General features: G+C 46.3%; 105 protein-coding genes, 2 tRNA genes, 1 other RNA gene, 1 pseudogene and 2 other annotated features (1 of these 111 running past the window's edge). Of the genes and pseudogenes, 27 read left to right on the top strand and 82 right to left on the bottom strand.

Features of this window, described 5'->3' with window-relative positions; translation table 11 throughout:
• The 3 genes from pyrB to H6A32_RS01575 form a co-directional block, all read left to right on the top strand.
• A protein-coding gene (gene pyrB, locus H6A32_RS01585; RefSeq protein WP_087168221.1) for an aspartate carbamoyltransferase crosses the window boundary here: on the top strand, positions 1-150 show its 3' portion. The gene continues 771 nt to the left of window position 1, outside the view; 150 of the gene's 921 nt are visible here — the last part of the coding sequence; its start codon lies beyond the left edge, outside the window; it ends in the stop codon at positions 148-150.
• Positions 151-176: 26 nt separating this feature from the next.
• A complete protein-coding gene (locus tag H6A32_RS01580; RefSeq protein WP_087168222.1) occupies positions 177-617 on the top strand; it encodes an aspartate carbamoyltransferase regulatory subunit in 441 nt (146 codons plus the stop codon).
• Positions 618-774: 157 nt separating this feature from the next.
• On the top strand, positions 775-1,113 hold the full coding sequence (locus H6A32_RS01575) for a sporulation initiation factor Spo0A C-terminal domain-containing protein (RefSeq protein WP_087168223.1): 339 nt from the start codon (positions 775-777) through the stop codon (positions 1,111-1,113).
• Between the two features lie 97 nt (positions 1,114-1,210).
• On the opposite strand, the gene rnpB is transcribed toward H6A32_RS01575, so the two are convergent.
• The 10 genes from rnpB to H6A32_RS01525 all read right to left on the bottom strand — a co-directional run bounded on the left by rnpB (position 1,211) and on the right by H6A32_RS01525 (position 9,565).
• Positions 1,211-1,556, bottom strand: an RNA gene (rnpB, locus tag H6A32_RS01570) — RNase P RNA component class A.
• A gap of 16 nt (positions 1,557-1,572) precedes the next feature.
• Positions 1,573-2,064 carry a ribonuclease HI gene (rnhA, locus tag H6A32_RS01565; protein ID WP_087168224.1) on the bottom strand — a complete coding sequence of 164 codons (492 nt, stop codon included), beginning with the start codon at positions 2,062-2,064 and terminating at the stop codon, positions 1,573-1,575.
• 2 nt (positions 2,065-2,066) lie between these two features.
• Positions 2,067-2,765 carry an MBL fold metallo-hydrolase gene (locus tag H6A32_RS01560; RefSeq protein ID WP_087252776.1) on the bottom strand — a complete coding sequence of 233 codons (699 nt, stop codon included), beginning with the start codon at positions 2,763-2,765 and terminating at the stop codon, positions 2,067-2,069.
• Positions 2,762-3,256, bottom strand: a complete 495-nt coding sequence (locus H6A32_RS01555) for a precorrin-2 dehydrogenase/sirohydrochlorin ferrochelatase family protein (protein WP_204863589.1) — start codon at positions 3,254-3,256, stop codon at positions 2,762-2,764. Before H6A32_RS01555 ends, H6A32_RS01560 begins: the two co-directional genes overlap by 4 nt.
• The gene (locus H6A32_RS01550; RefSeq protein WP_087168227.1) at positions 3,253-3,579 is read right to left on the bottom strand and encodes a bifunctional adenosylcobinamide kinase/adenosylcobinamide-phosphate guanylyltransferase; all 327 of its coding nucleotides are present in this window, start codon (positions 3,577-3,579) and stop codon (positions 3,253-3,255) included. Before H6A32_RS01550 ends, H6A32_RS01555 begins: the two co-directional genes overlap by 4 nt.
• A 101-nt stretch (positions 3,580-3,680) precedes the next feature.
• Positions 3,681-5,153 carry a stage IV sporulation protein A gene (spoIVA, locus tag H6A32_RS01545; RefSeq protein ID WP_087252778.1) on the bottom strand — a complete coding sequence of 491 codons (1,473 nt, stop codon included), beginning with the start codon at positions 5,151-5,153 and terminating at the stop codon, positions 3,681-3,683.
• 62 nt (positions 5,154-5,215) lie between these two features.
• Positions 5,216-6,247, bottom strand: a complete 1,032-nt coding sequence (locus H6A32_RS01540) for an NAD(P)H-dependent glycerol-3-phosphate dehydrogenase (protein WP_204863588.1) — start codon at positions 6,245-6,247, stop codon at positions 5,216-5,218.
• A 10-nt stretch (positions 6,248-6,257) separates the two neighbouring features.
• The gene (gene plsY / locus H6A32_RS01535) at positions 6,258-6,902 is read right to left on the bottom strand and encodes a glycerol-3-phosphate 1-O-acyltransferase PlsY (protein WP_087168230.1); all 645 of its coding nucleotides are present in this window, start codon (positions 6,900-6,902) and stop codon (positions 6,258-6,260) included.
• A gap of 4 nt (positions 6,903-6,906) precedes the next feature.
• A complete protein-coding gene (gene der, locus H6A32_RS01530) occupies positions 6,907-8,235 on the bottom strand; it encodes a ribosome biogenesis GTPase Der (RefSeq protein ID WP_087168231.1) in 1,329 nt (442 codons plus the stop codon).
• Positions 8,228-9,565 carry a DUF512 domain-containing protein gene (locus tag H6A32_RS01525; RefSeq protein ID WP_204863587.1) on the bottom strand — a complete coding sequence of 446 codons (1,338 nt, stop codon included), beginning with the start codon at positions 9,563-9,565 and terminating at the stop codon, positions 8,228-8,230. The genes der and H6A32_RS01525 overlap by 8 nt, the downstream gene beginning before the upstream one ends.
• Positions 9,566-9,740: 175 nt before the next feature.
• Here H6A32_RS01525 and H6A32_RS01520 point away from each other — a divergent pair, with 175 nt between their 5' ends.
• Positions 9,741-10,910 carry a ribose-phosphate pyrophosphokinase gene (locus tag H6A32_RS01520; RefSeq protein ID WP_118635946.1) on the top strand — a complete coding sequence of 390 codons (1,170 nt, stop codon included), beginning with the start codon at positions 9,741-9,743 and terminating at the stop codon, positions 10,908-10,910.
• A gap of 68 nt (positions 10,911-10,978) precedes the next feature.
• On the opposite strand, the gene aroB is transcribed toward H6A32_RS01520, so the two are convergent.
• The 11 genes from aroB to H6A32_RS01465 form a co-directional block, all read right to left on the bottom strand.
• Positions 10,979-12,037 (bottom strand): 3-dehydroquinate synthase, encoded by a 1,059-nt coding sequence (gene aroB, locus H6A32_RS01515; RefSeq protein WP_204863586.1) that lies wholly within the window; start codon positions 12,035-12,037, stop codon positions 10,979-10,981.
• A 19-nt stretch (positions 12,038-12,056) separates the two neighbouring features.
• Positions 12,057-13,070 carry a 3-deoxy-7-phosphoheptulonate synthase gene (gene aroF / locus H6A32_RS01510; RefSeq protein ID WP_138372456.1) on the bottom strand — a complete coding sequence of 338 codons (1,014 nt, stop codon included), beginning with the start codon at positions 13,068-13,070 and terminating at the stop codon, positions 12,057-12,059.
• 125 nt (positions 13,071-13,195) lie between these two features.
• Positions 13,196-13,443: a binding site (T-box leader), on the bottom strand.
• A 57-nt stretch (positions 13,444-13,500) separates the two neighbouring features.
• Positions 13,501-14,025, bottom strand: coding sequence for a hypothetical protein (locus H6A32_RS01505; RefSeq protein ID WP_087252783.1), 525 nt, complete (start codon positions 14,023-14,025; stop codon positions 13,501-13,503).
• Between the two features lie 114 nt (positions 14,026-14,139).
• Entirely contained in the window at positions 14,140-15,303 is a 1,164-nt protein-coding gene (locus tag H6A32_RS01500) for a phosphoglycerate dehydrogenase (protein WP_087252784.1), read from the bottom strand.
• Positions 15,303-16,385: a 3-phosphoserine/phosphohydroxythreonine transaminase gene (serC, locus tag H6A32_RS01495; protein WP_087252785.1), complete on the bottom strand. Its 1,083-nt coding sequence runs from the start codon at positions 16,383-16,385 to the stop codon at positions 15,303-15,305. The genes H6A32_RS01500 and serC overlap by 1 nt, the downstream gene beginning before the upstream one ends.
• A gap of 55 nt (positions 16,386-16,440) precedes the next feature.
• Complete coding sequence (ilvB, locus tag H6A32_RS01490) at positions 16,441-18,129, bottom strand: biosynthetic-type acetolactate synthase large subunit (protein ID WP_087252786.1); 1,689 nt, start codon at positions 18,127-18,129, stop codon at positions 16,441-16,443.
• A gap of 18 nt (positions 18,130-18,147) precedes the next feature.
• Positions 18,148-19,818 carry a dihydroxy-acid dehydratase gene (ilvD, locus tag H6A32_RS01485; protein ID WP_087252787.1) on the bottom strand — a complete coding sequence of 557 codons (1,671 nt, stop codon included), beginning with the start codon at positions 19,816-19,818 and terminating at the stop codon, positions 18,148-18,150.
• Between the two features lie 37 nt (positions 19,819-19,855).
• Positions 19,856-20,944 (bottom strand): 3-isopropylmalate dehydrogenase, encoded by a 1,089-nt coding sequence (leuB, locus tag H6A32_RS01480; RefSeq protein ID WP_204229581.1) that lies wholly within the window; start codon positions 20,942-20,944, stop codon positions 19,856-19,858.
• 190 nt (positions 20,945-21,134) lie between these two features.
• Positions 21,135-21,461, bottom strand: a complete 327-nt coding sequence (yajC, locus tag H6A32_RS01475; RefSeq protein ID WP_087168242.1) for a preprotein translocase subunit YajC — start codon at positions 21,459-21,461, stop codon at positions 21,135-21,137.
• Between the two features lie 92 nt (positions 21,462-21,553).
• Complete coding sequence (tgt, locus tag H6A32_RS01470; protein ID WP_087168243.1) at positions 21,554-22,690, bottom strand: tRNA guanosine(34) transglycosylase Tgt; 1,137 nt, start codon at positions 22,688-22,690, stop codon at positions 21,554-21,556.
• Between the two features lie 29 nt (positions 22,691-22,719).
• Positions 22,720-24,264: a L,D-transpeptidase family protein gene (locus H6A32_RS01465; protein WP_087168244.1), complete on the bottom strand. Its 1,545-nt coding sequence runs from the start codon at positions 24,262-24,264 to the stop codon at positions 22,720-22,722.
• Between the two features lie 208 nt (positions 24,265-24,472).
• Here H6A32_RS01465 and aroC point away from each other — a divergent pair, with 208 nt between their 5' ends.
• Both aroC and H6A32_RS01455 read left to right on the top strand, forming a co-directional pair.
• On the top strand, positions 24,473-25,570 hold the full coding sequence (gene aroC, locus H6A32_RS01460; protein ID WP_087168245.1) for a chorismate synthase: 1,098 nt from the start codon (positions 24,473-24,475) through the stop codon (positions 25,568-25,570).
• Between the two features lie 33 nt (positions 25,571-25,603).
• Positions 25,604-26,518: an RluA family pseudouridine synthase gene (locus H6A32_RS01455; protein WP_087168246.1), complete on the top strand. Its 915-nt coding sequence runs from the start codon at positions 25,604-25,606 to the stop codon at positions 26,516-26,518.
• On the opposite strand, the gene H6A32_RS01450 is transcribed toward H6A32_RS01455, so the two are convergent.
• The 6 genes from H6A32_RS01450 to pap form a co-directional block, all read right to left on the bottom strand.
• On the bottom strand, positions 26,515-28,188 hold the full coding sequence (locus tag H6A32_RS01450; protein ID WP_138372462.1) for a nucleoside kinase: 1,674 nt from the start codon (positions 28,186-28,188) through the stop codon (positions 26,515-26,517). The genes H6A32_RS01455 and H6A32_RS01450 overlap by 4 nt on opposite strands.
• Positions 28,189-28,210: 22 nt before the next feature.
• On the bottom strand, positions 28,211-28,996 hold the full coding sequence (locus H6A32_RS01445; protein WP_087168248.1) for a Nif3-like dinuclear metal center hexameric protein: 786 nt from the start codon (positions 28,994-28,996) through the stop codon (positions 28,211-28,213).
• Positions 28,997-29,009: 13 nt separating this feature from the next.
• Positions 29,010-29,714: a tRNA (adenine(22)-N(1))-methyltransferase gene (locus H6A32_RS01440; RefSeq protein WP_087168249.1), complete on the bottom strand. Its 705-nt coding sequence runs from the start codon at positions 29,712-29,714 to the stop codon at positions 29,010-29,012.
• Between the two features lie 9 nt (positions 29,715-29,723).
• The gene (gene rpoD / locus H6A32_RS01435; protein ID WP_087168250.1) at positions 29,724-30,842 is read right to left on the bottom strand and encodes an RNA polymerase sigma factor RpoD; all 1,119 of its coding nucleotides are present in this window, start codon (positions 30,840-30,842) and stop codon (positions 29,724-29,726) included.
• Positions 30,843-30,878: 36 nt separating this feature from the next.
• The gene (gene dnaG, locus H6A32_RS01430; protein ID WP_087168284.1) at positions 30,879-32,651 is read right to left on the bottom strand and encodes a DNA primase; all 1,773 of its coding nucleotides are present in this window, start codon (positions 32,649-32,651) and stop codon (positions 30,879-30,881) included.
• A gap of 117 nt (positions 32,652-32,768) precedes the next feature.
• On the bottom strand, positions 32,769-34,253 hold the full coding sequence (pap, locus tag H6A32_RS01425) for a polyphosphate:AMP phosphotransferase (RefSeq protein ID WP_087252788.1): 1,485 nt from the start codon (positions 34,251-34,253) through the stop codon (positions 32,769-32,771).
• Positions 34,254-34,353: 100 nt separating this feature from the next.
• Between pap and H6A32_RS01420 the strand changes: the two genes are divergently transcribed.
• Together H6A32_RS01420 and H6A32_RS01415 are read left to right on the top strand one after the other, a co-directional pair.
• Positions 34,354-34,438 (top strand) — tRNA-Leu (locus H6A32_RS01420).
• Positions 34,439-34,636: 198 nt separating this feature from the next.
• Positions 34,637-34,721, top strand: a tRNA-Leu gene (locus tag H6A32_RS01415).
• Positions 34,722-34,888: 167 nt separating this feature from the next.
• Here the strand turns inward: H6A32_RS01415 and H6A32_RS01410 are convergent.
• From H6A32_RS01410 to infC, 4 genes are all read right to left on the bottom strand, one after another.
• On the bottom strand, positions 34,889-35,803 hold the full coding sequence (locus tag H6A32_RS01410) for an NAD(P)/FAD-dependent oxidoreductase (protein WP_087252789.1): 915 nt from the start codon (positions 35,801-35,803) through the stop codon (positions 34,889-34,891).
• Positions 35,804-36,001: 198 nt separating this feature from the next.
• A complete protein-coding gene (gene rplT, locus H6A32_RS01405) occupies positions 36,002-36,358 on the bottom strand; it encodes a 50S ribosomal protein L20 (RefSeq protein WP_087168253.1) in 357 nt (118 codons plus the stop codon).
• 30 nt (positions 36,359-36,388) lie between these two features.
• Positions 36,389-36,586 (bottom strand): 50S ribosomal protein L35, encoded by a 198-nt coding sequence (rpmI, locus tag H6A32_RS01400; RefSeq protein WP_087168254.1) that lies wholly within the window; start codon positions 36,584-36,586, stop codon positions 36,389-36,391.
• Between the two features lie 34 nt (positions 36,587-36,620).
• Complete coding sequence (gene infC / locus H6A32_RS01395; protein ID WP_087168255.1) at positions 36,621-37,115, bottom strand: translation initiation factor IF-3; 495 nt, start codon at positions 37,113-37,115, stop codon at positions 36,621-36,623.
• A gap of 366 nt (positions 37,116-37,481) precedes the next feature.
• On the opposite strand from infC, the gene H6A32_RS01390 reads away from it, so the two are divergent.
• From H6A32_RS01390 to H6A32_RS01365, 6 genes are all read left to right on the top strand, one after another.
• Positions 37,482-38,816, top strand: a complete 1,335-nt coding sequence (locus H6A32_RS01390) for a sodium-dependent transporter (RefSeq protein ID WP_191426696.1) — start codon at positions 37,482-37,484, stop codon at positions 38,814-38,816.
• Positions 38,817-38,936: 120 nt separating this feature from the next.
• A complete protein-coding gene (locus H6A32_RS01385; RefSeq protein ID WP_087168257.1) occupies positions 38,937-40,286 on the top strand; it encodes a spore germination protein in 1,350 nt (449 codons plus the stop codon).
• 85 nt (positions 40,287-40,371) lie between these two features.
• Positions 40,372-41,235: a DegV family protein gene (locus H6A32_RS01380; protein WP_087168258.1), complete on the top strand. Its 864-nt coding sequence runs from the start codon at positions 40,372-40,374 to the stop codon at positions 41,233-41,235.
• A gap of 164 nt (positions 41,236-41,399) precedes the next feature.
• Positions 41,400-42,017: a TetR/AcrR family transcriptional regulator gene (locus tag H6A32_RS01375; protein ID WP_191436162.1), complete on the top strand. Its 618-nt coding sequence runs from the start codon at positions 41,400-41,402 to the stop codon at positions 42,015-42,017.
• Between the two features lie 140 nt (positions 42,018-42,157).
• On the top strand, positions 42,158-43,933 hold the full coding sequence (locus H6A32_RS01370; protein ID WP_204863585.1) for an ABC transporter ATP-binding protein: 1,776 nt from the start codon (positions 42,158-42,160) through the stop codon (positions 43,931-43,933).
• Positions 43,930-45,660 carry an ABC transporter ATP-binding protein gene (locus tag H6A32_RS01365; protein ID WP_204863584.1) on the top strand — a complete coding sequence of 577 codons (1,731 nt, stop codon included), beginning with the start codon at positions 43,930-43,932 and terminating at the stop codon, positions 45,658-45,660. The genes H6A32_RS01370 and H6A32_RS01365 overlap by 4 nt, the downstream gene beginning before the upstream one ends.
• Positions 45,661-45,737: 77 nt before the next feature.
• Here the strand turns inward: H6A32_RS01365 and glyA are convergent, their stop codons facing one another.
• From glyA to H6A32_RS01335, 6 genes are all read right to left on the bottom strand, one after another.
• Entirely contained in the window at positions 45,738-46,985 is a 1,248-nt protein-coding gene (gene glyA / locus H6A32_RS01360; protein WP_430749563.1) for a serine hydroxymethyltransferase, read from the bottom strand.
• Positions 46,986-47,000: 15 nt separating this feature from the next.
• The gene (locus H6A32_RS01355; RefSeq protein WP_087252792.1) at positions 47,001-47,504 is read right to left on the bottom strand and encodes a deoxyuridine 5'-triphosphate nucleotidohydrolase; all 504 of its coding nucleotides are present in this window, start codon (positions 47,502-47,504) and stop codon (positions 47,001-47,003) included.
• Between the two features lie 173 nt (positions 47,505-47,677).
• Entirely contained in the window at positions 47,678-48,451 is a 774-nt protein-coding gene (locus tag H6A32_RS01350; RefSeq protein WP_087168263.1) for an ABC transporter ATP-binding protein, read from the bottom strand.
• Positions 48,444-49,325 carry an ABC transporter permease gene (locus tag H6A32_RS01345; protein WP_087168264.1) on the bottom strand — a complete coding sequence of 294 codons (882 nt, stop codon included), beginning with the start codon at positions 49,323-49,325 and terminating at the stop codon, positions 48,444-48,446. The genes H6A32_RS01350 and H6A32_RS01345 overlap by 8 nt, the downstream gene beginning before the upstream one ends.
• A 24-nt stretch (positions 49,326-49,349) precedes the next feature.
• Positions 49,350-50,363, bottom strand: coding sequence for an ABC transporter substrate-binding protein (locus H6A32_RS01340; protein WP_204863583.1), 1,014 nt, complete (start codon positions 50,361-50,363; stop codon positions 49,350-49,352).
• Positions 50,364-50,514: 151 nt separating this feature from the next.
• Positions 50,515-50,764 (bottom strand) — a binding site (T-box leader).
• Positions 50,765-50,787: 23 nt separating this feature from the next.
• Positions 50,788-51,306 carry a shikimate kinase gene (locus H6A32_RS01335; RefSeq protein ID WP_204863582.1) on the bottom strand — a complete coding sequence of 173 codons (519 nt, stop codon included), beginning with the start codon at positions 51,304-51,306 and terminating at the stop codon, positions 50,788-50,790.
• 93 nt (positions 51,307-51,399) lie between these two features.
• On the opposite strand from H6A32_RS01335, the gene aroE reads away from it, so the two are divergent.
• Positions 51,400-52,272, top strand: coding sequence for a shikimate dehydrogenase (gene aroE / locus H6A32_RS01330; RefSeq protein WP_204863581.1), 873 nt, complete (start codon positions 51,400-51,402; stop codon positions 52,270-52,272).
• Between the two features lie 106 nt (positions 52,273-52,378).
• Here aroE and metA read toward each other — a convergent pair whose 3' ends face one another.
• The 7 genes from metA to H6A32_RS01295 all read right to left on the bottom strand — a co-directional run bounded on the left by metA (position 52,379) and on the right by H6A32_RS01295 (position 59,500).
• Positions 52,379-53,299: a homoserine O-acetyltransferase MetA gene (gene metA, locus H6A32_RS01325; RefSeq protein WP_191427496.1), complete on the bottom strand. Its 921-nt coding sequence runs from the start codon at positions 53,297-53,299 to the stop codon at positions 52,379-52,381.
• Positions 53,277-54,635, bottom strand: a complete 1,359-nt coding sequence (locus tag H6A32_RS01320) for an AI-2E family transporter (protein ID WP_087168270.1) — start codon at positions 54,633-54,635, stop codon at positions 53,277-53,279. Before H6A32_RS01320 ends, metA begins: the two co-directional genes overlap by 23 nt.
• 109 nt (positions 54,636-54,744) lie before the next feature.
• On the bottom strand, positions 54,745-55,059 hold the full coding sequence (locus H6A32_RS01315; RefSeq protein WP_087168271.1) for a DUF1540 domain-containing protein: 315 nt from the start codon (positions 55,057-55,059) through the stop codon (positions 54,745-54,747).
• A 54-nt stretch (positions 55,060-55,113) separates the two neighbouring features.
• On the bottom strand, positions 55,114-57,039 hold the full coding sequence (gene thrS / locus H6A32_RS01310; RefSeq protein WP_087168272.1) for a threonine--tRNA ligase: 1,926 nt from the start codon (positions 57,037-57,039) through the stop codon (positions 55,114-55,116).
• Between the two features lie 25 nt (positions 57,040-57,064).
• Positions 57,065-57,922, bottom strand: a complete 858-nt coding sequence (locus tag H6A32_RS01305) for an aldo/keto reductase (RefSeq protein WP_087252796.1) — start codon at positions 57,920-57,922, stop codon at positions 57,065-57,067.
• A gap of 334 nt (positions 57,923-58,256) precedes the next feature.
• Complete coding sequence (locus H6A32_RS01300) at positions 58,257-58,988, bottom strand: YdcF family protein (RefSeq protein ID WP_191427495.1); 732 nt, start codon at positions 58,986-58,988, stop codon at positions 58,257-58,259.
• A complete protein-coding gene (locus H6A32_RS01295; protein ID WP_087168275.1) occupies positions 58,988-59,500 on the bottom strand; it encodes an SEC-C metal-binding domain-containing protein in 513 nt (170 codons plus the stop codon). Before H6A32_RS01295 ends, H6A32_RS01300 begins: the two co-directional genes overlap by 1 nt.
• Before the next feature lie 156 nt (positions 59,501-59,656).
• Between H6A32_RS01295 and H6A32_RS01290 the strand changes: the two genes are divergently transcribed.
• A complete protein-coding gene (locus tag H6A32_RS01290) occupies positions 59,657-59,866 on the top strand; it encodes a hypothetical protein (protein ID WP_087168276.1) in 210 nt (69 codons plus the stop codon).
• Between the two features lie 145 nt (positions 59,867-60,011).
• On the opposite strand, the gene H6A32_RS01285 is transcribed toward H6A32_RS01290, so the two are convergent.
• Positions 60,012-60,164 carry a hypothetical protein gene (locus H6A32_RS01285; protein ID WP_158099238.1) on the bottom strand — a complete coding sequence of 51 codons (153 nt, stop codon included), beginning with the start codon at positions 60,162-60,164 and terminating at the stop codon, positions 60,012-60,014.
• Between the two features lie 247 nt (positions 60,165-60,411).
• On the opposite strand from H6A32_RS01285, the gene asnA reads away from it, so the two are divergent.
• Positions 60,412-61,422: an aspartate--ammonia ligase gene (gene asnA / locus H6A32_RS01280; RefSeq protein ID WP_087168277.1), complete on the top strand. Its 1,011-nt coding sequence runs from the start codon at positions 60,412-60,414 to the stop codon at positions 61,420-61,422.
• An 88-nt stretch (positions 61,423-61,510) separates the two neighbouring features.
• Here the strand turns inward: asnA and H6A32_RS01275 are convergent, their stop codons facing one another.
• Both H6A32_RS01275 and cls read right to left on the bottom strand, forming a co-directional pair.
• Positions 61,511-62,785, bottom strand: a complete 1,275-nt coding sequence (locus H6A32_RS01275; protein ID WP_087252798.1) for an adenylosuccinate synthase — start codon at positions 62,783-62,785, stop codon at positions 61,511-61,513.
• 155 nt (positions 62,786-62,940) lie between these two features.
• Positions 62,941-64,455, bottom strand: coding sequence for a cardiolipin synthase (cls, locus tag H6A32_RS01270; protein ID WP_346342218.1), 1,515 nt, complete (start codon positions 64,453-64,455; stop codon positions 62,941-62,943).
• Positions 64,456-64,703: 248 nt separating this feature from the next.
• On the opposite strand from cls, the gene H6A32_RS01265 reads away from it, so the two are divergent.
• Entirely contained in the window at positions 64,704-65,015 is a 312-nt protein-coding gene (locus tag H6A32_RS01265) for a hypothetical protein (protein ID WP_191434103.1), read from the top strand.
• A gap of 63 nt (positions 65,016-65,078) precedes the next feature.
• A complete protein-coding gene (gene glgX, locus H6A32_RS01260; protein WP_346342220.1) occupies positions 65,079-67,196 on the top strand; it encodes a glycogen debranching protein GlgX in 2,118 nt (705 codons plus the stop codon).
• 35 nt (positions 67,197-67,231) lie between these two features.
• Here the strand turns inward: glgX and H6A32_RS01255 are convergent, their stop codons facing one another.
• Complete coding sequence (locus tag H6A32_RS01255; RefSeq protein ID WP_204863579.1) at positions 67,232-68,101, bottom strand: radical SAM protein; 870 nt, start codon at positions 68,099-68,101, stop codon at positions 67,232-67,234.
• A gap of 161 nt (positions 68,102-68,262) precedes the next feature.
• Between H6A32_RS01255 and H6A32_RS01250 the strand changes: the two genes are divergently transcribed.
• Positions 68,263-69,612 (top strand): uracil-xanthine permease family protein, encoded by a 1,350-nt coding sequence (locus H6A32_RS01250; protein WP_118635974.1) that lies wholly within the window; start codon positions 68,263-68,265, stop codon positions 69,610-69,612.
• A gap of 79 nt (positions 69,613-69,691) precedes the next feature.
• Here the strand turns inward: H6A32_RS01250 and H6A32_RS01245 are convergent, their stop codons facing one another.
• The 11 genes from H6A32_RS01245 to H6A32_RS01195 all read right to left on the bottom strand — a co-directional run bounded on the left by H6A32_RS01245 (position 69,692) and on the right by H6A32_RS01195 (position 83,175).
• Positions 69,692-71,140, bottom strand: a complete 1,449-nt coding sequence (locus H6A32_RS01245) for a 4Fe-4S dicluster domain-containing protein (RefSeq protein WP_087168380.1) — start codon at positions 71,138-71,140, stop codon at positions 69,692-69,694.
• Between the two features lie 99 nt (positions 71,141-71,239).
• On the bottom strand, positions 71,240-72,820 hold the full coding sequence (locus H6A32_RS01240) for a DUF975 family protein (protein ID WP_087252803.1): 1,581 nt from the start codon (positions 72,818-72,820) through the stop codon (positions 71,240-71,242).
• On the bottom strand, positions 72,807-74,138 hold the full coding sequence (locus tag H6A32_RS01235) for a replication-associated recombination protein A (protein WP_204863578.1): 1,332 nt from the start codon (positions 74,136-74,138) through the stop codon (positions 72,807-72,809). The genes H6A32_RS01240 and H6A32_RS01235 overlap by 14 nt, the downstream gene beginning before the upstream one ends.
• A gap of 59 nt (positions 74,139-74,197) precedes the next feature.
• Positions 74,198-75,541: a CapA family protein gene (locus H6A32_RS01230; protein ID WP_204863577.1), complete on the bottom strand. Its 1,344-nt coding sequence runs from the start codon at positions 75,539-75,541 to the stop codon at positions 74,198-74,200.
• Between the two features lie 129 nt (positions 75,542-75,670).
• On the bottom strand, positions 75,671-76,882 hold the full coding sequence (locus tag H6A32_RS01225) for a MalY/PatB family protein (RefSeq protein ID WP_204863576.1): 1,212 nt from the start codon (positions 76,880-76,882) through the stop codon (positions 75,671-75,673).
• Entirely contained in the window at positions 76,872-77,879 is a 1,008-nt protein-coding gene (locus H6A32_RS01220; protein WP_204863575.1) for an ABC transporter ATP-binding protein, read from the bottom strand. Before H6A32_RS01220 ends, H6A32_RS01225 begins: the two co-directional genes overlap by 11 nt.
• A complete protein-coding gene (locus H6A32_RS01215) occupies positions 77,872-78,897 on the bottom strand; it encodes an ABC transporter ATP-binding protein (protein WP_204863574.1) in 1,026 nt (341 codons plus the stop codon). The genes H6A32_RS01220 and H6A32_RS01215 overlap by 8 nt, the downstream gene beginning before the upstream one ends.
• Before the next feature lie 11 nt (positions 78,898-78,908).
• The gene (locus H6A32_RS01210) at positions 78,909-79,784 is read right to left on the bottom strand and encodes an ABC transporter permease (RefSeq protein WP_346342217.1); all 876 of its coding nucleotides are present in this window, start codon (positions 79,782-79,784) and stop codon (positions 78,909-78,911) included.
• Positions 79,785-79,815: 31 nt separating this feature from the next.
• A complete protein-coding gene (locus tag H6A32_RS01205) occupies positions 79,816-80,784 on the bottom strand; it encodes an ABC transporter permease (RefSeq protein WP_204863572.1) in 969 nt (322 codons plus the stop codon).
• Between the two features lie 73 nt (positions 80,785-80,857).
• Complete coding sequence (locus H6A32_RS01200; RefSeq protein WP_204863571.1) at positions 80,858-82,462, bottom strand: ABC transporter substrate-binding protein; 1,605 nt, start codon at positions 82,460-82,462, stop codon at positions 80,858-80,860.
• 167 nt (positions 82,463-82,629) lie between these two features.
• A complete protein-coding gene (locus H6A32_RS01195) occupies positions 82,630-83,175 on the bottom strand; it encodes a histidine phosphatase family protein (RefSeq protein ID WP_243424828.1) in 546 nt (181 codons plus the stop codon).
• A gap of 253 nt (positions 83,176-83,428) precedes the next feature.
• Here H6A32_RS01195 and H6A32_RS01190 point away from each other — a divergent pair, with 253 nt between their 5' ends.
• The 3 genes from H6A32_RS01190 (at position 83,429) to H6A32_RS01180 (ending at position 84,678) form a co-directional block, all read left to right on the top strand.
• The gene (locus H6A32_RS01190) at positions 83,429-83,968 is read left to right on the top strand and encodes a Uma2 family endonuclease (RefSeq protein WP_191427489.1); all 540 of its coding nucleotides are present in this window, start codon (positions 83,429-83,431) and stop codon (positions 83,966-83,968) included.
• A gap of 175 nt (positions 83,969-84,143) precedes the next feature.
• Entirely contained in the window at positions 84,144-84,416 is a 273-nt protein-coding gene (locus tag H6A32_RS01185; protein ID WP_087168386.1) for a hypothetical protein, read from the top strand.
• Positions 84,400-84,678: a DUF4160 domain-containing protein gene (locus tag H6A32_RS01180; RefSeq protein ID WP_087168387.1), complete on the top strand. Its 279-nt coding sequence runs from the start codon at positions 84,400-84,402 to the stop codon at positions 84,676-84,678. Before H6A32_RS01185 ends, H6A32_RS01180 begins: the two co-directional genes overlap by 17 nt.
• Before the next feature lie 259 nt (positions 84,679-84,937).
• Here the strand turns inward: H6A32_RS01180 and H6A32_RS01175 are convergent, their stop codons facing one another.
• From H6A32_RS01175 to H6A32_RS01140, 8 genes are all read right to left on the bottom strand, one after another.
• Positions 84,938-85,948 carry a GGGtGRT protein gene (locus H6A32_RS01175; RefSeq protein ID WP_087252808.1) on the bottom strand — a complete coding sequence of 337 codons (1,011 nt, stop codon included), beginning with the start codon at positions 85,946-85,948 and terminating at the stop codon, positions 84,938-84,940.
• A 20-nt stretch (positions 85,949-85,968) separates the two neighbouring features.
• Positions 85,969-86,661, bottom strand: coding sequence for an iron-sulfur cluster assembly scaffold protein (locus H6A32_RS01170; protein WP_048622003.1), 693 nt, complete (start codon positions 86,659-86,661; stop codon positions 85,969-85,971).
• A 155-nt stretch (positions 86,662-86,816) separates the two neighbouring features.
• Complete coding sequence (locus H6A32_RS01165) at positions 86,817-88,082, bottom strand: competence/damage-inducible protein A (RefSeq protein WP_204863570.1); 1,266 nt, start codon at positions 88,080-88,082, stop codon at positions 86,817-86,819.
• Between the two features lies 1 nt (position 88,083).
• The gene (gene pgsA / locus H6A32_RS01160; protein ID WP_087168390.1) at positions 88,084-88,629 is read right to left on the bottom strand and encodes a CDP-diacylglycerol--glycerol-3-phosphate 3-phosphatidyltransferase; all 546 of its coding nucleotides are present in this window, start codon (positions 88,627-88,629) and stop codon (positions 88,084-88,086) included.
• Positions 88,630-89,952 (bottom strand): 30S ribosomal protein S12 methylthiotransferase RimO, encoded by a 1,323-nt coding sequence (rimO, locus tag H6A32_RS01155; protein WP_204863569.1) that lies wholly within the window; start codon positions 89,950-89,952, stop codon positions 88,630-88,632.
• A gap of 63 nt (positions 89,953-90,015) precedes the next feature.
• The gene (gene rpoZ, locus H6A32_RS01150; protein WP_087168392.1) at positions 90,016-90,258 is read right to left on the bottom strand and encodes a DNA-directed RNA polymerase subunit omega; all 243 of its coding nucleotides are present in this window, start codon (positions 90,256-90,258) and stop codon (positions 90,016-90,018) included.
• A gap of 26 nt (positions 90,259-90,284) precedes the next feature.
• Complete coding sequence (gene gmk, locus H6A32_RS01145; RefSeq protein WP_087168393.1) at positions 90,285-90,902, bottom strand: guanylate kinase; 618 nt, start codon at positions 90,900-90,902, stop codon at positions 90,285-90,287.
• A 29-nt stretch (positions 90,903-90,931) separates the two neighbouring features.
• Positions 90,932-91,810: a YicC/YloC family endoribonuclease gene (locus tag H6A32_RS01140; RefSeq protein WP_087168394.1), complete on the bottom strand. Its 879-nt coding sequence runs from the start codon at positions 91,808-91,810 to the stop codon at positions 90,932-90,934.
• Between the two features lie 122 nt (positions 91,811-91,932).
• On the opposite strand from H6A32_RS01140, the gene H6A32_RS01135 reads away from it, so the two are divergent.
• Entirely contained in the window at positions 91,933-93,675 is a 1,743-nt protein-coding gene (locus tag H6A32_RS01135) for an Rqc2 family fibronectin-binding protein (protein ID WP_204863568.1), read from the top strand.
• Between the two features lie 57 nt (positions 93,676-93,732).
• On the opposite strand, the gene H6A32_RS01130 is transcribed toward H6A32_RS01135, so the two are convergent.
• From H6A32_RS01130 to H6A32_RS01120, 3 genes are read right to left on the bottom strand one after another with little or no spacing between them, the layout of a single operon-like run.
• Entirely contained in the window at positions 93,733-94,659 is a 927-nt protein-coding gene (locus tag H6A32_RS01130) for a glycosyltransferase family A protein (RefSeq protein ID WP_087252859.1), read from the bottom strand.
• A gap of 20 nt (positions 94,660-94,679) precedes the next feature.
• Complete coding sequence (gene galT / locus H6A32_RS01125; RefSeq protein WP_204863567.1) at positions 94,680-96,170, bottom strand: UDP-glucose--hexose-1-phosphate uridylyltransferase; 1,491 nt, start codon at positions 96,168-96,170, stop codon at positions 94,680-94,682.
• Positions 96,171-96,188: 18 nt separating this feature from the next.
• Positions 96,189-97,352: a galactokinase gene (locus H6A32_RS01120; protein ID WP_118635864.1), complete on the bottom strand. Its 1,164-nt coding sequence runs from the start codon at positions 97,350-97,352 to the stop codon at positions 96,189-96,191.
• A gap of 251 nt (positions 97,353-97,603) precedes the next feature.
• Between H6A32_RS01120 and H6A32_RS01115 the strand changes: the two genes are divergently transcribed.
• Positions 97,604-98,530, top strand: coding sequence for an AraC family transcriptional regulator (locus H6A32_RS01115; RefSeq protein WP_118635861.1), 927 nt, complete (start codon positions 97,604-97,606; stop codon positions 98,528-98,530).
• Positions 98,531-98,585: 55 nt separating this feature from the next.
• On the opposite strand, the gene mgrA is transcribed toward H6A32_RS01115, so the two are convergent.
• The 5 genes from mgrA to H6A32_RS01090 all read right to left on the bottom strand — a co-directional run bounded on the left by mgrA (position 98,586) and on the right by H6A32_RS01090 (position 104,790).
• Positions 98,586-99,587 carry an L-glyceraldehyde 3-phosphate reductase gene (mgrA, locus tag H6A32_RS01110; RefSeq protein WP_204863566.1) on the bottom strand — a complete coding sequence of 334 codons (1,002 nt, stop codon included), beginning with the start codon at positions 99,585-99,587 and terminating at the stop codon, positions 98,586-98,588.
• A gap of 11 nt (positions 99,588-99,598) precedes the next feature.
• On the bottom strand, positions 99,599-101,548 hold the full coding sequence (locus H6A32_RS01105) for a fructose-1,6-bisphosphatase (RefSeq protein WP_204863565.1): 1,950 nt from the start codon (positions 101,546-101,548) through the stop codon (positions 99,599-99,601).
• A gap of 251 nt (positions 101,549-101,799) precedes the next feature.
• Entirely contained in the window at positions 101,800-102,633 is an 834-nt protein-coding gene (locus H6A32_RS01100; protein WP_204863564.1) for an acyltransferase domain-containing protein, read from the bottom strand.
• Positions 102,634-102,730: 97 nt separating this feature from the next.
• Positions 102,731-104,431 carry a M3 family oligoendopeptidase gene (locus tag H6A32_RS01095; protein WP_204863563.1) on the bottom strand — a complete coding sequence of 567 codons (1,701 nt, stop codon included), beginning with the start codon at positions 104,429-104,431 and terminating at the stop codon, positions 102,731-102,733.
• A gap of 143 nt (positions 104,432-104,574) precedes the next feature.
• Positions 104,575-104,790 carry a hypothetical protein gene (locus H6A32_RS01090; protein ID WP_242958991.1) on the bottom strand — a complete coding sequence of 72 codons (216 nt, stop codon included), beginning with the start codon at positions 104,788-104,790 and terminating at the stop codon, positions 104,575-104,577.
• A gap of 230 nt (positions 104,791-105,020) precedes the next feature.
• Here H6A32_RS01090 and H6A32_RS01085 point away from each other — a divergent pair, with 230 nt between their 5' ends.
• A complete protein-coding gene (locus tag H6A32_RS01085) occupies positions 105,021-105,698 on the top strand; it encodes an alpha/beta hydrolase (protein ID WP_204863562.1) in 678 nt (225 codons plus the stop codon).
• A gap of 88 nt (positions 105,699-105,786) precedes the next feature.
• Here H6A32_RS01085 and fucO read toward each other — a convergent pair.
• The 6 genes and pseudogenes from fucO to H6A32_RS01055 all read right to left on the bottom strand — a co-directional run.
• A pseudogene (gene fucO / locus H6A32_RS01080) lies at positions 105,787-106,722 on the bottom strand (lactaldehyde reductase); the annotation flags it as partial.
• The gene (locus tag H6A32_RS01075; RefSeq protein ID WP_204863561.1) at positions 106,677-107,024 is read right to left on the bottom strand and encodes a PfkB family carbohydrate kinase; all 348 of its coding nucleotides are present in this window, start codon (positions 107,022-107,024) and stop codon (positions 106,677-106,679) included. The gene H6A32_RS01075 and the pseudogene fucO, both read right to left, overlap by 46 nt.
• Positions 107,017-108,393, bottom strand: a complete 1,377-nt coding sequence (locus H6A32_RS01070; protein ID WP_087252819.1) for an MFS transporter — start codon at positions 108,391-108,393, stop codon at positions 107,017-107,019. The genes H6A32_RS01075 and H6A32_RS01070 overlap by 8 nt, the downstream gene beginning before the upstream one ends.
• Positions 108,394-108,476: 83 nt before the next feature.
• Positions 108,477-109,526 (bottom strand): NAD(P)-dependent alcohol dehydrogenase, encoded by a 1,050-nt coding sequence (locus tag H6A32_RS01065; protein WP_087252820.1) that lies wholly within the window; start codon positions 109,524-109,526, stop codon positions 108,477-108,479.
• Between the two features lie 219 nt (positions 109,527-109,745).
• Positions 109,746-110,720 (bottom strand): ROK family protein, encoded by a 975-nt coding sequence (locus H6A32_RS01060; protein ID WP_243424827.1) that lies wholly within the window; start codon positions 110,718-110,720, stop codon positions 109,746-109,748.
• A 281-nt stretch (positions 110,721-111,001) separates the two neighbouring features.
• Complete coding sequence (locus H6A32_RS01055) at positions 111,002-112,009, bottom strand: alpha/beta hydrolase (protein ID WP_204863560.1); 1,008 nt, start codon at positions 112,007-112,009, stop codon at positions 111,002-111,004.
• A gap of 116 nt (positions 112,010-112,125) precedes the next feature.
• Here H6A32_RS01055 and H6A32_RS01050 point away from each other — a divergent pair, with 116 nt between their 5' ends.
• Positions 112,126-113,004: a LysR family transcriptional regulator gene (locus H6A32_RS01050; protein WP_204863559.1), complete on the top strand. Its 879-nt coding sequence runs from the start codon at positions 112,126-112,128 to the stop codon at positions 113,002-113,004.
• Here the strand turns inward: H6A32_RS01050 and H6A32_RS01045 are convergent.
• Positions 112,994-115,343 (bottom strand): ABC transporter permease (locus H6A32_RS01045; RefSeq protein WP_204863558.1); only part of this gene is annotated, 2,350 nt, incomplete at its 5' end. The two genes, H6A32_RS01050 and H6A32_RS01045, sit on opposite strands and share 11 nt — an antisense overlap.

Raw genomic sequence — 115,343 nt, 5'->3', positions numbered from 1 at the left:
ATGCTTGTGCTCCACCCGCTCCCGAGAGTAAATGAGATCTCCGTGGAAGTGGATGACGATCCACGCGCCGTTTATTTCAAGCAGGCCAAATACGGTGTTTATGTACGGATGGCACTGATTCTTACTCTTCTCGACATCCATGTCGACTGATCTGCAAATCTGGAAAGGAGCTAATTATGGTTAAAAATACATTGAATATCGGAAGAATCTCCGAAGGCTTTGTACTGGATCATATCCAGGCAGGAAAAAGTATGGATATTTACAAATATCTGCGTCTCGACAAGCTGGACTGCTGTGTCGCGATTATCAAGAACGCAAAAAGCAACAAGATGGGGAAAAAGGACATCATCAAGATTGAGTGTCCGCTGGAGATGATCGATCTGGACATCCTTGGTTTCATCGATCACAATATTACAGTAAACATCATTGAGAATGAAAAAATTGTAGATAAAATGTCTCTGAAGCTTCCGAAAAAAATCACCAATGTGATCCGCTGCAAAAACCCGAGATGCATCACTTCCATCGAGCAGGAGCTGGATCATGTGTTTATTCTGACGGATCCGGAACGTGAAGAGTACCGCTGCAAATACTGCGAAGAAAAGTATCATAGAAAATAAACTGCCGGGAGGGCTGATGCCCTCCCGGTTCTTTTTATCCATATTTTAGGTGTGCGTGTTAAAATGCCACGTTTTGTTGCATATCTTGACTTTCTTTTTTCCTCCCTTTTTATATAAAGGTTATGTAAGCTTCCGGCCAACCAAGGAGGAAACAAAGATGACAACATCAAATATGGAAGAAAAATTAAGTATCTTTCTGAAAAGCATCGGAATTTCAGGGAGATACAAAGGCTTTTACTATCTGAAGGAGGCCGTCTTTCTTGTAATGGAAGACGAGCATTGTCTGTGTAACATCCAAAAGGAAATCTACCGGCCGATTGCCGAAATGTATCACGTCTCTGTCCCAAGTATCGCGAGGGCGATCCGCACTGTCTGCCAGATAGCGGCCGCCAACGAAGCGCAGCTCCGGGCCTTCTTTCCCGGATTTCTTTCTCACGGTACTCTTTACCCAAAAGAACTGATTGAAATGGCAGCTGATTATCTGCGCTATCAATAAAAACTGCTGTCGCATAAACGGAATCTATCATTCTGCCGGAAAGCTTATAAAAAGGGTGCGGTTTAAGCACCGCACCCTTTTTTTGCTTTCTGTATAAACGGCAGGCAAGACGATAAGCCGGGTTATGTCTTGAACAGTCATCTATCTAGCTCCTGCGTCGCCGCGGGAGTCCATCAACCCACCTAAAACACGACGGGCCGCCGTATCGTTTTCATTCGGTCTTTCTTCGGATGGGGTTTACATGTGCCTCTTCTGTTACCAGAAAAGCGGTAGTCTCTTACACTGCCTTTCCACCCTTACCGCATAAGCGGCGGTTTATTTCTGTTGCACTATCCTTGGAGTCGCCTCCACCGGACGTTATCCGGCATCCTGCCCTGTGAAGCCCGGACTTTCCTCGTCTGCACCCTTTCGGGATTCGCAGCCGCGACTGTTTATCTTACCTGCACCTGTAATACAATATCACACTTGGCCTTCACTTGCAAGTCCTTCATCAACGATCCGGTCCTCACCGTCCGCTGCCGTTGTCGCAAGTTCGTCACATCGTTCATTCTGCGGGTGGCCGTCATGCCCTTTTACCCAGATCAATGTCATCTTGTGCGGCTTTGCCGCCTCCAAAAGCCGTTTCCAGAGATCGATGTTTTTGACCGGCTCATTTTTCCCTCGCTTCCAGCCCTTCCGGATCCAGTTGTCAATCCAGTGCTGATTAAACGCATCCACTACATATTTGGAATCCGAATAGATTTCCACTTCACAGGGCCTGTTCAGCGCTTCCAGTCCGGCAATGACTGCCATCAGCTCCATCCGGTTGTTAGTTGTCTTTTCATACCCCTGGGAAAGCTCCCGTATATGAGTCTGTCCTTTCGGATCGGTATAGGAGAGAATCGTTCCATATCCTCCCGGTCCGTCCGGATTTCCTCTTGCCGCACCGTCCGTATAGATTTTTACAAGCATTGTTATTCTCCCTTCCGTTCCTTGATCTCCACAGTCTGTCCTTCCTCCCATACGCGGTGAATCCGGTTCCGGTAGCCCGAGGAAATTTCTGAAGTCAGCAGACGGTCTGTCAGCCCATAATCCTTCCACATGTGCATCGGGAAGACATGCTCTGCCCTCACATTTCTCATGAAATAATCAATGCCGGAAAATGCCGCTCCGCCCTGTCTTGGATCCAGAACGACAAACGCCAGATCGATCTTCTTTCGTGCAAGCTTTTTGATTTCCTTCTGGTAATTTTTACGCATACTGCGGTTATAGTCAATACTCTCGCCTTCCCAGTGCCACCAGTTCAGATCACCTGCATGATAAATTCTCTTATCACGGAAGGCAACGAGAAAAGCAACGCCTTCATCCGTAGAACGAAGCGTCTCTATTTTCAGCGTTCCGATCTTTATTTTTTTATCCGGAGGCAGGAAAATCCGGTTGGGAGCAGGATCCGCCTCCACGTCATCCGACAGAATGTACTGGATCTTCGGATGCTCTTTCTCCCACTCAAAAATTTCCGGATTGAAGTGGTCGCTGTGGCGGTGGCTCACAAAAACATACATCTGTTTATCGGCCTCTGTCTCAGGCAGCTTCCCCTTATAGTAATCAAAAACATACATTGCACGTTCATCTTCTACTGTAAATCCACTGTGATACAGATAAGTGACTTTCATTTGGGTCTTTTCTCTCCTTTCAGCATGTCCTGTATCTTTTTTCGTATCTGCTTTACCTTTCTGTGGTCGCTTCCATCCCCTACAATTCCGATTACAATCTCCTCATCCCGCAGTACAGACGGGAAGAAGAAATCACACATGGAAGCGTCCGATGCGTTATTCACCAGAATTCCTTTTCCCCTGCATATCTGAACAATCTCTGCGTTTGTTTCGTTTTCATCCGTTGCCGCAAACACAAGAAACTCCCGGCCGGTCAGCACATCCTTTTCAAACCGCCTGCTCTCGTACCGGACCTTTCCGTCCAGAATCCATCCTCTGAGAGGCTCTTTCAGCTCATCCTCTCTTTCCGGAGCGCACATCCGGATGCTGCAGCCAAAAGGAAGAAGGATGCCGGCTCTCCGGACCGCGATATTCCCGGCGCCGACAATCAGGATCTCTCTGCCGCACAGACTCAAAAAGAGCGGAAACCGCGGATATTTTTCCCTGCTCATTTGATCCTGATCCCGATCCCTGCCATGACGCGGTAGACCTCCCCGGCCTCTTTTGCCAGCCGGCATCCGGCACGTCCTGCAGCCTCTCTCCATGCCCGCTCCTCCCGGTCCACCGGAACAATCCCGTTTCCGATTTCATCCATCAGAACAACTGCATCCGGATGACTCTCAATAAACTGCCCGGTGTACGCTGCTGGATCCCTGTTCTCCCGGATGCACTGTAAAATCTGTTCTTCAAAATGTACGATGATCTCCCGGTCCGGGTATTGTGCTCTGGCATACTCTGTCTTTCCCTGAAAGCTTCCGCCCGTAATCATTATCATATCCGCTCTCCTTCTTTCTCTAACAGATCAAGTATACCACAAAGAGGCCTGTACGTTCATCAAGTTTTTCAACTTTTTGCGTACAGGCCCATTTATCCGGTTTAGATAATGATACAGACAATCCCTCCATTGCTGTCGTTTACAATTTTCTGCATCGTATCCTGAAGTTTTCCCTGACATTCGTCATTGATCATCGTAATCTTATGCCGCATTCCGTCCATCACAAGTTCCTCGATTGTTTTTCCAAAAATGTTGGTTTCCCAGACTCCTCCTTCCTGCTCTTTCGCATCTTTGATGTACCGCAGGATATCCTGAGCCTGCTGCTCGTTGCCCACAATCGGCGCGATCTCCGTTTCAATATTGGCCCGTATCATGTGAATCGACGGTGCCTCCGAATGGATCTTCACCCCGTACTTGCTGCCCTGCTTGATGATCTCCGGATCTGTAAGGGAAATCTCCTCTTTCTTCGGACTCACCACTCCATACCCCTTTGCCCTGACACTGTCCATAGCATCTTTGACATTGGCATACTCCTCCTGAAGGGCGGACATTTCCTTCATGGCCCTAAGGAGTTCGTACTCATTCTGTATCTTCATGTTTGTCATCTCACTGAGCATTTCATAATAGTATTTCTCGTAAACACGGATTTCCATCCGGATACATCCGGTATCCATCGCAATATGATCCACACGGACACTTTCGATATATGTATCATCCGGCTGTTCGATTCCTCCGATAAAATCCCGGATTTCCGTCTTTTCCTCCATCAAGTCTCTGATATAGGATACCATTTCTTCCTTGATTCTATGGCTTCGCGGCAGCATTTCCACCCATTTTGGTATATAAAATTCCATCTCGGAAACCGGGAATTCAAACAGGATCTCCTCCATCATCCGATGGATATCCTCCTCTTTCAGCTGCTCACAATTGACCGGCATCGCCGCCACCTGATAGGACTCCTGGATCTCTTTTACGGTCTCTGACGCTTCCTTCCCGTAAGGCCTTGCTGAATTTACCAGAACGAGAAAGGGTTTCCCGATATCTTTCAGTTCCCGGATGGTCTTTCCTTCCGGGTCCCGGTACGCTTCTCTTGGGATCTCTCCGATCGTTCCATCCGTTGTCACTACAATTCCGATAGTGGCATGATCATGAATCACCTTCCTTGTTCCGATTCCGGCTGCTTTTGTAAACGGAATCTCATAGTCAAACCACGGTGTTTTAACTTTGCGTTCCTCCCCGTCTTCGATATGCCCTTTTGCCCCTTCTGTCATATATCCGACACAGTCGATCAGCCGGACCCGAACCCGGACATCATCTGAAAGTGTAATCTCCGCCGCCTCTTTTGGAATAAATTTAGGTTCTGTTGTCATAATGGTTTTTCCGGAAGAGGACTGTGGCAGTTCATCCATTGTCCTCGCCCGCTGATTTTCATCATTCATATGCGGGAGAACCAGAAGATCCATAAACCGTTTGATAAACGTGGACTTTCCGGTCCTTACCGGACCTACAACCCCGAAATAGATTTCCCCGTTTGTTCTGACCTGCATATCATGATAAAGCTGAAAATTCTCCATGAAAATACCCCCTTGCAATGCTGATACCAATGTATGCCTGCAAGGAGGTATTTAGACCTGTTTTATTTTGTATCTGTATCTTCTTCTCCCCAAGGAAGGGCACTGTGTTCTTCTTTCCGGTCACGAAGCATCAGCTCTTTGACCGCCTCGGCCGGACTCTTTCCTTCAAAGAGCACCTGATTGACCTGTTCTACAATCGGCATGGAAATCTGGTACTGCCCGGCAAGCTGCTTTGCCGCTTTTGCAGAGTAGACGCCTTCAACTACCATTTTGACCTCATCCATGGCTTCCTGCATCGTCCTTCCCTGTCCTATCAGATATCCTGCCTTCCGGTTCCGGCTGTGGACACTTGCACAGGTCACAATCAGATCACCGATTCCTGTCAGCCCGGTAAAGGTTTCGATCTTTCCGCCCATCTTTACTCCCAGACGTGCAATCTCAGCAATCCCCCTTGTGATCAGAGCGGCTTTTGTATTGTCGCCGTATCCAAGGCCATCCGCAATACCGGCAGCAAGAGCAATGACATTTTTCAAAGATCCTCCCAGTTCGATGCCTTTGATATCCGGACTTGTATACACACGGAACACTTCGCTCATAAATGCTTTCTGAAGGTACTCTGCCGTCTCTCTTGTTTTTGCACCGACTACACATGTGGTAGGCAGACCCTTTCCTACTTCTTCCGCATGGCTTGGTCCCGAAAGAACCGCCACGTCCGCCTGAGGCACTTCTTCCTCAATCTGCTCGCTCAATGTCATCAACGTCTTTTCCTCGATCCCCTTTGCCACATTGACAAGGATCTGTCCCTCTTTCACATAAGGACACATCCTCTGAGCCGTCGATCTCGTAAATGGTGACGGAACGGCAAGCACTACAAAGTCCTTTCCTTCAATGCCTTCCCGGATCTCATTTGTGAAACGGATACTGTCCTGAAGCTTCACCCCCGGAAGTTTGGACTTGTGTTCCCGCTCTCTGTCAAGCATCTCCACCTCTTTCGCGTCGATAGACCAGACAGTCACCTCATGTCCATTGTTTGTCAGAAGCCATGAAATCGCCGTTCCCCAGCTGCCGGCTCCCATAATTCCAACTTTTGCCATACTGTGCCTCCTATTTTTTCTTTCCGATGCTGATTTTATTTTCTGTGCCGCTTAACAGTCTCTGAATATTCGCTCTGTGCTTCCAGATTGCAAGAACTGCAAGAAATGCTGCCACCACATACATCTCATGGAGATATGGCGCAGCCATACCGTAGCTTCCTGTCTGTCCGCGGAATACGACACCTGCAAAGAAAATCAGAACGACCGCAATCGAACCAACGGAAACATATTTTGTTACTGCTACTATTGTAACAAATACCACGATCGCAATCAAGCAGATCCAGACATTCGTAAGGGCGGCCAGAAGTCCTGCCATGGCCGCAATTCCTTTTCCTCCTTTGAATTTCAGATAGAACGGGAAATTATGTCCAAGCACTGCTCCCATTCCGGCATAAATAGAAAGAAGAGGAAGAATGTCTCCATGTGTTTCTCCAAAAATCAGCCGTACTGCCAGAACGGCAAAAATACACTTAAAGGAATCCCCCAAAAACGTACACGCTCCCGCTTTGACCCCGAGTGTTCTCAGCGCATTTGTAGAACCGGCATTTCCGCTCCCCATTTTCCGGATATCCACATGCTGCAGTCTCCCGTAAATATATCCTGTCTGGAAAAGCCCGAAAACATACCCGATCAAAATACACACGATCCGTTCCATGACCTTACTTCTCCTTTTCCTTTCTTTCTCTGATAAAGAATTTCAGTGAAGTTCCCCGGAAACCGAATGCCTCCCTGATCTTGTTCTCCAGATATCTTGTATAAGAAAAATGCATCAGTTCCTTATCGTTGACAAAAATCACAAAAGTAGGCGGTTTGACAGATACCTGTGTAATATAGTAAAGTTTCAGGCGTTTTCCTTTATCAGAAGGCGGCTGCTGCATGGCAACTGCCTCTGTCATGATCTCATTCAGCACGCCTGTCGCAATCCGCAGGGACTGATTTTCAATCACCATATCGATCATATCAAAGAGCTTCTGAATCCTCTGCCCTGTCTTTGCCGAAATATACATGATCTCCGCATACGGCATATAGGACAGTACATTCCTGATCTTTCCTTCATATTCACGCATGGTCCGGTCGTTTTTCTCGATCGCATCCCATTTATTGACTACAATAATGATTCCCTTGCCTCGCTCATGCGCGATTCCGGCGATTTTAGCATCCTGCTCGGTTACACCTTCCACTGCGTCAATCACCATCAAAACAACATCTGCTCTTTCTACCGCGGTTACGGTCCGGATAATACTGTACCGTTCCAGCTCTTCCTTGATCTTGCTCTTTCTGCGAAGACCTGCTGTATCAATGAATACATACTCTTTTCCGTTATGAACAATCTCCGTATCAATAGCATCCCGTGTTGTCCCTGCAATATCCGATACAATGACACGGTTCTCCCCGAGAAGTTTATTAATGATGGAGGATTTTCCGACATTTGGTTTTCCGACAATGGCAACCCGCGGTCTTTCGTCCTCCTCCTCTTCTTTGTCTTTTTCCGGGAAATACGCGACAACTGCGTCCAGAAGGTCTCCGATTCCAAGCCTGGAGGATGCAGATACCGGATTCGGGTCTCCGATTCCAAGATTATAAAATTCGTAGACGTCCGGCATAAATTTGTCAAAATTATCTACCTTGTTCACTGCAAGAATCACAGGCTTTTTCGCTCGGCGCAGCATATCTGCAACCTTGGAGTCTGCATCTACAAGCCCCTGTCTCACATCTGTAATAAAAATAATCACATCTGCCGTATCTATCGCAATCTGCGCCTGCTCCCGCATCTGTGAAAGGATAATATCCGAGCTGTCCGGCTCGATTCCTCCTGTATCAATCAATGTAAAGTCTCTGTCCAGCCAGGATACATCCGCATAAATACGGTCTCTTGTCACTCCCGGTGTGTCTTTGACAATCGAGATCATCTCCCCGGCCAGAACATTAAATAACGTAGACTTCCCGACATTCGGGCGTCCTACGATCGCAACTACTGGTTTACTCATCGTACCTCTCCTTTAAAACTGCATCGATAAAATCCTGTCCGCTTGATTTTACAATATCTATCTTCACTTGTAAAGTTTCTTCTAACTCCGAAACTGTCACATCGTCCAGGAAAACATCCTCTCCGCTTCTTAGCATATTGCACGGAAGCAGAAGCCTGTCCCCAAGTTCCTGCCCTTTCAGCTGTTTGATCAGATCCTGTCCGGTAATCAGGCCGGACACGGTAATGCTTTCTCCAAAAAACTCATTGCGGATCTTATATAGATGAACATCCAGATTCGGACATTTTTCTTTCATCCGCCCGATGAACTCATTCAGATAATCATAGGCAAGCGCTCCGGTTGCAATCGACAGGGACATCTTCCGGTCTGTCGGACGGATTTTCTGAAAGCCTTCTTCAAATTCATTCTGAAGAAGCCGGATCATGCCGACCCCGTTTTCCAGCTGCAGATATCCATCGTACCTGCTCTCCTCCGGCATTTCGTATCCTGCCAGGATGTACCATTCATCTCCGGCATGGATGAAATGATATCCGTATTCCTGATATACTTTTTCCTGCCACCGGTGGATCGTATCCAGCACTTTTCTTGCATCATCTCTCGTAAACGGCTCCAGCGGGTAAAGTCCGTCGCGGTACTTGCTCAGCCCTACCGGCACGACCGATACACTCTGCAGCTTCGGAAGATATGCTGTCAGATCCTGTATCGTCCGTTCCAGTTCCTGACCGTCATTTAATCCCTTACAGAGTACAATCTGTCCATTCATCGTAATTCCCGCCTCATAAAGGCGGTCCACCTTCTTCAATGCTTCTCCCGCAAACCGGTTATGAAGCATTTTGCATCGAAGTTCAGGATTTGTCGTATGGAAGGAAATATTGATCGGCTCCAGATGATAACGGGTGATCCGGTCAATATCATGGTCGCTCATATTTGTCAGCGTCACATAATTTCCCTGCAGAAAAGACAGTCTTGAATCGTCATCTTTGAAATACAGTGTTTCACGCATCCCCTTTGGCATCTGATCAATAAAACAGAAAACGCACTTGTTTCTGCAGGACCGGTACTCATCCATCAGACCCTGCTCAAAGGTCAGACCCAGATCCTCCTCATATTCTTTTTCTATCTCAAGTTCCCACTGCTCGCCGTCCGGCTTCTCAATCAGAACGAGAAGATTCTCATCATTGACATAGTAATGGTAATCAAAAACATCCTCGATTTCCTGACCGTTTATCGAAAGAAGCCTGTCCCCCGGTTCGATGCCCATCTCCCATGCAATACTTCCCTCTTCTACAGCCGAAACCAGATGTTCATGTCTTTTCCGCTGTTTTTCCATATCTCGTCTCCTTTTCCTCTTCATTTTCCTGCCTTTTTCATAATACTAAATTCCTTCCCAAAATGCAATTTTTTCTATTCCTTTCTTGCCATACCTATAAAAAAATGTTATAAATGGATTGAGATTACGGCTGATGCCGCGTCTTAATTCCATGTTTTCTTACATAGGAGGGTTTATGACAAATATAAAAATGTTAGAGCAGGTGCTTCCGACAGCTCCGCTTAAAATCGCCGCGCTCAAGAGCTGCGAAACTCTTGGGAAGAAGGTCAACGACCATATTGTCGGATTTCGCAAGGAATCCCTTAAAAAATATGTAGATTCCGCACTTTTCGCATCCTATAAATGCGAAAATTATCTCATAGAGCACAGCTGCCCGCGTTTCGGTTCTGGCGAGGCAAAAGGCGTTCTGGGCGAATCGGTCCGCGGAAAAGATCTTTTTGTCATGGTCGATGTCTGCAACTACAGTCTGACCTACACAGTGAACGGTCATCTGAACCACATGTCGCCGGACGATCATTATCAGGATCTGAAACGTATCATATCCGCAGCAAACGGCAAAGCTCACAGATTAAATGTCATCATGCCGTTTCTTTACGAAAGCCGCCAGCACAAACGTACCAAACGCGAATCTCTGGACTGTGCCCAGGCACTGGAGGAACTGGTTGACATGGGAGTATCCAACATTATCACCTTTGATGCCCATGACCCGCGTGTGCAGAACGCGATTCCTCTGAAAGGCTTTGACAACTTCAATCCGCCTTATCAGTTTATCAAAGCGCTTCTGAAAGCGGAGCCTGACCTGAAGCTTGACAAGGATCATCTCATGATCATCAGCCCGGACGAGGGTGCGATGCATCGTGCAGTGTATTTTTCCAATGTTCTTGGCGTGGATATGGGAATGTTCTATAAAAGAAGAGATTACTCCACAATCGTAAATGGAAAAAATCCGATCGTTGCCCACGAATTTCTCGGTGATGACGTAAAGGGCAAGACTGCCATCATCGTAGATGACATGATCTCTTCCGGAGAAAGTATGCTGGATGTTGCAAAACAGATCAAAGACCGGGGCGCTTCCCGTGTATTTGTCTGCACTACATTCGGACTCTTTACCGACGGGCTTGAGAAATTTGACGACTATTACCGGACAGGCTATATAGATCGTCTGATTACAACGAATCTGACCTATCTGCCGCCGGAGATCTATGAACGTCCATACTTCATCGAAGCAGACATGAGCAAATTCCTGGCAATCATCATCGATTCCATGAATCATGATATCGCCATCAGTTCTGTGCTGAATCCGACAGACAAGATTCATGCACTGATCGCAGGCCGGAATGCTTAGGGTTCCGGAACCGAAAGACAAAATTCTTAAAAACACAGCAGGAAAGAGACTTCTTCCCTGCTGTATTTTTATACCATACATTCATCTTCAAAAAATGACAAATCCGACGGATAAATGATGCTCTCTCCGATTTCTTTCAGAAGGATAAGCCTCAGACTGTTTTTAAAGTTTTTCTTATCCCGCTTCATGGCTTCTTTCAGTTCTGAGAGGTGCACGCCGCAGGAAACCGGAAGTCCGTAGCTTTCCAGAATCTTTCGGATCTCCCCGGCCGTTCCTTCCCGGGTCAGTCCCAGTTCTTCCGAGATCCGTGTGATCTGATACATGCCGATCGCAACCGCTTCCCCATGACTTTCTCTTTCATATGCGAACCTCTGCTCCACTGCATGTGCCAGCGTATGACCGAAATTAAGCAGCATCCTCTCTCCGGTATCAAACTGGTCTTCCTCCACCACCTGACGTTTGATATCCACACATCTTGTAATTACTTCCGTCAGATAATCCGCAAGTCCGTCAAAACTTCCGGCCCGCCTGAGCAGCGCAAAAAGCTCTGCATCCTTGATGCAGCCATACTTGATGACTTCTCCCATTCCGTCATGGATGTAACGCTCCGGAAGTGTTTTCAGCACATCCGGATCAATCAGGACTTTCTTTGGCTGATAGAATGCCCCTACAAGATTTTTGCCTTCTTTCAGGTCAACTGCTACTTTTCCTCCGACAGAGGAATCCACCTGAGCCAGCAGGGAAGTCGGAATCTGTACGAATGGAATTCCCCTCAGATACGTTGCCGCCGCAAATCCGGCCAGGTCTCCGACAACACCTCCTCCGAGGGCAACGATCAGGTCGCTTCTGGAAATTCCCGCCTCTAACAGTTGTGCATACACTCCCGGAAGGACATCAATACTTTTGGACGCCTCCCCATGTGGAAGAATGACTGCACTGCACTCCCAGTATTCTTTCAGCTGTTCCAGAAGGCTCTCTCCGTAAAATGCGTAAACACTGTCGTCAGAGATCACCGCGATTTTCTTCCCCTGATAAATCTCCCGGATTTCTTTGGCCGCTCTTTTTAATAGTCCTCTTTCAATCAAAATACGGTAACTGTCTTTTCCCAGATTAACATTCAATTCCATTTCTTCCGCCTGCCTTCTTCTACCAAGTTTTTTCTACAATCGGTGCAATCTTTCGAAGCTGTTTTAAAAGTTCCGCATACTTCTCCGGCTTTAAGGACTGACCTCCGTCGCACAGCGCGCAGTCCGGATTATTATGTACTTCAATCATCAGTCCGTCTGTGCCTGCTGCTACCGCCGCCTTTGCCATCGTATCTACCAGCCACCATTTGCCCCCGGCATGGCTCGGATCCACAACAACCGGGAGATGGGTCATCTTCTTCAGTACCGGAATCGCCTGAAGATCCAGTGTGTTTCTTGTATAAGTCTCAAAAGTCCGGACGCCCCGTTCACAGAGAATGACATTTTCATTTCCGGACGCCATGATATATTCCGCAGACATAATCCATTCCTCATAGGTAGCATTTAATCCGCGTTTCAAAAGGATCGGACGTCTGGTCTTCCCGAGCTGTTTCAGCAGGTCAAAATTCTGCATGTTTCTCGCCCCGATCTGAATCAGATCCACCTTCTCATCGAAAATATCAAGGTATTCTGCGGACATCAGCTCTGTCACAATCGGAAGCCCCGTTACTTCCTTCGCCTTACAGAGCATCTCCAGTCCTTCCAGTCCAAGTCCCTGGAAGGAATACGGGCTTGTACGCGGCTTGAATGCCCCGCCTCTTAACAAATTGGCTCCGGCGGCCTTGACTGCCTCTGCCACTTCAATTACCTGTTCCTCACTCTCCACTGAGCACGGGCCGGCAATCATCGCCATGTTTCCGCCTCCCACCTGGACACCGGATACATCCACAATGGTGTCCTCCGGGTGGAATGCACGGTTTGCAAGTTTATAAGGCTCCTGCACGTGCATGACTTTATCTACACTTTTATCCACCTCAAACAGGCGCGGATCAATTCTGACGGTATCACCGATACATCCGATAATCGTCATCTCTTCTCCCCGGACGACATGAGCCTCCAGACCTTTTGCCTCTACCATTTTTATTACCCGGTTCAAATTTTCTTCTGTTGTTCTTGGTTTCAGTACAATAATCATATGCTTCTCCTCCTGCTTTCTCACACTTTTCCTGACTTTGAAAATCACCTTGCAAAGGAAGTGTCCTGATTCTATAGGGAGTCCAAAGATCTTTTCTATAGAATAAAAAAAGTCCTCTGATTTACTCAGAGGACGATACTGTCATCGTGGTTCCACCTCACTTTACAGCCATCTCACGATGACTGCCTCATCAGGTACGCTGTCTCCAGATATACCCTTGCAGATAACGGCTGCTGCCGGAAATGCCTACTAGTCTGTACATTCAGCACTCTACTCCAAGAGGAATTCAGTAACACTTTCTGTATCCCATTCCACCACGCGGGACTCTCTGTAACATTCCATGATACTTACTACTTCTTTTCTTCGTATTTTCAAAGCAGATCTATGAAGTTGTTTCCATATTACTTCACATCTGCAGGTTTGTCAATACTTATTTTCCTGCCTCCGAAGAATCCTTCTTCACCGTCAGAGTACCGTCCTTCACCTCGATCCGGACTTTTCCTTTCCATTCACTCTCAAGGGAACTTTCCAGTTCTCCGGAAAGTCTGATCCGGATCGGAAATTCTCCAGCCTCACTGCCGTCCGCATCGCATTCTACCTCGTAATCGCCGCCTTCGTTCAGATCATCCAGCAGATCCTGAACACGGTATCCCGCCTCTTTGCTCAGCCATGCTTCCTTTTCTTTCTTTCCCGTTCCGTCTGCGAACTCTGCCCCGGCTGATAATTCCGGCAGATTTTCTCCCTGGTAAATTGTTTCAGACCGTGCAGTCAGTACAATCAGCGTTTCTTCGTTCCGGTTGAACTGCGGCATAACTTTCACCAAAAGGAAAATCAGCAGACAAAAAACGACACCGGCTGCAAAAGCGGCCGGTACGTTCCATTTATTTCGTATTCTTTTTGTATGAAACAGATTTTTTTTCGTCTTTTTTCCAACAGAAAGAATGTTTCTCTTCATTCGTATCTGACCTCGATTCCTATGTTATCCGTTACGATTATAGCGCACTTCTTTCCCGGATACAATGAAAGAGTTCTTAAATAAGAATGAAATTTCCCTTATATTTTCTTTCTTTTACAGAATGATACGCACTTTCAGGACATTCTCGATTTTGGAAAGTTCTTCCGCAATTCCGGAAGAATCCGTATCTTCAATATCGATCATCGTATAAGCAAAGCGTCCGCGGCTTTTGTTCGTCAAATCCGCGATGTTGATTCCTCTCTTTGCAAGAAGAGCCGTAAACTGGCCGATCATGTTCGGCACATTGTGATGAAGTACGGTAATTCTTGGATTTTTCCCTTTCTTTCCCATATCGCAGTTCGGAAAGTTTACGGAATTCATGATATTTCCGTTTTCCAGATACTCCCGGATCTCCCGGACAGCCATTCTGGCGCAGTTGTCCTCAGACTCTTCCGTGGAAGCACCCAGATGGGGAATAACGATGACATGATCTCTTCCTGCCAGCCCCGCTGTCGGAAAGTCTGTGACATATTTCCGTATGTGCCCGGTTTCCAGTGCCTCGATCAGATCTTCTTCCTTAACAAGAAGGTCTCTTGCAAAGTTCAGGAGAATTACACCGTCTTTCATCTGCCCTGCAGCCTCCCGGTCAATCATTCCTTTCGTGTCATCAAGTGCCGGGACATGAAGCGTAATATAATCACATTCCTGATAAATCGTCTCCAGATTTTTCACATGATGAATGTGGCGCGACAGATTCCACGCGGAATCCACCGACATATACGGATCGTATCCATATACTTCCATACCAAGATGAAGCGCCGCATTCGCCACCAGCACGCCAATGGCTCCAAGACCGATCACGCCAAGCTTCTTTCCTTCAATCTCCTGTCCGGCAAACATCTTTTTCTGCTTCTCCGCTGTCTTTGCGATATTCTCTTCTCCGGCATGGGCCTTCACCCACTCGATGCCTCCGATGATATCGCGGGACGCCAGAAGCATCCCCGCAATCACCAGTTCTTTTACGCCGTTTGCATTTGCTCCAGGCGTATTAAATACAACAATCCCTTTTTCCGCGCATTCTTCCAGAGGAATATTGTTTACCCCCGCACCTGCCCGCGCGATCACTTTTAGCTTCTCCGGAAATACCGTTTCGTGCAGAGATGCGCTTCTCAGGAGAACCGCGTCTGCCCCGGCCATCTCTTCTGTTCTTTGATAGTCTTCCGAAAAGAGAGAGAGACCTGCTTCCGAAATGGCGTTCAAACATTGATACTGATACATCACCGATTCTCCTTTTCAAATTTTTCCATAAATGTTACAAGTGCGTCCACGCCTTCATACGGCATGGCATTATAAATACTTGCCCGCATGCCGCCGACACTCCGGTGTCCTTTCAGATTGACCAGACCATGTTCTGCAGCCGCGGCTGTAAATCTGGCATCCAGCTCTTTCTCCCCTGTCACAAACGGAACATTCATCAAAGAACGGTCTTTCTTCGCTGCTGTGCCGGAAAACAGGCGGCTGTCATCCAGATATTCGTACAAAAGTGCCGCCTTTTTCTGGTTCTTCTTCTGAATTCCCGGAAGTCCTCCCTGATCCAGAAGCCACCGGAATACTTTCCCGCAGATATAAATTCCATATGCAGGCGGAGTATTGTAAAGGGAACCTGCCTTGGCGTGGACATGGTACTGCATCATGGTCGGAGTTCCCGGAAGCACCTCTTCCCGGATCAGATCCTTCCGTATAATCACAATCGTCACACCGGCCGGCCCGATATTCTTCTGCACACCGCCATACATGATGCCGTACTTTGTAATGTCCACAGGCTCAGACAGAAAGCAGGAGGAAACATCCGCTACAAGCGGGATGCCCTTCGTATCCGGAAGGGTATGAAACTTCGTTCCGTAGATCGTATTGTTCTCACAGATGTAAACATAATCCGCATCCCCGGAAGCAGACAGCTCACTCAGATCCGGGATGCAGGAAAAATTCTGCTCCTCAGAGGAGGCTGCTGCTTTTGCCTCTCCGTACTTCTGCGCTTCCTTCCAGGCTTTCTTTGCCCACTGCCCGGTCAGAATATAGTCTGCCTTTTTATGTTTCATGAGATTCATCGGAATCATTGCAAACTGCAGCGATGCCCCTCCCTGCAGAAACAGTACCTCATAGTCTTCCGGTATGTTTAAAAGTGTCCGGATGTCCTTCTCGGCATCCTGTATGATCGTTTCAAACGCCGCAGACCGGTGGCTCATCTCCATAACGGACATTCCGGTCCCCCTGTAATCCAGCATCTCCTTTGCGGCTTCCTGTAATACTTCCTCCGGCAGAACAGCCGGTCCCGCCGAAAAATTATATACTCTGCTCATACGATTCCTCCCTGTTTCCCGGCCAAACATTCCCCTTCGCCCGGCAGGTCGATTTTTAATTCTGTTTTGCTTTTTCTTTCAGATCTCCCTCATCAAATACCTGATCGATCGCTTCTCCCGGAGCAACCATCGGCCATACCTTCTCATCGCAGTCTATCTGACAGTCAATCAGAACCGGTCCGTCTGCGTTTCTTGCCTCCTCAAAGATCCGGACAAATTCTTCCCTTGTTGTGGCGCGGTATGCTTTCGCTCCCATCGCCTCGGCAAGTTTGACAAAGTCCACATTGTCATTGAGTATGGTAGCAGAATACCGTTTTCCATAGAACAGATCCTGCCACTGCCTCACCATTCCAAGTACGTGGTTATTCAGAATGACTTCGATAATCGGAATCTGATAACGTGCTGCTGTTGCAATCTCATTCATGTTCATCCGGAAACATCCGTCACCTGCAATATTAACCACACATTTTTCCGGTCTCGCACATTTCGCACCGATGGACGCCCCAAGTCCGTATCCCATCGTTCCGAGACCGCCGGATGTCAGAAGTGTTCTCGGCTTTGGATATTTATAATACTGTGCGGCCCACATCTGATTCTGTCCGACCTCTGTTACAATAACAGCATCTCCTTTCGTCTGCCGGTAAATTTCCTCTACGACAAACGGTCCGCTTAACACGTCCGGATGATAGGTCATCGGATATTTTGCCTTGTATGCTTCGATCGTCTGAATCCATTCACTGTGATTCTGCTGCTCCAGCATCTGATTCAGCTTTGAAAGTACCACCTTGACATCCCCGGTAATTCCATGCGTGATAACTACATTCTTATTCATTTCTGCCGGATCGATGTCAATCTGCAGAATTTTCGCCTTTGACGCAAATTTCTCCGCATTTCCCGTGACACGGTCACTGAATCGTGCCCCCACTACAACAAGAAGGTCGCACTCACTGACTCCGTGATTCGATGTTTTTGTTCCATGCATGCCAAGCATTCCTGTGTAATATGGATCTGTTCCAGGAAACGCACCCTTTCCCATCAGAGTGTCCGCAACCGGCGCATCCACCTTTTTAACAAATTCAAACAGTTCTTCGTCCGCATCGGAGAGCACTGCGCCTCCACCCACGAAAATATATGGCTTTTTCGAGTTCTGGATCATCTCTACTGCCGTCTGAAGATCTTCTTCATTGACCTTTTCGTTTCTCTTTTGAGGTGTGATTTTTTTCGGCTCATATTCGGCAAGATTGGACGTTACATCCTTTGGAATGTCAATCAGTACGGGACCCGGACGGCCCTTACGTGCAATCCGGAACGCTTTCCGGATCGTATCAGCCAGTTTATTGACATCTTTTACAATATAATTATGTTTCGTAATCGGCATGGTGACTCCCGCAATATCGATTTCCTGGAAACTGTCCTTTCCAAGAAGGGATACTCCGACGTTGCAGGTGATTGCCACAACAGGAATAGAATCCATATAGGCAGTCGCAATACCTGTTACAAGATTTGTCGCCCCCGGTCCGCTTGTGGCCAGACATACACCGACTTTTCCCGTTGCCCTGGCATAACCGTCCGCCGCATGCGCCGCACCCTGCTCATGAGAAGTCAGGATGTGACGGATCTCGTTCTGGTGCTTATACAGCGCATCATATACATTCAGAATCGCACCGCCCGGATATCCGAATACGGTATCCACACCCTGCTCTTTTAAACATTCTATTACAATTTCTGCTCCTGTAAGCTTCATTGCTCTTCTTCCTTTCGTCTAGTTTTTCGGAATCTCCAGGATCGCTCCTCTGTTTCCGCTTGTTACCATGGCTGCATACCGTGCCAGATAACCGGTCTTGACCTCCGGCTCTTTCGGCTGCCATGCCTTGCGTCTTCTTTCCAGCTCCTCTTCCGGAACATCCAGTTCCAGTTTCAGTCCCGGAATGTCAATCTTAATGATATCTCCCTCTTCTACGAGTGCTATCGGTCCGCCTACTGCCGCCTCCGGCGATACGTGTCCTATAGACGCGCCTCTGGATGCCCCTGAGAATCGTCCGTCTGTAATCAGGGCAACGCTGGATCCAAGTCCCATTCCCGCGATTGCGGATGTCGGATTGAGCATCTCCGGCATTCCCGGTCCGCCTTTTGGTCCGACATAGCGGATAACCACTACATCACCCGGATGAATCTCTCCGCCTTTGATTGCCTTGATTGCATCATCTTCACAGTCAAAGACTCTGGCAGGTCCCTCATGAACCATCATTTCTTCTACTACCGCCGAACGTTTTACCACGCTTCCGTCCGGAGCAAGATTCCCTTTCAGAACGGCAAGGCCTCCCGTCTCACTATATGGGTGATCTACCGGTCTTATGACTTCCGGATTTTTATTGATACATCCTGCGATATTTTCTTTCACTGTTTTTCCGGTCACCGTCATGCAGTCTGTATAGAGAAGCCCTTTTTTGTCCAGCTCATTCATGACTGCGTAAACGCCGCCCGCCTCATTAAGGTCCTCTATATATGTCGGTCCTGCCGGTGCCAGATGACAGAGGTTTGGTGTCTTCTCGCTGATTCCGTTTGCAAAATCAATCTCAAAATCCATTCCAATCTCATGGGCGATTGCCGGAAGGTGAAGCATACTGTTTGTGGAACATCCAAGGGCCATGTCCACTGTCAGGGCATTTAAAACGGCTTCCCTGGTCATAATGTCACGAGGACAGATATTTTTTCTCCAGAGCTCCATCACCTGCATACCCGCATGTTTTGCAAGACGGATTCTCTCGGAGTAAACTGCCGGGATGGTACCGTTGCCCTTTAAGCCCATTCCAAGCACCTCTGTCAGACAGTTCATACTGTTGGCCGTGTACATTCCGGAACAGGAACCGCATGTCGGGCAGACTTTACATTCAAACTCATCCAGCTCTTCTTCTGTAATCGTTCCAGCCGCATAAGCTCCAACCGCCTCAAACATGCTGGAAAGACTTCTCTTCTCTCCTTTCACATGTCCGGCAAGCATCGGGCCGCCGCTGACAAAAATAGTCGGAATATTGATCCGGGCCGCCGCCATCAGAAGACCCGGCACATTTTTATCACAGTTTGGAACCATGACAAGGGCATCAAACTGATGAGCCAGAGCCATCGCTTCCGTAGAGTCTGCAATCAGATCTCTCGTCACAAGAGAATACTTCATTCCGATATGTCCCATGGCGATCCCGTCACAGACTGCAATCGCCGGAAATACGATCGGGGTCCCTCCAGCCATGGCAACTCCCATTTTGACTGCTTCCACAATCTTATCGAGATTCATATGTCCCGGCACGATCTCATTATAAGAGCTTACAATTCCTACAAGCGGACGTTCCATCTCTTCTTTTGTCAGTCCCAGCGCATTCATCAGAGAACGATGCGGCGCCTGCTGGCTTCCTTTTGTTACAGTATCACTTCTCATCTTTCTTCCTCCTGTCCTTACTCTGTTTCTATTGTCATTATGCCTGAATTCTTTCACAGATCAGATCTCCCATTTCCTTTGTGCCGACCTGTGTACATCCTGCAGACATGATATCTCCTGTCCGGTATCCGTCTTTCAAAACCTGATCCACTGCCCTCTCTACCGCGTCCGCTTCCTTATCAAGATCAAAGGAGAAACGAAGCATCATTGCTGCGGAAAGGATTGTGGCAATCGGGTTTGCGATTCCCTTTCCTGCAATGTCCGGCGCGGATCCTCCGCTCGGCTCATACAGGCCGAATTTACTGTCATTAAGGCTTGCGCTTGCCAGCATTCCGATAGATCCAGTCACCATGCTGGCTTCATCGGATAAAATATCTCCAAACATATTCTCTGTCAGAATCACATCAAACTGCTTTGGATTTTTTACGATCTGCATCGCACAGTTATCAACAAGCATATGTTCCAGCGTCACGTCCGGATACTCTGCCGCCACCTCTTCTGTCACCTTTCTCCACAGTCTGGAGGAATCCAGGACATTTGCCTTATCCACACTTGTCACCTTGCGGGAACGTTTCCCGGCAATGTCAAATGCGCGCTTTGCAATCCTGCGGATTTCATTTTCATTATAGGAAAGTGTGTCCACCGCGGTCATGACACCATCCTTTTCTTCTGTCTTTCTTTCTCCAAAATACAGGCCGCCCGTCAACTCCCGCATAATCATAAAGTCAAATCCGCCTTCGGTGAGCTCCGGTTTCAGAGGACATGCCCCTTCCAGTTCCTCATAGAGAACTGCCGGTCTTAAATTGGCGAAAAGGCCAAGCTCCTTACGAATCCGAAGCAGTCCTGCCTCCGGCCTTTTGGACGGTTCCAGCTGATACCATGAGGAAGTCTTTGCATCGCCTCCGATGGACCCCATCAGTACAGCGTCACATGCTTTTGCCTTTTCCACCGTCTCATCTGTAAGCGGCACTCCATGCACATCGATGGATGCGCCTCCCAGAAGAAGCTCCGTGTAATCACAGGTATGTCCGTATATCTCTCCTACTTTATCCAGAACCTTCATGGCCTCCGTGACAATTTCCGGGCCGATTCCGTCTCCTTTTATAATTCCTATGTTTAATTTCATTGCTATCCCTCCCAGAAAATCTGTTACAGAATATCATATAATATTTTTGTTTTTGTTTCAACCCTTTACCTCGTAAAAGTGCCTTTTCCACCCGTTTTCTCCATGAAAACCACCTGCCTGAGGCTTTTTTCAACAACAAAAAACAGATCCCTCTAAAACGGAATCTGCTTTTCTTTTCACTGACTTATCATTATTTTGTTTCACCTGCACCAGGCTTTTCTACCTGCATGATAGCAGCCTTCTGCATCGGAATACGACAGTTTTTATTATTTCCGAACTCTACGATCACATCTTCTTCTGTGATATCGATCACTACTCCGTAAAATCCACTTGTCGTCAGAACAGTATCTCCAACTTCCATATCAGCGATCATCGCCGCTACCCTCTTCTGCTCTTTCTTCTGCGGTCTCATCAGAATGAACCAGAGTCCGCCAAGAACAACTACATAAAAAAGGATCAAAAACAGCGGGTTTGAGAAAATGCCTCCGCTTGACTCTGTAAGTAACGTGTATTCCATCATTCTTTCCTCCTAATTTCTAGCTAAACACTATTGCTATCATACACAATTTTTCCCGTTTCATCAAGTACTTTTGGGAATTTTATCAGGTTTTATCCTTTCTGTCCCTGCGCCATTCCCTCAAGTTTCTGCTTTTTATATTCTTTGTAGCGGCCTTCTTCGATTGCGGCACGGATTTCTTCCATCATTGTATTGTAAAAATACAGGTTGTGAAGTACGCAGAACCGCATGCCGAGCATCTCCTTTGCTTTCAGAAGGTGACGGATATAGGCTCTGGAATATTTCCGGCATACCGGGCATCCGCAGCCTTCTTCAATCGGGCGGTCATCCAGTTCATATTTGGCATTGAAAAGGTTCAGTTTGCCATGATTCGTGTACACATGGCCGTGCCGGCCGTTTCGTGTCGGATAAACGCAGTCAAAAAAGTCAACGCCCCGGTCCACTGCCTCCAGAATATTTGCAGGGGTACCGACTCCCATCAGATACGTTGGTTTTTCAAGCGGCAGATAAGGAACAACGGCATCCAGAATCCGGTACATCTCCTCATGAGATTCTCCTACCGCAAGTCCTCCGATGGCATATCCCGGAAGATCAAGCTCTGCGATTTCCTGCGCATGTGCAATCCGGACATCCTCCAGAATTCCGCCCTGATTGATTCCAAACAGCAGCTGATGCGGATTGATCGTATCCGGAAGACTGTTCAGCCGCTCCATCTCGGCCTTACATCTGCGAAGCCACCGTGATGTTCTCGCGACAGAACGCTCAATATAATCCCGGTCTTTTGTACTGGCCGGGCATTCGTCAAACGCCATAGCAATGGTGGATGCCAGATTGGACTGGATCTGCATACTCTCCTCCGGTCCCATAAAAATCTTCTTCCCGTCAATGTGAGAATGGAAATGTACTCCTTCCTCCTTGATCTTCCTGAGGCCCGCAAGGGAAAACACCTGAAATCCGCCGGAATCTGTCAGAATCGGCTTGTCCCATACCATAAACTTATGCAGCCCTCCAAGTTTTTTTACCACCTCATCGCCCGGTCTTACGTGGAGATGATAGGTATTGGAAAGCTCCACCTGGGTTTTGATCTCTCTTAAGTCATCGGTGGACACTGCTCCTTTAATGGCGGCAGCCGTCCCCACATTCATAAACACCGGTGTTTCAACAACACCGTGTACCGTTGTAAAACGGCCCCTTTTTGCGAGGCCGTCTCTTTTTAACAATTCATACATGTTTTCTTTGCTCCGTTCTGAAATCTGGTTTAGAAATGACAGATGATCGGTGTCGTCTCATTGATCAGATCATAAAGCTTTGCCGCATCATCGTATTTCATATTGATACATCCGTGGGAACCATGGTTCAGGTACCAGTCCCCTCCGAATCGTGTCTGCCAGGACGCATCATGGAATCCGATGTCTCCATTGAAAGGCATCCAGAATGCCACCGGAGATTCATAGGAATACTCTCCGTTTGCAAGCAGTTCTCCACGAAGTACTGCATTCTTGGTCTTGTAAGTCAGGTCATAGCTTCCCTGCGGTGTGTCATCTTCTCCATTCGGAGTTCCACTGACAATATCACAGTTCATGATCACTTCTCCGTTCTGGAAAAACCAGAATTTCTGTGTCGTCAGATCCACTTCCGCGTAAGTGTCTCCGTAGTCATTGTCGTCTCCGTGATCCGCTCCTCTTCTGGACCATTTCGGCTCCCTTGAAACTTCTTCGCCGCTCTGAATATTCGCAACCAGAGCCGCATACTCGTCTTCCTGATTTAAATACCAGCCAAAGTCACCTCCGGATACCTGCACTGTATCTCCGCGGCCCGTCACAAATGTCCGCGTCGTTCCAACTGTATTATACTTTGTAGCAAGCTGCGCAATATAGGCATTCACCTGATCGGTATTGAATGTCACCTGCATATTCTCATCAACCGTCAGCCACTGGGAAATAAGCGTCTTATCTACTACTTCTGTCTTTGGTGACAGATCATATGTAATCTTGCTCTGGAGATACTTATTCATGGTATCAACCGCAGCCTGCACTTCCGGAGAATCTTTCGTGTAAGCCGGTGTGATATAGCATCCTTCCGTCTCCAGATTCATTTCCTGATTAAAGCCGCTTACGGACTCTTTTACCTTCTGAAGAAGCGTCTCCTGATTCACCTGGTTTCCGACTACTTCCTCCTGGATGACAAACTGGTTTCCGTCATATACCGGATGTGCATTTTCTGAGGCAGTCTGGCCTGCGGAAGTCACGCACTTCAGCATGGAAACAAACCCTGCCAGCTTTTCTTCATTATATTCGATTCCGACTTCCGTTGTGACATCGGATTTTGTCCACAGTGCCGTCGGCCAGAGAAATGGATTCTGCTCCTCCTTGACTTTCTCAAGAGCACCGCTCTCCTGATAGGAGATGTCAATATCTTTTCCGGAGATCGTCTCCGTTCCTCCGTCTTTTTCATTTAATGTCAACGTGTATCCGGCAACCTGCTCTGCCATATAATCCTCCGCATCATGAACGCTTCTGAGTGAAAAGCTGTTACCGTTGATCGTTGTTCCCGGATAGAAATGGCTCTGAAAAAAGATCACTCCGCCAAAATAGGCAACCGCTACAATTCCGACAATGCTGCCGCAGGTAATCGCGATCCGTTTCTTTGCCGCCTTGGATATCCGGCGTTTCTCTTTCTTTTTCCTTGGTCCCCGTCTATGTTTGATTCTCGTCTTTCTTGCTATTTCATTTTCACTGTCCATTGTATGATCCTGATCCGAAATCCGGAGTTCTTCTTCCGGAATATTTTCGTTTTTCTTCATTCAATATCTACCCCTTACTATTTTACCTTATACATCGCTATTATAATATGTCTATGTGGAAAAGTACAGTGAAAATTTGTTGAATCTTGTCGTATATCCTACTTACTTTTCGGCGTTTTCCCTCAAATTTCGATTGCAGTTTTTTCAGTGCTTCTATATAATAGATAGAAGTTTATTCAGATTATTTTGTATATTTGGAGGTATCATTATGGCAGGATCATCTTTTGGAACTCTTTTTCAGATTACAACATGGGGAGAATCCCACGGAGCCGGCATCGGTGTCGTAGTAGACGGCTGCCCGGCAGGGCTTGCACTCTCCCCTTCCGATATTCAGGCCTTTTTAAACCGCAGAAAGCCGGGACAGAATGCTTACTCTACCATGCGCAAGGAAGCAGACGAAGTGGAAATCCTCTCCGGCGTGTTTGAGGGAAAGACAACCGGTACACCAATCTCCCTTCTCGTGCGGAATCAGGACCAGCGCTCCCATGACTATTCTCAGATCAAAGACTGTTACCGGCCCGGTCATGCGGATTATACCTTCGATGCAAAATACGGATTCCGGGATTACCGGGGCGGCGGACGTTCCTCGGGACGAGAAACGATCGGACGTGTTGCTGCCGGCGCCATCGCTTCTCTCCTTCTGAAAAATCTCGGCATCCAGGTTCAGGCATATACGAAAGCGATCGGTCCATACACCATCCCTGCTGATGAGTACGACTTTTCCGTTCTGAAAAGCAGTCCGCTTTGTATGCCTCATCTGGGATACTCTCAAAAAGCGGAAGAATATCTGCGTACCTGTATGGAAAACCAGGATTCCGCAGGAGGCATTATCGAATGTCAGATCGCGGGACTTCCTGCCGGCATCGGCGAACCGGTTTTTGACAAGCTGGACGCCCTCCTTGCCCACGCGGTTCTTTCCATCGGAGCTGTCAAAGGATTTGAAATCGGAGATGGCTTTGAAGCCGCCCGTTCAAACGGTTCCACAAACAATGACGCTTTCTGCCTGAAAGACGGACAGATCACCAAGAAGACAAATCATTCCGGCGGAACACTTGGAGGGATGAGTGACGGAAGCACTGTCATTTTCCGTGCGGCCATCAAGCCGACTCCTTCCATCTCCTCTCTGCAGCAGACGGTCAACTCCTCTATGGAAGAGGTTGACATCTCTGTCAAAGGAAGACATGATCCGATCATTGTTCCGCGGGCCGTTGTCGTTGTAGAATCCATGGCAGCGCTTACCACCGTGGATCTGCTGCTTCGGAACATGAGCGCCTCCATGGATCATCTTCTCCGGATTTACCGGTAATCTCACGCTCAAACGAGAGAAAGGAAGTCCTTTATGAAAAGAGAACTGACCTATATCATACAAGAAACGGACGGTACGGCTGCGCCGCTTACCGTCCAAAGCTTTCTGAAAAGCAGGGGATATTCTCATGCTGTCATCGTCTCCCTCAAAAAAACTCCGGAGGGAATTCTAAAAAACGGTGTCTGGGCACGAGCACACGATCCACTCCTGCCGGGCGACTGCCTTCAGGTGAGGATTGTCGAAGACAGTTCCTCCGATCATATTGTTCCGCGTCCGCTTCCGTTTCCGGTTGTATACGAGGATGAAGATCTTCTTGTCGTGAACAAACCGGCTGACATGCCGATTCATCCGTCTCAGGGAAATTACGAGAATACTCTCGCCAATGCTGCCGCCTGGTATTTCAAAGAAAAAGGGGAATCATTTGTGTACCGCTGTATCAACCGTCTGGACCGGGACACAACCGGACTTCTCATCCTTGCCAGGCATGCCTACAGCGCTGCCCTTCTTTCCCGGATGGTCTCTGCCCGCCAGATTAAGCGGGAGTATCTTGCAGTTGTCAGAGGCACTCCGGATGTTTCCGGAATCATCGATGCTCCAATCGGACGTAAAGAAGGATCTACCATCGAACGCCGGGTGGACTTTGAACACGGTGAACCGGCCCGTACCCATTATGAACTCCTTTACTCCGAGGGCGGATATTCCCTCGTCCGGCTCCGCCTTGACACAGGGCGTACCCATCAGATCCGTGTCCACATGAAGTATCTTGGGCATCCTCTGCCCGGCGACTTTCTTTACTGTCCGGATTACACAAAAATAAAACGGCAGGCGCTTCACTCCTGCCGTCTCTCTTTTCTCCATCCTGTTACGGGGCATCCTCTTTCCTTTACCGCCCCGCTGCCGGATGATATGCGTTCTTTCTTCCCGTCTGTTTCTCTGAATACTCTTTAAAGATCATAGCATCCGCCTCCGATAAACTCCCGCAACAGGGAGTTTGCCGGAATCCTCTCTGTTCCGATCCCGAGAAAATAGTCCAGAAACTTCAAAAGCCGCTTGGCTTCATGGAATTCTTCCATTTCCGGTGTAATCTGAAATAACAGTGGTTCCACATACTGTTTTAATACCGCAAGTTCGTAAATCAGGGCCGAGTTAAACATGATGTCCGCTTCCTCCTGGAACGGGAAAATATTTCGCTCTTCCCCCCTTCTGACCGAATACCACATGGCAATTGTTCTTGCCGCGGAAGTGCCCCGGGTCCTTGCATCACGGACAATCCGGCGGATCAGACGTCCGTCCGTAGTCGGGATCCTGTTGTGTTCGTCTACATTCAGCTGTGTCAGCGCACTGATATAAATCTTAAACTTCCGCTCATTCGGAAGAGCTTTGGTAAGCTCTGGATTCAAGCAGTGAATTCCCTCAATCACAAGAATATCCCTGCTCTCCATTTTCAGCTTTTTCCCTTCGTATTTCCTCTGTCCCGTGATAAAATCAAAGGTCGGAATTTCCACCTCTTCGCCATGAAGCAGACGTCTCAGATCTTCATTAAACTGATCTACGTCAATCGCTTCCAGGCACTCAAAGTCATAATTCCCTTTCTCGTCCTTTGGAGTGTGCTCCCGGTTGACAAAATAGTTGTCGACCGCAAGAGGATGAGGACGCAGGCCGTTTACCCTGAGCTGGACGGACAACCTGTGCGAAAAGGTCGTCTTTCCCGAAGAAGAAGGTCCTGCCACAAGCACAAACTTCACATCACCTCTTTTTGCGATCTGTTCCGCAATTTCAGCAATCTTCTTTTCCTGCTGTGCTTCCTGCACCAGTACCATGTTCTGAGCTCCCTCCCGCACAATTTCGCGGTTCAGATCGCCAACGGTTTCAATATCCTGGAGATCACCCCATTTCATGGATTCTTTCTGTACCTGAAACAACTTTTCCCGCACCTGTAAAGGCGGAACCCGTTCCGGATCCGACATTTTCGGCATCTGGATCACAAATCCTTCATCATACGGATAGAGTTCAAAATATTTCAGATATCCTGTGGACGGCACCATGTAGCCGTAGTTATAGTCCTCGAAAGCTCCCATCCTGTACAGGTTGACTCTGGAACTTCTCCGGTATTTGAACAATTCTTCTTTATCATACATACCATATTGATGAAACAGCTCAATCGCTTCATCCGTATGGAGATTCCGTTTTTCTATCGGAATATCAGCCTCTACGATCTTTCGCATCGTATCTTTAACACGGTTTAGAAATACCTCATCCAGACAGATATCCCCGTCAATCGTACAGTAATACCCCTGGTCCACCGAGTAATGAATCCGCACTTTTTGAATCTTATCATGTCCGGCTGTATCATAGACCGCCTTTACAAGCATCAGGCTCATACTTCTTTTGTAGGTCTTATACCCGATGTCCTCTCCGGTCGTGACAAGCCTGACCCTGCAATCTTTCCGGAGCGTTTTATACAGTTCTTTCAGTTTTCCGTCCTGAATCACAAGAACAACATCATTTTTGTACTCTTTCTGTCTGTCTTTTGCAATCTCAAGAAAAGTGGTTCCTTCCGGATACTGCTTTGTTTCTCCATTTTCAAATGTAACCGTATACTGTAGTACATCGTGCAAACTAACACCTTCTTTCCAGCCTTTATAAAATCACGGAATACGGCAAATGCTTCGGCATGGTAATCACTTCGATTCTGCCTTCCGTTTTATCCTCCAGATACTGTTTCATATCCTCCATAAACAGATATTCCAGTCCGTAGTGTCCCGCATCAAGCACTGCCATCCCCTGGGCATCGGCATCAATTCCGGTATGGTGACCGATATCTCCGCTCAGAAATACATCTGCACCTTTCAAAAGCGCTTCCTGCACTACACTTTCGCCCGATCCCGGACAGACCGCCACCGTTTTGACCGGCCTGTCTGCTCCAAAGCACCGAAGTTCCTCCAGGCCAAAACGTGTTCTGATTCTGGCCGCAAATTCAAGAAGGCTCTCCGGCTCTTTCAACGTCCCGGTCACGCCGATTCCACACGGAACCCCCAGCCATTCCCCGGTTTCCTCAAGCGGACCGGTCTCTTCCAGTCCGATTTTTTCTGCGGCAAGCATCCCCATCCTGCAGATATCGTAGTTCGTATGCATGGCATAGTAGGCCACGTCTGCCTGTATCAGCTTTAGAATTCTTCTTCCGATAAACGCTTCATCCGTAATCCGCTTCACAGCCCGGAACAGAAGCGGATGATGAGAAAGGATCATATCCGCCTTGATTTCCAGTGCCGTCTCCACGGCAGCATCATCGACATCAACCGTAATCAGGACCTTTTGGACCTCCTTTTCTTCTCTTCCAAGTATGAGACCGCTGTTATCCCAGTCAAGCGCATAACTCTCCGGTGCAGCCTCCACCAAAATATTTCGGATTTCTTTTACCTTCATCTTGCCTCTCCTTTTACCGGTACCTGCCTTCTGCTGCATACAGCTGCTTCAGTTCTTTTTCTATCTCTATGATCCGGGCTTTGGAACTTTCCGACGGATCCTGGCTCTTCCTCAGATTCTCCAGAATGTTCGTCCGGATCCGGATTTCCCGTTTCAGAAAATCATGGAGAACCGGATGTTTCTCTTTCAGAAGAACTCTTCCATACTCATATTCCTCTTCCGTGTACGGGAACTGCTCCCTCTTCCCCGGAACAGCCTTCATCATCGGGTAGTATTTTCCATCCTCATATATCATATTCTCATACTCAATGGAAAATCCGTTTTCAATCAGAAACCGGCGGACTTTCCCGATCTCCGACTGCGGCTGGAGAATACATTCTTTCAGCGAAGCCGTCGTTTCCGGACAGGCCGACAAAATCTGTATAATAAGAGCGCCGCCCATTCCGGCGGCGATCATACTGTCTGCTTCCTGGATGCTCAGTTCTTTGAGTCCATCTGATCTTCTTGTCCCGATTTGCTCTTCAAGCCCATATTCTCCGATATGTTCTCTGGCACGCTGGAGCGGCCCTTCGTTAACATCCATCGCAACCGCGGATGGAATCCGTCCGTTTTGCACCAGCCAGATCGGGACATACGCGTGATCCGTCCCGATGTCTGCCACTCTGTATCCGGGCGTCACCAGCTCGGCGACCGCCCGAAGTCTCTTTGATAATTCCATGCTCCGCTCCTAATCCAGATAGTCTCTTAATTTACGGCTGCGGCTTGGATGGCGCAGTTTTCTCAGTGCCTTGGCCTCAATCTGACGGATACGTTCTCTTGTAACATCAAACTCTTTACCGACTTCCTCCAGTGTCCTTGCCCGGCCGTCGTTCATTCCAAAACGCAGTCTTAAGACCTTCTGTTCTCTGTCTGTCAGTGTATCCAGCACTTCATTGAGCTGTTCCTTTAACAGTGTGGCGGCAGCAGCTTCCGCCGGAACCGGCACATTATCATCCTGAATGAAATCACCAAGATGGCTGTCCTCTTCTTCCCCGATCGGTGTCTCCAGAGACACCGGTTCCTGTGAAATCTTCAAAATCTCTCTGACACGGTCCACAGGCATGTCCAGTTCTTTTGCAATCTCTTCCGGAAGCGGCTCTCTTCCGAGCTCCTGAAGGAGCTGTCTGGATACCCGGATCAGTTTGTTGATCGTCTCCACCATATGAACAGGAATACGGATCGTTCTCGCCTGGTCCGCAATCGCTCTCGTAATTGCCTGACGGATCCACCAGGTCGCATAGGTACTGAACTTAAATCCCTTCTGGTAATCAAACTTCTCAACCGCCTTGATCAGACCAAGATTACCTTCCTGAATCAGATCCAGAAAGAGCATTCCCCGCCCGACATAGCGCTTTGCAATGCTGACTACAAGACGGAGGTTCGCCTCTGCCAGTCTCTTTTTGGCACTCTCATCGCCTTCCGCCATTCTTTTGGCCAGATCAATCTCTTCTTCTGCACTTAAAAGAGGAACCTTTCCGATTTCTTTCAAGTACATACGCACCGGATCCTCAATGCTGATCCCGTCCGGCACAGACAGATCGATCTTTTCCATATCGACCTCTTCCTCTTCTTCTGCAAGAATCAGATCGTCAATATCTGCGTCCAGGTCATCATCATTTCCAATACGCAGCACATCGATGTTCATTGCCTCCAGATACTCATACACCTTTTCCATCTGCTCTGAAGATAATTCCAGATCAGCCAGAAAATCACTGATCTCCTGAATTTCCAGAACTTTCTTTTTCTTTTTTCCAAGTTCGACCAGCTCTTTCAGCTTTTCCTCAAATTTTGCTACGTTTTCTTCCATGCTTTTGTCCATCCTCTCATCGCTTGTTCTATACTTTTATTTTATGGATATCTGCATCTGATACAGTTTCTGCAGATCCTTTTTGGCTTCCATGAGCTTCTGAAGACCTTTGATATCCGTCGGGTCCAGCGCTCTTCCCGCTTCTTCAATACTGTGGTTTTTCACCTTGATCACCGTCTCTTTGAGAGCCTTTTCCTGCTCCTCTTTCGTGGATAGCTCACGAATCTTTGTATGAAACAGTGATGCGGCCTCCCGATGCTCTTCCTCATCCGTAAAGTGATTCAAAATGCGGGCAGGATTGAGATCTCCCTCTTCATACTGCTCATAAAGCAGTGAGGCAACTTCCTTATACAGGCTTCCGGTGAAATCGTCCGGTGTAATGTAATTCTTCACCTGAGAAAATACTGTCATATCATCAATCATCCAGGTCAGAAGGATCTTCTGGGACTTCAGATTTCCGTCTTCCTTCTCCTTGACAGCCGCAGTCTGCTTCGGCCGTCTGGCCGGTGCTGCCAGCCCCTTCTCTATAGCCGTCTTTGCCACCAGCTTTTTCAGATCCTCAAAGGCTACTTTATATGCTCTGGCAACCGCCTCGGTATAATTATCCCTTTCAATCTGCTCTTCAAATTCTCCAAGTCTTGCCGCTGCCTCTTTCATGAAACCGGTCTTACCTTCCGGGGAATTCATGTCATACTGACGTTCCAGCACCTCCAGACTGTACATAAACCCGTTTCTGGCTTTGCTGATCCGCTCTTCAAAAGCCGCCGCACCCAGATTTTTGATAAACTCGTCCGGATCCTTATACGGATCCATCCGGATCACTTTCGCCGTAATGCCCGCCTCTTTCAGAATCGGCATCGCTCTCAGGGCTGCCTTCGTTCCTGCCTCATCGCTGTCATAAGTCAGATATACTTCCTGAACGTACCGCTTAATTAAAGATGCATGTCCAGGTGTAAATGCAGTCCCGAGGGAGGCAACTGCATTGGTAAATCCTGCCTGATGAAGCGCAATCACATCCATATACCCTTCGCACAGCAGAAAATAAGGCTTTCTGGAACTTCTTGCACGGTTCAGCCCGTAAAGATTTCTGCTTTTATCAAAAATCGGAGTCTCAGGGGAGTTCAGATATTTCGGTTTCCCGTCACCCATGACACGGCCGCCGAATCCAATAACACGGCTGTTTGCGTCCATGATCGGAAACATCACACGATTCCAGAATTTATCATGAATTCCTTGTTTCTCATCGACACTTGCAAGCCCGGACTGCACGATCAGCTCATCCGAATAGCCCTTCAACTTCAGGAATCTGCTCAGATCATCGCTGTATTTATTTGCATATCCGAGCCCGAAGTGCACGATGGTCTCCTCTGTCAATGCTCTGTCGGTCAGATATTGATAGGCCTGCCGCCCTTTTTCCGACTTCAGCTGTGCAAAATAATATTTTGCTGCAAGCTTGTTGATCGCAAGAAGCGTCTCTCTTAAATCTGCTCTTTCTTTTGCCTCTTTGGAATACTGTTCCTTCGGCAGCTCCACTCCCGCTCTGTCCGCAAGATAACGGAGCGCCTCGGTAAACGAATAGTGCTCATATTCCATCAAGAATGTAAACACATTTCCTCCTGCCCCGCAGCCAAAGCAGTAGTACATCTGCTTGTCCCGGCTGACAGAAAAGGACGGGGATTTTTCATTGTGAAACGGACAAAGTCCAAAATAAGAATTTCCTTTTTTCTGCAGTCTTACATAAGAAGAAATCACGTCTATAATATCGTTTTTCATTCTTACTTCTTCTATCACGTCTTCTGAATAATACACGTCTTTCCCTTCCTTCTTGCCTGTGTACATTCTCCTACAAATTATATATTCGACAAAAGATGTTGATTTCCTTTTTCTTTTTTTAATTTTTTCAAAAAAGCGATGAAAGACTGTTTTTTATTTCTCTTTTTCTTCAGAAAGCCGCCTGCGGATTGCTTCTACTACCGTCTCAAGCACTTTGATTCTCGCATAGTACTTATCATTTCCTTCTACAATAATCCAAGGTGCAGACGGGGTTGATGTTTTCACGAGCATCTCTTCAACAGCTCTTTCATATAGATCCCATTTTTCCCGGTTTCTCCAGTCTTCGTCCGTAATCTTCCACTGTTTCGCCGGATTTGCCTGGCGTTCTTTAAATCTCCGCTCCTGTTCGTCTTTATCGATCTGCATCCAGAATTTCATTACAATCGCGCCGGAATCCGCAAGCTGTTCTTCCATATCATTCATTTCCTTATAGGCACGTTTCCACTCCTGCTTTGTGCAGAATCCTTCAATCCGTTCCACCATCACCCGTCCGTACCAGGTCCGGTCAAAAATGGTAATATGTCCTTTCTTCGGCATCTTAATCCAGAATCTCCACAGGTAATGATGCTTTTTCTCCCAGTCGTTCGGAGCTGCCGTCGGAATCACGACATATCCCCTCGGATCAAGTGCCTGAGTCAGCCTCTTGATGGCACCGCCCTTTCCTCCGGCGTCCCACCCTTCAAATCCGAGGATCATCGGAATTCTTCTGCGGTACAACTCCCCATGAAGTTTTGTCAGTTCTTTCTGAAGCTTTTTCTTTTTCTTCTCATATTCTTCTCTTGTGTAGGACAGGGACAAATCAGCTTTATTCAATACAGACTCTACCGGCTTTTCATCCAGTTCCGATGCTTTTTCTTCTTCCTCCGGCTTCCGTTCCACCGTAGCTTCCAGAGCCTTGATCACCGTCTTGTAAATCTTGACGGCAGCATATCTCTTATCCGTTGCCTCCACGATCGTCCAAGGAGCAAAGTCCGTATCCGTCTTTGCCAGCATCTCTTCGTTCACCTGGAGATATGCATCATATTCCTCGTTTCTGCGCCAGTCATTTCCTGTCACTCTCCATTCACTTTCTCTGGAAGATGTCAGCTTTTCAAACCGCTTTTTCTGCTCCCTTTTACTGATATAAAGGAAAAGTTTAATAATCACCATACCGTCATCAGTCAGTTCTTTTTCAAAATTCTGGATAGTATGGTATGCTTTGGCGACTTCCCCTTTGGACATCTGATTTTCAAACCGCTCCCCAAGCACCTTCCGGTACCAGCTCGTGTCAAAAATAGATATCTTGCCCCGCTCCGGGATCTTCGTCCAGAAACGCTTCATGTAAGGATAGAACTTTTCTTCTTCTGTTTCTTTTTTGACTGCAAACACTTCAAAGCCCCGCGGGTCCAATGCCTGGATCAGCTTGCCGATCTGCACTCCTTTTCCAGACGCATCCAGGCCTTCAAATACTATCATCACCGGAATTTTGGCACTCTGGCAGGCTCTCTGCAGTTCCCCAAGCCTGATCGAAAGTGTCTGAATCTCTTCTTTGTATTCCGGTTTCTTCATTTTTTTCGACAAGTCAATTTTCTCTAACATCGTCCTTCCTCCTCATGCTACAAAATAATTATATTTTTTTGTTGACATTCCCTCTGATCTGTAGTAATATAGCTTTCGGACGGTCGAAAGACAGTCACATGCGGAAGTGTCGGAACTGGCAGACGAGCAAGACTAAGGATCTTGTGACTATTGCAGTCGTGTGGGTTCAAGTCCCATCTTCCGCATCTTGAAAGCAGAGTGCTGCAGGTCAGGCTCTGCTTTTTTGATCAGAATGTGTTATTTTCTATTATAGCACGATCTGATGATAAATTGTATCTATTGATTAAAAAATATACATTTTTCAATTATTTTTAATTTTTATATTGACATTTTCTTTTACTTGTAGTAATATAATCTACGGACAGCCGATAAGGCAGTCACATGCGGAAGTGTCGGAACTGGCAGACGAGCAAGACTAAGGATCTTGTGACTATTGCAGTCGTGTGGGTTCAAGTCCCATCTTCCGCATTTTTCATTATTCAGCTGAAATCCTCATTTTATGCAGGATTTCAGCTTTTTCTTTTTTGAATAAAGGAAGGATTTTTAGCTTCTACTCTTTCCGCACTCCAAAACAAAAAAAAGCAGAAAGAAATCTTTTTTTCTTTCCGCTTGTCTTTTCGCTTCTTTCTTTATTATTATGACAGGCTTCTGACGTACGCTGCCGCCCAAATCGCAGCAACCGCCCCGTCACTTACTGCTGTGGCCGCCTGTCGTACAAGTTTGACACAGATATCCCCCGCCGCATATACCCCCGGCAGATTCGTCTCCTGTTTTTCGTTGGTTACAAGATACCCGTCTTTTTTCTCCAGTTCCGGATAGAGCGATGTATTCGGCGTTGAACCAGCATAGATATAGACCGCACATCCCGGCGCCTCAATCCACTCCTGCTCTTTCGTATGTTCGTCTTCAATAACAATTCGATCCGCCTGCCCCTCTCCTTCAATCCGGGACAGTCTGCTGTGAAGGCGCACCTCCATATTCGCCGTCCGTTTTACTTTCTCTGTAAATTCCGGAATTGCTCCCAGCGTATCTTCAAAGTGGATAATCGTTACTTTAGAAGCAAATTTCGAAAGAAAAAGCGCTTCTTTCACCGCTCCGTCTGCTCCGCCCACAACAAATGCTTCTCTGCCTTCGTACTTCTTTGCATCTTTTGCCGGATTCAGCCCTGTTCCACGTCCCGCAAATGTATCTTCTCCCGGAATACCAAGCTTTCTTGGCGTCGTTCCTGCTGCAATGATTACCGCCTTCGCTTCGTATGTCGTTCCTTCTGTCACGATCCGTTTTACCGCTCCGGAAAGATCTGCTTCTACTACTTTTTCCATTGCAATTTCGATTCCCGCACGTTCGGCCTGTTCCTTCAGTCTAAGGGAAAAACTCTCACCTGTTTCGTCCGCAAGAATTCCTGCATAATGAGTGACAGTCGACACACTTCCAAGAAGTCCTCCTACCTTTTTCTGTTCTAAGACAATGGTTTTTAACCCTCTGCTTGCGGCATATACCGCACTGCTGATTCCTGCCGGCCCCGCTCCAATGACACAAATATCGTACATTCTATTTCCTCCGCTTCTATTTTCTTTTCAGTGATGATCATAACACAGAGTTTCAATAAAGAAAAATGATATATTCTTATTATTTCATAATTTCAGTTTATTATTCATATCCTGCAAGCCGGATACAGCCAGTCTCGGAACCACATTTTCAGGCATCAAAAAAACAGAGGAGGTTTCCTCTGTTTTTCCAGTTCTATCTTAAGCCTGATTTGCTTTTGCAAGTTCTGCTAATGCTGTAAATCCTTCCGCATCGTTGATTGCCATATCCGCAAGGATCTTTCTGTTGATCTCTACACCTGCAACCTTTAATCCATGCATCATCTTGCTGTAGGATAATCCGTTCATTCTTGCTGCCGCGTTGATACGAGCGATCCAGAGCTGACGCATCTGACGTTTTCTCTGCTTACGTCCTGCGTAGGAGCTTGCAAGAGCTCTCATAACAGACTGTTTTGCAACTCTGTACTGTTTGGAACGTGCTCCTCTGTATCCTTTCGCCAGTTTTAATACTCTATTATGTTTCTTCTTTGCGTTCATTCCGCCTTTAATTCTTGCCATGTCTTACTCCTCCTTCTATTCTTCCAACTCTTATAAGTATGGTAATACTTTCTTCATGTTCTTTACATTTGTAGAATCAGTAATGATAGATTTTCTAAGATTTCTTTTTCTCTTAGTAGATTTCTTTGTTAAGATATGGCTCTTGTAAGCTTTATTTCTCTTTAACTGTCCTGTTGCTGTTTTTTTAAAGCGCTTTGCAGCTGCTCTATTTGTTTTAATTTTTGGCATAATAATGATCCTCCTTAAATTATAAAATTTATTTTTAACGTTTTTCAGTTAAAACCATGCTCATGCTTCTTCCTTCCAGCTTTGCCGGCTTTTCTACAACCGCAATCTCTTTCAGGTGTTCCGCAAAATCATCCAGAATATGTTTGCTCTGCTGCATATGAGCCATTTCACGTCCGCGGAAACGAAGTGTAACTTTTACCTTATTCCCTTTCTGGATAAACTTCCTTGCATTGTTTACTTTCGTGTTCAAGTCATTCGTATCAATATTTGGAGATAATCGAACTTCTTTTACATCTACAGTCTTCTGCTTTTTCTTTGCCTCTTTTTCTTTTCTTGTCTGCTCGTATTTGTATTTGCCGTAATCGATAATCTTGCATACCGGCGGCTTTGCTGTTGGAGCAATCTTCACGAGATCAAGCTCGGCTTCCTGCGCGATCTTCTGCGCTTCTCTTGCAGACATAATTCCTAATTGTTCTCCATCCTGTCCGATCAGCCGCACTTCTCTGTCGCGGATCTGTTCGTTAATCATTAAATCGCTAATTGTTGTACACCTCCATGTTTGAATACTCATTCCTTGCCATAAAAAAATGGATAGCACAGACTATCCACATGATCTATCTTTACAAACCGGGCTCTCTGATATAAAATATAGAGATAACGATTGTAATTCTATATCAAACCATCAGTCACTCTTTCGTGCTGCGGTGAGAGTGGATACTCTGCTTTCTTTTCACACAGCTGTTATTTTAGCACAGCTTTCTTTTTCTGTCAAATACTTTTTTTAGAAATCTGACCTTTCTATTTTTCTCTTGTTTTTTACACGTCTCTGTGACATAATATACACACTCACTTTAAAGTGATAAAAAAATAAATTGTTGGGAATTTGGGGGTACAAATGAAAGAAAGAAGTAATTTTTCCAGCAGGCTCGGCTTTGTTCTTGCTGCGGCCGGATCTGCTGTAGGTCTTGGGAATATCTGGCGTTTTCCCTATCTGGCAGCACAATACGGCGGAGGAACTTTCCTTCTGGTTTATCTGATTCTTACTGTCACTTTTGGTTTTTCTCTGATGCTTGCGGAAATCGCCATCGGACGAAAAACCGGATTAAGCGCCATTGGTGCATTCAAAAAACTGGATCATCGTTTTGGGTTTCTCGGAATTCTGGCATCCCTTGTGCCGATCATCATCTTTCCTTATTATTCCGTAATCGGCGGATGGGTTACAAAATATCTTGCAGTCTTTTTGACAGGAGGAGGAAAGTCAGCTGCAGCCGATACCTATTATACTGATTTTATCGCTTCTCCTGTCGAGCCGCTGGGCTGGTTTTTTCTTTTTCTCGCCGCCACAGCTGTTATTGTCCTTCTGGGCGTGGAAAAAGGAATCGAAAAGGTCAGCAAGTTTATGATGCCTGTACTCGTAATCCTGACAGTCGGAATTGCGGTATACTGCATCACACTGCCAGGAGCCGGTGAAGGTGTCGCCTACTATCTGAAACCGAACCTGAAAGATTTTTCAACCAAAACCGTCCTCGCTGCCATGGGACAGCTGTTTTACTCTATGTCCCTTGCCATGGGAATCATGGTAACATATGGCTCCTACATGCAGAAAGACAATAACCTGGAATCTTCCGTACGGCAGATCGAAATTTTTGACACCGGCTTTGCGTTTCTTGCCGGTCTCATGATTATCCCTGCTGTATTCGTCTTTTCCGGCAAGGACGCTCTTCAGACAGGTCCCGGCCTGATGTTTGTCACACTTCCAAAAGTATTTGCAAACATGCCTTTCGGAGAGTTGATCGGAGCTGTATTTTTCCTCCTTGTATTGTTTGCCGCACTGACTTCTTCCATCTCCCTGATGGAAACGATTGTCTCGATTATCTGCGACAGACTGCACTGGACCCGGAAACGTTCAGCGCTTACCGTAGCCGTATGCGCACTGATTCTCGGCGCTCCTTCTTCTATGGGATTTGGGCCGTTAAGCTTCGTCAAAATTCTGAATCTTTCGATTCTGGACTTCATGGATTTTATCAGCAACAGCGTGATGATGCCTGTTGTAGCCTTTTTCACCTGCATTTTTGTAGGTTTCTTTATCAAACCGGAGGCTATCGGCGAAGAAGTACGTCTGAGCAGCAGAGCATTCAAAAGCGAACAGCTTTTCTCTGTCATGATTAAATGGATCGCTCCGCTTTTCCTTGTCGCAATCCTGCTAAGCTCCGTATTTCACTGGGTATAGTTTAAAAAGAGTTCTTTGGCGGGCACAGTATTATTCGATACTGTGCCCGCTTTTTTGCATACTTTTTCTCCATTTCGGAAAAACTCCATACTGAAACAGGAAAAACGGAGGAACAGTCTAATGAAGATTTCCAAGATGATACAGGAAAATATTTCTTATATTAATGAAATCCTTCCGGTAAAAGAAAGCTTTGACATTATAGAACGCGATATGATCATCGGCGGACGTGAAAGCTGCTTTTTCTTTATCGATGGATTTATGAAAGATGAAGTCATGTCCAAAGTTATGGATACGCTCTTTAAACTCACACCGGAAGAAATGCCGAAAACGGCGACCGAGCTTTCCAGAACAATGATCTCGTATGTAGAAATCGATACTTTTTCAGAATATGATGAAATTATAAAGAATATTTTATCCGGAGTCTCCTGTCTTTTTGTAGACGGCTTTGAATCCTGCATTGCCATTGACTGCAGAACCTACCCTTCCAGAAGTGTGGACGAACCAGCACAGGACAAATCACTCCGGGGATCCAGAGATGGATTTGTAGAAACAATTGTCTTTAACACCGCATTAATGAGAAGAAGGATTCGCGATCCGCATCTGACTATGAAAATGACGGAAATCGGGAAGTCTTCCCGGACAGATGTCGCTCTTTGCTATATGTCTGACCGGGTAGATCAGAACCTGCTTTCACTTCTGACACAAAAACTGGAAGCAATGCAGGAAGAAGATCTGAAAATGAATCAGCAGAGTCTTGCCGAGCTTCTCTTTAAAAGAAAGTGGTATAATCCATTTCCGAAGTTCAAGTATACAGAGCGTCCGGATACTGCTGCCGCCTGTCTTCTGGAGGGAAAAATCATTCTGCTCGTAGATACCTCTCCTTCCGCGATGATTCTGCCGACATCTATCTTTGATATGATCGAGGAGGCAAACGATTATTATTTTCCAACACTGACCGGGATTTATCTGAAGATTTCCCGCGGTCTGATTACTCTGATGACCATTTTTCTCACGCCACTTTTCCTGCTTTTTATGCAGAATCCACAGTGGATACCGGAAATTTTCGATTTTGTGCTTGTAAGGTCTACTGTAAATATCCCCTTGTACTTTCAGCTTCTCCTGCTGGAGCTTTCCATTGACGGACTGCGGCTGGCAGCTCTCAACACCCCCAGCATGCTCAGTACTCCTCTCAGTGTTATCGCCGGTATTGTGATGGGGGAATTTTCCGTTCAATCCGGATGGTTTAATTCCGAAATCATGCTTTACATGGCCTTTGTTGCTGTGGCAAACTATACCCAGCCCAATTTTGAACTGGGGTATGCATTAAAATTCATGCGCCTTCTTCTTCTCACGCTCACGGCCTTATTTGACTGGATCGGTTTTGCGGCGGGGTGCATCATTATCGTGTGTTCCATCTGTTTTAACCGTACGGTTTCCGGACGAAGCTATCTGAATATCCGCAGGAATTAAATTACAGCCTCCAGCATAAAATCTTTTGCTTCATGCCTTGAAAAATGGTATGATAAGTAAAAAGCAGGATGAGGAGGTTACAGCAATGAGAGAGTTTGTTATTACTACGGACAGCACCGTCGATCTTCCAAAAGAATGGCTGGAAGAGCGTAATATTCCGACGCTGAAATTATCATATACCATTGACGGCGAAACCTATCCGGATATGGAGGGGATTTCAAAAAAAGAATTTTTTGACCGCATCAGAAGAGGTTCTCTTCCGACTACGTCCCAGGTGACACCAGGTCAGGCAAGGGAACTGTTTGAACCTATCATAAAAGAAGGCAAAGATATTATCCACATCGGATTTTCTTCCGGATTAAGCGGAAGCCTGAACAGTGAACGGATGGCCGCGCAGGATCTGATGGAAGACTATCCTGAAGCACGGATCACCGTGATCGATTCTCTTTGTGCATGTCTTGGCGAAGCACTGCTTCTCTACTATGTTCTGAAGCTTAAAAAAGAAGGGAAAACTTACGATGAGATCGTGACCTGGGCAGAGGAGAACAAGCTTCACGTCTGCCACAATGTTACAGTGGATGATCTGAACCATCTGCACCGGGGAGGCCGTGTTTCCAAAGCTACCGCCGTCCTTGGAACCATGGTAAAGATCAAGCCTATGATCCACATGGACAATGAAGGAAAACTCAGTGTCATCGGAAAAGAACGGGGACGCAAGCGCTCCCTGCACAAGATCGTCGATATCATGGAGGAGCAGATGAAGGGCTGGGACAATGAAATTGTCATGATCACACATGGGGATTGCGAGGAAGATGCCCAATATGTCGCCGGTCTGATCCGGGAAAAATACGGAATCGATAACATTCTGATCAATGTGATCGGAACTGTCATCGGAAGCCATACCGGTCCTGGCGTTGTTGCCACGTTCTGCATGGGAAATAAAAGATAACATTTTTACGGGACTCTGCATGAATGCAGAGTCCTTTTTCAGACACATTTCGGAATCTGCCTTTTGTTTATTCTCAGGAAAATCCCCTTCTTCTATTGACATCTTTCCATTTCTTTTGTAATATAACAGTGATATATATCAGTGTTATATAGAAGGGGATCCGCATGAATGAAACAAAACCAGACACATTGCAGGCTATCCTGACAGCAGCAATGGACGAATTCCTGGAAAAGGGATTTCAATCAGCTTCTCTTAGGAATATCGTAAAACAGGCTGGTGTAACCACCGGAGCCTTTTACGGATATTTTTCCAGTAAGGAAGCTCTGTTCGAAGCTCTCGTCGGAGAACAGTATGAGTATTTCATGAACTGCTTCTGCAGCGCTCAACAGGAATTCGCTTCTCTTCCGGCGGAAGCTCAGCCTGATCAGGTAGGCATCACGTCCGGCTCATGTATGCGCGGGATGCTTTTGTATGCCTATTCTCATCTGAAGGAGTTCAAATTGATTCTCTGTCATTCCACAGGCACACGCTTTGCCGGTATGATTGATGAAATGGTAAGAATCGAGCTTCAGGCGACTCATGACTATCTGAATGTGCTGAAGTCACTTGGAAGACCCGCACCGCCGATTGATGAGCATCTGGAACACATCCTTGTGACCGGAATGTTTAATGCTTTTTTTGAGCTTATTATCCATGAAATGCCGCTTCCAAAAGCGGAAAACTATCTCGAAGAGATGCGGGAATTTTATACTGCAGGATGGCTGAAGATTATGGGGCAGTAAGCCCTGTAATTTTTATCCAGAGGTTAGTTTGTGCTAACTTTTTTATAGCGGACTCCGGCTGCTTCTCCGTTCCTGTATGTTCCGGCCGGGCTTGGCAGGTATTCGGACAGCATCCGACACTTTTTATAAGGAGGTTTATCATGAAAAAACAGTCAAATTTATCGCGGCTTTTGTCCTATGCCGGCGGTCACAAAATCCTGACATGGCTTTCATGGATTTTGTCAGTGGTCAGTGCGCTTCTGGCACTTGTCCCTTTCTGGTACATCTGGCGTATCATCCATGATCTTCTGGAAGCAGCCCCTGATTTTTTCAGGGCAGACCAGACAGCGTCCTATGGCTGGAGTGCTGTGCTTTTTGCAGTACTTTCTGTTCTGGTCTACATTGCTGCGCTGATGTGTTCTCATCTTAGCGCATTCCGGATTGCTTCCAACATCCGGAAAGAGCTCCTGCGCCATATTGCTTCTCTCCCGCTTGGCACCATCGAAAAATACGGCAGCGGAAAACTCCGCCGAATTGTCAACACATCCAGCGCCGCCGCGGAGACATATCTTGCTCACCGTCTTCCGGACAAGGCCGGAGCCATTGCAACTCCCGTTGGTCTTCTCTTTCTGCTTCTCGTATTTGACTGGCGTCTCGGGCTTTTAAGTCTCATCCCTGTCATACTCGGCTTTCTGATTATGATGAAAATGACAGGGCCGGATATGGAGGCAAAAATGAAAGAGTACCAAAACGCCCTCTCAGACATGTCCAATGAAGCGGTAGAGTACGTCCGCGGTATTCCTGTTGTCAAGACCTTTGGCCAGAGTGTCTATTCCTTCAAACGGTTCAAAGCTTCCATTGACAACTATGAGAAATGGGTGATCGCCTATACGAAGACGCTGCGGCTTCCAATGATGTTTTATACCACAGCCATCAACGGCGTCTTTGCCTTTTTGATTGCAGGCGGAATCTTTCTGTCCAGAAACGGCGTCTCAAACGACCTTCTTCTGAATCTGATTTTCTATATTATTATTACACCGGTAATCGGAACGACCCTGACCAAAATCATGTTCATGAGTGAAGATGCAATGATTGTCACGGACGCCCTCTCCCGCATCGATACCATCCTGGATGAAAAGCCCCTTGCCGAAAGTGCTGCCCATACAATCCCTTCCAGCCATTCTATCACTCTGGAACATGTGACATTCAGTTACGACGGCCAGAAAGATGCTCTCAGCGACCTTTCCCTGTCCATTCCATCCGGGCAGGTCGCCGCCCTGGTTGGTCCTTCCGGCGGCGGCAAAACAACGCTTGCCGGCATCGCTGCCAGATTCTTTGATCCTCAGAAAGGCCGGGTGCTGATCGGAGATGTGGATATCCGGCAGATTTCAAAAGAAGATCTGATGAATCAGGTATCCTTTGTCTTTCAGAACAGTCGGCTGATCAAGGCCTCCATTCTGGAAAATGTCCGGATGGCAAGGCCTGATGCTTCCCGGCAGGAGGTATTTCAGGCACTGGAAGCCGCCCAGTGTATGGATATCATCGAAAAGCTTCCGGACGGCATTGACACGGTCATCGGTGCGGACGGCATCTACCTGTCCGGCGGTGAACAGCAGCGGATCGCCATTGCCCGGGCGATTTTGAAAAACGCGCCTGTCCTGATCCTGGATGAGGCTACCGCATTTGCGGATCCCGATAACGAAGTCCGTGTACAGCAGGCACTTTCCACACTCTCCAGAGGCAAGACCGTGCTCATGATTGCCCATCGGCTTTCTTCCATCACCGGAGCAGACTGTATTTATGTCATGCAGGATGGGAAAATCACGGAAAGCGGCACTCACGCAGAACTGCTTCAAAAAAACGGACTGTTTGCCCATATGTGGCGGAACTATTCCGAAGCGGCGGAATGGAAAATCGAAAAGGAGGAGAACGTATGATTCAGAAATTACAAAGACGATTTGCATTATCCCGTCAGGGAGCCATTGACCTGATCAAAGGTTGTCTGGCCTGTGTCCTGCAGGATCTTTCCTTTATGTTTCCGGTCGGACTTTTATACCAGTTTGTGCTTGACATGATGGCCGGAGGCGTAAACGGCAGCCGGATCCTCTTTTATCTGGCAGGATGTGCCGCATGCCTGGTTCTGATTTTTGTCGTCACCTGGTTTCAGTATAATGCCACTTATCTGGCAACCTATGTGGAAAGCGGTGTGCGGCGGATCTCGCTGGCCGAACAGCTCCGGAAGATCCCCCTCTCCTTCTTCGGAAAAAAAGATCTCGCCGATCTGACCAATTCCATCATGGGAGACTGTGCCACCTTGGAGACTACGTTTTCCCACTATGTGCCCGCCCTGTTCGGATCCTTGATTTCAACCACCCTCGTTGCGGTCTGCCTGCTGTTTTTCAATGTAAAAATGGCCCTTGCCGCGATCTGGGTCCTTCCTGTTGCCTTTGCCATTACTCTCTTTTCTGCCCGGATTCAGGAATATTTCAACCGGAAAGCGGTGGCTGCCAACGTTGCACTGGAGAAGGGCGTCCAGGAATGTATCGAAAGTATGCAGGATCTGAAAGCATATAACGCAGAGCACCGCTATCTTACCGGTCTGTACCGGAAAATCGACGAGTCGGAAAAACGTCATATTGTAACGGAGCTTGGCACCGCCCTTTTTGTCGTATCTTCCACCCTGATTCTGAAATTTGGAATCGCCACCACCGCTCTGACCGGATCCGTGCTTCTGATCCGCGGGGAGATCGATATTCCTCTGTTTTTTATGTTTCTGCTTGTAGTATCCCGTATTTACTCTCCGCTGGAAGGCGCACTCCAGAATCTGGCCGCCGTCATTTCCAGCAGGACAAATATCAGCCGTATGAACGAGATTCTCGATCACCCGGTACAGACCGGAAGCAAAGACCTGACCAACAAAGGATATGATATCCGCTTCGATCATGTAGGCTTCTCCTACAATACCGGAGAAACCATTTTAAAAGACGTATCCTTCACTGCAAAGCAGGGGGAAGTTACTGCCCTGGTCGGCCCGTCCGGCGGCGGCAAGACAACCGTCTCCCGTCTGGCTGCCCGTTTCTGGGATATTCAGCGTGGAACCATCACCGTGGGAGGTATGGACATCTCCAAAGTGGATCCGGAAACACTGCTTTCCTTTTACTCCATCGTCTTTCAGGACGTGACCCTGTTTAATAATACAATCATGGAGAATATCCGGATCGGACGAAAAGACGCCACAGACGCTGAAGTCCTGGCTGCCGCAAGACTGGCAAACTGTGAAGAGTTTGCTCTCCGGCTTCCGGACGGTTACAACAGCATGATCGGAGAAAATGGATGCGAACTTTCCGGCGGTGAACGGCAGCGTATCTCCATCGCACGGGCCTTTCTGAAAGACGCCCCGATCATTCTTCTGGACGAGGCCACCGCAAGTCTGGACGTCGAGAACGAAACGCTGATTCAAAGCGCTCTTTCCCGTCTGATCAAAGAGAAAACTGTTCTCGTCATTGCACACCGTATGCGGACAGTAAGCGGTGCCGACAAGGTCGTGGTTCTTTCCGAAGGAACTGTTGCGGAACAGGGAACTCCAAAAGAACTTCTTCAGTCCGGCACTATCTACCCTCATATGGCAGGACTGCAGGACATCAGTCAGAGTTGGAAGCTGTAATCAACCACATATTTAAAACGGACAGCATACCCGTTAACGGTATGCTGTCCGCCTGATATGATTTGCGGATTCATCTGTTATTGATAGATCGGATATCTGCCGCAGATGTCGGTCACCGCCCTGCGGATCTGATCCGCGTTCTTTTCAAAATCAACTGCTGCAAGACGAATCAGCCCTGCGATCTCTTTCATCTCCGGTTCTTTCAATCCCCGTGTTGTCACTGCCGGCGTACCGATCCGGATACCGCTTGTGATGCCCGGTTTCTGAGGGTCGTTCGGAATTCCGTTCTTATTGACTGTAATATACACTTCATCCAGCCGGTTCTGCATCTCTTTTCCGGTCAGATTCATCTTTCTTAAATCCACCAGCATCAGATGATTGTCCGTGCCGCCGCTTACGAGGTCAAATCCCTCTTCCAGCATGGCCTCCGCAAGAGCATGGGCATTCTTCACGATCTGTTCCTGATAGTTCCTGAACTCCGGCTTCAGCGCCTCACCAAAGCAGATGGCCTTTGCCGCAATCACATGTTCCAGAGGTCCGCCCTGTGTGCCCGGGAATACAGCCTTGTCCACCTGCTTTGCATATTCTTCCTTGCAGAGGATCAGACCTCCCCTCGGGCCTCTTAATGTCTTATGAGTCGTGGTGGACACCACATCCGCATATGGAACCGGGCTCTGGTGAAGTCCCGCTGCAACAAGCCCTGCAATGTGCGCCATATCGACAAAGAGGTATGCGCCCACTTCTTTTGCAATGTCCGCAAACAGATCAAAACGAATCTCTCTTGGATAGGCGGACGCACCTGCTACAATCATCTTCGGTTTACATTCTTTTGCAATTTTGCGGATCTCATCGTAATCAAGAAAACCATCCTCACCGACATTGTATGGTACAAAATGATAAAGCTTTCCGGACTGGTTGACCGGAGAACCATGGGTCAGATGCCCGCCATGATTCAGGTTCATCCCCATCACCGTATCCCCCGGCTGAATAAATGCCTGATAAACCGCCATATTGGCCTGTGCACCGGAATGAGGCTGTACACAGGCATGTTCCGCCCCAAACAGCTTCCTGGCCCGTTCGATTGCCAGTGTCTCAATCTCGTCTACATGTTCACATCCGCCATAATAGCGTCTTCCCGGATATCCTTCCGCGTACTTATTGGTCGGCACTGTTCCCATCGCAAGCATGACCGCCGGACTTACAATATTCTCCGACGCAATCAGCTCCAGATTTCTCCTCTGACGTGCCAGCTCCGCTTCCAGTCCCTTTCCCACTTCCGGATCATACTGACTGATATAATCCATGACTTCCTGTACCAGATTCATTACACATCCTCCTTCTTATTTTGTTGTACTGCCCAAACCTCCATTTCTGATGCCGTCAGCATCGTCATCGAGGGTGATGCCATATTCCACAAAGATTCCCTGCATAAATCCTTCTCCAGCTTTCAGCTCCACAGTTTTTCCCTCATTGGTATCATTGGTCAGTTTTGCGAAAATATGCCCTTCATTGTCTGAGTAGTAATAATCACTGTCAATGATACCGACCGTATTGTTGAGCTGAAGGCGGTACTTGAACCCAAGGCCGCTTCTCGGATAACATTTCAGCACCCATTCCTCCTCCATCCAGACACGGATGCCGGTCGGGATTTTCACCGTCTCTCCCGGTGCAAGCGTGACCGGATACGGGGCGAAGAAGTCATATCCCGCAGAGCCTTTTGTTGCCCTTCTCGGAAGCCTGATCTCTTCATACACCTTCTCTGCCTCCTCTGCGGTCAGAATCCCCTCTGTCCCCTCCAGGAACTGTTCTTTACTTACTTTCTGAAATTTCGCGATTCTTTTCATCGTGTTCTCCTTTTTCTGCCTTATTTTACAAGTTTTGCATTAATTTCATCATACTATTCTGAACGCAGAAAGTCAAATTCAATTCTGAATTCCGGGTGCTCCTTTGAATATTCTACAATAAAAAAAAGATCAAAAACAAATCTTCTGCTTCTGATCCTTTTTCCTGGTTTATTCTAATTTCCACATTCAATACTGATCTCATTAAAGAGTTCCAGAATCGTATCGACTGTTGTCTCCTCTTTTTCTTTCCCTGATCTGTCAAGAATACAGCGTCCCTGATGCATCATCAGCATCCTGTTGCCGTATTCTACCGCATACCGGAGATTATGTGTGACCATGATGGTCGTAAGCTGCTTTTCTTTTACAATCTTATCGGTCAGTTCCATAATGGTCTCCGCCGTCTTCGGATCCAGCGCCGCCGTATGCTCATCCAGAATCAGAAAATCTATCGGGGTCATCGTGGACATCAGAAGAGCCATGGCCTGGCGCTGGCCGCCGGAAAGGCTTCCGACTTTGACGTCCATCTTATCTTCCAGTCCCAGGTTGAGCTGCCGGAGCAGTTCCCTGTAATGCTCTTTCCGTCCTTTGTTGATCCCTCTTCCAAGTCCATAAAACTTTCCTTTATTGTCCGCAAGAGACATGTTTTCCAGAATCGTCATGGACGGGCATGTTCCCATGGCAGTGTTCTGATACACTCTTCCGATTCTACGGTTCCTTTTATATTCTTTCATTTTTGTGATATCTTCACCGTCCATCAGGATCTGCCCCGACTCCACCGGGATACTTCCGCAGAGAATATTCAGCATGGAAGTCTTTCCGGACCCGTTGCTTCCCACAACAGAGACAAACTCTCCTTCCCGGACAGTCAGGTTGAAATCCTGAAACAGACACATTTCATTGATAGTGCCCGGATTATAATATTTCGTAATTCCTCTTAATTCAAGCATTTCCTTTTACCTTCTTCTTTCTTTCCATTCCGATGATCAGTATGATCAGGAACAATACTGCCGTGATCAGCTTCATATCCTGCGGTTCAAAGAACTTCAGCGCTGCCGCAACACAGGCCTTATAGATGACGGAACCAATCAGAACCGCCGTGGTTGCTTTCATGAACGTCAGGCTCTTGAACAGGCTGGTTCCGATAATCACGCTTGCAAGCCCGATAACAATCGCACCGGTACCGCTGGAAATCTCAAACACTCTTTGTTCCTGACAGAAAATACTGCCCGAGAGACATACAAGTCCATTCGCAATAGCAAGACCGAGGATCTTGACATTTCCCTGATCCTTGGCAAGGGACGTCACAAGATTTGCGTTATCGCCCACCGCCCGGAGCAGAAATCCCGATTTTGTCTTCATATACAGATCAAGAATGATTTTGGCAATCAACGCAATCACCAGGGAAATCACACACACTTTATAAGAAGAAAGAGATCCCGTAAAAATTCCATCCATCAACTCGTTATCAAAAATACTCTTTTCTCCAAAAATCGGCACGTTTGCTGTTCCGGCAAGTCGAAGATTGATCGTCCAGAGCGCGGTCATCATGATAATTCCGGACAGCAGATCCCGTACCTTGAATTTTACATGAATCAATCCCGTACAGACTCCTGCCAGTACTCCTGCCCCAAAGGAAATCACCAGAGTCAGATACGGATTGACTCCTTTGACAATTAAAGCCGCCGTCACGGCAGAACCCAGAGGGAAACTGCCGTCCACGGTCAGATCCGGAAAATCCAGAATCTTGTAAGTGATATAGACTCCAAGTGCCAGGATCCCGTAAATCAGGCCCTGCTCTACTGTTGTTACAATAAGGTTCATCTGTCTGCCTCCCGTTTTCTTCCTTTATGATGCGGAAATTTCATCGAAACTTTCCACCGCCTGGCTTACCAGGCTTTCATCCAACGTAATTCCAAGATTTTCCGCTGCTTTTGTATTGACATAAAGTCCAGGTTCTGAAATTGTCTCGTAATTCATTTCGGACGCTTTCTTTTCTCCCTTTAATACCTGCGCCGCCATCTTTCCGGTCTGCTTTCCAAGTTCGATATAATCCAGTCCCTCTGCTGCTACACATCCAAGTTTTACCTGCTCAATTTCACTTCCAAATACCGGTATGTTCTGTGCGTTCGCCTTGTCAAGAATCGTCGCAAGGGAATTGACGACAGTATTGTCCGTCAAGTTTGTCAGACAGTCCACTTCGCTTAAAAGCTCCTCAGTTGCAAGAGAGATATCCGCTGTCTGGGTCACGCCTTTTTCTACAATCTCAAAGTCATAATCTCCTGCCAGCTCTTTGTATGTTTCCAGCGCAGATACGGAATTTGCTTCACTTGTTGTATAGAGAATTCCGATCTTTTTCGCGTCCGGAAGAATCTGACGGATCATTTCCAGCTGCTCCTTAATCGGAAGCTCGTCACTTGTTCCTGTCACTTCTCCAACCGGAGTACCATCCTCATCAGCCAGCTTTGCAGCTACCGGATCTGTCACAGCTGTATAAATCACCGGAATGTTTGCGTTCATCGCGGAATTAAATGCTGCCTGTGCACTTGGTGTCGCAATTCCGCAAATCAGATCTACCTGATCCGATACAAATGCATCACTGATCTGTTTTGTCGTTCCCTGGTCTGCCGCCGCGTTTTTATATTCGATTTCCAGGTTTTTACCTTCTTCGATTCCTTCTTCTTTCAGTCCTTCTATAAATCCCTCCCGGCAGTTATCCAGAGATCCATGCTCCGCAAACTGGGAAATTCCGATCGTATATTCCGCATCTCCCGAGCCGCTTCCATCACTGCTTCCACATCCTGCCATCAGTCCCATTGCCATCACTGCACTTAATAATACGGTTACCATTTTCTTTTTCATATTGTTTTCTCCTTTTCTACTACATAAAATATGATGATTCTTCCGGATGTTGTATGCCAAACATCCGGCCCTTGTCAGTAAGAAAGGAAGTGGAACCCTTCAAAGAAGTCTGTAAATCTTTTCTTCAAATAAAAATCCGCCCCAAGCTTCTGCTTGAGACGGTAATAATCATCTTATTATCGCGGTACCACTCAAATTGGCATCTGATGCCCACTTTCTCATGTACTAACATACACTCCTGATTGATAACGGGTTCGGTTCCCGACAAACCATACTTGCCATGCGGCTTTCAGGCTGCCCTCGAAAGTCCATTCAATCATCTGCTCCATACAGCAGTTCCACCATCTGCCGCTCTCTGTGATTTCGCCTGATGATCTACTCCTCTTTCTCATCGGTTTAAAATATAAATCTTGGGTATACTTTATCACACTGCTTTACTGCTGTCAAGAAATTTTTTTATTTCTTCTGCGATCTGCCCTGCACTCTTTCCGTCTGTGGAAACTTCCAGATCCGCCGCCCTCTGATAATACGGCTCTCTTTTATCCAGCAGTTCCCGGATATATTCCGGCGTTTTGTTCTGTTCCAGAAGCGGCCTGTCATGGCTGTCCTTTACTCTTTCATAGATCGTCTCAGGACTGGCGGTCAAAAGGACCACAAGGCCGCACGCTTTCATGGCCTCCACGTTCTCATCTCTCAGAGGCACGCCGCCGCCGCAGGAGATGATGGCTCCTTCTCTTTCTTTCAGCTTTCTCAGAAACCCGGTCTCGCACTGCCGGAAATACTCCTCTCCCTTCTGTGCAAAGATCTCCGGAATCGGCATCTGTTCCATATCTTCGATTGCCTGATCCATATCGATCACATCCATATGCAGGAGTTCTTTCAGACTTCCTGAAATCGTTGTCTTGCCTGTCCCCATAAATCCGGTTAAAAATATGTGCTTCATCCTGTTTTCCGCCTTCCGTGATAGATTGACTTTCTTTTTCTCATTCTTTATAATCTTACCATAATCAAAACCAGATAGAAAGAGGGAATCCCTATGTCATTACAAATCAGCGGACACACCGGACTCTTAGGCTTCTTTGCCGATCCGGCATCCCATTCCAGATCCCCACTTATGTACAACACAGCTTTTGAGAAACTGGGGATGGATTACGTGTACCTTGCATTTCAGATCGACCGGACGACACTTCCGGATGCCATTCAGTCCATGCGCACCTTCCGGATGCGCGGAGCGAATGTTTCCATGCCGAACAAGACTGCAGTCATGCAGTATCTGGACGAAATTTCCACAGAAGCACGTCTCTGCGGAGCAGTCAATACCATTGTAAACGATGACGGGCATCTGACCGGTTATAACACTGACGGAAGCGGCGCCATGCTGGCCCTTTCCGAGGCGGGCGTTTCTGTTTCAGGAAAGCATCTTGTTATCCTCGGTGCCGGAGGTGCCGGCACTGCCATTATCACTCAGGCGGCACTGGACGGCGTCTCAGAAATTTCTGTCTTTGTCCGGAAATCAAGCTTCTGGAAATCCGAAGCATTTCTTGAGAAAATCCAGAAAGAAACCGGATGTCAGATCTCACTTCTGGACATCGGAGATCCTGATGCCTTAAAGCAGGAGCTTACCCGGGCCGACATTCTGATCAATGCCACCAGCATCGGCATGGAACCGGATACAAACGCCTGCCCGGTTCCGGGGCCGGAGTTTCTGAATGAACGGCTCTTTGTCATGGATATTATCTACTCTCCGGAAGAGACCACGCTTCTTCGGTATGCCAAAGCGAAAGGTCTGCCATGCTGCAACGGCCTTGGTATGCTCCTCTATCAGGGTGCGGCGGCATTCCGCCTGTATACCGGGGAAGAACTTCCGATTGAGGATGTCAAAAAGGCGTGGGGCGTAGAAACAATCTGACGCTTCCAGAATACGCACAAGAGCAGATCCAGGCATTTTGCATGGGATCTGCTCTTTTTTTATTACCCATTTACTTTTTCAACATTTTCTTTATCAGAACCCGGTTCTAAAACGGTGTTCCTACCATATCGTACGGTGTCACCTGATATACATAGTAGTTCAGCCAGTTCGTATACAGGTTATTGGCATTGGATCTCCATGTAAGAAGTGGCCGGTTCTCCGGATTGTCATCCGGATAATAGTTGACCGGAAGTTCAATCGGAAGTCCTTTTGACTTATCTCTCTTATATTCCTGATCCAGTGTCATACGGTCGTATTCCGGATGTCCCATGACAAAGATCTGCTTCCCGTCCCTGGTCATGGCAAGGAAGATCCCCGCTTCGTCAGACTCTGCAAGCACCATCAGATCCTCACACGCCTTGATCTGCTCCGGATCCACCTGGGTATGGCGGGAATGCGGCGCGTAAAATACATCATCGAATCCTCTGACCAGAGGGATTCTTCTGTTCATGACGCGGTGGCGGAATACGCCGAACAGCTTCTTATCAAGCGGGTATTTGTCAATTCCAAAATGATAATAGTAAGCCGCCTGGGCTCCCCAGCACAGATGAATCGTGGAGGTGACATTGGTTTTTGTCCATTCCATGATCTCCTTCATCTCATCCCAGTAGTCTACTTCCTCAAACGGCATCTGCTCGATTGGAGCCCCCGTGATGATAAATCCGTCAAACTTCTGATCTTTTACGTCCTGAAACCGGACATAGAATTTATTCAGATGGTTTGCTGATGTGTTCTTGGACTGATGATTGGACACCATCACAAAGGTCACATCCACCTGAAGCGGGGTATTGGAAAACGAACGCAGAAGCTGAAGCTCCGTATCCTCTTTGAGCGGCATCAGATTCAGCAGTCCTATTTTCAGGGGACGGATGTCCTGGTGCACCGCACGGTGCTCATCCATCACAAAAATATTTTCACACTCCAGTATTTCTTTTGCTGGAAGATCATTTTGTACTCGAATCGGCATCTTCTCTTCTCTCCTTTGTTTCTTCTAAATATGTAAATTCTCCATCTTCTTCCAGATACTCTACATCTCCGTAGTGTTCCGTGTCCGGAGGCAGTTTTTTCTTCTTCAGTTTCTCTTCCACTACCATCTTCACGATATAGTAAATCACAGCAAACGTCGGAACCCCGATGATCATTCCGATAAATCCGAACAGTCCGCCTCCGAGCAGAATGGAAAACACCACCCAGAACGCGGATAGTCCTGTGGAATTTCCAAGAATCTTCGGTCCGATCACATTGCCGTCCAGCTGCTGTAGGGCAATGATAAAGATCAGAAAATAAAGTCCCTTAAGCGGATCTGCAAGGGCAATCAGGATCGTACTTGGAATAGCACCAATATAAGGTCCGAAGAACGGAATCACGTTGGTCACTCCGACGATCACGCTGACAAGCAGGATGTACGGCATGTCCAGAATGGTGATCCCGATAAAACAAAGTACGCCGATAATGGCGGAGTCAATGATTTTTCCGATAATAAATCCGCCAAAAATTTCATTGCTTTTTCTTGTAATATGCAGCACCATATTGGCGCGCTCTACCTGCATGCCCGCATACAGCATTTTTTTAATCTGTGCCGCAAAAGTTTCCTTTCCGAACAGCATGTAGACAGAAACAATACATCCGACAAGAAAATTAAACACTTCGCTTAATACATTAATAGCACCTGTCGTTATATTGGTCATCAGCACATTCATTTGTCTGAGCAGATCCGTTTGAATCCAATTCTGAATATTCTCCGACGCATGATTCAAAATATTTTCCACTATAGCACCGACCGGCGACTGTTCTTTTTGAATATGATCAAAAGAGTCCATCACTGCGTTCAACTGCCCCGGCAATGTCTCCATTAAATTGTGAACGCTTGTTATGAGTTCAGGAATCAGCATATTCAACAGAGTAATAATAATTGCGAATAAAACAAGCAGAGCCAGGCAGATTCCAATTCCTCTGGAAAGTCTGTCTGCCGTCCTCTTCTTTTTCAGCTTCTTCTCCAGCAGCGGGCAAAGGTATCTGTCTACTGCTTTTACAATTGGATTCAGCAGATAGGCGATGGCAAATCCGTAAATAATCGGCTTCAGAATTCCCATGATCGTCCGGATCACGCCGAAGATCGTGTCTACCCTGAGAAACGCAAAATAAAGAACGATACATGCCGCGATTACAAGGAAAAATGTCAGACCTCTCCCAAAGGACTGGCGAATTCTGGACGGGCCTTTTCTTCCAAAAGCAGGCAGTTTATCCGGCTCTTTTTCCTTTTTGTTTCCGATTCCCGAATGACTGGTATCTTTTCGCTTCAAATTCTTCCCTCCCGGTTGAAACACATATAAATTTATTATAGCGAAAGCTTTGAAACGCGTCAACAAAAGAACAGACGGAAATCATTCCGTCTGCTCTCTTACTTCTTTCTTACCGACACTGGAAAGTTGCGCACTCTGTCTCTTCGCAGCTGCATGCCCCGCCGCCTTCTACACTGATCTTCCCTGCATTACATTTGCAGTTTTCATTGTAACAGCATTCCTGAGCCTTACAGTCAATCGTGCTGAGAGGAGAAGCCTCCATGGACGCATTTGTAAATGTTCCGGATTTTCTCTCCTCAAAGCTGTCACAGCATGTGTCGGATGCATTTTTTGCCTGATCGCCTCCTACGCGAATACTGTCAAGATTACAATAATAGTTCTGATTGTGCATACAATTCTGCACCGTACATTTTAATTCTGGCATCTTTTCATCCTCCTTCTATTTCTCAGGAGGTAGTATGTCCAGCTTTCAGATAATCTATTCCTTTGTTTCGATTTCTCTTCTCACTCTTCCAGAGATTTCCTTTTTGATATCGCACAGGAAGTCTTCCAGAGCTTTCTGTCCTTCATCTCCTGCAAATCTGCTTCTTACGGAAACAAGGCTCTCTTCTTCCTCTTTTGCTCCTACTACCAGCATATACGGGATCTTCTGCATCTGAGCCTCACGGATCTTGTAGCCGATTTTCTCTGCTCTTGTGTCAATCTCGGCGCGGATTCCTGCCTCTTTTAATGCCTCGAATACTTTCTCTCCGTATTCCAGATGTTTGTCGGAAATCGGAAGCACTTTCACCTGTACCGGTGCAAGCCAGGTCGGGAATGCCCCTGCAAAGTGTTCAATCAGAATTCCGATAAACCGCTCGATGGAGCCGAATGCTACACGGTGGATCATGATCGGACGATGTTTCTCTCCGTCTGCCCCTGTATATTCCAGATTGAAACGCAGCGGAAGCTGGAAGTCAAGCTGGATTGTTCCGCACTGCCATGTACGTCCGATGGAGTCTTCCAGATGGAAGTCGATCTTCGGTCCGTAAAAAGCACCGTCACCCTCATTGACTACATAGTCCATTCCCAGTGCATCCAGTGCTTCTCTGAGCGCTTCTGTAGCCAGATTCCAGTCTTCATCGCTTCCCATGCTGTCTTCCGGTCTTGTAGAAAGTTCTACATGATATTTGAAGCCAAACAGCTTGTATACTTCGTCAATCAGAAGCGCAACACCCTTGATCTCATCTTTCACCTGTTCCGGTGTCATAAAGATATGGGCATCGTCCTGTGTGAAGCAGCGCACTCTCATCAGTCCGTGCATCTGTCCGGATTTCTCGTGGCGGTGTACAATACCAAGTTCTCCCATACGAAGCGGAAGGTCACGGTAGGAACGCGGTTCTGACTCATAAACGAGGATGCCGCCCGGGCAGTTCATCGGCTTCACGGCAAAATCCTGATCGTCGATTACTGTTGTATACATATTTTCTTTGTAATGATCCCAGTGTCCGCTTGTCTCCCAGAGATGACGGCTGAGCATGATCGGAGTGGAAATCTCCACATAGCCGTTCTTTGTATGGATCTCTCTCCAGTACTCCAGAAGCGCGTTTTTCAGCGCCATTCCTTTCGGAAGGAAGAACGGGAATCCCGGGCCTTCTTCTCTGAGCATGAACAGCCCCAGTTCTTTTCCAAGCTTTCTGTGGTCTCTTTTCTTCGCCTCTTCCATCATTGTCAGATACTCATCCAGATCTGCTTTTTTTGTAAAGGAAGTACCATAGATTCTTGTCAGCATCTTGTTCTTCTCATTGCCTCTCCAGTAGGCACCTGCAAGACTTGTCAGCTTGAATGCTTTTACCGCTTTTGTATTCATCAGGTGCGGTCCTGCACAAAGATCCGTAAACTCTCCCTGTTTGTAGAAACTGATAATAGAATCTTCCGGAAGATCCTCGATCAGTTCCACCTTGTACGGCTCCTCTTTTTCTTTCATCAGAGCGATGGCTTCTTCTCTTGGAAGTGTAAAGCTTTCAATCGGCAGCGCCTCTTTTACAATCTTTTTCATCTCTTTTTCGATCTTTTCCAGATCCTCTGTTGTAAACGGAGTCTCTCTGTCCAGATCATAGTAAAATCCATCAGCAATTGCCGGTCCGATGGCAAGTTTTGTCTCCGGATACAGACGTTTTACCGCCTGTGCCAGAATATGGGAGGAAGTATGCCGGAATGTTTCCTTTCCTCCTTCGTCCTGGAATGTCAGGATGCTGAGTTCGCAGTCATCGGAAAGCACCGTTCTCAAATCCACCACTTCCCCGTTGACTTCTCCTGCCATTGCCACTCTTGCAAGGCCTTCGCTGATATCGGATGCAATCTCGAATACAGACATGCTCTTGTCGTACTCTCTCACAGACCCGTCTTTTAATGTAATTTTCATCTTGTTCTTCCCCTTTCTATTCTGTTTATTCTATGGAAACCCTCTCACGGTCCGGATGTTCACCTGACCATCCGACCGGAGGCATGGTATCGAGCTTTTGCATTTCTGTTTTCGTCAACTCAAAACCGAAAATATCCTGATTATTCTTCATCCGTTCCTCACTCGATGCCTTCGGAATTGGAATGATTCCTTTCTGGAAGGCATACCGCAGGCAGATCTGTGCCTGGGTCACATGGTGCCTTTCTGCAAGAGCACGGATCAGTTCATCATCCATCACCCGCCTTCTTCCAAGCGGGCTCCATGCCTGTACAAGAATATCATGTTCCTGGCAGTAGCGCACTGCCGCTTCCTGAGTATATCCCGGATGAAACTCCAACTGGTCAACCGCAGGTACAACCTCACAGGATTCCAGAAGATTCTCAATGTGGTGCGGAAGGAAATTGCTGACACCGATAGCGCGTACCCGCTTCTCGTGATAGAGCTTCTCCAGTGCTTTCCATGTTTCTATATCCAGTTTCTTCCAGTTCTCACAGTCCGGCGATGGCTTCGGCCAGTGGATCAGATACAGATCCAGGTAGTCTGTCTGAAGATTTTTTAATGTCTGCTCAAAAGCCCGCAAAGTATTATCATATCCCATCTCATCTTTCCAGACCTTGGAAACAAGAAAAAACTCTTCCCTTGGAATTTTGCTTTCTTTCACAGCCTCTCCCACATAGGTCTCTGTCTGATAAAAGGAGGCTGTATCCAGATACCGGTATCCGCACCGGACAGCTGTTTTGATAATCTTTGATGTACTTCCTTCCGCTGCCTTGTAAGTGCCGAATCCCAGACACGGAATCTGTACACCATTGTTCAACGTCCTGCATTCTTTAATACTGTTCATTTCAAGTTCCTCCTTTTCTTAACTGTAAAATCAGATCCCTGTGAAATAAAAAGTCCCCTGCAGCTATCGCTGCAGGGGACGAGTTCTCACCCGCGGTTCCACCCCGCTTATGCCGTCCACCCCGAAAGATGAAAGACATCTCTTGCTGATAATGATAACGGTATTAAACCGGACGGTTTTGCCGCCGCTCAGAGGTAGTCTTCAGATGGTCCGTGATAAAAGGCTTCCAGCCAATGGCCTCTCTCTCTGGATCCGGTTTCACACCCTACTCGTCTCGTCACCACGTTTTCGTTTCTCAAATATAGAGTAATTATAATCATTCCGATTTTATTTGTCAATGCCTGTTTCTCCATCCTTTTACAGGCAAAAGCAGCACAGCCAGTGCTTCGCGCACCATATAATTCAGATAAAGAACCGGCTCTGACTTTGCCGGAACAGGGAAAAGTCTTTGGTACCCTTCCCTCTTTCCAAGAAGCCATGCCCGGTAAATGTGGAAGCTGTTCGTCACCACGCCGGCTTTCTTTTCCCTGATCTCCGGAATGAGCCGCACCGTAAACCTTAGATTTTCCTCCGTTGTGGAAGACCGGTCCTCCGGAAAAATCCGCTCTCTTTCGATCCCTCTTTCGGCCAGATACTCTTTCATGGCCTCTGCTTCCGGGATATCCTCGCCTCTTCCCTGCCCTCCGGAAACCACAATTTTCACAGCCCTGTGTCTGACTGCATAAGTGTATGCCCTGTCAAGTCGGAGCTTTAGCGAGCTTGTGATCCGGGTACGGTCTACCTTTGCCCCAAGAACAATCAGATACTCCAGGTCTTTCGCTTCTTTCTGCCTGCCAAAAAACAGCATCCGGATCCAGACAGCCGCCACTGCCGTCCAAAGCAGTGTCCAAAGCACAAGTGCCGCCCGTTCAGCCTGCCACGGAAGTCTCTCCTGCAACAATCCATACCCGATGCAAAGCACACCGCAAAGAAGCCAGAAGCGGGAAAAGGTTGAATTCCATCTTCCGACATACCGGCATACAGCCAGATAATAAAGAAGACAGAACATTCCTGTCACAAAAGACATTATTTATTTTTGCCGCAGCAATGTTTGTACTTCTTGCCGCTTCCGCACGGACACGGGTCGTTTCTTCCGATCTTCTTTCCTTCTCTTACAAAAGTATGCATCTTTTTCGCTTCCTTATACAGCTCTTTCTGCTGTTCTTCGGAAAGCAGGATGTTCCACTGTGGAAGCTGGTAAAGCCACTCAGCCTTCGCATCTACCATGTTTTTGTAAAGTTTTTCTTTATCATAGATCAGATTGACCTCTGTATCTTCTTCCATGGTCTCGATCGGATTCTCGTTTATAAGGCTTTCGTTGATTCCGTCAAGGAATCCTACCATTGTCATAACTTCCACACCATATTTTTCGGCCAGTTCTTTCACTGTGCCTTTCACTTTCTCATCCGGGTTGGAAAGTAATTTTTCGTAAATTTCTTTTTCAGTCTGAAAATATGCGCCCCAGAAAGTCTCAAGCTGCTGCTTTGTCATCTCTCTGGAATACGCAGTCTCTCTCCACTGTTCCAATAACGTACTCATATCAAATTCTCCTTTGATTTAAAATAATCTTCGCAGACTTCATTATATAACAGGATATTTTATATTGCAAGAAAAACCACCCTGCCCTCTTCCATTGCTTTTTTAACGTATCTTTTATATAATTGTCATGAAAATAATCCATCAGGAGGTTTAACCATGAAAAAGACAAAACGAATTCTGGCTGTCCTTGGAATCATTCTTCTGATCACCATGTATGCCAGTACACTCATTTTTGCATTGATTGATCATTCCGCATCCCTGGGATTGTTAAAAGCATCCATCGCCTGTACAATTTTCGTTCCTGTTCTGCTTTATGCCTACACTTTGTTTTACCGTCTTCTTCACCGAAACGATGAAGATATGTAATCTCTTTACCAGAATATCAGATTTCAGTAAACATTTTCCTGTAGAATAAAACAGTGTGCCCGGAGCAAATCATTTTCTCCATGGACACACTGTTTTATTATCTGCCCGGAACCTGACTTCCGGCCGGGCGTTATTCTATTTTATTTCATGCCAGACTAAAAAAAAGAATCGGGTTGAAATCCGCCCCTGCGTCTTCTCTCTGGCTTCTTTTTTCTTTTTCTTTCATCTCTTTTCTTCTGTTTAAGTATTCTTCCATTGAAATTGCTTCCATGCGTCCCGGTATACTACTCTGCTGCATATAAAAACCTCCTTTTTCTGTTTCCCGGTATCACTATTATATGAAACGGAAAAAAACTTTATGACTCCCCCTTTACATCTTTCACTTTACCATCGAAATGTGTCTGTTTTGTGGCACTGTTCTAAAATTTATCTAACTTCTTTCTTAAAAAATAAACAAAACCTCTCTTATCTGTTATCACTTTATCTCTTGACAGTATAAAAGTTTTATTTTACACTAGTAATAATTTTTAAAGGAGGACTCGAACATGGAAAACTTAATGATACCAGAGGGCTACCGCCCGCCGCTTTCCATCCGTGAAACGGAAGTTGCCATCAAAGAGGTGAAAGATCACTTTGAAAGGTCTCTTGCAAAGAACCTTCATCTGACACGTGTATCTGCCCCTCTTTTTGTTCGTCCGGAATCCGGACTGAATGACAACCTGAACGGTGTGGAACGCCCGGTTTCTTTTGGAATAAAAGAACAGAATGATAAAGAGGTGGAGATTGTACACTCTCTCGCGAAGTGGAAACGCTATGCGCTGAAGCGTTATGGTTTTCACTCCGGAGAAGGTCTCTATACAGATATGAGTGCGATCCGCAGAGATGAGGATACCGACAATCTTCATTCCATCTATGTGGATCAGTGGGACTGGGAAAAGGTGATCTCCAGAGAAGAGCGCAATGATGAAACGCTGGAATACACGGTACGGAAAGTCTATGCGGCACTGAAGGAAACCGAACACTTTATGGCACGGCGCTATAACTACATCGGAGAAATTCTGCCGGATGACATTACATTTATCACTTCCCAGGAACTGGAAGATCTCTATCCTGAATGTACGCCGAAGGAGCGGGAATACCGCTATGCGAAGCAGAAAAAAGCCATCTTCATCAAACAGATCGGAAAAACATTAGCGTCCGGCGAACGCCATGACGGACGTGCTCCTGACTACGATGACTGGGAATTAAACGGCGATATTATCGTCTACTACCCTGTTCTTGATACAGCTCTCGAGCTTTCCTCCATGGGAATCCGTGTCGATGAAGCTGCGCTGAAACGCCAGCTTGCTCTTGCCGGCTGCGAGGAACGTGCCGAACTGGATTTCCAGAAATCTCTCCTCGGCGGGGAACTCCCGTATACAGTTGGAGGAGGGATCGGACAGTCCCGTATCTGTATGTTCTACCTGCGCAAGGCTCATATCGGTGAAGTTCAGTCTTCCATCTGGCCGAACGAAGTGGTTGAAGAAGCTGCGGTAAACGGAATTCCGCTTTTATAGATTTCAAAACCGCTCTGAACCACTTATTCCGGACATCCAAAACGGCTGCATGATGAATCATCATGCAGCCGCTCTTTCTTGTTTTTCTTTATCTGTAAATGATATCCTCACGTCCCGGTCCGTTGGAAACAAGTGTGATCGGGTAACCGATCTTCTCTTCTACGAACTCGATGTATTTCCGGCAGTTTTCCGGAAGATCTTCGTATTTCCTGATGCCGCGGATATCGCATTTCCATCCCGGAAGCTTTTCGATCACCGGTTTTGCCTTCTCCAGAAGGTAAGTCGGCGGGAACTCTGTTGTGATTTCTCCGTCGATATCGTAAGCAACGCATACCGGAATTTCATCCAGGTAGCCAAGTACATCCAGTACTGTGAACGCCACATCAGTTGTTCCCTGCATACGGCATCCGTATTTGGATGCAACCACATCAAACCATCCCATTCTTCTCGGACGGCCTGTCGTTGCGCCGTACTCTCCGCCGTCACCACCACGGCGTCTCAGCTCGTCTGCCTCTTCTCCGAAGATCTCGCTGACAAACGCACCTGCTCCTACCGCACTGGAATATGCCTTACATACTGTCACGATCTTGTTGATCTCATATGGCGGAATTCCTGCGCCGATTGCACCGTATGCAGCCAGAGTGGAAGAAGATGTAACCATCGGATAGATTCCGTGATCAGGATCTTTTAATGTTCCAAGCTGTCCTTCCAGAAGGATCTCTTTTCCTTCTTTTAATGCTTCGTGAAGGAATAAAGATACATCGCAGACATACGGCTCGATCATCTTCTTGTAACCCATCAGCTCGTCGAACAGCTCGTCCGGCTGAATCAGCGGTTTATGATATAAGTGCTCCAGAAGAACATTTTTCTGCTCTGCAACACGCACAACCTTTTCCTTTAACAGTTCTTCATCAAACAGTTCGCTTACCTGGAAGCCGATCTTTGCATACTTGTCTGAATAGAACGGGGCGATTCCGGACTTGGTAGATCCGAAAGATTTCTTTCCAAGACGCTCCTCTTCATACTGGTCAAAGAGCTTGTGGTAAGACATTACCATCTGTGCACGGTTTGACACTTTGATCTTCGGAGTCGGCACATTTCTGTCCACGATAGACTGAATTTCATTTATTAAAACCGGAACGTCCAGTGCAACTCCGTTTCCGATTACACTTGTTGTATGATTATAGAACACACCGGATGGTAGTGTATGAAGTGCAAACTTTCCATAGTCGTTGATAATCGTATGACCGGCATTTGCTCCTCCCTGAAAGCGGACGATGATATCGGCCTGCTTTGCGAGCATATCCGTAATCTTACCTTTCCCCTCATCTCCCCAGTTAGCACCTACTACTGCTTTTACCATAACATATCCTCCTGTATGTGAATCGTTTTTTAACCACCTAAGCATTATACTATATTTTTAGGCAAATGTACATTTGATTTTCCGTTTTTCGGAAGTTTTCCAAAGATTTCGCAGCCTTTCCGCCCGGCAGGATGCTTTCCGGGACATATCCAGGTCTACATCAGAGGTGCAAACAGCCTCAGCACCTGTCCTTCGATTTTTTCCTTAACACTTCGCTCCTGAACCTCTTTCATCGTCACAAAGTGACACTTCTTCAATGTCTCCTGAAAGTCCCTCTCAATATCCGCGACAACCGGATTGTTATAAATAAAGACTCCATCTTCAAAATGAAGATACAGACTTCTGTAATCCAGATTAATTGTTCCTACTGTCGCGGTGTCATCATCAGATACGAAGATCTTGGCGTGAACAAATCCCGGAGTATACTCATAAATCCGGACCCCTGCTTCAATCAGTTCTTTATAATATGTCTTTGCCACCGCAAACGCATACGGCTTATCCGGAATGTGCGGCATGATGATGATCACTTCCATCCCGCTTTTTGCCACACGGGCGAGTGTTTTTATCATTTCATTATCCAGAATCAGATACGGTGTCATAATGTGGACATACTCTTTTGCATGATTCAGGATATGGAAGTATACTTCCTCACCGACAGTCTCATTGTCGTACGGGGTATCCCCGTACGGAAGAACGTATCCGTCTTTCGGATCAAACGGTTTACGGGAAGGATACAAATACTTTTCGTAGGCATCACTCTTCTTCTCATCGATATTCCACATCTGAAGAAACATGATCGTAAGACTCTGTACGGCATCTCCTTCCAGCATGATCGCCGTATCCTTCCAGTGTCCGAAACGCTCTCTCCTGTTAATATATTCATCCGCCAGATTAACCCCGCCTGTAAATCCTACCTTGCCGTCAATCACACAGATCTTTCGGTGATCACGGTTATTCTGAATTGTGGATACAATCGGATTGATCGGATTGAATACCTTACACCGGATTCCTCTTCTTCTAAGATACCACGGATAATCTGACGGAAGCTTGGAAATACTGCACATACCGTCATACATAAACCGGACTTCCACGCCTTCGGCTACTTTTTCTTCCAGAATGTGACGGACTTCATCCCACATTTCTCCGCCTTCCACGATAAAGTATTCCATAAAAATGAAATGCTCCGCCTTTCTCAGCTCTCTTTTAAGCGCATCAAACTTGTCCTCTCCAAGAGAGTAATATTCCAGTCTGGTGTTGCCATAAGTCGGGAATCCCATATGTTTTCCAAGATAAAAGGACAGATTCTTATTCGCCAGTTTACTCTCCTTCATGGCATCAATGATCTCCATATCCTGACACATGTACTCTTCGGTCTCTTGCCGGAGGGTTTCAAGCCTCTTTCCAATATACCGCGTACCGATTTCGGATTTGACATAGATGTAGAAAAACGTTCCGAAAATCGGAAGAGCCATGATACACAGGACCCATGTCAGCTTAAACGCCGGATTATCTTCCGAATTAATGATATAAATCACCGCAATCGTACCGATAATACTGAAGACTCCATATAGATAGGTCCAGCTATCCGTCAGAAAATAAATACCAAAAACCATGACAAGAATCTGGATCAGAATCAGAAGAAGAATGACAGCAGTTCTGCCGTAGATCACACTGAAGAGTTTCTTTTGTACTTTTCGCTTTTTGCTTGATTCCAAATTCAATACCTCGGTTCCTTACTAAATACGGTTTATTCTAACACATTTCATTTTACACCTCAACTCCAAACGATTCAATCATTCATTAACTATTCTAAACTTCTATTAAGAAAATATAAAATTATGAATCTTTTCTTTCTTTTTCACTCAAAAAGTATTACAATAAGGATAGTATATGATTGAACAGAAAGGAGTTGCCCTTTATGGCGAAAAAATGGACAAAAGGTATCGTCGGACTCGCGGCGATCGGTGCAGCAGCGGCCGGCATTCTTTATATGAAGAATAAAAAAGATAATGAAGAGCTGGAAGACGAATTTGCTGATGATTTTGAAGATCTTGACTTCGATCTGGATGATGATTTAAGCGATACATCCGGACGAGAATATGTACCTCTGAACAACGGTTCTTCTGAAGAAGAGCAGGAGGAATCATCTGAAGAGGAGGCCTCTTCTGAAGAAGCCGCGTCCGACGATGAAGAGCCTGAAGAAGACGAAAAAGACAACACGGAAGCATAATATCCATGGAAATCAATGCTGCTCTGCAAGACAGAGCAGCTCTTTCTTTTTGAAAGGAGGTATATTATTTTGACCTGCTCCGATTTAACTCTTGTTCCCAGCAGCCATCTAAAACCACTGGATGTCATCTCCGGATTTCAGGTACGTCCCGGATTTTTTCTTTCTCCTGGAACCACCGTTATTCCCGGAGGTGTCAACTTTACGATTCACTCACAGGCTGCTACCTCCTGTGAGTTGCTTCTCTATCACCGGGAGGCTGAAGAACCCTTTGCAGTTCTGAAATTTCCGGAAACCTACCGGATCGGTTTTGTCTACTCCATGATCGTATTCGGGCTTGACATCGAAGAGTTTGAATACGCCTACCGGCTGGACGGCCCGTACGAACCAGAAAAAGGACTTTGTTTTGACAAGACAAGAATTCTTCTTGATCCTTACGCAAAAGCTGTCACCGGGCAGAGCCGCTGGGGATGTAAAAACGACCAGAAACATGGATATCGTGCCCGTGTTGTCAGAAGCAATTTTGACTGGGGCGATCATAAACAACCGATGATTTCCATGTCGGACACGATCATCTATGAGCTCCATGTCCGGGGATTTACAAAAGATCCTTCTTCCGGCGTCACACATCCCGGCACCTTTGCCGGATTGATCGAGAAGATTCCCTACCTTCTTGAGCTTGGTGTGACTACCATTGAGCTTATGCCGGTATTTGAGTTCGATGAAATGCGGGACTGCCGTCTCCTCGACGAAAATCAGCTTCTGGATTACTGGGGCTATAATCCGGTCAGCTTTTTTGCTCCAAATACAAGTTATGCCTCTAACTCCGAATATAACCGGGAAGGGACCGAGTTGAAGCAACTGATCCGTACATGTCACGCAAACGGCATCGAGGTGATCTTTGACGTGGTATTTAATCACACAGCCGAAGGTGACGAGCGCGGTCCTTATATTTCTTTCAAAGGATTCGACAATCAGATTTATTATATGCTGACCCCGGACGGACATTATTATAATTTCAGCGGATGTGGAAATACGCTAAACTGCAATCATCCGGTCGTGCAAAATCTGATTATGAACTGCCTCAGATACTGGGTAACAGAATACCGGGTGGACGGCTTCCGTTTCGATCTTGCTTCTATCCTTGGAAGGAACGAGAACGGATCCCCTATGAACCAGCCTCCCCTTCTGCAGTCACTTGCTTTCGACTCCATCCTCGGCAATGTCAAGCTGATTGCCGAGGCGTGGGATGCAGGAGGACTTTATCAGGTCGGTTCCTTTCCATCCTGGAACCGCTGGGCAGAATGGAACGGTAAATACCGGGATGATATGCGGCGGTTTCTAAAGGGAGATACTTTCATGCTTCATGCCGCAGCGCAGAGAATTATGGGATCACCGGACCTTTATCCTCCGGAAGGGCGCGGAAGCAATGCTTCCGTCAATTTCCTGACCTGCCATGACGGCTTCTGCCTGAATGACCTGTATTCCTATAACACGAAGCACAATGAGGGAAACGGGTGGAGCAATGCGGACGGCACCAACGATAATTACAGCTGGAACTGCGGGGTCGAGGGGGAAACGGATGATCCGGATGTTCTTTCCCTTCGTCTACGTATGATGGAGAACGCATTTGCCGTACTCTTATGCAGCCGCGGAACCCCGATGTTTCTTTCGGGAGACGAATTCGGAGACACCCGGTACGGGAATAACAACCCGTACTGTCAGGATAATCCGGTTTCCTGGCTGGACTGGTCGCTGATTGAGAAAAACCAGAATCTGTTTTCCTTCGTCAAGTATATGATTGCATTCCGTAAGAGACATCCTGCCATCCGTACAGATCTTCCTGCCGGAAGATTTTCTTTCCCGTCGATGAGTTTTCACGGTATCCATCCATGGGAACCTGTATCTGACCTGGAATCGCACGTTCTCTGTGTGCTGTTTTCCGGTTTTGACAAGGAACAGCAGATTCAGGATACCATCTACCTTGCCATCAATACACATTGGGAACCCGTTACCCTTTTTCTGCCCGATCTTCCTTTTGAATGGAACTGGCACATTGCCGTCAATACCGGTGATCCGTCCCGGACGATCTTTCAGGATGCGGAAATGCCTCCGGCAGAACATACCGTCCTTTTAGGTGAACGTTCCGTCATTCTCTTTGTTGTCAAAAAACGGAGTGTCTGATTTCTAATCAGACACTCCTTCATTTTTCTTTTCTCTTATTTCACAAAGGCTGTAAGTCCCGGCTTTTCTACGGCAATTCTTTCGTCAAGCCTTGCAAGCATACTCTCCTTATCTTTCGGGAGTTTTCCTCTGACCCGGAACTCAATCATGTCATGAAATCCGTCGTAAAGCACTTCCTGCCCCCAAGGCTTAAGAAGCTCCAGAAGTCTTCTCTCTTCGATCAGATTTTCCAGCTCATCCGCAGGCCGGAATGTACCTTTTTGAATTTCTTCGTACAATGCTGCCCGTTCATGAAGAAACATGGAAAAATTAATCATTCTGGACGGCCTGGTCCGGTTAAAAAACTCTGCGGTATACTCCGCATTTTCTATACCTCTGCCCTTTCCGGCTATACCGGTCATAAAATGTGCATCGTAAATCAGCCCGGCTTCTCTCATCCGGTCAATCTGCCGGTATGCCTGCTCTAATGTATGATCCTTATTCATAAAAGCAAGGACATCATCCAGTCCGCTCTCAATACCAAGATATAGATGCCGGACTCCCGCTTCGTAGAGCCTTCGCAGATCCTCATCGCTTTTCCGGCTGATATCGGTCACAGTCGCATCCATGTGAATCCCCTCGCATCTCGGAAAATGAACATGTACCCTTTCAATAATCGCCAAAAGTTTTTCCGTTGGAAGTCCGAATGCATTTCCATCTCCCAGAAATACGGTCCTGGGATTTCCGCCCACCGTACTGACCCGTTTTAATTCTTCTTCGATCTGTTCCATTGGGAGCTCCCTGTATTTCAGATGCTTGAACAGGGTGCAGAATTTACAGCCGTTATACGCGCACCCCACTTCCACAGGAAGCATAAAAGAGGAACGTTCCATCGGTCCCCTGCAAATCTGTCCTTCGTAATTCATACCATCACCTGCACCTTTCCTGCCTTTATTATACACCGTAACAGGCAGAAAGGCGGAGAAATCTTTAAGAAAATTTAAGATTTTTGGCAAAACCACTTGCAGGCAGGCTGTGACTGGTATAGTATTATCATGTTTTATAGATTTATACTAAGGAGGACATTATGTCAAATTCAAACCACTCGTCTCAAAGCAGGCAGTATGCCTCAGTTTTTGAGCTGAACGGAGTACCGAAGTTTGGCCAGGCACTTCCTCTTGCGCTTCAACACGTCGTTGCCATGATTGTTGGATGTGTCACCCCTGCAATCATCGTATCCGGTGTGGCCGGACTCAACGAACGTGATCAGGTCATTTTAGTGCAGGCTGCCCTTTTCACTTCCGCAATCAGCACTCTGCTTCAGCTGTTTCCTTTTATCCGGTTTAAAAATTTTCAGCTCGGTTCGGCTCTTCCGGTCATTATGGGAATCAGCTTTGCCTACGTGCCAAGCATGCAGGCCATCGCCTCAAATTCTGATGTCGGAACGATTCTCGGCGCGCAGCTCATCGGCGGATTTGTCGCAATTATAGTCGGTCTTGCCATACAGAAGATCCGTGTTCTGTTCCCGCCGATCATTACCGGAACCGTCGTATTTACAATCGGACTCTCCCTGTATCCTACCGCGGTCAACTATATGGCAGGAGGTACTTCGAATCCTGATTACGGTTCCTGGAAAAACTGGCTTGCGGCCTTTTTCACTCTTGCCGTAGTAGTCGGTCTGAATCACTTTGCGAAAGGATTTTTAAAGCTTGCGTCCATCCTCGTAGGAATCATCGCAGGGTATATCTTTGCATCGTGTCTGGGACTCGTCGATTTTTCCGGAATCCAGTCCGCGGGCTACTTCCAGCTCCCGCAGCCACTGCATTTCGGACTTTCTTTCGATCCATCCGCCTGCATTGCGATCGGTGTGTTGTTTGCCATCAACTCCATTCAGGCGATCGGAGATCTTTCTGCTACAACAGTAGGAAGTATGGAACGGGAACCAAAAGATAAAGAACTGCAGGGCGGTATCGTCATGTATGGAGTCACAAATATTCTGTGCTCCCTGATCGGCGGACTTCCGACAGCAACTTACAGTCAGAATGTCGGCATTGTTACGACAACAAAAGTCATCAACCGCTGTGTACTTGGTCTTGCAGCGGTCATCATGCTGGTTGCCGGATTTGTCCCGAAATTTTCAGCGCTTCTGACTACGATTCCTCAATGTGTACTTGGAGGCGCAACGATTTCCGTTTTCGCATCCATCGCAATGACCGGAATCAAGCTGATCATGCTCCAGGAGATGAATTACCGGAATACCGCTATTGTCGGGCTGTCAGTTGCCCTTGGCATGGGTGTTACACAGGCACCTGCTTCACTGGCGTCATTTCCATCCTGGGTTACAACAATCTTTGGAAGTTCTCCGGTTGTCCTTGCAACACTGACGGCGATTATTCTGAATACCATTCTTCCGAAAGAAGAAAAAAAGAAATCATAGATAAACAACAAAAAAGGAAAGTTCCAATGAACTTTCCTTTTTCTATATTCGTTTCTATATACAGGAAATCAGATATTTCCTACTCTCTGTGCATGGAGAAGCTGTCCATCTGATATCTGCTCAGGTTTTCGTGAATTCCTCTGTCGTCTGCCTGGCTGATCAGTGCATCTCTGTTCTTTTTGGATGAGAACTGGTCGTTATATGCGCTTGGTCCTCCCACGCAGCCGCCTTCGCATGCCATTCCTTCGATAAAGTCAAACGGAAGTTTTCCTGCTCTTAAAAGAAGAAGAGCTTTCTTGCATTCTGCGGCCCCGTTCGCCTTCTGTACTTTCACATCGATATCGGCGTCGGCCTCCTTCATACTCTGCAGTACTGCCGCCGTCACTCCACCGGAATTTGCAAAGCGTTTTCCAAATGTAGATGCAATCTGATCGTTATTCTCACATGGTTCCAGTTTCACATTTTTGGCTCTCATAATCGCGCGGATCTCACTGTATGTAAGTACAAAGTCTGCATTTCCTTCAATCTGCTGATCCACAACTTCTGATTTCTTCGCCACACATGGTCCGATGAATACCGTAACTGCCTCAGGATCCTGTGCCTTGATCAGCCTGGATACTGCACACATCGGTGATACCGTTGTAGAAACACAGTCTGCAAGCTGTGGAAAATGCATCCGCACCATATTGACAAATGCCGGACAGCAGGATGTCACTTTCTTCTTTCCTTCCTTGTAGGCTTCCGTCCATTCTTCCGCCTCGTATGCCGCAGTCATGTCCCCGCCAAGTCCTACGTCGTAAAAGTCCACAAAGCCGATTTCCTTCATGGCCTTTCTCCAGCTTGCCATCGTGATATCCGGACCAAACTGTCCTTCTGTGGCAGGGGCTGCCATTGCATAAACATGTTTTCCGGACTTCAACGCTTCAATAACCGGTACCATGAAGCTCTTTGTTCCGATTGCTCCAAACGGGCAGCTGTGGATACATTTTCCGCAGCGGATACATTTGTCCTTATTGATCACGGAAAGACCGTATTCATTGTAAGTAATTGCGTCAACCGGACAGCTGAACTTACACGGCCGCTTCAAATGTGCAATCGCATTATACGGACATGCCTTTGCACACTGTCCGCACTCTTTACACTTGGATGCATCAATATGGGACCGGTGTCTTCCTGATTCGATTGCTCCGAATTTACATGCGTTGATACATGCTTTTCCAAGACAGTTCTGACAGTTTTCAGTTACTGTATAACTGGAAATCGGACAGTCCTCACACGCCGAATTAATGACCTGAATAATATTTCCATCATCCTCTTCACCCGGCGCCTTTCCTTCTGCCAGACGAACTCTCTGACGTATGATTTCTCTTTCTTTGTAAATACAGCATCGAAACTGCGGAAGAGGTCCCGGAATCAGTCTGCCTGCAATGTGATCCCGCTCTTCTTCCAGTTTTCCTTCAAAAGCCAGCCTCGCCACTTCATTCAGTACCTTATGTTTGATTGTGATTACATTTTCATCAGCGTACATGTTTCTCTCCTGTCTCCTTTTTTCTTACTCTTTCATTAATGCGCTGATTCTATTATAAATTAATCATGGAAAAAAGGAAAGTGTGCACCGTGTATTTATTCAAAGACAAAGCAGCGACAATACTTCGCCAGCATGTACATGATAGTCGGTAATCCCTGCCCCGCTGTTCGGATGGATCAGTGAATAAACGATATCAACAGCAAACAGAAGCAGCAGGACTACACAGATAATTCTTGCAATCTTCTGTGGAATCCGCCTGTAAATTTCATCAAAAAACGGCGCCGCGATATAGATAAAGGCACAGCCTCCAAGCCCGAATACGATCAACCCTTCCGCGCAGATGCGCCCGTGAAGATTCAAAAAGTATCCGGTATAATTCCACCAGTACATACCTTTAATTTCCCACAAAAGCCATGCGGACAGATATTCTACAGCACCACACACAACCACCGCCATCAAAAAAGTCACAAGCGGCTTATGCACAAACCGTTTCAAAAGCACGACTACCAGAATGCCTCCCGTTCCGTAAATCGGCAGCCACGGTCCATGAAAAAATCCCCTGTTTACAAACACACCGTCCCCAAACAAATGAAGAGACACTTCCCACAGCCATCCGACGAATGAAAAGGTAAAAAATATAAGAATAAGGGATCTCAAAGAATAGGTCCGCTCATACTCAATGCGGATCCATTTTTTCATCTGCGGATTATAAAGTCTATGGGATTCTACCGGATACTCTTCCAGATCTGATTCTTCATACAACCTCTCGTCATCGAGGAAACGGACTCCATCAAGTCCTTTTTCAAACGCTTCCTCTCTCAGCGCCACATAAAGCTCGGCAGATGTGGTCTCCGTATACGGGGTAATAAAGGCATACCTTAAAATATCCATGGTAAATATATTCAGGATATGCCATCCCAGAAAAGAAAGATCCAGGATAAAAGCCCGCATTTTATTTCCATTCATCATCTGTCTGGACAAAAGAAAGGCTTCACGGTGCGGAATATCCGGATTTTCCGCCAGAATAAACGGAATCATCCGATAAGAATACCTTTTGATGATACCGCCGATAATCGTCATATCCCACAGAAACAGAAAAACTGATTTTTTCAGCATGATAAACATTACATTTTTCCAGCGTCTTGCTCTCCAGACAAAGGCAAGCCGGCCCATTTTTACCTGGCGGTATGTTCTGTTTTCCAGAAGAAATCTGCACTGCCCTACGCTCAGGACGTTACTTACAAAAATCAGAAACAGAATCAGCAAAATGACACCGATCAGAATAACAAAGCCTTCTGCAATTTTATCTTTGAACAAAAAATCATTCATCGCATTTAAAAATCCAAAAAAAGCAGATCTTTCCTTGGTCATATGATTATAGACTCCGGCCAGCACCCCTTTTTTCGGGGTATAGTGCTCCCCCAGAAAGGCCAGAATCTGTCCGCTCTCCGTATCAGAGCTTCTCTCTATACTCAAATACCAGTCGTTCAAAATCTGCGCATTCGTCGGTATTCCGATTTCCTCTCCGGTAAGTCTGACTGCCGCATCGTCAATCCGGTAGGAAATCCTCATACCTCCTGCAATAAATGCCAGCATCAAACTGATTCCGATAATCCGCCACCAGTTCTTACGCAAAGCCTGCTTTCCCTGTTTCTTCAGCTTTTTTCTACTCCACATCATTTCGATCTCCGTTTTTCCATTCCTTTATCTTCTGAAGGCGCTCTTTTACTTTGCGCTCTTCTCCCTGTTCCGTCGGCTCATAATAGATTCTTCCCTTTAAACTGTCCGGCATACACTGCATACGGGTCAGTTTTTCTTCAGTATTATGAGCATATTCATACCCTTTTCCGTAATTTAACTCTTTCATCAGTCCTGTTGGCGCATTTCTCAATACCAGCGGCACCGGCTCTGCGCGTTTTTCTTTCACATCCCGCTTGCAGGACTCACACGCCCGGTACAGGGCATTGGATTTTGGCGCCATTGCCAGATATACAACTGCATGGGTCAGATGTACATCGCACTCCGGCATTCCAAGAAAATGGCACGCCTGATATGCCGCAACCGCCACCTGCAGCGCCCGGCTGTCTGCCATCCCCACATCCTCGCTTGCAAACCGGATCAGTCTCCGGGCAATATAAAGTGGATTTTCTCCGCCTTCCAGCATCCGGCACATCCAGTAGACTGCTGCATCAGGATCGCTGTTTCTCATGGACTTGTGAAGGGCGGAAATCAGATTGTAATGTTCCTCCCCGGTCTTATCATAGAGCAGAGACTTCCGGCTGATACACTGCTCCAGTCCTTCATTGGTGATCCGGATTCCCTCTGCGCTCATTTCCCCGTTCAGCACCGCCATCTCCAGCGTATTCAGCGCAGTCCTGGCATCCCCGTTTGCAAAGGCGGCGATCGCCTCTATCTGCTGCCCGGTAATCTGAATATTCTGATTTCCGAATCCCGCCGGACTTTTCAACGCATGCTCGAGCAGTTTCACCAGATCTTTCGTCTCCAGTGCTTTCAGTACAAAGACCTTGCATCTGGAAAGGAGCGCGGAATTTACCTCAAAAGACGGATTCTCCGTAGTCGCCCCGATCAGAATAATACTTCCTTTTTCCACAAACGGAAGGAAGGCATCCTGCTGCGCCTTGTTGAACCGGTGGATCTCGTCCACGAAGAGCACGGTCCGTTTTCCCATCTGACGCTGCATCTCCGCCGTATTCATGACTTCCTTAATCTCTTTAATCCCGCTTGTCACGGCACTGAAATTGACAAACTCCGCCTTCGTTTTCCCCGCAATGATACTTGCAAGGGTTGTCTTTCCGACACCAGGCGGCCCCCAGAAAATCATGGAGGAGATCTGATCTTTCTCAATCAGCTGCCTTAAAATCCTCCCTTTCCCGACCAGATGCTCCTGCCCTGCAAACTCCTCCAAAGAGGAAGGACGAAGCCGGGAGGCAAGAGGCGCCAACCGTTCTCTGTCATCAAATAACGATAATTGTTCCATAGCTCTTTTTTACCTCCTTTTTCATCTCGCCCCTGTTGCAGGCTGTCTGACTGACCGGATTATTCTGACCGCTCAAATACCTGCGGCTTCAGATATGGTTCAAAGTAAGCCTGAATACTCTCCGGTGAAAAATCCTCATTCGTCTCCTGATGGACACCGCTGGCCGCTGCCAGCTCCTCGGTATATTTTTCCAGCGGATATACCGCATATCCTGAATATCCCGGTTCATAATGCATCACGAGAGGCTCCATGGAGTACGTTTCAATACTGATCTCGCCTGTATCCGGATCTTTGACAAACGTCATATCTGCCATTCCCTCCAGAAGCTGGGAAATTCCCTGCTGTCCGGAAACAAAATTCCCAAGAGAATAGTACACAAGCATCTGCTTTCCATCCGGACGTTCCATCATGCCGTACGGACGGATCACATGCGGATGCGTGCCAATCACTACATCTACTCCAAGATCGGCCAGATACTCCACCCGCTCTTTCGTCGCTTCATCCGGTTCATTTTGATATTCCACCCCGGTATGCAGAAAGACCATCACGATATCCGCCTCTTCTTTGGCTCGTTCCACATCCGCTTTTACCGTCTCTTCATCATAGACATCAACCGCATAAGATTCATTTTCCGGAACCGGAGCTCCGATATTGATCAGGGTTGTGTAATTCATCATTGCAATCTTAAACGCCTTCTTCTCGATGATCTTCACCCGGTCCGCCTGCTGGTCTTCGGCGCTTTCATGAATTCCAAGCACTGCCGGAGGCGTCTCCTGGGATTCCCAGAAAGCAAGGGAATCTGTCACTCCTTCTTTTCCTTTATCATAGGAATGATTCGTTGCCATGGTAATCACATCGAATCCCAGATTTGCAAGGGCCTGGCCGCCTTCCTGCGGCATTCCAAAGGTCGGGTAGCCGCTCGTATTGTCGTGGCTGCTCACAATCGGCGTCTCCTGATTGACAACGGCAAGATCCGCCCCTTCAATCTCTTCTTTTACATTTTCATAAATGTAATCATAGCTCCACACTCCGCTTTCCTGCTGTCCGTCGGCCAGTACGGTGTCATGGAAAAAGTTGTCTCCAACAGCCACTATGCGCAGTGTGTGCTCCTCTTTTTCTTTTTTCTCCGCTTCTTCCCGTTTTTTCTTCTCTTTGGCCTCTTTCTCCGCCTGAATCTTCGCATCAGTCTCTACTGCCTTCTGATGGCAGGAGCGGATCGATGAAATCAAGCCAACAATCAGCACAAGAATCAGTACCATACAGCCGATCAGAATTCTCCGCTTCCAGATCAGCTTCTTCCGGCGCTTTTCTCTTCGGATTCTCTTGCGCCTGGCTAATTCCCGTCTTTTTTCCTCTTCGGTCATAGCTTTCCACCCTCTTTTCTCTTTTGTAACTGTTTTCATTCCTTCAGACATTTCGTCCTGTGCTGATTATACCATATTCGACATAAAAAGGCAGTAAAAAGAGATGCGCCCCGGATATATGTTACACTTCTATCCTGGCACATCTCTTTTGTAATCAGCCTTTATCCTTTAAAATACATATTCATCAAGCCGCCGGAATGCTTCCTGCACTCTGGAAAGCGGCAGCGCAAGGTTCATACGGATACAGTATTCTCCATGGAACGGACGTCCGTCCTGCCATGCAACACCGACATCCCATCCTGCCTTCAAAAGCTCGTCCACTGTTTTTCCATGCTTTTTGCACCACTCTTCACAATCCAGGAACAACATGTAGGTTCCCTGCGGTTTTGAGAGGTTTACACCTTCAAAATGCTCTTTGATGTAATCATATGCATAGTCCACATTTCCGGACAGTACCTGACGGAGCTCATCTACCCACTCAGCTCCTTCTTTCCTGTATGCTCCCACAAGCGCATGCATGGAAAGCACATTCATGGAATTATAATGGCATTTGCTGCTGCTTGCCACAACTCGGTCACGAAGATAGAAATTATAGATCACGTGATAACTTCCAATCAGACCGGCCAGATTGAATGTCTTGCTTGGTGCATACAGTGCGATGGTCCGGTTCTTTGCGTCCTCACTTACAGACTGGGTCGGTGTGTGGTGATATCCTTCCAGAATCAGATCAGACCAGATCTCGTCGGAAATAACAATACAGTCGTTTGCCTTATAGACTTCCATGGCCTTTTCGATTTCTTCCGGCTCCCAGACTCTTCCGGTCGGGTTGTGTGGATTACAGAACACTGCGACATGGATCTTGTTTGCCTTGATTTTGGCATCCATATCTTCATAGTCCATCCGCCAGACTCCTTCTTCATCCTGCTTTAACAGACTGTGTACTATCTTATACCCTGCTCCTTCGATACTGTTTGTAAAACCGATATAAGTCGGACTGTGAACAAGGATCGGATCCCCATGAGATGCAAACGCATTCAGTGCAGATACCAGTCCCCCAAGCACTCCGTTCTCATAACCGATATCTTCCTTTGTAAGTCCTTCCACGCCTTTACGTTCCTTATGCCAGTTGATAATGGCGTCGAAGTACTCGTCCGAAGTGGCAAAGTAGCCAAATGCCGGGTGCGAAAGTCTCTTCTGGATGGCCTCAATGATTGACGGCGCTGTCGGGAAATTCATGTCTGCCACCCACATCGGGATCAGATCAAACCCTTCCTTCGGTCCTCCCGGCGCAAATCCCCCTGCCGGAACATTGCCCGGAAGATCCACTGCAATGGCGTCCTTACCGCGCCGGTCCATAATGGATGTAAAATCATACTTCATGTTGGTAAACCTCCTCATTTTTGCTGTCGTATAAATGGCATGCGGTCCAATGCCCCTCTGCAACCTCCCGCATCTTCGGCTCTTCTTTTTTACAGATTTCCATACAGTTTTTACAACGTCCGGAAAATCTACATCCCGCCGGCGGATTTACCGGACTTGGCACATCGCCTTCCAGAATAATCCTCTGGCGCTTTCTTGATATATCCGGATCTGCTATCGGCACAGCAGTCAGAAGTGCCTTCGTATATGGATGCAGAGGATTGCTGTAAAGCTGTGACGAATCGGATAATTCGACCATCTTTCCAAGATACATTACTCCGATTTTATCTGAAATGTGCTTCACTACAGAAAGATCATGGGCGATGAAAAGCATCGTAAGCCCCTGTTCTTTCTGTAATTTCATCAGCAGGTTGACAATCTGCGCCTGGATTGATACATCCAGAGCCGATATCGGCTCATCACAAAAGAGAAATTTGGGATTAACCGACAATGCTCTTGCAATCCCGATCCTCTGTCTTTGTCCCCCTGAAAATTCATGCACATTTCTGGAAGCATGTTCCGCAGTCAGTCCTACCATCTCCAAAAGCTCAAAGACTCTTTTCTGTTCCTCATTTTTGTCTTTGGCCAGCTTATGAATCTGGATTCCTTCTGCTATTATATCATAAACCTTCTGGTGCGGGTCAAGAGATGCATAAGGATCCTGAAAAATCATTTGTACATCTTTTGTAAATATAAATTTTTCTTTTCGTGACATGGCGTGCACATCCTTTCCACGGAAATACACCTCACCACCGCTTTTCGGCAGGATTCCGATACAGGTTTTCCCGCAAGTCGTCTTACCGCATCCGGATTCTCCTACAATCCCCATGGTTTCTCCCTGATAGATCGTAAAGGATACATCATCCACTGCCTTTAAGGATTTTCCTTTGGCAATTTTATAATATTTCTTCAGATTTTTGACTTCGAGTTCTGCCTGTTTCCTTATAGTGTCACTCATTTCCAACCCTCCTGCCTGTTTCAAATGGGACTCCTTCCCGGTCAGCTCTTTCATCCATCAGCCAGCAGGAAACTTCATGTCCATCTCCAAGATCCCACTTCGAAGGCTCATGTTCCTTACAGATATGCATTGCATATGGACAGCGCTTGCAAAATGCGCATCCTTTCGGAGGATTCGTCATATCCGGGATGCTCCCTTCAATCGTCACCAATGTCTGTCCGTTATAATCGATTCTTGGAACCGACTTCAACAGCGCCCAGGTATACGGATGTGACGCATGATAAAAAATTTCCCTGCACGACCCTCTCTCCACAATTTTCCCTGCATACATCACAACAATAAAATCTGCAATATCTGCCACAACACCAAGATCGTGTGTGATCAGAATAATGGACATGTGCAGTTTATTCTGCAGATCTTTCAACAGTTCCATGATCTGTGCCTGAATGGTCACATCCAGCGCAGTTGTCGGCTCATCTGCGATAAGAAGCTTCGGATTTGTCACCAGAGCCATCCCGATCATCACCCTCTGTCTCATTCCTCCTGATAACTCATGTGGGTACTTTTCCAGACACTGTTCAGCATCTGCAATTCCCGCAAGTTTTAAAATCTCCACCGCACGGGCCTTTTTCTCTTCTTTGGAAAGAGACGGCTCGTGGTTGTCCAGATTTTCAATAATCTGTTTTCCCACCTTCATGGTTGGATTCAAGGAAACAAGCGCATCCTGAAAGATCATTCCGCACTCTTTTCCACAGAAATTATTCCATTGCTTTTTTGTATATCTGACAAGATTTTCTCCCTGAAAGAGAATCTGACTGTTTTCATCTACTATTCCCGGTTTTTTGATCAGACCCATGATCGACTTTGCAGTTACGGTTTTTCCACATCCTGACTCTCCTACGATCGCTACGGTCTGATTCTTTTCCACATCAAAGGAGACACCTCTGACTGCCTGTACTTCACCAGCATATGTAAAATAGGATACTGCCAGCTCCTTTACCTGCAATAATGTTTTCATATGTTCTCCTCCTATTTCACTATCTTCGGTTCAAAAGCTGTTCTCAGCACATCACCGAGCAGATTGAAACTCAGTACTGTCAGCATAATCAGTACTCCCGGCAAAATCGCAAGTCTCGGTGTATCCAGAATATGTGTCTGTGCGCTTTGCAGCATACTGCCCCAGGAGGCCACAGGAATCTGTACACCAAGCCCCAGGAAGCTTAAAGAAGATTCCATCAGAATTGCATTGGCAACCCCAAGACTTGCTGCCACAACTACAGGTCCTAAAATATTCGGTATGATATGTTTCACCGCAATCCGAAAACTTCCAGCCCCCAGATTTTTCGTTGCGATGACATAATCCCTCTCTTTGACCGACATGGTCTCCGCCCGTGTGATTCTGGCCACCTGTGCCCATGAAAACAGACTCAAAACAAAAATCAGTGTCACAAGTCCTGGCTGTAAGATGGCATTTAACACGATCATTAAGAGCATACTTGGAAGTGCCAGAAAAATGTCTGTAAACCTCATCAGTATCATATCGACCTTTCCGCCGATATATCCTGAAAAAACACCGATCAGTGTTCCAATAATTACTGTAATAAACATAGAACAGAATCCAACCAGAAGGGAAACTCTGCCTCCGTATAGTGCTCTGGTAAGGTAGTCTCTTCCATAATCATCGGTTCCAAAAATATGTTTTGCTGACATTCCCTGCATTTTCTGTGAAATATCAATTTCATACGGATCATAAGGACTCAGTGGTGCCAACAGGACAGCAATAATAATCACTGTCAGAAAAATGATACTGAATAACGCTGCCTTGTTGGAGAGGACTTCTTTCCGGATATCTTTCCATATACTATGCCTGTAGTCCGCTACCTGTTCTGTTTCTTTTTCTTCCAATCTCTGGAAGGATATCTCTGTTATTATTTTCTTATCTTCCATTTGCACTGTCTATCCCCCGTTTTATCCTTGGATCTGCAAACGCATACAACATATCCGCAATAAAGTTTCCGATAACCAGTATAAATCCCGAAAGCATCACGTACGCCATGATGATCGGGTAATCTCGCTTACCGATTGCCTCCATGGCAAAAGTTCCGATTCCCGGCCACCCAAATACACTTTCAATGATGAACGAACCACAGACCAGCGTCGCAAGATTCATTCCAATCAGTGTAATAATCGGAAGCAGTGTATTTTTCAGTACATGACGGAACAGGATTTTTGCTCCGCTTGTTCCCTTTGCCTGAGCTGTCAGTACATACTCTTCTCCTAGTTCCCCGATCGTACTGGATCTAATATACCGGATAAAGGTCGCTAGATTACCAAGACTCAGCGTAATACATGGCATAATCATATGAATAAAAGTATCCCACGGTGTGTTCACCCCAACTGTATTCATTCCACTGGAAGGCAACAAATGAAGTTTCGCTGTAAATACAATAACAAGTAACATTCCAAGCCAGAAAGACGGAATCGACATCCCGATATAGGAAAGGGAACTGATCGCATTATCAACCAGACTGTTCTTTTTGTACCCAGACCACAATCCAAGTGGAATTGCCAGCACAATTGATAGCAGTAGCGCCGTTCCCATCAATAGGAGCGTTGCCGGCAAGCGGCTTAAAATCTGCGGTGTAACTGAAGTACGATTGGCAAGTGAGATTCCAAAATCTCCATGGATTGCCTGTTTAAGCCATCCAAGATACTGTTCCGGCATACTTTTATCCATTCCAAGATGTTCCAGAACTGCTGCTTTCTGCTCCTCTGTCATTTCCTGAGAAATATACATGCTGGAAACGTCACCCGGAGCAATATAGATAACAGCAAAAGAAAAGAAGGAAATCAGAAGCAGGACCACCGCCAGTTCAACAATTTTTTTCAAACAGTATTTCCACATAGTTTTTCCTTTCTGCATATAGAAACGGGGAATGTATTAACATCCCAACAGTTAACACAGCCCCCGTTTACTCTTATTCTACTTTAATGGAAAGCCAGTCGGCAAATTCCGGAACAATCGGTGAAGCGTCAAGTCCTGTCACATTTTTCTGTGAAACCATAACGTAATTGGTGTACGTCAGTGGGTACTCCCAGTACTCACCCAGTGCCTGATCCTGAAGCTGATACCAAAGAGTTTTTGATTGCTCTGCATCTGTTGTCGCATTAGCCTGGATGGCAAGATCTACCGTTTCCTGGCTGAATCCCCATGCTTCACTGTTCTTCAGATAGCTTGCTGCCTGTCCGCCGCTGGTTCCTCTCTCGGAGTCCCATCCATTCGTGCCAAGATCCCAGGTATTTTCCTGTCCACTTCCATAAGTGAGTGCAAAAAATCTCTGGAAGAAAGAAGTAGAATCCAGCCCCTCAATGCTTAAGTTCACTCCGATTTCAGCGAGCTGCTGCTGAATCACCGTTGCTACAGCTTCCATATTGGCACGGTCTGCGTTATAAATATAAGTAAGTGTCGTCCCTGACAGTCCGGAGGATTCCGCCAGTTCTTTTGCTTTTTCAACATCCTGTGTGTAGCCTGCGCAGTCTGGATTATAATCAACCTGATCCGGTGTCAAAAGGCTGTTTGCTGGTGTAGCAAGCTCATCGCTTCCATATGCTGCATCTACAATCTCCTGCCCGTTTAAAGCCAGGAAAATCGCCTGTCTTCCTTCATCCGTAAGTACAGATTTGTTTGGCCCATTTGGATTAACCTGCAGGTAATTGAGTCTGGATTCTGTAATGGAGTATGTATTGTACTCATCTGAATTGCTGTACTTATCCAGCTCTTCTTTTGTAGTAACACGCATATAGGAGATTTCTCCATTTTCAAATGCGACCTGTCTGGAACTTCCGGATCCCGTGTTTCTAAGAACGATTGTTTCTACTTCCGGATTTCCCCTATAATAATCATCCCTTGCTTTGTACACGATACTATCATCGTTAATTTCTGATACAGTGTACGCTCCAGATGTTGCCATATCCGTAGAATTGAAGTATCCACTGTCATCTACTTTCGTCGGATCATTATCGAACGCATGGGACGGCATGATCAGAACACGGTTAGACAGAGTTGTCACATAGGTTGCATACGGTTCCGGCAATGTAATTTCCAATGTCTTGTCATCCACTGCATTAAACTGTACCGGTTGTCCATTAATCGTATTATAGGAAGAACTTCCTCCTGACGAAAGTCCTGCATAATCAAATGAGAACAGGATATCTTGTACCGTTACGGGTTCTCCGTCACTCCAGTTTGCATTCTCGTTCAGATGAATTTTGTATGTAAGACCATCATCAGAGATCTCCAGACTGTCTGCGAGATAATACACAATTCCATCTTTTGTATCCAAAAACAGCGGGTCGTAAATCGGTCTCACCATGGAAGTATAGTCATCACTTGCTGTATCTGGCTGCAGAGAATCCGGCATATAGCTAATTGCCATCGTAAATGCGCCTGCTTCCGTGCTTTCTGTTGAAGCTGAACCGCCTCCGGATCCGCCATCGCTGTCCGATGACCCCCCGCATCCAACTAACAGCCCTGCTGTCATCGCTGCCACAACTAACAGTGACAGGAGCGTTTTCTTTTTCATTAGTAGTGTCCTCCTTTGCGAAATAATAATGTGAATTAAGTATACATTTTATTCCTTTCCTACACAAATTGAAATTTCCACTAGAACACTTCATTTATTTGTTTGACAAATAAATGTATCCATTGTCCACAAAAAAAGTCCTACGTTAAAGCAGAACTCTTCATCATTTATCTGTCCATTTGGCAAAAGCAGATCTCTCCATTGTCAGGATGCGGTACCCCTGTCATCGCCTGAATCATATATCCATGTCCGGCAACTATGATTTTATGATACTGTCTGTATTTTTTCAGAACCGCTTCCACCCTCTGCCGGATATCCTCCGATGACTCCCAGAGGGCTCCTTCCGTCGCTTCTCCGTTACGTTCCATGAACTCATGAAATGCTTTGTGAGCCGTTTCATTTTCTTCATATATGTAATGCTTGTTTGCCACCCATTCATGCAGGTCGGTCTCTACGGCAATCGGTAGGTCCAACCGCCTGGAAAGAATTGCCGCTGTCTGGACCGCCCTTGTATAAGGAGATGTCAGAATCAGCTCTGCATCTTTCAGTCTCGGATCTTTGGCTGCCTCTTCAATCTGACGGATCCCTTCTTCGGAAAGCGGCGCCAGATTCACACCGAATCCCTGGTAAATCTTTTGATCTTTCAGGGAATAATCAGTCTGACCATGCCGGATAAAATAAACATTCATGGATGCTTCATGAAAAGTCTCCATACTGATCACTCCTTGCTTTTTTATTGTAAGTATATTATATTTTTCTCATTCTTCGCGGTTTTTGTCAATCCATTTCAGAATCTTTTCTATGTCCAGATTTGCAAAGTCTGTTGTGTCGATGTTGAAAATTCAATAACACTAAAATATTTCAAACCAGTGGGTGTTCCAAAAAGTTTGATATTCATTGTGTTCTTTTGTATAATATATTTAAACAGCTTGAACAAAAAAGAGCTTTGAGAAAGGACGTGACACTATGCCATTACCGGAAAAACGCTATACATCAGATGATTACTGGAACCTTCCGGACGGAGAACGTGCAGAACTAATCAATGGGCAGCTCTACATGATGGCTCCGCCAAGTCGCTTACATCAGGAACTGGTACATCAGTTAAGCCGCGTTATTGGTAACTACATTTCTGACAAACGTGGTGACTGTAAAATCTATCCCGCACCATTCGCCGTAAACCTCAACGCGGATGATACCGTGTATGTTGAACCAGATATTTCTGTTATCTGCTCAAAAGATAAGCTGACCGATAAAGGATGTGTTGGTGCTCCCGACTTCATCATCGAGATTGTCTCGCCAGGCAGTCGTAAGCTGGACTACAGCATCAAAAATGGCAAATATGCCGAGGCAGGTGTCCGCGAATACTGGATTGTCGATCCCGAAAAGGAACGAACGACTGTTTACCATTATGACGAAGATTCCGCTCCGGTCATGATTCCTTTCGATCAGCCTGTAACAGTGGGAATATATGGAGATTTAAGCTTTACAATAGCTTCTTTGATCTAGGTGAAAAGTGGTGTGCTGATGGTATGATCTCATTATTCTTTAGCAACGTCACTCTTGCTCATGATAATACAGGACACAAATATCATACATCTTCTTATAGAAGAAAAAATAGAAAATCACCAGATGTCTCCATAGCAATCTGGGGAATAATATATAGAAAGGACGGTATAAAGGCATGATGTATCCATATTTAACTCTTAATGATGATACGGAAATCACACATTCTGAGATGCTCCCAGATGGTCGTGTCAAAGTCTATATTGAAACACCCGATCTGAAAGACGGGTTCCATAATGCAACTTGTTTTCTTCCCGAATATGAATGGACAGATATTCACGGCTACTCAGAAAATGAAATGAACTATTTCAAAAAACTGATTCGCAACAACGCGCACTTGATCATGGAGTTTTCTCAGGAAGGAGGCTTCTCTGATGCCGCAAATCTTTAGAATTGGTTCCTATCTTGTTTACTTTTGGTCAAATGAAAACGATCCTCTGGAACCAGTACACGTGCATATTTCAGAAGGACGCGCATCAGCAAATGCCACAAAAATTTGGATAACCAGCACTGGAAAAGCTTTAGTATGCAATAATAACTCCAAGATTCCTCAAAAAGAACTTCGCCGAATGATCCGAATTATCGAAGCAAACAGTGACCTTATATTAGACAAATGGTACACACAATTTGGTGAGATACGGTATTACCTCTAGCACTTTCACTTTTGTTATAAAATCATGATTACCTGTCAAGCATGTATTTTGCATTGTAATAGGCTAGCGCCTAAGGTGCTAGCCTTCATTTCATTATATTATTCTTATCTTTTATTCACAGTCTCCCGTTTCTTAATTCCATACTAAAATTAAATCCTGATCATCGACACATAAAGTCTTGAAAAACTTAGAGGAGATACAGAAAAATAAAAATAAGCGGCACTCTGTTTTACAAAGTACCGCTTAAAATTAAAATTTCTTAGAATTTACCAGCCTTAGCAGCTTCCTCAATGGCAACTGCAACAGCTACTGTCATACCAACCATCGGGTTGTTTCCTGCTCCGATCAGACCCATCATTTCTACGTGAGCCGGTACGGAAGAGGATCCAGCGAACTGTGCGTCAGAGTGCATACGTCCTAATGTATCTGTCATACCGTAGGAAGCCGGTCCTGCTGCCATGTTGTCCGGGTGAAGTGTACGTCCTGTACCACCGCCGGATGCTACAGAGAAGTATTTCTTTCCTGCTTCGATACATTCTTTTTTGTATGTACCTGCAACCGGATGCTGGAAACGTGTCGGGTTTGTAGAGTTACCAGTGATGGATACGTCTACGCCCTCTTTCCACATGATTGCAACACCTTCACGAACATCGTTTGCTCCGTAGCAGTTTACTTTGGAACGAAGTCCGTCAGAGTAGGATGTACGGGAAACTTCTTTAAGTTCTCCTGTATAGTAGTCATACTCTGTCTGTACATATGTAAATCCGTTGATTCTGGAAATGATCTTTGCAGCATCTTTTCCAAGACCGTTTAAGATAACACGTAATGGTTTTTTACGTACTTTGTTTGCTTTCTCAGCGATACCGATCGCACCTTCTGCTGCTGCGAAAGATTCGTGTCCTGCAAGGAATGCGAAGCAGTCTGTGTCTTCTTCCAGAAGCATTTTTCCAAGGTTACCATGTCCAAGACCTACTTTTCTCTGGTCAGCTACAGATCCTGGAATACAGAAAGCCTGAAGTCCTTCTCCGATTGCTGCTGCTGCGTCTGCTGCTCTTGTGCATCCTTTTTTGATTGCGATTGCAGCACCTACAATATATGCCCAGCATGCGTTTTCAAAGCAGATCGGCTGAATGCCTTTTACCTGATTGTAAACATCAAGGCCTGCGTCTTTTGTAATTTTCTCTGCTTCTTCGATAGAAGCGATGCCATAGCTGTTTAATACAGCGTTGATTTTATCAATTCGTCTTTCATATGATTCAAATAAAGCCATTTTAAAAGTCCTCCTCTCGCCTATTCCTGTCTTGGGTCGATGATCTTCACTGCATCATCCACACGGCCATACTGTCCCTGTGCTTTTTCCCATGCTTCGTTCGGTGTGTCACCTTTCTTAATGAAATCGGTGAATTTTCCAAGGCTTACGAATTTGTAACCGATGATCTCATTGTTTTCGTCTAATGCGATTCCTGTTACATATCCTTCTGCCATTTCCAGATAACGAGGACCTTTTGCAAGTGTTCCGTACATGGTACCAACCTGGGAACGAAGACCTTTTCCTAAGTCTTCCAGTCCTGCACCGATCGGAAGTCCGTCTTCAGAAAATGCGCTCTGTGTACGTCCGTATACGATCTGTAAGAAAAGCTCTCTCATTGCTGTGTTGATTGCGTCGCAGACAAGGTCTGTATTTAAAGCTTCGAGGATAGTTTTTCCTGGTAAGATCTCGGAAGCCATGGCTGCAGAATGTGTCATGCCGGAGCATCCGATTGTTTCAACCAGTGCCTCCTGGATAATTCCGTCTTTTACGTTCAGTGTCAGCTTACATGTTCCCTGCTGAGGAGCACACCAGCCTACACCGTGTGTTAAACCGGAAATATCTTTAATTTCTTTTGCCTGTACCCATTTTGCTTCTTCTGGGATTGGAGCTGGTCCATGATTCGCACCCTGTGCAACTGGACACATCATTTCTACTTCGTGTGAATAAATCATCTTAAGGACTCCTTTCAACTATGTGTAATCTCTCTTGGGAGACTGCCTTTTGACAGCCTTTATCCGTGTTAATTTTCTCACAAAAACGCGCGTTCGTCAATCAGCTGATTGCACAAAACGACGAATTTTTCGGGTCGTTCCATATGGCGATCATCCTATTTTATTTCCAGAAGCATCTCTCGTAAAAGAATGAGGCCTCTTGCCACAGCATATTCCCGGTTCTTCTGGCGATTTCCTGTAAAGCAGCACCGTTCGACTTTTGTTTTTCCTTTCACGGTACAGCCGATGTAAACAAGACCTACCGGCTTTTCCGGTGTTCCGCCGTCCGGACCTGCGATTCCGGTCACGGCAATAGATGCGTCTGCCCCGGAGACTTTGCATGCTCCCTCTGCCATGGCCCGTGCTGTCTCCTCGCTGACTGCTCCGTATTGCACCAGAATTTCATGCGGCACATGCAGAATCCGCTCTTTTGCTTCATTAGAATACGTCACATGCGCCTCGTTCAGCACGCTGGATGCTCCCGGCACATTGATCAGCCGTCCGGACAGAAGTCCTCCTGTACAGGACTCTGCTGTCGTCACTGTCATATGACGTTCCTCCAGCATATGAACCACGGCTTCTTCCAGTGTGACTTCTTCTTTTGTCGTATAAATATAATCGCCGAACCGGTTTTTCAATTCCTGCACCATCGGCGCCATCAGCTGCTCTGCCGTCTTCTCGTCTTTGGCTTTTGCAGTAATCCGGAAGTGTACTTCCCCGGTCTTTGCATACGGCGCAAGGGTCGGATTGGTCTGGGCATCCATCAGATCTGCCACCATGGTCTCCGCCCGGCTTTCACCGATAGAGCAGACCTTTACCATGCAGGAATAGATTCCTTCCGGCTGCAACCCGGAAAGATACGGTGCAATCTGTGTTTCAAACATCGGGATGCACTCATTCGGCGGTCCCGGAATCAGAATTGCACGCTTGCCTTCATACTCGCTTCCTTCCTCTCCCGTCACAATCAGCCCCGGAGCCGTACCGTTCTGATTCTCAATCACAATGGCTCCCTCCGGAACCAGCGCCTGCTTCCAGTTATTCCGGGTAATTTTCCCCTTTGAATGAAGCCGGTTAAAGAATTCCTGAATCCGCTCTTTTGTGCGGGCATCCTCATATAATTCCTTTCCAAATACTTTTGCGGTCACTTCTTTTGTCAGGTCGTCTTTGGTCGGTCCAAGTCCTCCTGTCAGAATTACCACATCAGACCGTTCCAACGCCCGGCGGATCGTATCCTCCATGCGCGCCTCATTGTCCCCTACCACACTTTGGTGATATAAAGACAAACCTAGCAGAGCGCATTTCTCTGCTAGGTAAGCTGCATTGGTATTTACGATATTGCCGAGCAGGATTTCTGTACCGACGGAAATCAGCTCTGCAACCATCCTACATACCTCCTTTTGTCAATACTTCTTTGTTCTTTACAATGTAATCGATCAGGGATACTACCGTCAGAATCAGCGCAAGATAGATCAACACTGTCTCAATGACGGAAGCAATATTCCCCGGAAGATCCAGAATCAGGAAAATAATCATAAACATCTGGGAAACGGTTTTGAATTTTCCCCAGTAGCTTGCGGCAATCACGATACCGCTGTCCGATGCTACCAGACGGAATCCGCTGATAATAAATTCACGGCTGATAATGACAATGACAATCCAGGCCGGAAGTTTATCCATCGGAATCAGACAGATCATTGCGGAGCTTACAAGCAGCTTGTCCGCCAGCGGATCCATAAATTTTCCGAAATTTGTTACCAGATTATACTTTCTTGCAATTTTTCCATCCAGCATATCTGTAAGACTTGCCACGCAGAAAATCACAAGTGCGATATAGTTGCTGTACGTTCCTCCCAGATCCGTCAGCATAAATACAACAAAAAACGGAATCATGATGACACGCAGTACAGTCAGTTTGTTTGGCAGATTCATTTACATCAACTCTCCTATCAAATCATATTCACATGCACCGGTCACTTTGACTTTCGCGAAATCTCCGGACATGAGTTCTGCGTCGGTATTGACAAAGATCAGTCCGTCTACATTCGGCGCATCTTTATAAGTTCTGCCCACATAGGCATTTTCATCTGCTACTTTCCCTTCGATCATAACGAGAACTTCTTTTCCAATCATGTTTTCTGCCTGTTCAAAGGCAATTTCCTGCTGAAGTTCCATCAGTTCGGCTCTCCGGTCTTCCTTGATGCTTTCCTCAATCTGATCCGGCATGGATGCCGCAGGAGTGCCTTCTTCCGGCGAATAGGTGAATACTCCAAGACGGTCAAACTCCATCTTGTCCACGAAGTCCATCAGCTCTTCATGCTGTTCCTGCGTCTCTCCCGGGAATCCGGTAATCAGTGTTGTACGAAGTGTGATGTCCGGGATCTCCTCTCTCAGTCTTGAGATAATGTGTACCAGTTCCTCTTTGGATGTACGTCTTCCCATTCTCTTTAAAATGCCATCGCTTGCATGCTGAATCGGAAGATCCAGATAATGACAGATCTTCGGCTCTTCTTTCATCGTCTGAATCAGCTCTTCGGTAATCTCCTCCGGATAGCAGTAAAGAATCCGGATCCAGCGGATCCCGCTGATCTGGCAGAGCTTATGGAGCAGCTCCGGAAGTTTCTTTTCCCCGTAAAGGTCTTTTCCGTAAAGTGTCGTCTCCTGAGCCACCAGGATCAGCTCTTTCACTCCGTCCGCGGCCAGCTGTTCCGCCTCTTTGATCAGATGATCCATCGGAACGCTTCGGAAATTTCCTCTGAGTTTCGGGATGATGCAGTACGTACAGTGTTTGTCACACCCCTCTGCGATTTTCAGGTATGCATAATGGCCGCCGGTAGTCACGAGCCGGTGCGTTTCAATCAGCGGCAGTGTATCCAGCGGCTCCATCATCAGATAAGAGTGTCCTTTCAAAGCCTCATCCACTGCGTCAAGGATGTGTCCGTAGGAAGCTGTCCCGAGGACCGCGTCCACTTCCGGGATCTCCTTTGTGATCTCCTCACGGTATCGTTCTGCCATACATCCCGTCACGATCAGAGCTTTCAGACTGCCGGATTTTTTGTACTCCGCCATCTGCAGAATCGTCTCAATACTCTCTTCCATGGCATCATGGATAAAGCAGCAGGTATTGACAATAATCACATCCGCCTTTTCCTCTTCATCGACGATCTGATATCCTCTGGAAGCCAGCATCCCCAGCATCGTCTCCGAGTCGGCAAGATTCTTGTCGCACCCAAGTGAGATAAATAAAATATTCATGTATTCTCTCCTAACAGTTCATAAGGCAGATACTTGTTTCAAAAGCACCTGCCTTTTTGTCTCTTATTCTTCGGTTTCTTCTCCAAGAATTTTTAACTTTCCATTGTTCATCTCGTCGATAGCAATAGAAAGCGGTTTTTCTCCGTCTTTAACCGAAACAAGCGGGTCCGCATGATCGATCAGCTGCCTTGCTCTCTTTGCTGTAGCAAGAACGATAGAATAACGGCTGTTTACAATCTTTGTATCCCCCTCTTCTACGTCCTGATTCACCACTTTCATTAAGTCTGTGTAAGATGGATGCAGCATAGCCTCATTCTCCTTTCTATTCTTCTTTACAATTCTTCAAGTTCTTCTCTTATTTTAGCGATAAACTCCGCGTTTCTCATGACTTTCTTCTTCTCATTCTGAATCACTGCGTGAAGCTCATCCACACAGGTCTCCAGATCATCATTGATGATCAGACAGTCGTAACAGTCAATGCCTCTGGCCTCTTCTTTGGCGCGGGCAAGCCGCTCTTCGATGACTTCCATCGTCTCGGTTCCCCGTCCGATCAGACGTCTGCGGAGCTCCTCAGCGCTTGGCGGGGTGACAAAAACAAGAAGCGTATCCGGAAACTTTTCTTTTACCTTCAATGCCCCCTGTATTTCGATCTCAAGGATCACATCCTTGCCCTTCTCAAGCTGCTCCTCCACATAGGAGCGTGGTGTCCCATAATAATGGTTAACATATCTAGCATACTCTATTAATTCGTCTTGTGCAATCATTTTTTCAAATTCTTCGGTTTCTTTGAAAAAATATTCTCTTCCGTCCACTTCTCCCTCTCTCGGTTTTCTCGTAGTGGCTGAAATGGACAGAGCATAGTCCTCATATTTCTCCATCAGACGCTTCATGGCCGTCCCTTTTCCTGCTCCGGAAAATCCCGAAAGCACGGTCAGTATCCCTTTTTGCATGTTTGTTTCTTCCCTTTCCTATCTAACTGCTATTCGATGTTCTGAATCTGTTCCCGGACTTTCTCGATCTCTGTTTTCAGATCGATTCCATAATTGGAAACGGTCAGGTCATTGGCCTTTGACAGAATCGTATTGGCCTCCCGGTTCATCTCCTGAGCGATAAAGTCCAGTTTACGTCCGATGCCCTCTCCTGCCTGGAGGGTGGATTTCATATGATCGATATGACTTTTCAGACGGACAATTTCTTCATCCGTACAGATCTTGTCCGCAAACAGCACAACCTCCGCGGCGATACGGCTCTCATCGATCTGCGTATCTGCCAGAAGTTCTTTTACCTTCTCTTCCAGCTTTTCCCGATACTCCGAAAGAATCTGCGGGGAGCGCTCCTCAATCTTCTCTACAACAGCCTTCATATCGTCAAGCTTGCCGATGAGATCTTCTCTTAATTTCTCTCCTTCGGTCTCTCTTGCCGATACAAACTGGACACAAGCTCCATCCAGTGCCTCTCTCAGGCCATTCCACATTTCCTCTTCATCCACATCCTGCTCTTCCATTGTGAAGACTTCCGGGTATCTGGAAAGAGCGGAAATGCGGACATCATTTTCCAGTCCGAACTTCTCCTCCATCTGTCTGAAATAGTCCAGATACTCAGAGGCAAGCGCCTCATTATATTTCAGAGACATCTGTCCTTCTGAGAGGTCTTCGTAAGTTACAAAGATATCCACTTTCCCTCTCTGGATATACTTTTTCAAATAGCTCCGGATTGCGGTTTCAAAAAAATAGAGCTTTTTCGGCATACGGATATTGACATCCAGGTAGCGGTGGTTTACACCCTTCATCTCGACTGTAAATTTCTTTTCTCCGCTTTGAATCTCGCACCGGCCAAAGCCCGTCATACTTCTTATCATGATCATTTCCTCTATAAAGTTTATTTTGCTGTTTTTCATTATAATTCATTTGATTTTTATCGTCAACCATGTTCAACTATGTTATACTGTAAAACAGACTAAAAAGCAAAGGAGAATGACCTATGGCATTAGATGGAATTACCATTGCAAATATAGTAAAAGAAATGCGGGATGCCCTCCTTGGCGGACGGATCGCAAAGATCGCCCAGCCGGAGGCTGACGAGCTTCTTCTTACTGTCAAGGCACCTTCCGGACAGCGCCGTCTCTATATCTCAGCGAGCGCTTCCCTGCCTCTTGTGTATCTGACAGACGAGAACAAACCAAGCCCGTTTACAGCCCCGAATTTCTGTATGCTTCTCAGAAAACATATTGCAAACGGACGAATCGTGTCCATCACACAGCCGTCTCTTGAGCGGATTATCGTGCTTGGAATCGAGCATCTGGATGAGCTTGGAGATCTCTGCCGTAAGAAACTTGTCATTGAGATCATGGGCAAACACAGCAACGTCATTTTCTGTGATGAGGATGACCGGATCATCGACAGTATCAAGCACGTGCCTGCCCAGATGAGTTCCGTGCGGGAGGTTCTTCCGGGACGGACTTACTTTATACCGGATACGATGCACAAAGCAGACCCGCTGACCATATCGGAATCCGATTTTGCAGCGCTTCTCAGACAGAAGCCGTCCGCGCTTTCCAAGGCTCTCTACACAAGCCTTACCGGAATCAGTCCTGTCGTGGCTGAAGAAATCTGCTTTCTCGCCGGACTGGATTCTGCTCTTCCGCCGTCAGAGCTTTCCGATGATCTGATGACGCATCTGTACCGGCAGTTTTCTCTGTTTCTTGATCAGGTTCGAGAAGAGGATTTTCATCCGGCCATCTATTACCGGAACAACGAGCCTCAGGAGTTTGCATCTGTTCCGCTGACGCATCTGGAAGGATGTGCCCGTCAGGAGTTTGACACCATTTCTCAGGTACTCTCTTCCTACTACGCAGTCAAAAACCGGATCACCCGGATCCGCCAGAAATCAGCCGATCTCCGGCACATCGTGCAGACTGCCCTGGAGCGAAACCGGAAGAAATACGACCTGCAGGCCCGCCAGCTGAAAGATACGGACAAGAGGGAAACCTACAAAGTCTATGGAGAACTTTTGCAGACTTACGGCTATCAGGCAGAACCGGAGGCCAAGGAGCTGGAGGCGCTGAATTACTACACAAATGAAATGATCCGGATTCCACTGGATCCAACGAAGACGCCTCTGGAAAATGCAAAACGCTATTTTGAAAAATATAATAAGATGAAGCGGACTTATGAAGCGCTCTCCCATCTGATCGTAGAGACCCGGGACGAGATCTCCTATCTGGAATCCGTCAGCAACGCACTGGACATTGCCCGGACCGAAGACGATCTGGCGCAGGTCAAAGAAGAGCTGACACAGAGCGGTTATGTCCGCCGGAAATTCACAAAGAGAAAAGAGAAATTCAAAAGTATGCCGCTCCACTATATTTCCAGCGACGGCTATGATATGTATGTAGGAAAAAATAATTTCCAGAACGAAGAGCTGACTTTCTCTTTCGCATCGGGAAATGACTGGTGGTTCCACGCAAAAAAAGTGCCGGGCTCCCATGTCATTGTCAAATCCCAGGGAGAAGACATGCCGGACCGCGTCTTTGAGGAGGCCGGAAAACTTGCCGCTTTCTATTCCAAAAATAATGGAAGCGAAAAGGTCGAAGTCGATTATGTGGAGAAAAAGCATGTAAAAAAGGTAAAAGGCCAGAAGCCGGGATTCGTTATCTATCATACCAATTATTCACTGATTGCGGATACTGATATCAGTATGTTAAAAGAAGTATCCGAATCCTGATCCTAAAAGAACGAAGGGACCGTCGGGCAATGCCCGCCGGTCCCTTTCTTCATTCTTTTATTCATTATCTGATGCTTTCACGTCAAAGCGTGATGCAATCCGAACTGCAGCTGCCATGCCGCCGTCCCCATAGGATGGATGTCTTAGAAACTCTTCCGAATTATTTCCAGGTTTTTGCCCGGATTCCAGCATGTGAAGCATTTCTCTCTCCCATCCGTCAAGCCTTGACATGGAAATGGCTTCTATTCCCAGAATGGCATCCGCAAGATGCTCCTGATAAGAACGAAAATGCTTGTCAATCAGATAACGCATCAGTTCCAGTCTCTTCGACATACTCTTTACATTCGCTGATGCCGGAGCAGTCCGATAGTCAAGAAGCGGTTCCGGAACAATTCCAATCCACGCATCCGGTCTTGTCTCCAGAAGATTCAAAAAGAAATCCCAGTCCTCAAATCCGGAACGCATGGATTCATCATAACCGCCGCATACTTCCCATACCTCTTTCCGAAGGATATGGGATGCCGGACAGCAATTACGTGAAAGGAAATTTTTCACCGGTCCTCCGGAAGGCTTCACAACTGCATCCAGTACGCCAAAGGTCCGCATCCATGAGGATGCTGCCACCATGGATGGATCTTCTCTCAGCATGTGGCTGACCTTTTCCAGAAATTCCGGTTCCAGCTTATCATCCCCGTCCAGAATAAGAGCCATGGAAGTCTTTACTTCACAAAGTCCGGTATTTCTTGCCGCCGATACCCCACTGTTAGACCGGCGAATCACACTGACAGGAACAGGCCGCTTTGTATCTTCCTGAATCTGCTCCAATATGAGGATTGAAGTTTCATCCGTGGAACCGTCGTCCACAATAATTATTCTGGATGGAAGAACTGTCTGTCCGCATAGCGACTGTACCGCATCCCGAAGCATCTCTCCCTGATTGAAGCTGGTCACAACCGCCTCAACATCGTCGGCAATCCTATACATCTCTTTTTCTCCGTCTGTTTCTACAGAGTCTGGATAAAGCGCATGAACGCTTCTCTTCCCTCTTCGGTGCATTTATAGACACCTGCGTCTTCCAGTACATGAACAAACACCTTACCGATCTCCTGCTGCAGGATCTCTTCGATGTTGTCCGCATTGATTTCTTCGTATTCTGGAAGGAATTTCTCTACCCAGTCCGCATGTTTTTCGATCTTCTCATTGCTGCGGATGTCTTTGCCTTCCAGAATGTATTTTTTCAGAAGTTCGATCTCGTCTTTCAGGCGGGCCGGCAGAACTGCAAGTCCCATTACCTCGATCAGACCGATGTTTTCTTTCTTGATATGGTGGTACTGTGCGTGCGGATGGTAAACGCCGAGCAGATGCTCCTCTGTCGTAATATTATTCCGAAGCGTCAGATCCAGTTCGTACATACCGTCTTTCATTCTTGCAATCGGAGTGATGGTATTATGCGGCTCTCCATCTGTCTCGGCAAAGATAAATGCCGCTTCATCTGTATATCCTCTCCATGCTTTCAGTACATGATCCGCAAGGTCGATCAGTCTCTTTTCATCCTGATGACGAATTCTAAGTACGGAAAGCGGCCACTTCACGATTCCGGCCTCTACATCTTCATAACCCGGGATTGTCACTTTCATTTCAATCGGTGCTTTTGCCATGGCAAACGTATAATGGCCTCCCTGGAAATGGTCGTGGCTTAAAATGGAACCGCCTACGATCGGAAGATCCGCATTGGATCCAAGGAAGTAATGCGGGAACTGCTTTACAAAGTCAAACAGCTTGGTAAATGCAGCACGGTCGATCTTCATCGGCGTATGCTCCCCGTTGAACACGATGCAGTGCTCATTATAGTAAACATACGGTGAATACTGGAATCCCCATTTGGATTCATTGATGGTAATCGGAATGATCCGGTGGTTTTCTCTTGCAGGGTGATCCAGTCTTCCCGCATATCCTTCGTTCTCCATACAGAGCTGGCATTTCGGATATGCATTGTTCTTCGCATTTTTCGCTGCCGCAATGGCTTTCGGATCCTTCTCCGGTTTGGAAAGATTGATCGTAATGTCAATCGTACCATACGGACTTTCTACCGTCCATTTTTTATCTTTCTTTACACGATAACGGCGAATATAATCGCTGTCCTGGCTCAGTTTGTAGAAATATTCTGTGGCTGCTTCCGGAGATTTTTCGTATGCATCCCAGAATTCTTTCTGTACCTGTGCCGGACGCGGTACCAGACAGTTCATCATCTTTGTATCAAAAAGATCCCGGTATCCGATACTGTCTTCGATCAGTCCTCTGTTTACCGCTTCATCAAGAAGCTCTTTTAATACACTTTCCAGATCAATGTTCTCTGCCTTTTCTTCCGGTTCCTCATAGCTGTCCTCATGGAACAGATCCAGAAGGAGGTTTGTCGCATAGATTTTTTCACATTCCGGAAGAAGTCCGGTTTCGATTCCATACTGCACCAGCCTGCTGATACTTTCGTTTAACATCGTATTTTCCTTCTTTCCTTATAATACTCTTGCACCGTCACCGATCTCTACTACATAGAACTCTGCTTCACGGCCTGTCTTTTCTTTGTATCCTGCTCCGACCTGATCGATAAAGGTATCCACTGCATCATTTTTTACAATGCTGACTGTACATCCGCCGAATCCGCCTCCTGTGATTCTGGATCCGATCACTCCGTCAATCTTCCATGCCAGATCTACCAGAACATCGATTTCTTCGCAGGATACTTCATAGTCATCGCGAAGAGAAATATGAGACTGATTCATCAGACGTCCGAACTCTGCAATATCATTTTCTTTCAGTGCTTTTACCGCACGGATTGTTCTCTGGTTTTCATAAACCGCATGTTTTGCACGTTTTTTGCAGATTTCATCTTTAATGGCATCCTTGTGTGCCTCGAATTCTTCTTCTGTCAGATCTCCGAGTGTCTTGATATCTACGACTTTCTGGAGATCATGAAGCGCTTCTTCACTCTCCCGTCTTCTGTCATTGTAAGCGGAATCTACAAGGCTGTGTTTTACTTTACTGTTTGTGATGACAATCTTTGCATCATCCAGTTTTACGGAAGCATATTCATACTGAAGTGTATTCGTATCGAGGAATACTGCACAGTCCTTTTTGCCCATTGCTACAGCGAACTGATCCATGATACCGCAGTTGCAGCCATTGTAATTGTTCTCGGAATACTGGCCGATCAGCGCGATGTCCTGCATTGAGATTTCAATGTTAAACAGTTCTTTCAGCATAACTCCGATCAGTACTTCCAGTGATGCGGAGGAAGAAAGTCCGGATCCATTCGGGATTGTTCCGTAAATCAGGACATCCATTCCCTGCGGAATTGAGTAGCCTTTCTTTTCAAATGCCCAGATTACACCCTTCGGGTAATTGGTCCACTGTGCTGCCTTTGACGGCACCAGATCATCGAGGCTTGTCTCAATCACGCCTAATTTTTCAAAGTTTGCAGAATAAAAGCGAAGCTTTCTGTCTTCTCTTTTTCTTGCAATTCCATATGTACCAAGGGTCAGTGCGCATGGGAATACATGTCCGCCGTTATAGTCTGTGTGTTCTCCGATCAGATTGACTCTTCCCGGCGAAAAGAAGGTTTTGATTTCCCCTTCCCCTCCGTACAGTTTCTGAAATGTTTCCATCAGTTTCTTTTCCATACTTCATACCTGCTTTCTTTTCCTGATTTATTCTCTGTAATAAAATTATAATGCGTTTATGAGATCAGTACAACAAATATATTGCTCAAAACCATAACAATATTGAGGTGTTAAAGCTTGATTTTTTCCCCGGAACAGCGTATGATACATAGGACTGAAATCACAGCCTTTCAGCCAAGTTTTATTGATACTACGAAACTACTATGCTTCCCAGTCGAAAGGGCTGTATTTCGACTGTAGAGTTTGAAACTATGCAGATTCAGATTAACGAAGATAAAAAAGAATTAAAACAACATGGAGATTATACGTTTCCGGTGAATTTAAGCGGCGAGATGTTGTCCAGATATGAAGGCGGTGCCTTTTTCTGGCACTGGCACACGGAAATAGAACTGACTTTAGTTCTGAAAGGCCAGATCGAATACCGGGTCAATGAGCGCACCTACCATCTGAAGGCCGGCGACGGGCTGTTCTGCAACAGCAACGCCATGCATGCAGGAATGCGCATTGACAACCAGGACTGCCAGTATTTTTCCACCACGTTTCATCCCCGGTTTCTGTACGGATTTGAAAACAGCATTCTTCAGACCAAATATGTGGATCCGGTCCTGAATGCCCCGGCGTTCTCTTCTGCTGTATTTCTTTCATCGGAAGAATGGGCATCAGAAATTCTTTCCCTTCTTCGGGAGATCTATGCACTTTATCTGCAGCCGGCACCGGACCAGGAACTGCGTCTTCATATTCTCATATCCGAAATCTGGAGACACTTATATGGACATTTCACAAGTTGCTCCTTTGAAGAGCCGTCCTCATCAGATTCCATCGGACGGCTGAAAGAGATTTTGTCTTTCATTCATACTTCCTATGCAAAGCAGATTACACTGGAAGAGATTGCAGATCATGTGCATCTGTCAAAAAGTGAGTGCTGTCGCTTTTTCAAGCGGCATATGAATATGACCGTCTTTGATTATCTTTTATATTACCGGATTCAGCAGAGTCTTCCGCTTTTGCAGGAAGGTCTCTGTACGATCTCCAAGGCAGCCGAGTCCTGCGGATTTTCCAATGCGTGTTATTACGGGAAACTGTTCAAGCGGTATATGAACTGTACTCCGAGACAGTATCAGGCCCGGTTCCGCCCGGACAGACAGCCATCCCGGGAGACACTCCCCCAAACAGATTAAGCAGCTGAAAAATACAGCCCCGGATTTTTCTGTCCGGAGCTGCTCTCATTTTATATTAGTTAAATTTCTTTAAGCTGATTTTATCGATCTGTTCCAGTTCTTCCTCAGAAAACGGCGTTCTGCTGACCGCTCCGACATTTTCCATAAGCTGAGACGGTCTGGATGCTCCTACAAGAACGCTTGTCACTTCTTTGTCTTTTAATACCCAGTTCAAGGCCATCTGTGAAAGGGTCTGTCCTCTCTGGGATGCCAGTTCTTTCAAGGCACGGATCTGGTGAATCCGCTCGTCTGTCAGAGCACTTTCTTTCAGGAATCTTCCGTCTGTCCGGATCCGGCTGTCGTCCGGTATGCCATTCAGATAACGGTCCGTAAGCATTCCCTGTGCCAGCGGGCTGTATGCAATGATCCCTTTTTCACGCTGTTTTGCCGCTGCCTTCAATCCGTTTTCTTCGATCGAACGGTCAAAGATCGAGTAACGGTTCTGGTTGATGATAAACGGACAATGATAAGATTCCAGAAGATCTGCCGCTTTTTCCATCGTCTCTCCATCATAGTTGGAAATCCCTGCATACAATGCCTTCCCGCTTTTGACAATTGACGCAAGAGCGCCCATCGACTCTTCCAGCGGTGTTTCCGGATCCATGCAGTGGTGGTAGAAAATATCCACATAGTCCAGTCCCATTCTCTTCAGGCTCTGATCCAGGCTGGCTGTCAGATACTTTCTGCTTCCTCCTGTTCCATAAGGGCCGTCCCACATGTCGTATCCTGCCTTTGTGCTGATAATCATCTCGTCCCGGTACGCTGCCATCTCATTCTTTAAAATCCGTCCGAAATTCTCCTCGGCGCTTCCCGGTACCGGCCCATAGTTATTCGCGAGATCAAAGTGGGTAATTCCCAGATCAAACGCGGTAAATACCAGTTCCTTCATTCTGTCATATGCTGCATTGCTGCCAAAATTATGCCACAGTCCGAATGAAGCTGCCGGGAGCTTCAGTCCGCTCTTCCCGCATTTTGCATAGCTCATCCCCTGATATCTTGTTTCTGCTGCCTGATACATGTTGCTCCTCCTTAATTTCCTCTCTCTTTAATTGTTCCTGACCGGTATGCGCCGATCAGTTCCTTTAATTCCCCAATCTTTTTCAGAAGCTGTTTTCCGTTATCCGTATCTCCCACTGTCTGGCGCTTGTGGCTGTAATTCACCGCAATCTGATGGGAGACAATATCTTTTTCCTCCTGAATGGCGATTTCTGTCGTCTCAAACGGCTCGTGTGCCGCAAGCGACATTCCGTAGGAATTATAAATCAGCGTATATCCGGCGATTCCGGTTTCCCTGTGATATGCTCTGGAAAATCCGCCATCGATAATCAGAAGTTTGCCTTCGCATTTAACAGGACTTTCTCCTTCTTTCTGATGCACCGGAACATGCCCGTTAATAATACGTGCCTCTTCCCCTTCCAGTCCGAATTCTTTCAGGATTTTCTCTGCCGTCTCTTTCTTTTCCAGAAGTTGATAATACGCATTTTTTACTTCCTGATGCGTTTCTTTTTCTGCAATCAGATACCGCTCAAAGGTCGCCATCTTACTTCTGCCATAGAGCGGAGATCCCGGTGCAGACCATAAAAACCAGAGAATATTCCTGCCCCGTTCTTTCTCCTCCTCTTCCATTGAGAAGAATGCTTTACGCACATACTGTTCCAGGACATCGTAGAGTGCGTTCCCATGATAAGTCTGCCCATAAACCGGAACTTCCATAAAGCTTCCGTCCTCATTCATCGGCACACATCCATGATAAAGGAGATTTCCATTGTATACTTTATAAAGGCTGCCCTTCTTTAACAGAAACTTCACATGCTTCTGCAGTTTTTCACAGTTTTTGAAGGCCCGAGTCAGCCTCTCCATCACGTTTTTCTCCTGTTCGCTCAGGGCATATGGCTCAGCCGGATCGATTGTCGGAAACCGCCCGTCCAAAAGCTCATACTGTTTTCTGTCAATCCTGATCTGATTTGTTTCGTAGTCAATCTGATCAAGGAGACAACGTCCATTCATTCCAAACTCCGGATTTTCGCTGGAAAGCTGTCCTTCAATTTTAAACTGAATCACTGAAATTGCCTTGTGCATTCTCTGCTGAAGCGCCAGCGAAATATCTGCTTTTTCCTGCTGGGTTTTGATTCCGAACTGCCGGGCTTCGTCATCCACATAGGTCTCCAGCGTAAAGGTTACAAGCGGAAGCATGTTGATGCCGTATCCATCCTCCAGAATGTCCAGATTTCCGTACCGGAGGCACAGGCGAATCACCGTCGCGATACATGCCTGTTGTCCGGCTGCGGCTCCCATCCAGAGGACGTCATGATTTCCCCATTGAATATCCAGTGAATGATAGTCCATCAGGCAGTCCATGATCTGGTGCGGCAGAGGTCCCCTGTCAAAAATATCGCCGATAATATGCAGATGGTCTACCACAAGCCTCTGTATCAATTCTGCCATCGCTATAATGAAAGGCTCTGCCCTCCCGATATCCAGAATCGTCTGAATGATGGCCTCATAATACGCCTCTTTGTCCGAAAGTTCCGGCTTCTCTGTAATCAGCTCTTCAATAACGTAAGCATAATCCGGCGGCAGCGCTTTCCGTACCTTGGATCTGGTATACTTGGAAGAAACGACTCTGCAAAGTTCGATCAGACGGTAAAGCGTCACTCGATACCAGTTCTGCATGTCCTCCCCGGACTGTCTTAGCTGTTCCAGCTTTTCTCTCGGATAATAAATTAATGTTGCGACCGACCTCTTCTCCGCCGTACCAAGGGTATGTCCGAATACATCATCAATCTTCTTTCGCACGGCACCCGAACCATTTCTCAGCACATGGGAAAAGGCCTCGTATTCCCCGTGAATATCCGACAGAAAATGTTCCGTTCCTTTCGGAAGGTTGATAATTGACTGGAGATTGATAATCTCAGTGGATGCCTTCTCGATTGTCGGATACAGTTCAGCCAGATATTCCAGATATTTATTTTGCTCCATATTCTCCTCCTTACCGCGGCGCGAAACGGATTTAAAGCCTTTCGAAAACCAGGTATTTCCCCTGCCAGAATCCCTGCTCTATATTTGATTATTATAAAACAGACAGGAACTGGTCTGACCAATTCCCGCCTCGTTTCTCTGCTTCAAATCATCTCACTGCCCGCAGGTTTTCCGTATCACTTTACCTGATGAAATGATTATATCATATTTTCTTATCAGTGCGTAAATTTCTCGTTCAATTTCCACTCAAATTAAAGCAAAATAACACCACAGCCAAATCCAAACCTCTCTTCCTGCTTCAATGCCATCCTTTGAAGGAACGTAGAGTCTGGAGTAAGTCTCTTTTCTTTCCCGTTAAAAAGATTTTCCATTGCCTGATCTGAATTTCTGCTTGTACCAATTATCTGAAACTTTTCCGCAAACTGCCTGATATGGGAGGACGGAGAAAGAGCTTGGATCATCGGCGGATAAAGCAGCCAGCTGTAACACAGAAAAGCCTTATATTTCGTTTCAGGATCAATCTGAGCAAAGAACTTTTTCGCTCTTTGGAAGGAGTCCTCCACCGCCTCTGTATGCAGATCTGCCCCTCTTTGAACATGACAGTTTAACACCGGACAGCCGCAGGGAAGAAGTTCTTGTGCATTCGTGGAATAAATCATATAAAAATAATCATCATCCAGATATACCATTTGGAATGGCTGAAACTGCAAAGAGCCAATTTTAAAAATCTCAGCATTCATAATGTGGCGAAACCAGATCACATCGTCTTTTTCAAGCCCGGCCCGGCCGGTTTTCTGAAAATAAATCTCTGCCCGCAGCGTAACATCCTGGAAGGTATCAAAAATAATACTGTCCGAGATTCCCCGTGCCCTGTATTCTTCATATTTCTCCACAAGAAGACAGGTAATGACAGCTAAACGGACAGCCGGAACCTGATCACACAGGGAAAACTGGAAATCCTCTCCCTGATACGCTTTGTCTGCAAGCACTTCCACTGTGTCACCCAGTCTGTTTATTTCCTTTTGAACCGCTTCCTGAATCTGATCCCGGTAATGCAGTTCTGAAAGCATGGTATGCAAGGTCATTCTGTCACCTCCATAACATAGTTACGGACTGAGAAAGCTTGTCCCTTTCTCAGTCCATCCATTGATGTTATTTTTAACATCCTATTTCTTAAACACTTCAGATTTTATGTGTTTCCAGCCACTTACCGGAATACTCCGCGATCGAACGGAGACATCCGTCCTCCATCGGAGAAGTCAGTCCTGCTCCCTTTACCAGTCCAAGGAATGTATCCGTACCTCCGCGTTTTACAAACTCTTTGTATTTTACCCAGGCCTGATCCCAGTCTTTTTCGATTTCCAGCCAGAACTGCAGCGCCACGGTCTGTGCAAGACAGTAATCAATATAGTAAAACGGTGATGCGTAAATATGGTTCTGTCTCTGCCATCCGGCTCCTCTTTCGTAAAAAGGAATTCCCTCCAGATCCAGATACGGGCGGTACCGTTTTTCCAGCTTCAGCCACGCTTCGTTGCGCTCCTGGGGCGTCATCTCCGGATGCTCATAGACTACCTGCTGGAAGTGATCCACCAGACATCCATATGGAATAAAATTCAGCGTTCCCTCAAGGTGGGAAACTTCATATTTCTTTGTCTGATGTTTGAAGAACAGCTCATACCACGGTGTCGCAAAAAATTCCATGGACATGGAGTGAGTCTCTGCAGCTTCCATGGACGGCAGATGCATGGAAAGCAGATCGATGTGCTTTTCCGCCATGTAGGAGGCAAAAGCATGTCCCGCTTCGTGGGTCAGCACATCCACATCTCCTGCCGTACCGTTAAAATTGGAAAAGATAAACGGACAGCCATAGCCCGGTATATCACAGCAGTAACCGCCGGTCGCTTTCCCCGGTTTAGCTACCACATCGAAAAGCTCCCGTTCGAACATCATTTTGATAAAATCCGCAGTCTCCGGGGACATTTCCGTATACATCCGGCGTCCTGCCTCCATGATTTCCTCCGGCGTCCCCTGCGGAACCGCATTGCCATCCGGGAAACGGAAGGAATCATCGTATATTTTCAAATGATCTACACCGATACACTCTGCCTGTGTCTTCTTGATTTCACAGACAACCGGAACGAGATCCCGAACCACCTGATCACGGAAGTCCGCAATGGCTTCCGGTGCATAGCAGTTTCTCTGGCGGCGCACATAGCCAAGCTCCACGAAATTTTTCATGCCAAGGCGGTGTGCCTGCTCGGTACGGTTTTTCACCAGTTGATCGAAAATTTCATCCAGTTCTTCCTGATGATCATCAAAAAACTTCCCGTAGGCTTCGTACGCTTCCTTCCGGATCTCACGGTCCTGGCTCTGCATAAACAGTCCCATCTGGGAAAGATTATACTGTCCGCCCTGAAATTTGATCTGCGCTCCTGCAAGCAGAGACTGATACCGGGTCTGCAGCGTACTCTCCTCCTGAAGAAGCCCGGTAATTTCCGGTGAAAATCCTTTCATCGCAAGATCCAGATTCAAAAAGATCACTTTTCCAAATTTTTCCTCCAGTTCTTTCCGGAATGGCGAGTGAAGCAGCGCTTCCTTGTATTTCTGCATCTCTTCTTCGAGAATCGGAGAAATCCGGTCGTTATATTCCCGCTCTTTTGCATAAAATTCATCTTTTGTATTCACCGTATAACGGATGTATACGAGAGAATCTGCTGTGGAAATCTCCTTTTCCACTTCATTCATCCGGTAAATGGCCGCTGCCTGCTCTTCAGCAGAAGATGCCTGTTTTACCTCTTCTGTGATTTCCCTGATCTTCTTTTTCACTTCCTCGAGATCGATTCTTTTGTAAGAAAATTCGCTGAATGTTTCCTTTCTCTCCATATGACATTTCCCTCCAGTCTTAAGATAGATTCAGTATACCACATTCATACAGGCAAAAAAAGGCGGGGAGTACGACATTTTCCAGTCGTCTCCCCGCCTTTTTCTGTCTGTCTATTCTGTTTTTGTGTCCTCACACGCTCTTCCTAATGTGCAAATCCGGCAAACGATAATTCGCATCCGTGTCCAACACGGCTGAAGATATTGACGATTCTCGTCATGACTTCGGGATACTGCTCCTCCTGTGTCAGAACCAGTATTTTCGTATTATCTTCCGTAAACTCTGCCCGTTCCACCTCCGGGATTTCCAGCATCTCTTTCAGGATTTCCGAAACCATTTCCTCTGTCAGATTTTTTGCCACTCGATAATACCTTCCCAATTTTAAGGCCTTCTTTCTTTAATTAGTTATTTCTAACTTTTAGTATAGTCCTTCCTTTTTCTGTTGTCAAAGAATTTCTGATAAAAAATTATCAAATATGGAATTTCCAGAATGTCCGATGTATCTTTTCAAACTCTTTCCGGTTAGTTTTCTTTCTGCTATACTATTTCTATATTTAATTAAACGATATGAAAAGAAAGGAAGAACGTTTTATGCAGTCTTTTTCATTGGGCCAAAATCAGATTTCCATTTTACCTGGCAGACGACCGGACGCACCCGTTATTTATCTTCCTTCGGTTAAGGACGAAGGTGCCTGCATCTCCCGGTATCTGCTGGAATACGGCTGTCCGGATCTTACACTTGTTTCGATCAGTGATCTTTCCTGGAATCACGATATGGCACCCTGGGACTGTCCGACTGTCTTTCCAAAAGGTGATCCTTTTACCGGAGGCGCTGACGCATACATCCACCAGCTGACAGAGCAGATTCTTCCTGAAGCTGAACGGCGGATCGGATCCGAACCAGTCTGGAGAGGAATCGCTGGCTATTCTCTTGCCGGGCTGTTCGCCATCTATACGCTCTATCACACAGATCTGTTTTCCAGAGCTGCCAGTATATCCGGTTCTCTGTGGTTTCCCGGCTTCTCCGAATACATGGAATCCCATTCCTTGGCTGTCCGGCCGGACTGTATTTACCTTTCTCTTGGAAAGAAGGAGCACAAAACAAGAAATCCGCTCATGAAAACAGTCGCACATCATACGGAAAAGGCCGTCTCCTGTTTTCAGTCACAGAACATCCACGTAACCTTTGAGTGGAATGAAGGCGGGCATTTTGATCATCCGGATCAAAGAACAGCAGCAGGTATTCAATGGATCACAGAACAGCATTGAGCTTCAGGCCGTATGATGAAATATCTAAAAAAATCGCTGAATGCCTCATATAAAGGCACCAGCGATTTTTTTGCTTTTTCTAACTGTTTTACATCAATCTGCGGAACAGATCTTTCAGATCTTCCACGCTTGCGTCTTTCGGGTTGCCAGGCGCGCAGGCATCTGCGTGAGCAGATTCTGCAAGGAAGTCCAGATCTTCTTCTTTTAATGCTTCCAGTTTTGTCGGGATTCCAACATCTACAGACAGCTGCTGAACGGCATCGATTGCCGCTTTCCGGTATTCTTCCACAGACATATCGTCCACACCTTTTACACCCATTGCTCTTGCAATTTCACGGTACTTTTCTCCTGTGCAGTCAGCGTTGTACTCCATTACGATCGGCAGCATCATTGCGCATGCAACACCATGCGGAGTATCATAAACTGCTCCCAATGTATGTGCCATGGAATGAGCGATTCCAAGTCCTACATTGGAGAATCCCATACCGGCAATGTACTGGCCAAGAGCCATGCCTTCCCGGCCTTCTGCTTCTCCTGCCACTGCGCTCCGGAGGGATCTGCTGATGATTTCGATTGCTTTCAGGTGGAACATATCGGTCATTTCCCACGCTGCTTTTGTCGTATATCCTTCGATGGCATGTGTCAGAGCATCCATTCCCGTTGATGCTGTCAGTCCTTTCGGCATGGAAGACATCATATCCGGATCCACGACTGCAACAACCGGCATGTCATGCGGGTCTACACAAACGAATTTTCTCTTTCTTTCAACGTCTGTAATAACATAGTTGATCGTTACTTCCGCTGCAGTTCCTGCTGTGGTCGGCACAGCAATCGTTGGCACACAAGGATTTTTCGTAGGCGCTGTTCCTTCCAGGCTTCTTACGTCCTCAAATTCCGGATTGGCAATGATAATTCCGATCGCCTTTGCCGTATCCATGGAGGAACCTCCACCGATCGCAATGATATAGTCTGCCTTTGCTACCTTAAATGCCTCAACTCCGTGCTGTACGTTCTCAATCGTTGGAAATCCCTGTCTCCATCTTCCATCGTATGTACTATCGCAAGGGTAGTATTCACTTCCTTATCATAAATCAAACCTTTGTCGGAGATGCCAATTCTTTTGATGGTATTCCCAAGCATTTTCCCAAAATAGTCGTCTCCGACCTTTCCTATAAAGGCAGTTTTATAACCCAACCCGGTCAGCATTGACAGCACATTACATGGTGCACCTCCTGGATTTGCTTCAAATACCGGATTCCCATTGGAGCTGTTCCCATTCTGGATGAAGTCAATCAACAGCTCGCCTAACGCAACAACATCATACATGCTTGCCCTCAACCTTTCTTTCCTGTATTTCCTTCACAATTTTGTTATATGCTTTCTTATTCAAACGATAGAAATACAAAACTATCGCCGTTACGATCCAGAGTATCCCCGGAACTGTTGTAAAAGAATGTTTAATAATGGATAATACCGCTGCATTCTGCTGCTGGTTTGCAACATATCCAAACATGCTCAAAACACCTGCAAGTACAGAAGTTCCAATCGCCATTCCGATTTTGTTTCCCAGTGAAATAAATGCATACTGAAATCCATCATTTCTGAGTCCGGTCTTCCATTCTCCATACTCCACACAATCCGGAACAATCGCATAGATCGCAGTATTAAAACCGGAAAAGAAAAATTGTGCCAGACAAGAAAATGTATAAAATGGAACAGGATTTTCTCCAACTGTAAAGAAGTACATACAGAACATACTAATTCCCGTCAACAGTGCAAAGATGGATGCAGAACGTCCTTTATTATTGGTAAGCCGAAATACCAGTGGAAAGCAGGCAGCACCAATAATAGATGGAAGAATAATAAACAAAGAATAGGTGCTAAATAACGCTTCGTTTCCCTCCACATAGGTAAAATAGTATAATGCATCCGCATTTCTTCCATAGAGTGTCACACCGAACAGAAATTGTCCTGCAAGAGCGATCATATATGGACGATTTTTTGTCACAGTCGCTAACTGAACCTTTATAGAAATTTTTTCTTTCTCCGGTACTTCCACCACTTCTTTTGTTTTTGCGAAGCAGAAAATATGACACGCTGCGAAAATACATCCATATAAAACAGCAATCAATAAATATCCCTTTTGATCATTTCCACCACCAAGCCTTCCAATAAGAGGAACCGTCACAATATTGATAATGCCAATCGCAATCATTGCACTGACAGATCGGAATGTATTGATTTTCGCCCGTTCTTCTATATTCTGTGTCATTGCTCCACACAGTGTCCCATAAGGAATATTCACGCACGTATAACCTAATACAAGAATACAATAAGTGATTGCCATATAGATGACCTTTGCAGTGGACGACCAATCCGGATGTGCCCAAAACGTCAAGATCAGTATCACGGCTGTCAATGGTGCCGCCACCAAAAGCCATGGTCTGTATCTTCCCCATTTCGTATGGGTTTTATCGCTTAATCCGCCAATAATCGGATCATTAATTGCATCCCAAAATCGTGAGAACAACATCAGACCTGCCACCGCTCCCATACTAATTCCAAAAATATCTGTATAGAATATCATCAGGAAATTTCCCACGAACATCCAGCTGAAATTGCATCCCACATCTCCCATACCGTATGCAATCTTACTGATCAGTGGTACTTTTACGTTTGTATCTTTCTGATTCATTACAATTCTCCTTTATCAATTACAAATACTGGCTGGCTCTACTTTTTCCTGATCCGGGCCGGTAATTGAAAAAATTTGTTTCCTTATTCTGTAATACGGATAACAGCCTTCACAATATCCGCTTTATTATTCACACTATAATCCATTGCTTTCTGTGCTTCGTCCAATCCAAATATATCCGTTACAATCCCCTTCAGATTTACTTTTCCTGCTGCAACCGCATCAATCGCCATTGGATAAATATGACGGTAACGGAATACGGTCTTAAAGGTCAGTTCTTTGTCCAGTGCAAGACTCATCGGAAGTGTCATCTCTCCACTCTTGCTATATCCCACAAGAACAATATTGGAGCCTTTTTTTGCCATATGAATTGCCTGCCTTGTTGTAATTTCCGTACCCGCTGTTTCAATTACCAGATCTACACCAGCTCCATCTGTCAGCTGCTTTACCCGTTCCAGTACATTTTCCTTTGCGCCATTAATAACTTCCGTCGCCCCCAGTTCCAATGCTTTTTCAAGCCGTTTCTCCATAATGTCCACCACATACACTTCCGACACTCCTCTTGCTTTCAATGCCATCATTGAAACAAGACCGATACAGCCTGCGCCCATGACAACAGCCTGCTGTCCAAGGTGTGCCTCTCCCTGAATCGCTGCATGGAACCCTACTGCCAATGGCTCAATCAAAGCACCTTCCAGCGTACTTACATTATCTGGAAGTTTGAAACACAGATCTGCTTCGTGAGCAACATATTCTTGAAATACGCCGTCTACAGGAGGTGTTGCAAAGAACACCACATCCGGGCACAGATTGTAACGTCCCGTTTTACAAAATTCACAGTGTCCACAGGTTTTTCCTGGTTCCAAAGCAACTCTGTCTCCAACCTTTAAATGCTTTACATTCTTACCAACTTCGACAACAGTTCCTCCCGGTTCATGACCCAGCACAAAAGGCGGATTTACCACATAGTCTCCAATGGCCCCTGTTTCATAATAATGCAGGTCACTTCCGCAGATACCCACATATTCCAGTTTTACCAATACCTCGTCATCTTTTGGATTTGGAATATCCCGCTCTTCAAATCCCATCTTTCCGATTCCCAGCATGACAGCAACTTTCATCTTTCCTTTCATTATTATTTCCTCCTTTTTATGTTACTTTATTTTATACTTAATTAAATAGTTTTATTATGTTTTTTACTTTATATCCTATTCCACTTTTTGTCAATAGTTCCTGGCAATCAAGTATTATTTCGTCATTATCTTCAAAAAGACATCTTACGTTTTAGTAAAACTGCATCAAAAAAAGAGACTCCATTTCTGAAGTCTCCTGTAAAAGCACCTGCGTGCAGTTTATATCTGTTTTACAAAATTTTCAATTACTTCCAGTGCTGCTCCTAGCGCCGCTGCCCCAACCTTATATCTGCAGCTATTTACAAATTGTTGATCCTCTGTAAATGTATTCCGTTCCGATACTTTATTCCATAGATCCGGTAAATAAGGCTCTATATAGCTTCCCACATATCCTCCCAGAATAATATCACAATCAAGGAGCATCCGGATATTATTTAATGCCACAGCAAGATAGCCTGTATAGACATCCCATATATCTGCCACCTTTGGATCTTTCTTCTCCAATAGCTCAAAGAACTTTTCTAATTTTCCTCCTGCTGCATCTGACAAAATTGCCGCACTGCAATACGCATCCAGGCATCCTTTTTTCCCGCAATAGCATATCTTTCCATCCGGAATCACAGTCATGTGCCCGACTTCTCCGCAGCGAAAATGCTTGCCCTGTACGAGCCCATTATTATCAAAAATTGCCCCTCCAACTGTATTACTTAAAGACAAGTAGAAAAAACGCTCTCGTTCATCTGAACAAATTCCTTCCGCATAAGCTCCCGCATTCGCATCATTCACAAAACAACAGGGATAATCAAAAAAACTGCTTATGGAATCAAAAGGTATCATTTCTACCCCAAGGATATGCGAATACGTAATTAACTGTCTATCCAAATCAATGATTCCAGGAAAAGAAATTCCTATACCCAAAATTCTTTTACGGTCAGCATTGCTTTCATCCAGAAAACATTCCAGTTCCTCTTTCACCTTATGATAATAAGTCGGCTCATGGGCATACGGAAGATAAATACGCACATGCTTTAAAATCTCACCGGTAAGATTCGTAAGCACAAAGCTAATATGGTTTTTCGTAATATCTAATCCTACAGCCTGCCTTACATTTATCACAGTTGAGAGTGCCTTCGCACGTCTTCCTCCAGTAGACTGCAGTTCTCCGGTTTCTTCAATGAAGCCCTTCTCAATCAACTCTTTTGTGATCTGCGTCACAGTAGGAAGACTCATCTTCATATCATACGAGATTTCCGGATTAGAGGCAGTTCCACGCTTACAGATATACCTGAAAACACGATTTCTGTTTGCTTTCTTTACCTCCATATTTGTTGTCTGCTTTCTTTCCATGTTATATCACCCATACTTTATTAAAGTGTTTTCTTTAGTATAACATTCTGTCTTCCAGAAAGCAACTTTACCATACTGGCTTTCGTTTTTATTTATAAATTTGTTTTTCTGTCAGCATTCCTGTCCATCTATTTACAGTTTAAATAAGTCCGGAAAAACTGTTCCATTTTGTCAAATGGAATCGCATCCTTTCCGCCTCCATCGTACAGATCGGTATGCACCGCATCCGGAATAATCAGTAATTCCTTATTATCCGCATATGGATTCTCTTTGACCATCGCAGCATAGGCATCACGGCTGAAGTAACAGGAATGCGCCTTCTCCCCATGCATCATCAGCACCGCGCTGCGGATTTCGTTGCTGTATTTCAGAATCGGCTGATTCAGAAACGACATACAGCCGATGACATTCCATCCTCCATTGGAATTTAAGGAGCGTTTGTGATAGCCGCGGTCTGTCTTATAATAATCGTGATAATCTGCCACGAAGAACGGCGCATCTTCCGGGAGCGGATCCACCACGCCGCCGCCCAGTGCGTAGCTTCCGTTTTTGTAGTCTACGATCCGTTGTGCATTCAGCGCCTCTTTCTTTGCATATCTGGCATCTGCAGAATCCTCTGCGTCAAAATATCCGTTTGCATTGACACGGGACATATCGTACATGGTAGACGTCACCGTCGCTTTGATCCGGGTATCCAGTGCCGCCGTGTTCAGCGCCATGCCGCCCCATCCGCAGATGCCGATGATACCGATTTTCTCCGGGTCTACGTTATCCTGTACAGAGAGAAAATCAACCGCTGCCTGAAAATCTTCCGTATTGATATCCGGGGAGGCCATGTACCTCGGTTCGCCCCCGCTTTCCCCGGTAAAAGAAGGATCAAATGCAATCGTAAGAAACCCTCTCTCTGCCATAGTCTGGGCATAGAGTCCTGCTGCCTGCTCCTTCACCGCTCCGAATGGTCCGCACACCGCAATGGCCGGCAGTTTTCCTTCACTCTCTTTTGGCTCATATAGATCCGCTGCCAGGGTAATCCCATACCGGTTGTGGAATGTCACCTTCCGGTGATTCACCTTTTCACTTTTCGGAAATATTTTATCCCATTCTTCCGTTAAATTCAGCTTTTGAGTATCAGTCATGTCCATTACCATCCTTTCATTCTGTCTTTATTATATCTTCTTGTTTTCCCTGTCGCTAATGGTTATAATTTATATCGTGATATAATTTTTTAGAATATCAGGAGGCAGAGATTGGAATGGAATTAAAAACATTAAACTACTTTCTTGCTGTTGCACGGGAAGAAAATATGACACGGGCCGCCGAGCAGCTTCACGTCACTCAGCCCACTCTTTCCAAACAGCTGAAAGCCCTGGAAGAGGAACTTGGAAAGAAACTTTTTACGAGACACAGTTTCAGCATTCAGCTCACCGAAGAAGGGATTCTGCTGGGGAAACGTGCGGAAGATCTTGTCAAAATGGCAGATAAAATCACAGAAGAATTTCATACTCTGGACGATATTCTGGGCGGCGATATTTATCTGGGCCTTGCAGAATCCTATCAGATCCGGCATCTTGCCGCTGTGATCCGTGCCATGAAAACAACCTATCCCGCTCTGCATTATCATATTACCAGCGGTGATACCGAGCAGGTTACAGAAAAACTGGACAAAGGAATTATTGACTTTGCCGTACTGGCCCAGGAGCCCGATCCTGCCCGGTATCATTTTCTAAAATTTCCCGAACCGGATGTGTGGGGTCTTGTCATGCCTGCCGAATGTCCGCTGGCCGGAAAATCCGCTGTTACAGTCGATGATCTGGCCGGGCTCCCTCTGTTCTGCTCGGAACAGGGATGGAACCATGATATTGCCAGATGGTGCGGCAGTCGTATGGATGAGCTGCAACCGGAAGGCTCTTTCCGCCTTTCTTACAATGGCTCCATTTTCGTCCGGGAAGGACTGGGGTATCTCCTGACCTTTGACCACCTCATTGACACCCATCCGGACAGCGGACTTGTCTTTCGCCCGTTGAATCCGAAGCTCGAAACCAGTATCTACCTGATCTGGAAAAAATATCAGGTATTTACTCCGATTGCAGAACGGATGCTGGAAATGGTAAAAGATCGGTTTACCGTCTGATCTCACTGATAATATTTTCGCGTATCATCTTCCGTGCCGGAATCATCACCGCCACAATGGCAAGCACCACATTCAACACCATGATTCCGGCCAAAACCATGTTCGGGACCGTGGAGGTTACATGTAAAAACTGTACGACATGTGCCATGTAGTAATCCATGACTCTACGGAAAATGTAATGATAACATACGAAGATCAATGCATCTGCCAGTAATCCATACAAAATACCTGTCTGCAGAATCATTTTGTAAAAGCCACTGTCCGTAATCCCCATGGCACGCATGATTCCGTATTCCTTTCTCCTTGCGAGAATGGTGTGGTTCATACTGTTCATAATGTGGAACAGGCTGATGATGAGCAGAATCACGGCAATGCTGGAGAAGAAAATCTGCTGCTGGTTCAGATAATTCCTCTGTGTCTCAATCGCGGAAGTATAATCCTGCAATACTGCTTTTGGAACATCACGAATCGTCTGCAGTAACTGATTACTTACGCTTGCCGTCTCTGCTCCTTCTGCCGGTGACGCATGGATAAAACTATAATTCGTGATTCCGAAGTTTTCTTTCATCTTTTCATTTGTCGTAATGATGCTCTGCGCATTTTCCCAGACTTCCGTATTCAAGAAATCCTGTTCCTGAGCCAGCGGTCTGCTTACAATGGCCGCGATGACAAATTCTTTTTCTATATAATTTTCTTCCTTGCTCTGAAATTTCAGCAGGTCATCTGTATACGCCTCTGGTTTTGGAACCCGCAGCGTAATCGTATCTCCCGGCTTTTTCCCGTAAAAATAGTAATTCCCCTGGCCATCCATATTGGCCGTCACAATCACCTGGTTTTCCTTTTTTATGCTTTCCGGAAGAATCTCTCCCTCCAAAACATAGTCACGAAGCTGTTCCATCATCGCATCATCATAACCGTACACATCATATTTGATCCGGTACGTTCCATCCTCCTGCTGATTGCAGATCCCCGCATACCTCTGAATAAAATACGGTTCCTCATTTTGATATTGAAAAAAGTCTTTCCATCTCTCATCCGCCAGAAATTCACCTTTTGTAAGCTGTATTTCTCCCAGCGTATACTTCGTTGCGTAGACCTGATCTGTTTCCGGCATACTTTTTATTTGATCCGCCACCGATTCCGGAATCGTATCTTCCAGTGAATTGGACTTTAGACCAATCCGGTATTCCGAACTAAGTCCGTCGTCCGATTTCAGAGAAAGCTCCGCATGTACTTTCAAATTCTCTACCATATAAGTGGTACATAAGAAAATACAGCCGCCAATGGACAGGGACAACAGAATCCCAACCACTTTCCTCCTGTTCGCAAACATAAATTTCCTTACTACCACTCCTGCCATGTTCACATGACGCAGTGCATAGATTTTTCTTCTTTTTGTAAAAGAAAGATCGCCGCTCATTCCTTCTTTCAAGGACTGTTTTCGCATGGACCGGACTACAAGGAACGCAATTAGCGCAAATGAAATCAGCAGGAACACAAATCCAAATACCATGGCGTCCCAGGAAAGATAAAACTGAATTCCTCCGCTTCCTTCTGCCAGCGTCTGGTCTGCGACAGATAACACCTGTTCTCCAAAAACTCCACTGAATCTCTGATACACAAGGCTTAGCATCCCGTTGCCTAAAAGGCATCCAAGGGGATATCCAACGAGAAACAGCATCCATAGTTCCAGAAGCAACGTGCCACCGATCTGCTGCTCACTGACTCCCAATGTCTGCAGCATGGCATATTCGGAAGTCCTCTTTGACACAGAAATATTAAATACACTGTATACAATAAAAAGGCTGAACAGACACAGCAGCAGAATCATTCCATAGTAAGCCAGATTGTAATCGCTTTGTAATTGCAGGACAATATAGGTAAAATTCCCTTCCTCGCTGGTCAATCCGAATTTCACGGTATCATAAACGTTCTGGGGTTTCTCGCCGCCAAGATACTGTGTGACTTCATCGTTCCCGACAACAGCCTCGGAGGAAATCCGGTGTTCCTGTAAAAACGCATCCAGCTGCCTGTACAGCTTCTTGTCTTCATCGAATTTCAAATATAAGAAGGTCTGACTTCCCCGGCCCGTAAAAGAATCACTCACAAAGACTTCCATCTCACTGGAGCTTGCCGCCCATTCACTTTTGAGCACCCCTGTTACCACATAATCCTTCTCGCCAATCCGAAGAGAATCCCCAGGATTACCGGAAAATCCAAGATTGCTGAGTACATATCCGTCCGCCGCAATTTCATTTTCCTTTTCCGGGAAGGTTCCCTCCAGCAGTTCTCTATGTGCCATCTGGCGGTAAGTTTCGTCCGCATGAATAAACGTGATT

The organism is Drancourtella massiliensis (genome assembly GCF_016900655.1).
In the GTDB taxonomy this organism is placed as follows: Bacteria; Bacillota; Clostridia; order Lachnospirales; family Lachnospiraceae; genus Sellimonas; species Sellimonas catena.
The sequence above is the reverse complement of the archived record's forward strand: the minus strand, read 5'-3'. Positions and strand labels throughout refer to the sequence as shown.

What these genes read in the sequence shown, in the direction of transcription:
- H6A32_RS01580 (WP_087168222.1), top strand. Translation starts at nt 177, where the DNA reads ATGGTTAAAAATACATTGAATATCGGAAGAATCTCCGAAGGCTTTGTA.
- H6A32_RS01575 (WP_087168223.1), top strand. Translation starts at nt 775, where the DNA reads ATGACAACATCAAATATGGAAGAAAAATTAAGTATCTTTCTGAAAAGC.
- rnhA (WP_087168224.1), bottom strand. Translation starts at nt 2,064, where the DNA reads ATGCTTGTAAAAATCTATACGGACGGTGCGGCAAGAGGAAATCCGGAC.
- H6A32_RS01560 (WP_087252776.1), bottom strand. Translation starts at nt 2,765, where the DNA reads ATGAAAGTCACTTATCTGTATCACAGTGGATTTACAGTAGAAGATGAA.
- H6A32_RS01555 (WP_204863589.1), bottom strand. Translation starts at nt 3,256, where the DNA reads ATGAGCAGGGAAAAATATCCGCGGTTTCCGCTCTTTTTGAGTCTGTGC.
- H6A32_RS01550 (WP_087168227.1), bottom strand. Translation starts at nt 3,579, where the DNA reads ATGATAATGATTACGGGCGGAAGCTTTCAGGGAAAGACAGAGTATGCC.
- spoIVA (WP_087252778.1), bottom strand. Translation starts at nt 5,153, where the DNA reads ATGGAGAATTTTCAGCTTTATCATGATATGCAGGTCAGAACAAACGGG.
- H6A32_RS01540 (WP_204863588.1), bottom strand. Translation starts at nt 6,247, where the DNA reads ATGGCAAAAGTTGGAATTATGGGAGCCGGCAGCTGGGGAACGGCGATT.
- plsY (WP_087168230.1), bottom strand. Translation starts at nt 6,902, where the DNA reads ATGGAACGGATCGTGTGTATTTTGATCGGGTATGTTTTCGGGCTTTTC.
- der (WP_087168231.1), bottom strand. Translation starts at nt 8,235, where the DNA reads ATGAGTAAACCAGTAGTTGCGATCGTAGGACGCCCGAATGTCGGGAAG.
- H6A32_RS01525 (WP_204863587.1), bottom strand. Translation starts at nt 9,565, where the DNA reads ATGGAAAAACAGCGGAAAAGACATGAACATCTGGTTTCGGCTGTAGAA.
- H6A32_RS01520 (WP_118635946.1), top strand. Translation starts at nt 9,741, where the DNA reads ATGACAAATATAAAAATGTTAGAGCAGGTGCTTCCGACAGCTCCGCTT.
- aroB (WP_204863586.1), bottom strand. Translation starts at nt 12,037, where the DNA reads ATGGAATTGAATGTTAATCTGGGAAAAGACAGTTACCGTATTTTGATT.
- aroF (WP_138372456.1), bottom strand. Translation starts at nt 13,070, where the DNA reads ATGATTATTGTACTGAAACCAAGAACAACAGAAGAAAATTTGAACCGG.
- H6A32_RS01505 (WP_087252783.1), bottom strand. Translation starts at nt 14,025, where the DNA reads ATGAAGAGAAACATTCTTTCTGTTGGAAAAAAGACGAAAAAAAATCTG.
- H6A32_RS01500 (WP_087252784.1), bottom strand. Translation starts at nt 15,303, where the DNA reads ATGTATCAGTATCAATGTTTGAACGCCATTTCGGAAGCAGGTCTCTCT.
- serC (WP_087252785.1), bottom strand. Translation starts at nt 16,385, where the DNA reads ATGAGCAGAGTATATAATTTTTCGGCGGGACCGGCTGTTCTGCCGGAG.
- ilvB (WP_087252786.1), bottom strand. Translation starts at nt 18,129, where the DNA reads ATGAAGCTTACAGGAGCAGAAATTGTAATAGAATGTTTAAAAGAGCAG.
- ilvD (WP_087252787.1), bottom strand. Translation starts at nt 19,818, where the DNA reads ATGAGAAGTGATACTGTAACAAAAGGAAGCCAGCAGGCGCCGCATCGT.
- leuB (WP_204229581.1), bottom strand. Translation starts at nt 20,944, where the DNA reads ATGAAATTAAACATAGGAATTATAAAAGGAGACGGAATCGGCCCGGAA.
- yajC (WP_087168242.1), bottom strand. Translation starts at nt 21,461, where the DNA reads ATGGAATACACGTTACTTACAGAGTCAAGCGGAGGCATTTTCTCAAAC.
- tgt (WP_087168243.1), bottom strand. Translation starts at nt 22,690, where the DNA reads ATGTATGAATTGTTAAAAAGAGACGGCCTCGCAAAAAGGGGCCGTTTT.
- H6A32_RS01465 (WP_087168244.1), bottom strand. Translation starts at nt 24,264, where the DNA reads ATGAAGAAAAACGAAAATATTCCGGAAGAAGAACTCCGGATTTCGGAT.
- aroC (WP_087168245.1), top strand. Translation starts at nt 24,473, where the DNA reads ATGGCAGGATCATCTTTTGGAACTCTTTTTCAGATTACAACATGGGGA.
- H6A32_RS01455 (WP_087168246.1), top strand. Translation starts at nt 25,604, where the DNA reads ATGAAAAGAGAACTGACCTATATCATACAAGAAACGGACGGTACGGCT.
- H6A32_RS01445 (WP_087168248.1), bottom strand. Translation starts at nt 28,996, where the DNA reads ATGAAGGTAAAAGAAATCCGAAATATTTTGGTGGAGGCTGCACCGGAG.
- H6A32_RS01440 (WP_087168249.1), bottom strand. Translation starts at nt 29,714, where the DNA reads ATGGAATTATCAAAGAGACTTCGGGCGGTCGCCGAGCTGGTGACGCCC.
- rpoD (WP_087168250.1), bottom strand. Translation starts at nt 30,842, where the DNA reads ATGGAAGAAAACGTAGCAAAATTTGAGGAAAAGCTGAAAGAGCTGGTC.
- pap (WP_087252788.1), bottom strand. Translation starts at nt 34,253, where the DNA reads ATGTTAGAGAAAATTGACTTGTCGAAAAAAATGAAGAAACCGGAATAC.
- H6A32_RS01410 (WP_087252789.1), bottom strand. Translation starts at nt 35,803, where the DNA reads ATGTACGATATTTGTGTCATTGGAGCGGGGCCGGCAGGAATCAGCAGT.
- rplT (WP_087168253.1), bottom strand. Translation starts at nt 36,358, where the DNA reads ATGGCAAGAATTAAAGGCGGAATGAACGCAAAGAAGAAACATAATAGA.
- rpmI (WP_087168254.1), bottom strand. Translation starts at nt 36,586, where the DNA reads ATGCCAAAAATTAAAACAAATAGAGCAGCTGCAAAGCGCTTTAAAAAA.
- infC (WP_087168255.1), bottom strand. Translation starts at nt 37,115, where the DNA reads ATGATTAACGAACAGATCCGCGACAGAGAAGTGCGGCTGATCGGACAG.
- H6A32_RS01390 (WP_191426696.1), top strand. Translation starts at nt 37,482, where the DNA reads ATGAAAGAAAGAAGTAATTTTTCCAGCAGGCTCGGCTTTGTTCTTGCT.
- H6A32_RS01385 (WP_087168257.1), top strand. Translation starts at nt 38,937, where the DNA reads ATGAAGATTTCCAAGATGATACAGGAAAATATTTCTTATATTAATGAA.
- H6A32_RS01380 (WP_087168258.1), top strand. Translation starts at nt 40,372, where the DNA reads ATGAGAGAGTTTGTTATTACTACGGACAGCACCGTCGATCTTCCAAAA.
- H6A32_RS01375 (WP_191436162.1), top strand. Translation starts at nt 41,400, where the DNA reads ATGAATGAAACAAAACCAGACACATTGCAGGCTATCCTGACAGCAGCA.
- H6A32_RS01370 (WP_204863585.1), top strand. Translation starts at nt 42,158, where the DNA reads ATGAAAAAACAGTCAAATTTATCGCGGCTTTTGTCCTATGCCGGCGGT.
- H6A32_RS01365 (WP_204863584.1), top strand. Translation starts at nt 43,930, where the DNA reads ATGATTCAGAAATTACAAAGACGATTTGCATTATCCCGTCAGGGAGCC.
- glyA (WP_430749563.1), bottom strand. Translation starts at nt 46,985, where the DNA reads ATGAATCTGGTACAGGAAGTCATGGATTATATCAGTCAGTATGATCCG.
- H6A32_RS01355 (WP_087252792.1), bottom strand. Translation starts at nt 47,504, where the DNA reads ATGAAAAGAATCGCGAAATTTCAGAAAGTAAGTAAAGAACAGTTCCTG.
- H6A32_RS01350 (WP_087168263.1), bottom strand. Translation starts at nt 48,451, where the DNA reads ATGCTTGAATTAAGAGGAATTACGAAATATTATAATCCGGGCACTATC.
- H6A32_RS01345 (WP_087168264.1), bottom strand. Translation starts at nt 49,325, where the DNA reads ATGAACCTTATTGTAACAACAGTAGAGCAGGGCCTGATTTACGGGATC.
- H6A32_RS01340 (WP_204863583.1), bottom strand. Translation starts at nt 50,363, where the DNA reads ATGAAAAAGAAAATGGTAACCGTATTATTAAGTGCAGTGATGGCAATG.
- H6A32_RS01335 (WP_204863582.1), bottom strand. Translation starts at nt 51,306, where the DNA reads ATGAAGCACATATTTTTAACCGGATTTATGGGGACAGGCAAGACAACG.
- aroE (WP_204863581.1), top strand. Translation starts at nt 51,400, where the DNA reads ATGTCATTACAAATCAGCGGACACACCGGACTCTTAGGCTTCTTTGCC.
- metA (WP_191427496.1), bottom strand. Translation starts at nt 53,299, where the DNA reads ATGCCGATTCGAGTACAAAATGATCTTCCAGCAAAAGAAATACTGGAG.
- H6A32_RS01315 (WP_087168271.1), bottom strand. Translation starts at nt 55,059, where the DNA reads ATGCCAGAATTAAAATGTACGGTGCAGAATTGTATGCACAATCAGAAC.
- thrS (WP_087168272.1), bottom strand. Translation starts at nt 57,039, where the DNA reads ATGAAAATTACATTAAAAGACGGGTCTGTGAGAGAGTACGACAAGAGC.
- H6A32_RS01305 (WP_087252796.1), bottom strand. Translation starts at nt 57,922, where the DNA reads ATGAACAGTATTAAAGAATGCAGGACGTTGAACAATGGTGTACAGATT.
- H6A32_RS01300 (WP_191427495.1), bottom strand. Translation starts at nt 58,988, where the DNA reads ATGTCTTTTGTGACAGGAATGTTCTGTCTTCTTTATTATCTGGCTGTA.
- H6A32_RS01295 (WP_087168275.1), bottom strand. Translation starts at nt 59,500, where the DNA reads ATGAGTACGTTATTGGAACAGTGGAGAGAGACTGCGTATTCCAGAGAG.
- H6A32_RS01290 (WP_087168276.1), top strand. Translation starts at nt 59,657, where the DNA reads ATGAAAAAGACAAAACGAATTCTGGCTGTCCTTGGAATCATTCTTCTG.
- H6A32_RS01285 (WP_158099238.1), bottom strand. Translation starts at nt 60,164, where the DNA reads ATGCAGCAGAGTAGTATACCGGGACGCATGGAAGCAATTTCAATGGAA.
- asnA (WP_087168277.1), top strand. Translation starts at nt 60,412, where the DNA reads ATGGAAAACTTAATGATACCAGAGGGCTACCGCCCGCCGCTTTCCATC.
- H6A32_RS01275 (WP_087252798.1), bottom strand. Translation starts at nt 62,785, where the DNA reads ATGGTAAAAGCAGTAGTAGGTGCTAACTGGGGAGATGAGGGGAAAGGT.
- H6A32_RS01265 (WP_191434103.1), top strand. Translation starts at nt 64,704, where the DNA reads ATGGCGAAAAAATGGACAAAAGGTATCGTCGGACTCGCGGCGATCGGT.
- H6A32_RS01255 (WP_204863579.1), bottom strand. Translation starts at nt 68,101, where the DNA reads ATGAATTACGAAGGACAGATTTGCAGGGGACCGATGGAACGTTCCTCT.
- H6A32_RS01250 (WP_118635974.1), top strand. Translation starts at nt 68,263, where the DNA reads ATGTCAAATTCAAACCACTCGTCTCAAAGCAGGCAGTATGCCTCAGTT.
- H6A32_RS01245 (WP_087168380.1), bottom strand. Translation starts at nt 71,140, where the DNA reads ATGTACGCTGATGAAAATGTAATCACAATCAAACATAAGGTACTGAAT.
- H6A32_RS01240 (WP_087252803.1), bottom strand. Translation starts at nt 72,820, where the DNA reads ATGATGTGGAGTAGAAAAAAGCTGAAGAAACAGGGAAAGCAGGCTTTG.
- H6A32_RS01235 (WP_204863578.1), bottom strand. Translation starts at nt 74,138, where the DNA reads ATGGAACAATTATCGTTATTTGATGACAGAGAACGGTTGGCGCCTCTT.
- H6A32_RS01230 (WP_204863577.1), bottom strand. Translation starts at nt 75,541, where the DNA reads ATGAAAACAGTTACAAAAGAGAAAAGAGGGTGGAAAGCTATGACCGAA.
- H6A32_RS01225 (WP_204863576.1), bottom strand. Translation starts at nt 76,882, where the DNA reads ATGAAGTATGATTTTACATCCATTATGGACCGGCGCGGTAAGGACGCC.
- H6A32_RS01220 (WP_204863575.1), bottom strand. Translation starts at nt 77,879, where the DNA reads ATGAGTGACACTATAAGGAAACAGGCAGAACTCGAAGTCAAAAATCTG.
- H6A32_RS01215 (WP_204863574.1), bottom strand. Translation starts at nt 78,897, where the DNA reads ATGAAAACATTATTGCAGGTAAAGGAGCTGGCAGTATCCTATTTTACA.
- H6A32_RS01205 (WP_204863572.1), bottom strand. Translation starts at nt 80,784, where the DNA reads ATGTGGAAATACTGTTTGAAAAAAATTGTTGAACTGGCGGTGGTCCTG.
- H6A32_RS01200 (WP_204863571.1), bottom strand. Translation starts at nt 82,462, where the DNA reads ATGAAAAAGAAAACGCTCCTGTCACTGTTAGTTGTGGCAGCGATGACA.
- H6A32_RS01195 (WP_243424828.1), bottom strand. Translation starts at nt 83,175, where the DNA reads ATGGAGACTTTTCATGAAGCATCCATGAATGTTTATTTTATCCGGCAT.
- H6A32_RS01190 (WP_191427489.1), top strand. Translation starts at nt 83,429, where the DNA reads ATGCCATTACCGGAAAAACGCTATACATCAGATGATTACTGGAACCTT.
- H6A32_RS01185 (WP_087168386.1), top strand. Translation starts at nt 84,144, where the DNA reads ATGATGTATCCATATTTAACTCTTAATGATGATACGGAAATCACACAT.
- H6A32_RS01180 (WP_087168387.1), top strand. Translation starts at nt 84,400, where the DNA reads ATGCCGCAAATCTTTAGAATTGGTTCCTATCTTGTTTACTTTTGGTCA.
- H6A32_RS01175 (WP_087252808.1), bottom strand. Translation starts at nt 85,948, where the DNA reads ATGGCTTTATTTGAATCATATGAAAGACGAATTGATAAAATCAACGCT.
- H6A32_RS01170 (WP_048622003.1), bottom strand. Translation starts at nt 86,661, where the DNA reads ATGATTTATTCACACGAAGTAGAAATGATGTGTCCAGTTGCACAGGGT.
- H6A32_RS01165 (WP_204863570.1), bottom strand. Translation starts at nt 88,082, where the DNA reads ATGGTTGCAGAGCTGATTTCCGTCGGTACAGAAATCCTGCTCGGCAAT.
- pgsA (WP_087168390.1), bottom strand. Translation starts at nt 88,629, where the DNA reads ATGAATCTGCCAAACAAACTGACTGTACTGCGTGTCATCATGATTCCG.
- rimO (WP_204863569.1), bottom strand. Translation starts at nt 89,952, where the DNA reads ATGAATATTTTATTTATCTCACTTGGGTGCGACAAGAATCTTGCCGAC.
- rpoZ (WP_087168392.1), bottom strand. Translation starts at nt 90,258, where the DNA reads ATGCTGCATCCATCTTACACAGACTTAATGAAAGTGGTGAATCAGGAC.
- gmk (WP_087168393.1), bottom strand. Translation starts at nt 90,902, where the DNA reads ATGCAAAAAGGGATACTGACCGTGCTTTCGGGATTTTCCGGAGCAGGA.
- H6A32_RS01140 (WP_087168394.1), bottom strand. Translation starts at nt 91,810, where the DNA reads ATGATAAGAAGTATGACGGGCTTTGGCCGGTGCGAGATTCAAAGCGGA.
- H6A32_RS01135 (WP_204863568.1), top strand. Translation starts at nt 91,933, where the DNA reads ATGGCATTAGATGGAATTACCATTGCAAATATAGTAAAAGAAATGCGG.
- H6A32_RS01130 (WP_087252859.1), bottom strand. Translation starts at nt 94,659, where the DNA reads ATGTATAGGATTGCCGACGATGTTGAGGCGGTTGTGACCAGCTTCAAT.
- galT (WP_204863567.1), bottom strand. Translation starts at nt 96,170, where the DNA reads ATGTTAAACGAAAGTATCAGCAGGCTGGTGCAGTATGGAATCGAAACC.
- H6A32_RS01120 (WP_118635864.1), bottom strand. Translation starts at nt 97,352, where the DNA reads ATGGAAAAGAAACTGATGGAAACATTTCAGAAACTGTACGGAGGGGAA.
- H6A32_RS01115 (WP_118635861.1), top strand. Translation starts at nt 97,604, where the DNA reads ATGCAGATTCAGATTAACGAAGATAAAAAAGAATTAAAACAACATGGA.
- mgrA (WP_204863566.1), bottom strand. Translation starts at nt 99,587, where the DNA reads ATGTATCAGGCAGCAGAAACAAGATATCAGGGGATGAGCTATGCAAAA.
- H6A32_RS01105 (WP_204863565.1), bottom strand. Translation starts at nt 101,548, where the DNA reads ATGGAGCAAAATAAATATCTGGAATATCTGGCTGAACTGTATCCGACA.
- H6A32_RS01100 (WP_204863564.1), bottom strand. Translation starts at nt 102,633, where the DNA reads ATGACCTTGCATACCATGCTTTCAGAACTGCATTACCGGGATCAGATT.
- H6A32_RS01095 (WP_204863563.1), bottom strand. Translation starts at nt 104,431, where the DNA reads ATGGAGAGAAAGGAAACATTCAGCGAATTTTCTTACAAAAGAATCGAT.
- H6A32_RS01085 (WP_204863562.1), top strand. Translation starts at nt 105,021, where the DNA reads ATGCAGTCTTTTTCATTGGGCCAAAATCAGATTTCCATTTTACCTGGC.
- H6A32_RS01075 (WP_204863561.1), bottom strand. Translation starts at nt 107,024, where the DNA reads ATGTATGATGTTGTTGCGTTAGGCGAGCTGTTGATTGACTTCATCCAG.
- H6A32_RS01070 (WP_087252819.1), bottom strand. Translation starts at nt 108,393, where the DNA reads ATGAATCAGAAAGATACAAACGTAAAAGTACCACTGATCAGTAAGATT.
- H6A32_RS01065 (WP_087252820.1), bottom strand. Translation starts at nt 109,526, where the DNA reads ATGAAAGGAAAGATGAAAGTTGCTGTCATGCTGGGAATCGGAAAGATG.
- H6A32_RS01055 (WP_204863560.1), bottom strand. Translation starts at nt 112,009, where the DNA reads ATGACTGATACTCAAAAGCTGAATTTAACGGAAGAATGGGATAAAATA.
- H6A32_RS01050 (WP_204863559.1), top strand. Translation starts at nt 112,126, where the DNA reads ATGGAATTAAAAACATTAAACTACTTTCTTGCTGTTGCACGGGAAGAA.